Annotated in this window: 102 protein-coding genes, 6 tRNA genes, 1 pseudogene and 1 riboswitch; of the genes and pseudogenes, 62 read left to right on the top strand and 47 right to left on the bottom strand. The window is 50.4% G+C overall.

Annotated features, from left to right (window positions below; all coding sequences use genetic code 11):
• Nucleotides 1-28: 28 nt before the first annotated feature.
• The 12 genes from HMPREF2606_RS09950 to nqrM all read left to right on the top strand — a co-directional run bounded on the left by HMPREF2606_RS09950 (nt 29) and on the right by nqrM (nt 11,037).
• On the top strand, nt 29-511 hold the full coding sequence (locus HMPREF2606_RS09950; protein WP_003684427.1) for an Lrp/AsnC family transcriptional regulator: 483 nt from the start codon (nt 29-31) through the stop codon (nt 509-511).
• Between the two features lie 117 nt (nt 512-628).
• Nucleotides 629-1,225 carry a DUF1415 domain-containing protein gene (locus HMPREF2606_RS09945; protein ID WP_070822672.1) on the top strand — a complete coding sequence of 199 codons (597 nt, stop codon included), beginning with the start codon at nt 629-631 and terminating at the stop codon, nt 1,223-1,225.
• Nucleotides 1,226-1,239: 14 nt separating this feature from the next.
• On the top strand, nt 1,240-1,599 hold the full coding sequence (locus tag HMPREF2606_RS09940) for a YbaN family protein (protein WP_070822674.1): 360 nt from the start codon (nt 1,240-1,242) through the stop codon (nt 1,597-1,599).
• A 441-nt stretch (nt 1,600-2,040) separates the two neighbouring features.
• The gene (locus HMPREF2606_RS09935; protein ID WP_070822676.1) at nt 2,041-3,459 is read left to right on the top strand and encodes a sodium:proton antiporter; all 1,419 of its coding nucleotides are present in this window, start codon (nt 2,041-2,043) and stop codon (nt 3,457-3,459) included.
• Between the two features lie 337 nt (nt 3,460-3,796).
• Nucleotides 3,797-5,140 carry a Na(+)-translocating NADH-quinone reductase subunit A gene (locus tag HMPREF2606_RS09930; protein ID WP_070615826.1) on the top strand — a complete coding sequence of 448 codons (1,344 nt, stop codon included), beginning with the start codon at nt 3,797-3,799 and terminating at the stop codon, nt 5,138-5,140.
• 2 nt (nt 5,141-5,142) lie between these two features.
• Nucleotides 5,143-6,375 (top strand): NADH:ubiquinone reductase (Na(+)-transporting) subunit B, encoded by a 1,233-nt coding sequence (locus tag HMPREF2606_RS09925; RefSeq protein ID WP_070843589.1) that lies wholly within the window; start codon nt 5,143-5,145, stop codon nt 6,373-6,375.
• Complete coding sequence (locus HMPREF2606_RS09920) at nt 6,368-7,144, top strand: Na(+)-translocating NADH-quinone reductase subunit C (RefSeq protein ID WP_003748805.1); 777 nt, start codon at nt 6,368-6,370, stop codon at nt 7,142-7,144. Before HMPREF2606_RS09925 ends, HMPREF2606_RS09920 begins: the two co-directional genes overlap by 8 nt.
• Nucleotides 7,144-7,770 (top strand): NADH:ubiquinone reductase (Na(+)-transporting) subunit D, encoded by a 627-nt coding sequence (locus HMPREF2606_RS09915; protein WP_070713501.1) that lies wholly within the window; start codon nt 7,144-7,146, stop codon nt 7,768-7,770. The genes HMPREF2606_RS09920 and HMPREF2606_RS09915 overlap by 1 nt, the downstream gene beginning before the upstream one ends.
• A gap of 3 nt (nt 7,771-7,773) precedes the next feature.
• Nucleotides 7,774-8,367, top strand: coding sequence for an NADH:ubiquinone reductase (Na(+)-transporting) subunit E (gene nqrE / locus HMPREF2606_RS09910; protein WP_003684365.1), 594 nt, complete (start codon nt 7,774-7,776; stop codon nt 8,365-8,367).
• Between the two features lie 13 nt (nt 8,368-8,380).
• On the top strand, nt 8,381-9,598 hold the full coding sequence (gene nqrF, locus HMPREF2606_RS09905) for an NADH:ubiquinone reductase (Na(+)-transporting) subunit F (RefSeq protein ID WP_004519569.1): 1,218 nt from the start codon (nt 8,381-8,383) through the stop codon (nt 9,596-9,598).
• Nucleotides 9,599-9,730: 132 nt separating this feature from the next.
• The gene (locus HMPREF2606_RS09900; RefSeq protein ID WP_083297198.1) at nt 9,731-10,798 is read left to right on the top strand and encodes an FAD:protein FMN transferase; all 1,068 of its coding nucleotides are present in this window, start codon (nt 9,731-9,733) and stop codon (nt 10,796-10,798) included.
• Nucleotides 10,799-10,815: 17 nt separating this feature from the next.
• The gene (nqrM, locus tag HMPREF2606_RS09895; protein ID WP_003680888.1) at nt 10,816-11,037 is read left to right on the top strand and encodes a (Na+)-NQR maturation NqrM; all 222 of its coding nucleotides are present in this window, start codon (nt 10,816-10,818) and stop codon (nt 11,035-11,037) included.
• Between the two features lie 224 nt (nt 11,038-11,261).
• Here the strand turns inward: nqrM and rpmG are convergent, their stop codons facing one another.
• The 6 genes from rpmG to HMPREF2606_RS09860 form a co-directional block, all read right to left on the bottom strand.
• Nucleotides 11,262-11,417, bottom strand: coding sequence for a 50S ribosomal protein L33 (gene rpmG / locus HMPREF2606_RS09890; RefSeq protein WP_003684373.1), 156 nt, complete (start codon nt 11,415-11,417; stop codon nt 11,262-11,264).
• 30 nt (nt 11,418-11,447) lie between these two features.
• The gene (gene rpmB / locus HMPREF2606_RS09885; RefSeq protein ID WP_002216391.1) at nt 11,448-11,681 is read right to left on the bottom strand and encodes a 50S ribosomal protein L28; all 234 of its coding nucleotides are present in this window, start codon (nt 11,679-11,681) and stop codon (nt 11,448-11,450) included.
• Nucleotides 11,682-11,931: 250 nt separating this feature from the next.
• Nucleotides 11,932-13,260 (bottom strand): branched-chain amino acid transport system II carrier protein, encoded by a 1,329-nt coding sequence (gene brnQ, locus HMPREF2606_RS09875; protein ID WP_070713505.1) that lies wholly within the window; start codon nt 13,258-13,260, stop codon nt 11,932-11,934.
• 1 nt (nt 13,261) lies between these two features.
• A complete protein-coding gene (locus tag HMPREF2606_RS09870; protein WP_070713506.1) occupies nt 13,262-14,158 on the bottom strand; it encodes a segregation and condensation protein A in 897 nt (298 codons plus the stop codon).
• Between the two features lie 92 nt (nt 14,159-14,250).
• Nucleotides 14,251-14,718, bottom strand: a complete 468-nt coding sequence (locus HMPREF2606_RS09865; RefSeq protein WP_070713509.1) for a hypothetical protein — start codon at nt 14,716-14,718, stop codon at nt 14,251-14,253.
• Nucleotides 14,719-14,731: 13 nt separating this feature from the next.
• Nucleotides 14,732-15,508 (bottom strand): tRNA threonylcarbamoyladenosine dehydratase, encoded by a 777-nt coding sequence (locus HMPREF2606_RS09860; protein ID WP_070713512.1) that lies wholly within the window; start codon nt 15,506-15,508, stop codon nt 14,732-14,734.
• A gap of 186 nt (nt 15,509-15,694) precedes the next feature.
• Here HMPREF2606_RS09860 and HMPREF2606_RS09855 point away from each other — a divergent pair, with 186 nt between their 5' ends.
• Entirely contained in the window at nt 15,695-16,159 is a 465-nt protein-coding gene (locus HMPREF2606_RS09855) for a universal stress protein (RefSeq protein WP_003680896.1), read from the top strand.
• Nucleotides 16,160-16,236: 77 nt separating this feature from the next.
• Here HMPREF2606_RS09855 and hemL read toward each other — a convergent pair whose 3' ends face one another.
• On the bottom strand, nt 16,237-17,520 hold the full coding sequence (gene hemL / locus HMPREF2606_RS09850) for a glutamate-1-semialdehyde 2,1-aminomutase (protein WP_070713517.1): 1,284 nt from the start codon (nt 17,518-17,520) through the stop codon (nt 16,237-16,239).
• A gap of 198 nt (nt 17,521-17,718) precedes the next feature.
• On the opposite strand from hemL, the gene HMPREF2606_RS09845 reads away from it, so the two are divergent.
• From HMPREF2606_RS09845 to HMPREF2606_RS09835, 3 genes are all read left to right on the top strand, one after another.
• Nucleotides 17,719-18,114, top strand: a complete 396-nt coding sequence (locus tag HMPREF2606_RS09845; protein WP_004519559.1) for a hypothetical protein — start codon at nt 17,719-17,721, stop codon at nt 18,112-18,114.
• Nucleotides 18,115-18,185: 71 nt separating this feature from the next.
• On the top strand, nt 18,186-19,508 hold the full coding sequence (gene miaB, locus HMPREF2606_RS09840; protein ID WP_004519557.1) for a tRNA (N6-isopentenyl adenosine(37)-C2)-methylthiotransferase MiaB: 1,323 nt from the start codon (nt 18,186-18,188) through the stop codon (nt 19,506-19,508).
• 229 nt (nt 19,509-19,737) lie between these two features.
• Entirely contained in the window at nt 19,738-21,048 is a 1,311-nt protein-coding gene (locus HMPREF2606_RS09835; RefSeq protein ID WP_070843588.1) for an NCS2 family permease, read from the top strand.
• Nucleotides 21,049-21,131: 83 nt separating this feature from the next.
• On the opposite strand, the gene HMPREF2606_RS09830 is transcribed toward HMPREF2606_RS09835, so the two are convergent.
• From HMPREF2606_RS09830 to gcvT, 15 genes are all read right to left on the bottom strand, one after another.
• Nucleotides 21,132-21,689: a hypothetical protein gene (locus HMPREF2606_RS09830; RefSeq protein ID WP_070843596.1), complete on the bottom strand. Its 558-nt coding sequence runs from the start codon at nt 21,687-21,689 to the stop codon at nt 21,132-21,134.
• A 393-nt stretch (nt 21,690-22,082) separates the two neighbouring features.
• A tRNA-Glu gene (locus HMPREF2606_RS09825) sits at nt 22,083-22,157 on the bottom strand.
• 12 nt (nt 22,158-22,169) lie between these two features.
• Nucleotides 22,170-22,246, bottom strand: a tRNA-Arg gene (locus tag HMPREF2606_RS09820).
• 132 nt (nt 22,247-22,378) lie between these two features.
• Nucleotides 22,379-23,737 (bottom strand): deoxyguanosinetriphosphate triphosphohydrolase, encoded by a 1,359-nt coding sequence (locus HMPREF2606_RS09815; protein ID WP_070713522.1) that lies wholly within the window; start codon nt 23,735-23,737, stop codon nt 22,379-22,381.
• A 56-nt stretch (nt 23,738-23,793) separates the two neighbouring features.
• The gene (rho, locus tag HMPREF2606_RS09810) at nt 23,794-25,053 is read right to left on the bottom strand and encodes a transcription termination factor Rho (RefSeq protein ID WP_003748836.1); all 1,260 of its coding nucleotides are present in this window, start codon (nt 25,051-25,053) and stop codon (nt 23,794-23,796) included.
• 244 nt (nt 25,054-25,297) lie between these two features.
• A complete protein-coding gene (locus HMPREF2606_RS09805; RefSeq protein ID WP_070713526.1) occupies nt 25,298-26,200 on the bottom strand; it encodes a DMT family transporter in 903 nt (300 codons plus the stop codon).
• A gap of 82 nt (nt 26,201-26,282) precedes the next feature.
• Nucleotides 26,283-27,971 (bottom strand): glutamine--tRNA ligase/YqeY domain fusion protein, encoded by a 1,689-nt coding sequence (locus HMPREF2606_RS09800; protein ID WP_070713528.1) that lies wholly within the window; start codon nt 27,969-27,971, stop codon nt 26,283-26,285.
• 105 nt (nt 27,972-28,076) lie between these two features.
• Nucleotides 28,077-28,856: a DeoR/GlpR family DNA-binding transcription regulator gene (locus HMPREF2606_RS09795; RefSeq protein WP_070836822.1), complete on the bottom strand. Its 780-nt coding sequence runs from the start codon at nt 28,854-28,856 to the stop codon at nt 28,077-28,079.
• A gap of 72 nt (nt 28,857-28,928) precedes the next feature.
• Nucleotides 28,929-29,642 carry a GntR family transcriptional regulator gene (locus HMPREF2606_RS09790; protein WP_003748847.1) on the bottom strand — a complete coding sequence of 238 codons (714 nt, stop codon included), beginning with the start codon at nt 29,640-29,642 and terminating at the stop codon, nt 28,929-28,931.
• A 260-nt stretch (nt 29,643-29,902) separates the two neighbouring features.
• On the bottom strand, nt 29,903-30,322 hold the full coding sequence (locus HMPREF2606_RS09785; RefSeq protein WP_070843587.1) for an OsmC family protein: 420 nt from the start codon (nt 30,320-30,322) through the stop codon (nt 29,903-29,905).
• Between the two features lie 111 nt (nt 30,323-30,433).
• Nucleotides 30,434-31,243 carry a bifunctional hydroxymethylpyrimidine kinase/phosphomethylpyrimidine kinase gene (gene thiD, locus HMPREF2606_RS09780; protein ID WP_070843586.1) on the bottom strand — a complete coding sequence of 270 codons (810 nt, stop codon included), beginning with the start codon at nt 31,241-31,243 and terminating at the stop codon, nt 30,434-30,436.
• Between the two features lie 224 nt (nt 31,244-31,467).
• A complete protein-coding gene (gene gcvP, locus HMPREF2606_RS09775; protein ID WP_070843585.1) occupies nt 31,468-34,320 on the bottom strand; it encodes an aminomethyl-transferring glycine dehydrogenase in 2,853 nt (950 codons plus the stop codon).
• Nucleotides 34,321-34,375: 55 nt separating this feature from the next.
• Entirely contained in the window at nt 34,376-34,927 is a 552-nt protein-coding gene (locus tag HMPREF2606_RS09770; RefSeq protein WP_070843584.1) for a DNA-3-methyladenine glycosylase I, read from the bottom strand.
• A 107-nt stretch (nt 34,928-35,034) separates the two neighbouring features.
• Nucleotides 35,035-35,433, bottom strand: a complete 399-nt coding sequence (gene gcvH, locus HMPREF2606_RS09765; RefSeq protein ID WP_070584792.1) for a glycine cleavage system protein GcvH — start codon at nt 35,431-35,433, stop codon at nt 35,035-35,037.
• 147 nt (nt 35,434-35,580) lie between these two features.
• Nucleotides 35,581-36,681, bottom strand: a complete 1,101-nt coding sequence (gene gcvT, locus HMPREF2606_RS09760; RefSeq protein WP_070843583.1) for a glycine cleavage system aminomethyltransferase GcvT — start codon at nt 36,679-36,681, stop codon at nt 35,581-35,583.
• A gap of 210 nt (nt 36,682-36,891) precedes the next feature.
• A riboswitch (glycine riboswitch) is annotated at nt 36,892-36,989 on the bottom strand.
• Nucleotides 36,990-37,195: 206 nt separating this feature from the next.
• Here gcvT and ubiB point away from each other — a divergent pair.
• The gene (gene ubiB, locus HMPREF2606_RS09755; protein WP_070843582.1) at nt 37,196-38,707 is read left to right on the top strand and encodes a ubiquinone biosynthesis regulatory protein kinase UbiB; all 1,512 of its coding nucleotides are present in this window, start codon (nt 37,196-37,198) and stop codon (nt 38,705-38,707) included.
• Between the two features lie 75 nt (nt 38,708-38,782).
• Here the strand turns inward: ubiB and HMPREF2606_RS09750 are convergent, their stop codons facing one another.
• From HMPREF2606_RS09750 to HMPREF2606_RS09725, 6 genes are all read right to left on the bottom strand, one after another.
• Nucleotides 38,783-40,153, bottom strand: a complete 1,371-nt coding sequence (locus tag HMPREF2606_RS09750) for a chloride channel protein (protein ID WP_083325227.1) — start codon at nt 40,151-40,153, stop codon at nt 38,783-38,785.
• A gap of 77 nt (nt 40,154-40,230) precedes the next feature.
• Nucleotides 40,231-41,451: a bifunctional glutamate N-acetyltransferase/amino-acid acetyltransferase ArgJ gene (gene argJ, locus HMPREF2606_RS09745; RefSeq protein ID WP_070843580.1), complete on the bottom strand. Its 1,221-nt coding sequence runs from the start codon at nt 41,449-41,451 to the stop codon at nt 40,231-40,233.
• A 42-nt stretch (nt 41,452-41,493) separates the two neighbouring features.
• Complete coding sequence (locus HMPREF2606_RS09740; RefSeq protein ID WP_141762193.1) at nt 41,494-42,186, bottom strand: LrgB family protein; 693 nt, start codon at nt 42,184-42,186, stop codon at nt 41,494-41,496.
• Nucleotides 42,187-42,191: 5 nt separating this feature from the next.
• On the bottom strand, nt 42,192-42,536 hold the full coding sequence (locus tag HMPREF2606_RS09735) for a CidA/LrgA family protein (RefSeq protein WP_070843578.1): 345 nt from the start codon (nt 42,534-42,536) through the stop codon (nt 42,192-42,194).
• A 185-nt stretch (nt 42,537-42,721) separates the two neighbouring features.
• Nucleotides 42,722-43,468: a HesA/MoeB/ThiF family protein gene (locus HMPREF2606_RS09730; protein WP_210400408.1), complete on the bottom strand. Its 747-nt coding sequence runs from the start codon at nt 43,466-43,468 to the stop codon at nt 42,722-42,724.
• A 49-nt stretch (nt 43,469-43,517) separates the two neighbouring features.
• Nucleotides 43,518-43,982: a cyclic pyranopterin monophosphate synthase MoaC gene (locus tag HMPREF2606_RS09725; protein WP_004519536.1), complete on the bottom strand. Its 465-nt coding sequence runs from the start codon at nt 43,980-43,982 to the stop codon at nt 43,518-43,520.
• Nucleotides 43,983-44,169: 187 nt separating this feature from the next.
• On the opposite strand from HMPREF2606_RS09725, the gene ppc reads away from it, so the two are divergent.
• From ppc to tyrS, 4 genes are all read left to right on the top strand, one after another.
• The gene (gene ppc, locus HMPREF2606_RS09720) at nt 44,170-46,872 is read left to right on the top strand and encodes a phosphoenolpyruvate carboxylase (protein WP_070843576.1); all 2,703 of its coding nucleotides are present in this window, start codon (nt 44,170-44,172) and stop codon (nt 46,870-46,872) included.
• Nucleotides 46,873-47,739: 867 nt separating this feature from the next.
• A complete protein-coding gene (gene ychF, locus HMPREF2606_RS09710; RefSeq protein WP_049330669.1) occupies nt 47,740-48,831 on the top strand; it encodes a redox-regulated ATPase YchF in 1,092 nt (363 codons plus the stop codon).
• A gap of 484 nt (nt 48,832-49,315) precedes the next feature.
• Complete coding sequence (locus HMPREF2606_RS09705; RefSeq protein WP_070584772.1) at nt 49,316-51,175, top strand: acyltransferase family protein; 1,860 nt, start codon at nt 49,316-49,318, stop codon at nt 51,173-51,175.
• 75 nt (nt 51,176-51,250) lie between these two features.
• Complete coding sequence (gene tyrS / locus HMPREF2606_RS09700; RefSeq protein WP_070584770.1) at nt 51,251-52,546, top strand: tyrosine--tRNA ligase; 1,296 nt, start codon at nt 51,251-51,253, stop codon at nt 52,544-52,546.
• Between the two features lie 174 nt (nt 52,547-52,720).
• Here tyrS and hslO read toward each other — a convergent pair whose 3' ends face one another.
• Entirely contained in the window at nt 52,721-53,617 is an 897-nt protein-coding gene (hslO, locus tag HMPREF2606_RS09695) for an Hsp33 family molecular chaperone HslO (RefSeq protein WP_070843574.1), read from the bottom strand.
• 260 nt (nt 53,618-53,877) lie between these two features.
• Between hslO and HMPREF2606_RS09690 the strand changes: the two genes are divergently transcribed.
• Nucleotides 53,878-54,507 carry a C40 family peptidase gene (locus HMPREF2606_RS09690; protein WP_070646619.1) on the top strand — a complete coding sequence of 210 codons (630 nt, stop codon included), beginning with the start codon at nt 53,878-53,880 and terminating at the stop codon, nt 54,505-54,507.
• Between the two features lie 8 nt (nt 54,508-54,515).
• Nucleotides 54,516-54,737 carry a hypothetical protein gene (locus HMPREF2606_RS09685; protein WP_004519529.1) on the top strand — a complete coding sequence of 74 codons (222 nt, stop codon included), beginning with the start codon at nt 54,516-54,518 and terminating at the stop codon, nt 54,735-54,737.
• Between the two features lie 81 nt (nt 54,738-54,818).
• On the opposite strand, the gene HMPREF2606_RS09680 is transcribed toward HMPREF2606_RS09685, so the two are convergent.
• From HMPREF2606_RS09680 to dxs, 3 genes are read right to left on the bottom strand one after another with little or no spacing between them, the layout of a single operon-like run.
• Nucleotides 54,819-56,219 carry an L-serine ammonia-lyase gene (locus HMPREF2606_RS09680; RefSeq protein WP_070843573.1) on the bottom strand — a complete coding sequence of 467 codons (1,401 nt, stop codon included), beginning with the start codon at nt 56,217-56,219 and terminating at the stop codon, nt 54,819-54,821.
• A 39-nt stretch (nt 56,220-56,258) separates the two neighbouring features.
• Nucleotides 56,259-57,269, bottom strand: coding sequence for a glycosyltransferase family 2 protein (locus HMPREF2606_RS09675; RefSeq protein WP_070843572.1), 1,011 nt, complete (start codon nt 57,267-57,269; stop codon nt 56,259-56,261).
• Nucleotides 57,270-57,304: 35 nt separating this feature from the next.
• Nucleotides 57,305-59,194, bottom strand: a complete 1,890-nt coding sequence (dxs, locus tag HMPREF2606_RS09670) for a 1-deoxy-D-xylulose-5-phosphate synthase (RefSeq protein WP_070843571.1) — start codon at nt 59,192-59,194, stop codon at nt 57,305-57,307.
• A gap of 133 nt (nt 59,195-59,327) precedes the next feature.
• On the opposite strand from dxs, the gene orn reads away from it, so the two are divergent.
• The 6 genes from orn (at nt 59,328) to HMPREF2606_RS09640 (ending at nt 64,137) form a co-directional block, all read left to right on the top strand.
• The gene (orn, locus tag HMPREF2606_RS09665) at nt 59,328-59,885 is read left to right on the top strand and encodes an oligoribonuclease (protein ID WP_039862353.1); all 558 of its coding nucleotides are present in this window, start codon (nt 59,328-59,330) and stop codon (nt 59,883-59,885) included.
• Nucleotides 59,886-59,948: 63 nt separating this feature from the next.
• Nucleotides 59,949-60,371: a 6-carboxytetrahydropterin synthase QueD gene (queD, locus tag HMPREF2606_RS09660; protein ID WP_070713592.1), complete on the top strand. Its 423-nt coding sequence runs from the start codon at nt 59,949-59,951 to the stop codon at nt 60,369-60,371.
• A gap of 73 nt (nt 60,372-60,444) precedes the next feature.
• Complete coding sequence (locus HMPREF2606_RS09655; RefSeq protein WP_070713595.1) at nt 60,445-60,816, top strand: DUF1304 domain-containing protein; 372 nt, start codon at nt 60,445-60,447, stop codon at nt 60,814-60,816.
• A 105-nt stretch (nt 60,817-60,921) separates the two neighbouring features.
• Nucleotides 60,922-61,557: a 7-carboxy-7-deazaguanine synthase QueE gene (locus tag HMPREF2606_RS09650; RefSeq protein ID WP_070713886.1), complete on the top strand. Its 636-nt coding sequence runs from the start codon at nt 60,922-60,924 to the stop codon at nt 61,555-61,557.
• Nucleotides 61,558-61,890: 333 nt separating this feature from the next.
• Nucleotides 61,891-63,477: an L-lactate permease gene (locus HMPREF2606_RS09645; RefSeq protein WP_070713597.1), complete on the top strand. Its 1,587-nt coding sequence runs from the start codon at nt 61,891-61,893 to the stop codon at nt 63,475-63,477.
• A gap of 297 nt (nt 63,478-63,774) precedes the next feature.
• Nucleotides 63,775-64,137: an ACP-like domain-containing protein gene (locus HMPREF2606_RS09640; protein ID WP_070460395.1), complete on the top strand. Its 363-nt coding sequence runs from the start codon at nt 63,775-63,777 to the stop codon at nt 64,135-64,137.
• Nucleotides 64,138-64,274: 137 nt separating this feature from the next.
• On the opposite strand, the gene dnaN is transcribed toward HMPREF2606_RS09640, so the two are convergent.
• Together dnaN and dnaA are read right to left on the bottom strand one after the other, a co-directional pair.
• Nucleotides 64,275-65,378 carry a DNA polymerase III subunit beta gene (gene dnaN, locus HMPREF2606_RS09635; RefSeq protein ID WP_004520410.1) on the bottom strand — a complete coding sequence of 368 codons (1,104 nt, stop codon included), beginning with the start codon at nt 65,376-65,378 and terminating at the stop codon, nt 64,275-64,277.
• A 106-nt stretch (nt 65,379-65,484) separates the two neighbouring features.
• Nucleotides 65,485-67,053 carry a chromosomal replication initiator protein DnaA gene (gene dnaA / locus HMPREF2606_RS09630; RefSeq protein WP_070713600.1) on the bottom strand — a complete coding sequence of 523 codons (1,569 nt, stop codon included), beginning with the start codon at nt 67,051-67,053 and terminating at the stop codon, nt 65,485-65,487.
• Between the two features lie 319 nt (nt 67,054-67,372).
• On the opposite strand from dnaA, the gene rpmH reads away from it, so the two are divergent.
• From rpmH to yidC, 4 genes are all read left to right on the top strand, one after another.
• Entirely contained in the window at nt 67,373-67,507 is a 135-nt protein-coding gene (gene rpmH, locus HMPREF2606_RS09625) for a 50S ribosomal protein L34 (RefSeq protein ID WP_002214728.1), read from the top strand.
• A 2-nt stretch (nt 67,508-67,509) separates the two neighbouring features.
• Nucleotides 67,510-67,851 carry a ribonuclease P protein component gene (rnpA, locus tag HMPREF2606_RS09620; protein WP_070713604.1) on the top strand — a complete coding sequence of 114 codons (342 nt, stop codon included), beginning with the start codon at nt 67,510-67,512 and terminating at the stop codon, nt 67,849-67,851.
• Nucleotides 67,848-68,069 (top strand): membrane protein insertion efficiency factor YidD, encoded by a 222-nt coding sequence (gene yidD / locus HMPREF2606_RS09615; protein ID WP_003684591.1) that lies wholly within the window; start codon nt 67,848-67,850, stop codon nt 68,067-68,069. The genes rnpA and yidD overlap by 4 nt, the downstream gene beginning before the upstream one ends.
• Before the next feature lie 118 nt (nt 68,070-68,187).
• Entirely contained in the window at nt 68,188-69,834 is a 1,647-nt protein-coding gene (gene yidC / locus HMPREF2606_RS09610; RefSeq protein WP_070713606.1) for a membrane protein insertase YidC, read from the top strand.
• A gap of 95 nt (nt 69,835-69,929) precedes the next feature.
• Here the strand turns inward: yidC and HMPREF2606_RS09605 are convergent, their stop codons facing one another.
• The gene (locus HMPREF2606_RS09605; RefSeq protein WP_070713610.1) at nt 69,930-70,640 is read right to left on the bottom strand and encodes an SAM-dependent methyltransferase; all 711 of its coding nucleotides are present in this window, start codon (nt 70,638-70,640) and stop codon (nt 69,930-69,932) included.
• A 54-nt stretch (nt 70,641-70,694) separates the two neighbouring features.
• Nucleotides 70,695-71,285 carry a Maf family protein gene (locus tag HMPREF2606_RS09600; RefSeq protein ID WP_070584844.1) on the bottom strand — a complete coding sequence of 197 codons (591 nt, stop codon included), beginning with the start codon at nt 71,283-71,285 and terminating at the stop codon, nt 70,695-70,697.
• A gap of 55 nt (nt 71,286-71,340) precedes the next feature.
• Here HMPREF2606_RS09600 and HMPREF2606_RS09595 point away from each other — a divergent pair, with 55 nt between their 5' ends.
• The 16 genes from HMPREF2606_RS09595 (at nt 71,341) to HMPREF2606_RS09520 (ending at nt 83,069) form a co-directional block, all read left to right on the top strand.
• On the top strand, nt 71,341-71,844 hold the full coding sequence (locus HMPREF2606_RS09595; RefSeq protein WP_070713613.1) for a YceD family protein: 504 nt from the start codon (nt 71,341-71,343) through the stop codon (nt 71,842-71,844).
• A 33-nt stretch (nt 71,845-71,877) separates the two neighbouring features.
• Nucleotides 71,878-72,057: a 50S ribosomal protein L32 gene (gene rpmF, locus HMPREF2606_RS09590; protein WP_002240035.1), complete on the top strand. Its 180-nt coding sequence runs from the start codon at nt 71,878-71,880 to the stop codon at nt 72,055-72,057.
• A 92-nt stretch (nt 72,058-72,149) separates the two neighbouring features.
• Nucleotides 72,150-72,674 (top strand): phosphoribosyltransferase, encoded by a 525-nt coding sequence (locus HMPREF2606_RS09585; protein WP_070460412.1) that lies wholly within the window; start codon nt 72,150-72,152, stop codon nt 72,672-72,674.
• A 122-nt stretch (nt 72,675-72,796) separates the two neighbouring features.
• A complete protein-coding gene (plsX, locus tag HMPREF2606_RS09580) occupies nt 72,797-73,867 on the top strand; it encodes a phosphate acyltransferase PlsX (RefSeq protein ID WP_070713617.1) in 1,071 nt (356 codons plus the stop codon).
• Nucleotides 73,868-74,019: 152 nt separating this feature from the next.
• Entirely contained in the window at nt 74,020-74,982 is a 963-nt protein-coding gene (locus tag HMPREF2606_RS09575; RefSeq protein WP_070713620.1) for a beta-ketoacyl-ACP synthase III, read from the top strand.
• 51 nt (nt 74,983-75,033) lie between these two features.
• On the top strand, nt 75,034-75,381 hold the full coding sequence (locus HMPREF2606_RS09570; protein WP_070843570.1) for a DUF1294 domain-containing protein: 348 nt from the start codon (nt 75,034-75,036) through the stop codon (nt 75,379-75,381).
• A 9-nt stretch (nt 75,382-75,390) separates the two neighbouring features.
• Nucleotides 75,391-76,317 carry an ACP S-malonyltransferase gene (fabD, locus tag HMPREF2606_RS09565; RefSeq protein WP_070460419.1) on the top strand — a complete coding sequence of 309 codons (927 nt, stop codon included), beginning with the start codon at nt 75,391-75,393 and terminating at the stop codon, nt 76,315-76,317.
• Between the two features lie 74 nt (nt 76,318-76,391).
• Entirely contained in the window at nt 76,392-77,393 is a 1,002-nt protein-coding gene (locus HMPREF2606_RS09560) for a WaaS/CpsH family glycosyltransferase (RefSeq protein ID WP_070460421.1), read from the top strand.
• A 55-nt stretch (nt 77,394-77,448) separates the two neighbouring features.
• Nucleotides 77,449-78,519, top strand: a complete 1,071-nt coding sequence (locus HMPREF2606_RS09555) for a WaaS/CpsH family glycosyltransferase (protein ID WP_070843594.1) — start codon at nt 77,449-77,451, stop codon at nt 78,517-78,519.
• Nucleotides 78,512-79,549, top strand: coding sequence for a glycosyltransferase family 8 protein (locus tag HMPREF2606_RS09550; protein WP_070713634.1), 1,038 nt, complete (start codon nt 78,512-78,514; stop codon nt 79,547-79,549). The genes HMPREF2606_RS09555 and HMPREF2606_RS09550 overlap by 8 nt, the downstream gene beginning before the upstream one ends.
• A gap of 44 nt (nt 79,550-79,593) precedes the next feature.
• The gene (gene fabG / locus HMPREF2606_RS09545) at nt 79,594-80,340 is read left to right on the top strand and encodes a 3-oxoacyl-ACP reductase FabG (protein WP_049336356.1); all 747 of its coding nucleotides are present in this window, start codon (nt 79,594-79,596) and stop codon (nt 80,338-80,340) included.
• Nucleotides 80,341-80,608: 268 nt separating this feature from the next.
• The gene (locus HMPREF2606_RS09540; RefSeq protein ID WP_070713635.1) at nt 80,609-82,591 is read left to right on the top strand and encodes a monovalent cation:proton antiporter family protein; all 1,983 of its coding nucleotides are present in this window, start codon (nt 80,609-80,611) and stop codon (nt 82,589-82,591) included.
• 69 nt (nt 82,592-82,660) lie between these two features.
• Nucleotides 82,661-82,736: transfer RNA gene (locus tag HMPREF2606_RS09535), tRNA-Val, on the top strand.
• 32 nt (nt 82,737-82,768) lie between these two features.
• Nucleotides 82,769-82,845, top strand: a tRNA-Asp gene (locus tag HMPREF2606_RS09530).
• A gap of 39 nt (nt 82,846-82,884) precedes the next feature.
• Nucleotides 82,885-82,960: transfer RNA gene (locus tag HMPREF2606_RS09525), tRNA-Val, on the top strand.
• 32 nt (nt 82,961-82,992) lie between these two features.
• Nucleotides 82,993-83,069, top strand: a tRNA-Asp gene (locus HMPREF2606_RS09520).
• A gap of 189 nt (nt 83,070-83,258) precedes the next feature.
• Here the strand turns inward: HMPREF2606_RS09520 and parE are convergent.
• Together parE and HMPREF2606_RS09510 are read right to left on the bottom strand one after the other, a co-directional pair.
• Entirely contained in the window at nt 83,259-85,244 is a 1,986-nt protein-coding gene (gene parE, locus HMPREF2606_RS09515; RefSeq protein ID WP_070711976.1) for a DNA topoisomerase IV subunit B, read from the bottom strand.
• Between the two features lie 68 nt (nt 85,245-85,312).
• On the bottom strand, nt 85,313-85,849 hold the full coding sequence (locus tag HMPREF2606_RS09510; protein WP_049336237.1) for an RNA pyrophosphohydrolase: 537 nt from the start codon (nt 85,847-85,849) through the stop codon (nt 85,313-85,315).
• Between the two features lie 328 nt (nt 85,850-86,177).
• Here HMPREF2606_RS09510 and HMPREF2606_RS09500 point away from each other — a divergent pair, with 328 nt between their 5' ends.
• From HMPREF2606_RS09500 to HMPREF2606_RS09490, 3 genes are all read left to right on the top strand, one after another.
• A complete protein-coding gene (locus tag HMPREF2606_RS09500) occupies nt 86,178-87,323 on the top strand; it encodes a polyamine ABC transporter substrate-binding protein (RefSeq protein WP_070583354.1) in 1,146 nt (381 codons plus the stop codon).
• Nucleotides 87,324-87,430: 107 nt separating this feature from the next.
• A complete protein-coding gene (locus HMPREF2606_RS09495; RefSeq protein ID WP_003680574.1) occupies nt 87,431-87,703 on the top strand; it encodes an ACT domain-containing protein in 273 nt (90 codons plus the stop codon).
• 15 nt (nt 87,704-87,718) lie between these two features.
• Nucleotides 87,719-89,074, top strand: a complete 1,356-nt coding sequence (locus tag HMPREF2606_RS09490) for a PFL family protein (RefSeq protein ID WP_070711977.1) — start codon at nt 87,719-87,721, stop codon at nt 89,072-89,074.
• A 67-nt stretch (nt 89,075-89,141) separates the two neighbouring features.
• On the opposite strand, the gene HMPREF2606_RS09485 is transcribed toward HMPREF2606_RS09490, so the two are convergent.
• On the bottom strand, nt 89,142-90,671 hold the full coding sequence (locus HMPREF2606_RS09485; RefSeq protein WP_070711978.1) for a helicase HerA-like domain-containing protein: 1,530 nt from the start codon (nt 90,669-90,671) through the stop codon (nt 89,142-89,144).
• Between the two features lie 242 nt (nt 90,672-90,913).
• Here HMPREF2606_RS09485 and HMPREF2606_RS09480 point away from each other — a divergent pair, with 242 nt between their 5' ends.
• The 3 genes from HMPREF2606_RS09480 (at nt 90,914) to HMPREF2606_RS09470 (ending at nt 93,761) form a co-directional block, all read left to right on the top strand.
• The gene (locus tag HMPREF2606_RS09480) at nt 90,914-92,143 is read left to right on the top strand and encodes a multidrug effflux MFS transporter (protein ID WP_070711979.1); all 1,230 of its coding nucleotides are present in this window, start codon (nt 90,914-90,916) and stop codon (nt 92,141-92,143) included.
• A gap of 61 nt (nt 92,144-92,204) precedes the next feature.
• Nucleotides 92,205-93,014: a glutamate racemase gene (gene murI, locus HMPREF2606_RS09475; protein WP_049331752.1), complete on the top strand. Its 810-nt coding sequence runs from the start codon at nt 92,205-92,207 to the stop codon at nt 93,012-93,014.
• Nucleotides 93,015-93,224: 210 nt separating this feature from the next.
• Nucleotides 93,225-93,761, top strand: coding sequence for a YniB family protein (locus HMPREF2606_RS09470; RefSeq protein WP_070711980.1), 537 nt, complete (start codon nt 93,225-93,227; stop codon nt 93,759-93,761).
• Nucleotides 93,762-93,852: 91 nt separating this feature from the next.
• Here the strand turns inward: HMPREF2606_RS09470 and pgmB are convergent, their stop codons facing one another.
• From pgmB to HMPREF2606_RS09455, 3 genes are all read right to left on the bottom strand, one after another.
• Nucleotides 93,853-94,518 (bottom strand): beta-phosphoglucomutase, encoded by a 666-nt coding sequence (gene pgmB / locus HMPREF2606_RS09465; RefSeq protein WP_070711981.1) that lies wholly within the window; start codon nt 94,516-94,518, stop codon nt 93,853-93,855.
• A 12-nt stretch (nt 94,519-94,530) separates the two neighbouring features.
• Nucleotides 94,531-96,789 carry a glycoside hydrolase family 65 protein gene (locus HMPREF2606_RS09460; protein ID WP_070711982.1) on the bottom strand — a complete coding sequence of 753 codons (2,259 nt, stop codon included), beginning with the start codon at nt 96,787-96,789 and terminating at the stop codon, nt 94,531-94,533.
• 122 nt (nt 96,790-96,911) lie between these two features.
• Nucleotides 96,912-98,267, bottom strand: a complete 1,356-nt coding sequence (locus tag HMPREF2606_RS09455; protein WP_070843569.1) for an SLC45 family MFS transporter — start codon at nt 98,265-98,267, stop codon at nt 96,912-96,914.
• A gap of 342 nt (nt 98,268-98,609) precedes the next feature.
• On the opposite strand from HMPREF2606_RS09455, the gene ettA reads away from it, so the two are divergent.
• The gene (ettA, locus tag HMPREF2606_RS09450; RefSeq protein WP_070843568.1) at nt 98,610-100,286 is read left to right on the top strand and encodes an energy-dependent translational throttle protein EttA; all 1,677 of its coding nucleotides are present in this window, start codon (nt 98,610-98,612) and stop codon (nt 100,284-100,286) included.
• Nucleotides 100,287-100,350: 64 nt separating this feature from the next.
• Here the strand turns inward: ettA and HMPREF2606_RS09445 are convergent.
• Nucleotides 100,351-100,986 (bottom strand): annotated as a pseudogene (locus tag HMPREF2606_RS09445) (TetR family transcriptional regulator).
• A 227-nt stretch (nt 100,987-101,213) separates the two neighbouring features.
• Here HMPREF2606_RS09445 and HMPREF2606_RS09440 point away from each other — a divergent pair.
• The 3 genes from HMPREF2606_RS09440 to HMPREF2606_RS09430 are packed head-to-tail and all read left to right on the top strand — an operon-like array spanning nt 101,214 to nt 107,169.
• Nucleotides 101,214-102,482, top strand: coding sequence for an efflux RND transporter periplasmic adaptor subunit (locus HMPREF2606_RS09440; protein ID WP_070843567.1), 1,269 nt, complete (start codon nt 101,214-101,216; stop codon nt 102,480-102,482).
• 11 nt (nt 102,483-102,493) lie between these two features.
• The gene (locus HMPREF2606_RS09435; RefSeq protein WP_070843566.1) at nt 102,494-105,706 is read left to right on the top strand and encodes an efflux RND transporter permease subunit; all 3,213 of its coding nucleotides are present in this window, start codon (nt 102,494-102,496) and stop codon (nt 105,704-105,706) included.
• Nucleotides 105,707-105,762: 56 nt separating this feature from the next.
• Nucleotides 105,763-107,169, top strand: a complete 1,407-nt coding sequence (locus HMPREF2606_RS09430; protein WP_141762191.1) for an efflux transporter outer membrane subunit — start codon at nt 105,763-105,765, stop codon at nt 107,167-107,169.
• 74 nt (nt 107,170-107,243) lie between these two features.
• Here HMPREF2606_RS09430 and HMPREF2606_RS09425 read toward each other — a convergent pair whose 3' ends face one another.
• Together HMPREF2606_RS09425 and HMPREF2606_RS09420 are read right to left on the bottom strand one after the other, a co-directional pair.
• The gene (locus HMPREF2606_RS09425) at nt 107,244-108,581 is read right to left on the bottom strand and encodes a GTPase/DUF3482 domain-containing protein (RefSeq protein WP_070843565.1); all 1,338 of its coding nucleotides are present in this window, start codon (nt 108,579-108,581) and stop codon (nt 107,244-107,246) included.
• Between the two features lie 572 nt (nt 108,582-109,153).
• A complete protein-coding gene (locus tag HMPREF2606_RS09420; protein ID WP_079453694.1) occupies nt 109,154-109,615 on the bottom strand; it encodes a winged helix-turn-helix transcriptional regulator in 462 nt (153 codons plus the stop codon).
• A 215-nt stretch (nt 109,616-109,830) separates the two neighbouring features.
• On the opposite strand from HMPREF2606_RS09420, the gene alr reads away from it, so the two are divergent.
• On the top strand, nt 109,831-110,889 hold the full coding sequence (gene alr, locus HMPREF2606_RS09415; RefSeq protein ID WP_070843564.1) for an alanine racemase: 1,059 nt from the start codon (nt 109,831-109,833) through the stop codon (nt 110,887-110,889).
• Nucleotides 110,890-110,949: 60 nt separating this feature from the next.
• Here the strand turns inward: alr and HMPREF2606_RS09410 are convergent, their stop codons facing one another.
• Entirely contained in the window at nt 110,950-111,693 is a 744-nt protein-coding gene (locus HMPREF2606_RS09410; protein ID WP_036493902.1) for a pseudouridine synthase, read from the bottom strand.
• 330 nt (nt 111,694-112,023) lie between these two features.
• Here HMPREF2606_RS09410 and HMPREF2606_RS09405 point away from each other — a divergent pair, with 330 nt between their 5' ends.
• Both HMPREF2606_RS09405 and HMPREF2606_RS09400 read left to right on the top strand, forming a co-directional pair.
• Nucleotides 112,024-114,105 carry a carbon starvation CstA family protein gene (locus tag HMPREF2606_RS09405; protein WP_070843563.1) on the top strand — a complete coding sequence of 694 codons (2,082 nt, stop codon included), beginning with the start codon at nt 112,024-112,026 and terminating at the stop codon, nt 114,103-114,105.
• The gene (locus HMPREF2606_RS09400; protein WP_049343946.1) at nt 114,095-114,289 is read left to right on the top strand and encodes a YbdD/YjiX family protein; all 195 of its coding nucleotides are present in this window, start codon (nt 114,095-114,097) and stop codon (nt 114,287-114,289) included. Before HMPREF2606_RS09405 ends, HMPREF2606_RS09400 begins: the two co-directional genes overlap by 11 nt.
• A 60-nt stretch (nt 114,290-114,349) precedes the next feature.
• Here the strand turns inward: HMPREF2606_RS09400 and HMPREF2606_RS09395 are convergent, their stop codons facing one another.
• Nucleotides 114,350-114,832, bottom strand: a complete 483-nt coding sequence (locus HMPREF2606_RS09395; protein WP_070843562.1) for a hypothetical protein — start codon at nt 114,830-114,832, stop codon at nt 114,350-114,352.
• Nucleotides 114,833-114,887: the final 55 nt, after the last annotated feature.

Below are 114,887 nucleotides of genomic sequence, written 5' to 3'. Positions count from 1 at the left end.
ATATATTATCGACACTGGGAGAACCATCATGCCTCATCTAAACTTGGATAAAACGGATTTAAAGATTCTGCAGGTTTTGCAGGAAAATGGGCGGTTGAGCAATGTTGAGCTTTCTGAAAAGGTGGCGCTCTCCCCTTCTCCCTGTCTGCGCCGTCTCAAACAGCTTGAAGATGCGGGCATTATTCAAAAATACGCGGCCCAGCTTTCTCCCGTATCTTTGGGCTTGGGCTTGCAGGCTTTTATCCGTGTTTCAATTAGCAAGGCAAAAGATGCACGCGAGGATTTTTCCGAATCTGTCCGCGCTTGGCCTGAAGTATTGAGCTGCTTTGCTTTAACGGGCGAAACCGACTATCTGCTCCATGCCTTTTTTACCGATATGAACGCGTTTTCCCATTTTGTTTTGGACACGCTGCTTTCGCACCACGGCGTGCAAGATGCGCAATCAAGTTTTGTGTTGAAAGAAATTAAAAACACGACCGCTCTGCCTTTGGTTCATTTGGTTCAGGATTAATGATTTGAAACTGATAAAGGCCGTCTGTTGTTCAGACGGCCTTTTAAATTCCAATGGTTTGCTTTCACGTCCATACACTTGTATACTTTTTAAGAATAATTCACATAAGCTTTTACTATGACTGACACCGCCCATCTCGATATCGATACTGTTTCAGAACATACCAAACAATGGTTGGAAAAAGCCGTTATCGGGCTGAATCTCTGCCCGTTTGCCAAAGCGCCACACGTTAAAAACCTGGTTCGCATCGTTGTCAGCAAAGCCCGTCATTTGGACGGCTTCCTTGAGGACTTGGATCGTGAATTGCAGCTTCTGGGCAATACGCCCGCTTCGGAATTGGAAACCACTTTACTGGTTCATCCGACACTGTTCCCTGATTTTGAAACCTTCAACCAAATGCTGGAAATTGCCGACGATGCCGTTGTAGAAAACGAATTGGAAGGCATTGTCCAAATTGCGCCGTTCCATCCCGATTTTCAATTTGAAGGCACAGAAGCCGACGACATCAGCAACTACACCAATCGCTCGCCCTATCCGACCTTGCATCTGATTCGTGAAGACAGTATTGCCAAAGCGGCTGAAGCATTTCCTGACGCCTCGGCAATTTTCGACCGCAATATCGCGCTGCTGGAAAAAATGGGGCATGAGGGCTGGGATAAATTAGACATTCCGCGTTGTCCATTTCCACATCACAAGCCGTCTGAAAACAAATAATTGGTGACGGGAAGATGGTTCGCTATTTGTTGATTTTTTGCGGCGCATTGTCGCTCGTCTTGGGCATTATTGGCATTTTCCTGCCATTACTGCCGACTACGCCTTTCATTTTATTGACCGCCGCCTGCTGGGCAAAAGCTTCGCCGCGCTTTCACAATTGGCTCTATCATCACCGCTATTTCGGCCCCATCATACAAAACTGGGAAAACAACGGCGCCGTGCCGCGTAAGGCAAAGTTTTTCGCTATCGGCATGATGGCCCTTTCTTGCCTGTTTATGTTTTGGCAATTTCCGGAACGCTGGTGGATTGGTGCCGTATCATCAATCTGTTGCAGCTGCGTGGCGGTGTGGATGTGGTTACGGCCGGAGGCATAAAATAAAACAGGTAGGCATTTTCGCTCACCTGTTTTTGTTTTCATACCCAATTTATCTGTCAAAACAATCAGTAACACCTAAAACACCCTATTCAACCCTTATTTTTCAGACGGCCTTTATTTATTCAATCAAATGTAAATTTTAGCTAAAATTAATTCAAAGTATTTTTTCGATAGTATTATTTTTGAGATTTCAAGCTCCTGTTTCAAAAACATTTTTTTACTACTTCCAACTACTCCCATCGCTTTTATTTCTTTATTTGTATCAACATTTCTTTAGATTCCAACACTCTAAACCGTCCCTTAACACTTGCTTTGCGTTATACTTTCCCCTGACACAACCGCGCAGTTCGTCTGGGTATTTTCAGACGGCCTGAATATTTCACCGCCGTGCTTTCTCAACGAAGTTCCTCACGGCGCAACAGAATAAAAAGGAAATACTATGCGCTATCTCTCATTTTTACTGCTTCTTGCCGCCTTTCCTGCTGCGGCATCCGATTTTGACGGCTCATCCGCAAGCCTGCTTTGGGGTCTGCCGTTTGCACTGATTCTCTTGTCCATTGCACTCGGACCTCTGTTTTTCTCCCGTATTTGGCACCACCACTTCGGCAAAATTACAGCGTTTTGGACGCTGCTGTTTTTAACGCCGTTTATCATAACCTTTGGTTTCGGAGCCGGCGTGCATACCGTTGCCCATGCGTTGGTTGAAGAATATATCCCCTTTATCCTGCTGCTTTTGGCGCTCTATACCATTTCAGGCGGTATTTTTGTCAGCGGCGATTTGCATGGTTCGCCTAAATTGAACACAACCCTGTTGGCAGTCGGCACGGCTTTGTCATCCATCATGGGGACGACAGGCGCGGCGATGTTGATGATTCGTCCGCTTTTGAAAGCCAACCATAAACGCCACTACCGCGTTCACATCGTGATTTTCTTCATTTTCTTGGTGGCGAATATCGGCGGCGGTCTGACTCCTTTAGGCGATCCTCCGCTGTTCTTAGGATTCCTGAAAGGCGTAGATTTCATGTGGACGGTCAAACACATGCTGATGCCTGTATTGATTAGTTCTGTGATTTTGCTGGCCGTTTTCTACATCATCGACAGCCGACACTTCAACCGCGAACAAAGCGAACACCTTGCTCCTGCTCCTTCCGATAAAGAAGAAAAAGTCAAAATCTATGGCAAATGGAATTTTCTGTTACTGGCCGGTGTTGTCGGCGCGGTTTTATTGTCCGGCTTGTGGAAACCAAATCATCCGGGCTTTGAAATCTTGGGCAGCCATTACGCCTTGCAAAACCTGATGCGCGATGGCATTTTGCTGGCTTTGACCGCCGTATCTTGGATTATTACGCCCAAACAGGTACGCGCAGGTAATGAGTTCAACTTCGAGCCGATTGCCGAAGTGGGCAAACTGTTTTTGGGTATTTTCATTACCATTTCGCCTGTTTTAGCGATTTTGAAAGCCGGCGAAACAGGCGCATTGGCTTCCGTTGTTTCTTTGGTTCACGACGCGGCAGGCAATCCGATTAATGTGATGTATTTCTGGATGAGTGGCATTCTGTCGGCATTCTTGGATAACGCGCCGACTTATTTGGTGTTCTTCAATATGGCCGGTGGCGATGCCCAAGCTTTGATGACAGGCCATCTGTTCCATTCGTTGCTGGCAGTATCCATGGGTTCCGTATTTATGGGTGCGCTCACTTATATCGGTAATGCGCCGAACTTCATGGTCAAAGCCATTGCCGAACAACGCGGCGTACCGATGCCTTCCTTCTTCGGCTACATGGCATGGTCGGTAATTGTATTGGTACCGCTGTTTGCCCTGCATACGATGATTTTCTTCGTTTGGCAGCTCTTTTAAACTTAGAGGCCGTCTGAAATTCAGACGGCCTTTTATTTTCAGCTATATCATCAAATATAGCGTTTAAATATCAATCAGTTAAAAATCATCCCCCTTAACACTCGATTACACATTCCTACTTTTTTCCCACTTTTCCCGTAAAAATAAGCGTAAAACTGACATAAAGCAGCCTATACCTGATAAAATCTAAAGCTTTGTTGTTTGCGTTTATTCGTTGTTTTTATAGCAAACCTCTGCTTTTTTCAGACGGCCCATCCTTTGTTTCAAATCATTACATGCCGTCTGAAAAAACAATCCGACATCCGAATCTCAACCCACCAAAAAGTAACGCATCCTTATGATTAAGATAAAAAAAGGCTTAGACCTGCCTATCGCGGGCAGACCGGAGCAAGTCATTTATGACGGCCCGGCCATTACCGAAGTCGCGTTGCTTGGCGAAGAATATGTCGGCATGCGCCCCTCGATGAAAATCAAGGAAGGCGAAGCCGTCAAAAAAGGCCAAGTGCTGTTTGAAGACAAAAAGAATCCGGGCGTAGTATTCACTGCTCCGGCTTCAGGCAAAATCGCCGCGATTCACCGTGGCGAAAAGCGCGTACTTCAGTCAGTCGTGATTGCCGTTGAAGGCAACGACGAAATCGAATTCGAACGCTACGCACCTGAAGCGCTGGCAAAATTGAGCAGCGAAGAAGTGCGCCGCAACCTGATCCAATCCGGTTTGTGGACTGCGCTGCGCACCCGTCCGTTCAGCAAAATCCCTGCCGTTGATGCCGAACCGTTCGCCATCTTCGTCAATGCGATGGACACCAATCCGCTGGCTGCCGATCCTACGGTCATCATCAAAGAAGCCGCCGAAGACTTCAAACGCGGCCTGTTGGTATTAAGCCGCCTGACCGAGCGTAAAATCCATGTATGTAAAGCAGCCGGCGCAGATGTGCCGTCTGAAAATGCTGCCAACATCGAAACACATGAATTTGGCGGTCCGCACCCTGCCGGTTTGAGTGGCACACACATTCATTTCATCGAGCCAGTCGGTGCGAACAAAACCGTTTGGACCATCAATTATCAAGATGTAATTGCCATTGGCCGTTTGTTTGCAACAGGCCGTCTGAACACTGAGCGCGTAATTGCCTTGGGTGGTTCTCAAGTCAACAAACCCCGCCTCTTGCGTACCGTTTTGGGTGCGAAAGTATCGCAAATTACTGCGGGCGAATTGGTTGACGCAGACAACCGCGTGATTTCCGGCTCGGTATTGAACGGCGCGATTGCACAAGGCGCACACGATTACCTCGGCCGCTACCACAATCAGATTTCCGTTATCGAAGAAGGCCGCAGCAAAGAGCTGTTCGGCTGGGTCGCGCCACAACCGGACAAATACTCCATCACGCGCACAACCCTCGGCCATTTCCTGAAAAACAAACTCTTCAAGTTCAACACAGCCGTCAACGGCGGCGACCGCGCCATGGTACCGATCGGCACTTACGAGCGCGTGATGCCATTGGATATCCTGCCTACCCTGCTCTTGCGCGATTTAATCGTCGGCGATACCGACAGCGCTCAGGCACTGGGTTGCTTGGAATTGGACGAAGAAGACCTCGCTTTGTGCAGTTTCGTCTGCCCGGGCAAATACGAATACGGCCCGCTGTTGCGCAAGGTGCTGGAAACCATTGAGAAGGAAGGCTGATTATGGGCTTGAAACATTTTCTTGAAAAAATCGAACCGCACTTCCTGCCGGGCGGCAAACATGAAAAATGGTATGCCCTCTATGAAGCTGCGGCGACGATTTTCTACACATCCGGCGCGGTAACGCGCAAAGCGGCCCACGTCCGCGATGCGCTCGACTCCAAGCGCATGATGATTTTGGTATGGCTGGCTTTGTTCCCCGCCATGTTCTACGGTATGTACAACGTCGGCGTACAGGCATTCGGTGCGTTAACGCCTGATTTGCTGCAACAAAATATCGCCAACGACTGGCATTACGCCCTTGCCAACGCTTTGGGCATCAATATGTCGTCTGAAGCGGGCGTGTTGGGCAAAATGCTGTTCGGCGCGATTTTCTTCCTGCCGATTTACGCGACTGTATTTGTTGTGGGCGGCTTCTGGGAAGTTTTGTTCGCCACTGTGCGCAAACACGAAATCAACGAAGGTTTCTTCGTGACTTCGATTCTGTTTGCTTTGATCGTTCCCCCTACCCTGCCTTTGTGGCAAGCGGCTTTAGGTATTTCTTTCGGCGTTGTGGTTGCGAAAGAAGTATTCGGCGGTACAGGTAAAAACTTCATGAACCCTGCTCTTGCAGGCCGTGCCTTCTTGTTCTTCGCCTATCCTGCGAATATTACCGGCGACACCGTTTGGACTGCGGTTGACGGCTATTCCGGTGCCACTGCTTTGGCCCAATGGGCGGCACACGGTGCAGACGGCCTGCAAAATGCCGTTACCGGTAAATCCATCACTTGGATGGATGCGTTTATCGGTAACGTGCCCGGTTCAATCGGCGAAGTATCCACTTTGGCGCTCTTAATCGGTGGCGCGTTTATCGTGTTCACCCGTATTGCCTCTTGGCGCATTATTGCCGGCGTGATGATCGGTATGATTGCCATGTCTTCGCTGTTTAACTTCATCGGTTCGGACACCAATCCGATGTTCAGCATGCCTTGGTATTGGCATCTGGTTGTCGGCGGCTTTGCCATCGGTATGCTGTTTATGGCGACCGACCCTGTTTCCGCTTCCTTTACCAATGTCGGCAAATGGTGGTACGGCGCGTTAATCGGCGTGATGTGCGTATTGATCCGCGTGGTCAACCCTGCTTACCCCGAAGGCATGATGTTGGCGATTCTGTTTGCCAACCTGTTTGCCCCGATTTTCGACTATTTCGTCGCACAAGCGAACATCAAACGCAGAAAGGCGCGCAGCAATGGCTAAGAAATTCGATAAAGACAGCTTCAGCGGCACGCTGATTGTGGTATTGGTTGTCAGCCTGATTTGTTCCATCATCGTTGCCGGTGCGGTCGTCGGCTTGAAACCCATCCAAGAGAAACAAAAACTCCAAGACAAACAAGGCTATATCTTGAGTGTAGCCGGTTTGATGGATAAAAACACCGACATCAGCAAAACCTTTGCCGAGCGTATCGAGCAACGCGTTGTCGATTTGGCAACCGGCGAATACGTGAAAGATGCGCCGAAAGACTTCAGCGCACGCATCGCAGGCAAAGACCCTGCCCAAAGCATCCAAATCAAACCCGAAGACGATTTGGCCGGCATCAAAAGCCGTGCCAAATACACCGAGGTTTATCTGGTAAAAGGCGATGACGGCAAAGTCAGCCAAATCATCCTGCCTATGCACGGCAACGGCTTGTGGTCTGTTATGTACGGCTTTGTCGCCATCCAACCCGATGGCAACACCATCAACGGCATCACCTACTACGACCAAGGCGAAACCCCGGGCTTGGGCGGCGAAATCGGCAATCCGTTGTGGCAACAAAAATTCGTCGGCAAAAAACTGTTTGACGAACAAGGCAAACTCGCCCTGCATGTCGGCAAAGGTGCAAGTTCGGACAAAGAACACGGCGTAGATGCCCTCTCCGGCGCATCGCTGACATCTAAAGGCGTGCAAGGTTCGTTCGCCTACTGGTTCGGCGAAAACGGCTATATCCCCTACCTGAACAAATTGAAATCAGCAGGAGCACAATAATGGCTGACATGAAACGCTTGAAATATTTGATGTTTTCACCCTTTATCGACAACAACCCGATTGCCTTGCAGGTTTTAGGGATTTGTTCGGCTTTGGCGGTTACCACCAAGCTTCAGACGGCCATCGTGATGGGTATTTCCGTAGCTTTGGTAACCGGTTTTTCCAGCTTCTTCATTTCTTTGGTACGCAACTATATCCCCAACAGCATCCGTATTATCGTGCAAATGGCGATTGTTGCTTCCTTGGTAACGCTGGTTGACCAACTGCTCCAAGCTTTTGCCTATGAGCTGTCCAAACAGCTGTCCGTATTCGTCGGCCTGATTATTACCAACTGTATCGTGATGGGCCGTGCCGAAGCATTTGCCATGAAAGAGCCTCCTTTGGAGAGCTTGGTTGACGGTATCGGCAACGGTGCAGGTTACGGCCTGATGTTGATCATCATCGCAACCATCCGCGAACTGATCGGCTCAGGCAAGCTCTTTGGCTACACCATTTTCCAAACTGTACAAGATGGCGGCTGGTATCAAACCAACGGCTTGTTCTTGCTCGCCCCTAGCGCGTTCTTCATCATCGGCTTCTTGGTATGGGGTCTGCGCACTTGGAAACCTGAACAGGCGGAGAAATAAGACATGGAACATTACTTAAGCCTCTTTGTAAAATCCGTCTTTCTGGAAAACATGGCACTTTCCTTCTTCTTAGGGATGTGTACATTTTTGGCAGTATCTAAAAAAGTATCCACTGCATTCGGTTTGGGCGTGGCTGTAACTTTCGTACTCGGCCTGTCCGTCCCTGCCAACCAACTTGTTTACTCGCTGTTAAAAGACGGCGCGCTGGTTGAAGGCGTGGATCTGACCTTCCTGAAATTCATCACCTTCATCGGCGTGATTGCCGCTTTGGTGCAAATTTTGGAAATGTTCTTGGACAAATTCGTCCCTGCCCTCTACAACGCATTGGGTATCTATCTGCCTCTGATTACCGTAAACTGCGCGATTTTCGGTGCCGTATCGTTTATGGCGCAACGCGAATACAACTTCGGCGAGTCCGTTGTATACGGTTTCGGTGCAGGTCTGGGCTGGCTTTTGGCTATTGTCGCTTTGGCGGGCATTACCGAAAAAATGAAATATTCGGATGTCCCTAAAGGCCTCAAAGGCTTGGGCATTACCTTTATCGCCGCTGGCCTGATGGCAATGGCGTTTATGTCGTTCTCCGGCATCCAGTTATAAGAAAGGAATCGGCATGGAGATTATTTTAGGTATTGTGATGTTTACCCTCATCGTCTTGGTTTTGGCACTGATGATTCTGTTTGCCAAATCCAAGTTGGTGAGCGAAGGCGACATCACCATCAAAGTCAATAACGAAAAAGAGCTGACGATGCCTGCCGGCGGCAAACTGCTGGGTGCGCTTGCCAGCCAAGGCATCTTCGTTCCTTCCGCCTGCGGTGGCGGCGGCTCATGCGGTCAGTGCCGCGTTGTCGTGAAAAGCGGCGGTGGCGACATTCTGCCAACCGAGTTGTCCCACATCAGCAAACGCGAAGCGCGCGAAGGCTGCCGTCTGTCTTGTCAGGTCAACGTTAAAACCGACATGGACATCGAAGTACCAGAAGAAGTATTCGGCGTGAAAAAATGGGAATGTACCGTCATCTCGAATGACAACAAAGCAACGTTCATTAAAGAACTCAAGCTTGCCATTCCAGAAGGCGAAGAAGTTCCTTTCCGCGCCGGCGGCTACATTCAAATTGAAGCCCCTCCTCACACTGTTGCCTATAAAGACTTCGACATTCCTAAGGAATACCACGAAGACTGGGACAAATACAATCTGTGGCAATACGTTTCCAAAGTGGACGAGCCGATTTTGCGTGCCTACTCCATGGCTTCATATCCAGAAGAAAAAGGCATCATCATGCTGAACGTGCGTATCGCCACGCCGCCTCCGCGCGTACCTGATGCGCCTCCGGGACAAATGTCGTCTTACATCTGGTCGCTTAAACCCGGTGATAAAGTAACGATTTCCGGTCCGTTCGGCGAATTCTTCGCCAAAGACACCGATGCCGAAATGGTATTTATCGGCGGTGGTGCGGGTATGGCTCCGATGCGTTCCCACATTTTCGACCAGCTAAAACGTTTGAACTCCAAACGTAAGATTACCTTCTGGTATGGTGCACGTTCTAAACGCGAGATGTTCTATGTCGAAGACTTCGACCAACTCGCAGCAGAATTCCCGAACTTCACATGGCACGTCGCTCTGTCCGACCCATTGCCTGAAGACAACTGGGACGGTTACACAGGCTTCATTCACAACGTGGTTTACGAAAACCACCTGAAAAACCACGAAGCACCGGAAGACTGCGAATTCTACATGTGCGGCCCTCCAATCATGAACCAGTCCGTGATCAAAATGCTCAAAGACTTGGGCGTGGAAGACGAAAACATCCTTTTGGACGATTTCGGCGGCTAACAGACAAAAAGGAAGAAACTTCGGTTTCTTCCTTTTTTATTGGCAGGCCGTCTGAAAACCATACTTTCAGACGGCCTGAACCTTTCTTTTACGATACAATAAAGGCTTCAAAAAATAATCCGCAAATCCCTTATGCCGTTTCTTTCAAATTCATTTTACCGTCCGATAATCGGTTGTACCGTTGCCATCGTTTCCGCACTCACGCTCTCTGCCTGCCAACCTGAAAAACAACAAACCATTACCCTGCAAGGCGAGACCATGGGCACGACCTATACTGTCAAATATCTTTCAGACGGCCAAGACAAACTCCCCTCCCCCGCCGAAATACAAAAACGCATTGATGATGCGCTTAAAGAAGTCAATCGGCAAATGTCTACCTACCAGACCGATTCCGAAATCAGCCAATTCAACCAGCTGCGCACTGTCAATCAGGCCATGCCCATTTCCCAAGACTTTGCCTATGTAACCGGCGAAGCCTTGCGTTTAAACAACCTGACGCACGGCGCACTAGACGTAACCGTCGGCCCCTTGGTCAACCTTTGGGGATTCGGTCCGCAAAAAGAAATCACGCACGAACCGACTGCACAAGAAATCCAACATGCTTCAGAAATGGTCGGTACGGACAAACTCAAACTTTCCCAAGACGGACAGCAGCCTACACTGGCGAAAACCCATCCCGAAGTCTATTTAGACCTATCCTCCATTGCCAAAGGCTTTGGTGTGGATAAAACCGCCGCCGAACTTGAAAAACTCAATATCGGCAATTATTTGGTAGAAATTGGAGGCGAGTTGCATGGTAAAGGCCGCAATGCGCAAGGCAACCCTTGGCGTATCGGCATCGAGCAACCCAATATCGTTCAAGGCGGCGCCACTCAAATCACCATTCCATTGGACAATAAATCACTGGCCACATCCGGCGACTACCGCATTTTCCATGTCGATAAGTCAGGCCGCCGCCTTTCCCATATCATCAACCCTAAAACCAAACAACCCATCAGCCACAACCTTGCTTCCATCAGCGTAGTCGCTGAAAACGCCACACTTGCAGACGGCCTTTCAACCGGCTTATTCGTCCTCGGAGAAACCGAAGCACTTAAACTTGCTGAGCAAGAAAATCTCGCCGTTTTCCTTATCATCCGGACCCCGCAAGGCGGCTACCATACTAAAATGTCCAGCGCATTCAAGAAATTACTAAACTAACCTTCAGGAATACACACATGAAAACCCTCCTCCTTACTTTCGGCATTTTTATCATTGTCATCCTCGGCATGGCAGTCGGCTATATCTTCTCCAAACGCACCATCAAAGGCAGCTGCGGCGGCATTTCCTCTCTCGGCATGAAGAAAATGTGCGATTGCGACACGCCATGCGATACCTTGCAAAAAGAGCTGGATAAAAAACAACATTCCGACAACCAAGGCATCAAAGTCGATCATTAAGTCATTGTTGAATGTTTATTAGTGATTTAAGACTGCTTATCCCCTATCAGGCCGTCTGAAAAATAAAAGAGCGTAATCCCAATGGATACACGCTCTTTGTATTTTGCCTCTTCCAAAGCAATCCAAAAATATCTTGCATACACATTTGAAACAAGCCTCCCAAACCAATCGAGAAAAAAGAAAAGCTCCTGAAAAACAGGAGCTTTTTCTTGGAAGAAACCGGATTATTTCAATTTAGTTTCTTTGTAAATAACGTGTTTACGGGCTACTGGGTCAAATTTTTTGATTTCCAGTTTGCCAGGCATAGTACGTTTGTTTTTAGTAGTTGTGTAGAAGTGACCAGTACCAGCACTGGACTCCAGTTTGATTTTATCGCGCATTGCAGTAATCCTTAATTAATGGTGTTTAAATTAAGCTTCGCCGCGAGCACGCAAATCAGCCAATACGACATCAATGCCTACTTTATCGATGGTGCGCAATGCAGCGTTAGAAACGCGCAGGCGAACCCAGCGGTTTTCACTTTCTACCCAGAAACGACGTGATTGCAAGTTAGGCAAAAAACGACGTTTGGTTTTGTTGTTGGCGTGTGATACGTTATTGCCAGACATCGGGCGCTTACCGGTCACTTTGCAAACTCGTGCCATGGTTAGTCTCCAAACTTCTAAAATAGTAAAACGCGATTTATACCACGAAATCCGCCTTCAGTTCAAGTCGTTTGCTGAAAAAACGGGATTTGTGGAAATAAATCTTCTCAATATGTTGCATCTGCGAAACGGTATTCCGCAAAGCCTTAACTTTTCAATTATAACGGATTTCTTTAAAAAAATCATCTGTCGTTTGCGTGGTCGGCGAAATAAACAGGCCGTCTGAACATTTCAGACGGCCTGTTTATCATCATGCTTTTTTCTTCAACGCCGCATTCAAAATGCAGCCGAGTATAAAGCAGGCTAAAGAGGGAACAACCCACCCTAAACCGATATTGTAAAACGGCAATGCGCGCTCGATGGCAGCCGCGGTTTCGGCATCAAATCCAAACGCGGCCTTATAGGCATCGAGCAAGCCGACCATAAGGGCCGCCATCATGGTGCAGAAATAGACAATACGGCCGCCGCCAAACAGTTTATCTGTCAAGGCCAACAAAATGATGACGATGGTCAGCGGATACAACAGCATCAACATAGGGATGGAAAACTGCAAAATCGCTGACAGGCCTTTGTTGGCCAACAGGATAGACACCACCGTATTCAGTATCACAAAGATTTTATAAGAAATACCCGGGTAAAGACGGTTGAAATATTCGGCGCATGAAGTAATCAAGCCAACCGCCGTACTCAGACAGGCAAGCAACACCATGACACCAAGCAACACAATACCGGCCGTACCGAAATAGTGCTGTGCGGTTTTAGACAAAACCGACGCGCCGTTTTCCTGCAAGCCGATACCGGCCACACCTGTCGCGCCCATATAGCCGATAAACAGGTAAACCACTGCCAAACAAGAAGCCGCCAACACACCGGAAATCGTCGTGGTCTTCAGTAAGTCCGCGCGGTTGTCCACGCCCATGGCGCGAACGGCATCGATGACGATAATGGCAAACACCAGCGAAGCCAGCGCGTCCATGGTGCCGTAGCCTTCCAAAATGCCTTTAACCAACGGATGAGTGGCAAAATCGCCTTGCGCCGCCTGCGGCATGCCCATCGGATTAATGGCGGCATAGCCGACCAATATCGCGATTGATAACAACAAAACAGGCGTGAGGATTTTACCGATACGGTCAACCAGCTTCCCCGGAGAAATCGACAGCCAATAAGTCATGCCGAAAAACACCAGGCTGAATACGGCTAATGCAATGTTTTTCCAAGATTCATCAATGAATGGGGAAATCGCGGTTTCAAAAGACACTGTCGCCGTACGCGGCATTGCAAACAGAGGGCCGATTGCCAGATAAAGTGCGGTGGCAAAAGTCACGCCGTACCAAGGCGCAACGCGGGAAGCCAATGCCTCCACATCGCGCGAGCCGGAATAGCCGACGGCAATCACGCCCAATAATGGCAAACCCGCCCCGGTCAGCAGAAAGCCGAACATGGCCGAAAGCCAGTTTTCACCGGCCTGCTGTCCCAAAAAAGCAGGAAAAATCAGGTTCCCCGCCCCAAAAAACAGGGCAAACAGCATTAAGCCCACCGCCCATAAAGAAGCTTTGTTATGACTTGTCGTCGAATTCATTTTAGTTCTCTTTTTTCAAATTTTCGTTATCGGTTTCATCGGCTTCAAGGCCGTCTGAAAACATTTTGGCTTCGTTTGTTTCCAAACCGTCTTTCAGGCTGATTTCGATTTCACCATAATTTTCAGGCTGCACGATACGCACCAAGCCTTCTTTAGCCAATTCCAGCAATGCAATAAAATTGACCACCACATATGTCGCGCCCTGATCCGGCTTAAACAAATCGCTGAACTTGCTGATACCGCTTTCGTTCAAGCGACGCAAAATCGCCGTCATCTGCGCGCGCACGGAAATGGTTTCCCGCACCACTTCATGACTGCGCGTATGCTTGGCGCGCGACAAAATACCCAACCAAGCCTGCGTCAAATCGGCAACATACACTTCCGGCAACTTCGCTTCGACCGCGATTTCCAGCGGCAGATAAGCCCAAGCAAAATCACGTCCGGCACGCGGCAACGCATCCAACCCCTGAGCCGCCAGTTTCATCTGTTCGTAAGCCAACAGACGGCGCACCAACTCGGCACGCGGATCCGCCTCTTCATCCTCAACTTCTTCGGGACGCGGCAACAGCAGGCGCGATTTAATTTCAATCAACATCGCCGCCATCAGCAGGTATTCTGCCGCCAAATCAAACTGATATGCTTCCATTTGGGCAATATAGTGCAGATACTGCTCGGTAATCTTCACCATCGGAATATCGAGGACATCGATATTCTGCTTGCGGATGAGGTACAGCAACAAATCCAACGGCCCTTGGAAGCTGCTCAATACCACCTTCAACGCATCAGGCGGAATAAACAAATCCTGCGGCACATCAGTGACAGGCTGACCGAACACCCACGCAACGGTATGTTCAGACGGCGTTGCTGCAGTGGAAGAGATAAGGTGTTCTGAAGGCATGGTTAAAGAGTCTTTTTCTTTTTAAGTTTAGTAAGAAGTTTCATCAACAAAAGGCCGTCTAAAACGGGGACAACCCGTTTTTAATATAAAAATCAGCGTTTTTTACGATTGATTTGCAAAGAAACAATGGCGATGGCAAAGGTCTGGGCCAAGGCCATGCCCAACAGCGGCAGACTGGCGAAAACCGTACCCGTCAGTACTGAGCCGATATCGCGGGACAATACAAAACCATCCCTCGCAAGCATCGCCACTATCAAAGCCAACAGCAGCAAACTTTCGCAGCCGACCAAAAACCAAATCATTTTAACCGAACGGCGTTTGCGCCATTTCATGATCCCGGCGTGTAAAAGGCTGAATATCACGACGGACAGAAACGGATAAAGAAAAGTGGTGAATGGGCGGTCATAACCGCTTTGCACACACAAATAATCGCCCGGCAGCGTATTGCATTCCATCACATCGAGAAACATCGGATCGACGGCATACATCAACACGCCGAACCATACCGCATAAATCAGACTGGCGATAAAGTAGGCTTTAAAAAATCGGCTCTTCACCATCTTCCCCTACCCCTCACTTCCGCCCTGCGATATGCTCCACCGCAGCCTGCGCGCAATACAGCCCAAACGAAGCCGTTACCAGCATACTCGCCCCATAGCCCGCGCAGGACAAACCTTGCGGCGCGGCATCGGTCGAACACGCTTCGCCGGATTGCGGCGGCGTAATATTCTCGGTTGAATAAACGCAAGGCACGCGCATTTTTTCTTTGGTATCGCGGCTGAAGCCGTAGCGTTTGCGCAAGGTGTAGCGTAGGTTGGAAAGCAGCGGATCATGGGTAACGCGGCTCAAATCGGCGGTTTGAATCAAAGCCGGATTTTTCTGTCCGCCCGCGCCGCCGCTGATAATAAACGGTTGTTTATGTCGCACGAAATATGCCGCCATCGCCGCTTTGACACGGATTTGGTCAATGGCATCGATGACAAAATCAAAAGGCCGTCTGAAAAGCTCGTCCAGATTGTCTTCGGTAACAAAATCTTCAATTTCCGTTACTTCGCATTGCGGATTGATTTGGGCAATGCGTTCGCGCAAAGCGGTAACTTTTGCCTTACCGAAATCATCGGTCAAAGCGTGCAACTGACGGTTGACATTGGACTCGGCAACGTTGTCCAAATCAATCAGCGTTAAACGACCGATACCGCTCCTCGCCAAAGCCTCTACCGCCCACGAGCCGACGCCGCCGACGCCGACCACGCACACATGCGCACGCGAAAAGCGCGCCAGTGCTTCGTCTCCGTAAAGTCTGGTAATGCCGCCAAAGCGGCGCGAAGAAAGAAAAGCGGCGTCCTGCATAAGTAACCTTGTGATATATCAATAAATTAATGAAAAACGCCACAGGCGATTCGGACAGACATTATACTTGAAAGCAGATGGGCTGTTGTACCCGCCCGAAAGAGTTTATAATCGTTTCACATTCAGACAAGTTCTGATTTCATATTAAACGAAAGTGCCGCTACTCGGCGCAAAAGGAGAATAAATATGTACAAACATCTAGTTGTAGCCGTTGACGGTAGCGAGACCTCCCTCAATGCATTGAAACACGCCGCCGAACTGGCAAGCCTCAACAAAGCCCAACTGACTTTGGTTCACGTTGCCAACCCTGCCGAATACATGGCTTTGGCTCCTGAATTCCTGCAACACGAAAGCTACGAAGCCGCCGCAGTGGCTCAAGGCAACGAAGTTTTGGATTTCGCAGAAAAAACAGCGCGCGAAAGCGGCGTTGAAAATATCGTGAAACACCTGTTGGTTGCCAACAAAGGCGCGCGCGAAATGGCGCAAGACTTGGTTGACTACGCCGACAATAACGGCGCAGACCTGCTGGTACTCGGCACACACGGCCGCACCGGCCTGATGCACCTGCTGATGGGCAGCTTCGCCGAGACCGTAATGCGTCAAAGCCACCTGCCTCTACTGATTATCCGCAGCAAAGCCGAAGAAGCATAATCAAGCATTGATTTAAAATAGCGAAAGGCCGTCTGAATATTTTTCAGACGGCCTTTTTTCACATGACAGCTTTAACTTTATTTCGCCATTTCTTTGAACACTTCGTGTGCCGCAGCAATGGTTTCGTCAATCAGCTCGGGCGTATGCGCGGCGGAAACAAAGCCGGCTTCATAAGCTGACGGGCCGAATGCGACATTGCGGTCGAGCATACCATGGAAGAAATGTTTGAAACCTTCAATATTGGAACGCGCCATGTCGGCATAGTTTTGCGGCGTATGGTTGGCAAAATACAGACCGAACATGCCGCCCACGCTGTCTGCCGTAAATTCAACGCCGTGCGCTTTGGCCGCGTCGGCCATACCGTTGGCGAGGCGTTGGGTCAAGGCAGTCAGGTTTTCATAGAAGCCTTCGCGCTGAATGATTTCCAGCGTTTTCAAACCGGCCGCAACCGCAATCGGATTGCCGGACAAGGTGCCTGCCTGATACACGCCGCCCAACGGGGAAATACATTCCATAATGTCTTTACGGCCGCCGAACGCCGCCAAAGGCATGCCACCGCCGATTACTTTGCCCATGGTGGTCAAATCGGGTTTGATGCCGTGCAAAGATTGCGCGCCGCCCAGCGCCACGCGGAAGCCAGTCATCACTTCGTCGTAAATCAATACGGCACCGTGTTTTTCGGTCAATTCGCGCAAGGCTTTAACAAAGGCTTCAGACGGCCTAACCAGATTCATATTGCCGACAAATGGCTCCAAAATCACACAGGCAATGTCATTGCCGCTTTGTGTAAAGGCTTCTTCCAGTTGGGCGATATTGTTGTATTCGAGTACCAAGGTGTGTTTGGTAAAGTCGGCAGGTACACCGGCGGAAGAAGGATTGCCAAACGTCAGCAGACCGCTGCCTGCTTTAACCAACAGGCTGTCAGAATGGCCGTGGTAGCAGCCTTCAAACTTGATGATTTTGTCACGGCCGGTAAAACCGCGTGCCAGACGGATAGCGGTCATCGTCGCTTCCGTACCGGAGCTGACAAGGCGCAGCTGCTCGACCGACGGCATGATTTTGGCGATTTCTTCGGCAATGACAATTTCGCCTTCAGTCGGCGCACCAAACGACAAACCGCCCAATGCCGCTTCGCGCACGGCTTCAATGACTTCAGGGTGGGCATGGCCGACAATCGCAGGGCCCCAAGAGCCGACATAGTCGGTATAACGCGTGCCGTTTTCGTCCCAAACATACGCGCCTTCTGCCTTTTTGATAAAGCGTGGCACACCGCCGACGCTGCCGAATGCGCGCACAGGAGAGTTCACGCCGCCGGGAATAATGGCTTTGGCGCGGTTGAACAAGCTTTCATTACGGTTCATGGTCAATTCTTTCGTAAGAGGTCATCTGAAAATCAAATCGGTGCCATTTTAACACCAAATCCTTTTCAGACGGCCCAAGCTTCAAAATAAGAATCGGGCGCAAAATCAAAATTATTCTTTAAAAACAAACACTCTATCCACATTTTTCCTGCTTGTGCTATAATCCGCGACCTATTGAAACAATAAAAGAAAAGCATCATGTTACGCGGATTCATACTCAGCCTCGCCCTTTTGGCGTCCTCCCTCGTCCATGCACAACGCAGCCTGCCCGACGATATGGACGTGGCCGTTTTAAAGACTGTCGATCTGCCTTATCTGAAAGTCAGCAAAGGCGGTTTTTCTTGGACGCGCCTGCTGACCTTGGGCATTGTGGACGGCAATGCGGCCAAACTGCAAATCACGCGCTTTACCAAAATCCACGATGAAAACGACCGTTTTATCCCCATGGGCCGCCTGCTGAATCAAACCGGCAAAGCCGTCGCGTTCAAATACAACGAAGAAAGCCGCCTCGTCCGCGAAATCTGGATTCTGACCGATGCCGAGGCCGACAGGTTTGCCGCACACGCCAAAGCGCAAAAACAGGCGGAAGAATAACTTTCAGACGGCCCGGGTATTCAAAGGCCGTCTGAACCCTTTTACAACAAGCAAGTCAATCAAAACAAACCATGAAAAAAGTATTTATCCGCACCTTCGGGTGCCAAATGAACGAGTACGACAGCGAAAAAATGCTGTCCGTCCTCGCCGAAGAACACGGCGGCATCGAGCAGGTTACCCAACCTGACGACGCCGACATCATCTTGTTCAACACCTGCTCCGTGCGTGAAAAAGCACAAGAGAAAGTCTTCTCCGACTTAGGCCGCGTACGTCCGCTCAAAGAGAAAAACCCAAACGTAATCATCGGTGTTGCCGGCTGCGTTGCCTCTCAAGAAGGTGAAAACATCGTCAAACGCGCTCCGTATGTGGACGTGGTTTTCGGTCCGCAAACACTACACCGCCTGCCCAAACTCATCGTCGATAAAGAAACCACCGGCCTGTCTCAAATCGACATTTCCTTCCCCGAAATCGAGAAATTCGACCACCTGCCGCCTGCGCGCGTAGAAGGTGGTTCGGCATTCATTTCCATTATGGAAGGCTGTTCCAAATACTGCTCTTACTGCGTCGTCCCTTACACCCGCGGCGAAGAATTCTCCCGCCCGCTCAACGACGTATTGACCGAGATTGCCGGTTTGGCACAACAAGGCGTTAAAGAAATCAACCTCTTAGGCCAAAACGTCAATGCCTATCGCGGCGAAATGGAAAACGGCGAAATCTGCGACTTTGCCACCTTATTACGCATCGTCCACGAAATCCCGGGCATCGAACGCCTGCGCTTTACCACCAGCCATCCGCGCGAATTTACCGATGCGATTATCGAGTGCTACCGCGACCTGCCCAAGCTGGTTTCCCACCTGCACCTGCCGATTCAAAGCGGTTCCGACCGCGTATTGAGCGCAATGAAACGCGGTTACACCGCCTTGGAATACAAATCCATCATCCGCAAGCTGCGCGCCATCCGTCCTGATTTGTGCCTCAGCTCCGACTTTATCGTCGGCTTCCCGGGCGAGACCGAGCGTGAGTTCGAGCAAACCTTGAAACTGGTCAAAGACATCGCCTTCGACTTGAGCTTCGTCTTTATTTACAGTCCGCGCCCCGGTACGCCTGCCGCCAACCTGCACGACGACACGCCGCACGAAGAAAAAGTGCGCCGCCTCGAAGCTTTGAACGAAGTCATCGAAGCCGAAACCGCGCGCATCAACCAAACCATGGTCGGCACGGTTCAACGCTGCTTGGTCGAAGGTATCTCCAAAAAAGACCCTGACCAACTGCAAGCCCGTACCGCCAACAACCGCGTGGTCAACTTTACCGGCACACCTGACATGATCAACCAAATGATCGATTTGGAAATCACCGAAGCCTACACCTTCTCCCTGAAAGGCAAACCGGTATAAGCACACACAAACAAAGGCCGTCTGAAACTGTTCAGACGGCCTTTATCTTGGTTCGGCACGGCATTATCTGATTCATGTATTTTTATTACCCGAACAAAAGGCTTTTCAGTATAATACCGCCCGAAAATTCCCTTATCTGTTGAGAAGTTAAGGCCAAAAACCAAACTTTTTGCAGACCAATCCGACGATGCCGTCCCGCAAGCGGCTTTCCCAAAAGGAATATTTTTAAATGAGTTCTTCAAATCAAAGCGTTTTGGAACGATTGTTCAACCTGAGCGCCAATCAGACCAACGTCCGCACTGAAATCATGGCCGGTTTGACCACCTTCCTCGCCATGTGTTACATCATCATCGTCAACCCCCTGATTTTGGGCGAAACCGGCATGGATATGGGCGCAGTATTTGTGGCCACCTGTATCGCCTCCGCCATCGGCTGTTTCGTGATGGGCTTTGTCGGCAACTACCCGATCGCCCTCGCGCCGGGCATGGGCTTGAACGCCTACTTTACCTTTGCCGTCGTCAAGGGCATGGGCGTGGACTGGCGTGTGGCTTTGGGTGCCGTTTTCATTTCAGGCATCATTTTCATCCTGTTCAGCTTCTTTAAAGTGCGTGAAATGCTGGTCAACGCCCTGCCTATGGGCTTGAAAATGTCGATTGCCGCAGGTATCGGCCTCTTCTTGGCATTGATTGCGCTCAAAGGCGCAGGCGTGATTGTGGCCAATCCTGCCACATTGGTCGGCTTGGGCGACATCCATCAGCCTACCGCCCTGCTGGCGATGGCAGGCTTTGTCATGGTGGTTGCACTTGGCCACTTCCGCGTCAAAGGCTCCATTATCATTACCATTCTGACGCTGACCGCCGTCTCCACCGCCTTGGGCTTGAGCAAGTTCAAAGGCGTGGTCGGCGAAGTCCCGAGCATTGCGCCGACTTTCATGCAGATGGACTTCAAAGGCTTGTTCACCGTCAGCATGGTCAGCGTGATTTTTGTATTCTTCCTGGTTGACCTGTTTGACTCTACCGGCACCTTGGTCGGCGTTTCCCACCGCGCAGGCCTGTTGCAAGACGGCAAACTGCCGCGTTTGAAACGCGCTCTGCTTGCCGACTCAACCGCCATCGTTGCAGGCGCTGCCTTGGGTACGTCTTCTACCACCCCTTACGTTGAAAGCGCGGCAGGTGTTTCTGCCGGCGGCCGTACCGGCCTGACTGCTGTTACCGTCGGCGTCCTGATGCTGGCCTGCCTGATTTTCTCCCCGCTGGTTCAAAGCATTCCTGCATTCGCTACTGCTCCCGCCCTGCTCTATGTTGGCGCGCAAATGTTGCGCAGCGCGCGCGAAATCGATTGGGACGACATGACCGAAGCTGCACCGGCATTCCTGACCATCGTCTTCATGCCGTTTACCTACTCGATTGCCGACGGTATTGCGTTTGGCTTTATCAGCTACGCACTCATCAAACTCTTGTGCAACCGCACCCAAGACGTACCGCCTATGGTATGGATTGTCGCCGTATTGTGGGCATTGAAATTCTGGTTCTTAGGTTAAACCATTCAAACGAACAGGCCGTCTGAAAACTTTTCAGACGGCCTGTTTTATTTTACCCAGCGTTTAAAGCTGTCGGTAAAAAATTATTTTTTTGCTTTTTTAGCGGCTGGTTTAGCAGCAGCTTTCGCGCCTTTGTCCAATGCGCAGAAGCGGGTAACGATTTGATCAACCACTTCTTGTTTGCCGTTTACTTCGGTAGTACCGCGGATAGTCAGCATGTTGCCGTCAACTTTGTCTACGTTGGCTGCAGTGGCAGCTTCAGCAACCCAAGCAACATTACCGCCCCAGAATGCGTTTACATCTTTGCTGCTGTCAGTGATACGGAACAGGTTTTCAGTTAGTTGACCTTTGTATTTTACTTGGGCGGCAACAACTTCGTTGCCTTTGAAGCCGTACATGACGCTCAGAGGCTCTTTGCCGTCTTTACCGCATTTGTAGTGAACTTCTTTAGTACCGTCGATAGAGTCTACTTTCAAAGTATTAGGTACTGGAGCTTGAGCTTGTTGAGCCTGAGCTTGAGTTTGTTGTTGCGCAGTAGGCGCAGCTTTGGCTTCAGGTTTGGCTTTAGAACCGCTGCTACATGCAGTCAGGGCAACAGCCGCCAAAACAGCAGGAACGATTAATTTAACATTCATATTCATAATTGACTCCCAAATGGTTTCAATAAAAAACCGGCAAACGCCGGCTGACATTTACACATTAACAGAGATATTCCGTCTTGTCTTTATCTCAGACGGCATTTTTTAAGAAAAGTTCAAATAAATATTTTTATATTATAAAATCAAATAATTATAAATATGAAATCATGTAAATTCAGGTTTGGGAATTTTTAAGATGAATACTATTGTCAATAAATCGGGTTTTGACAATAGTAAAATAAGATTGAAAAACACATAGAACGACAAAAAGTCTGGGCAATTGATTTTACACACTTCTGTCTCTTGAGTTGCTAAGCGTTTCAGACGGCCTTAGAGCACAAACAGTAAATGCAATAAAAAAACGCAATCTAAAACAGATTGCGTTTTTTTGAAAACTGGCACGCCCACGGGGAATCGAACCCCGGTTACCGCCGTGAAAGGGCGATGTCCTAACCGCTAGACGATGGGCGCGGATAAATCTTGTGGCGCACCCGGAGCGATTCGAACGCCCGACCCTCTGGTTCGTAGCCAGATACTCTATCCAACTGAGCTACGGGTGCATCCTCATCACTTCGCTAGTGCGTTGTGAATCAAGAAGACCGAATAATATAGGCTTTCCTAAAACCTGTCTACCCTTTTCACGGATATTTTTTATATTTTTATTTAACTATTTGAAATTAAATAATATAAAATTAACGTAAAATCCCTACTCCTGACAAATCCTGCGCCATTTTGGCGGCGGAATTATCGGTCATGCCGCCGACAAAATCCAAAATCTTCATATAGGCCTGATACAGACTGTCTTCAGGAAGAATCGGATTGTGCTTTTTCAATAATTCCAACACCAAAGACTGGCGTGTTGCCAGCTGTTTTTCAGCAATCAGGGCATAAGCGGCAGGGACGAGTAAATCCAAGATGGAGCCTAAACATGGGAACGTGGCGATCTCGGTCAAGAGCTTGGTGTGATGGCGGAAAATCCGTGTTTGCGCCAATTCTTTCGCTTTTGCCAAAGTGTTTTGCACTTGCGGGCTACACAGAGCAAGCAAGTCTTTGCCTTTGAATGTTCCATCCAACAAGTCAGACTGATGCAGCATAAAGGTTTGCGCGACATCATCAATTGCCTTGCCGATCGCAATGCCGCGCAACATGGCGCAACGCTGACGACTGGAGCTGGCGTGCCACGCGCTTTCGGCAAAGGTCAGCTCGGACAAAATACTTTCTACTTCCGTATCCGTGAGCAAATCCAATTCGACGGCATCTTCCAAGTCCAGCAAGGCATAGCAAATATCGTCGGCGGCCTCCATCAAATAAGACAAAGGATGACGCGCCCAGCTGTCTGCTCCTGCGGAAACCAGCCCCAATTCGTCGGCAACTTGACGGATAAACGGCAACTCGGTTTGATAAATATTGAATTTTTTTCTGCCGTTCGGATGTTGCGTTGTCCACGGATACTTCAGTAATGCGCCGATGGCTGCAGCAGTCAGGCGCATTCCGCCCGCCTCGGGATACATTTCAAGGCTGGCGACGATACGCAGGCTATGCGCATTGCCTTCATAGGTTTGAATGTCGTTGCGTTCCGCTTCGTTTAATGTGTTCAGATAAATTTGATGTTCAGGCCGTCTAAACCAATCGCGCAAAGCATCTTCGCCGGTATGGCCAAACGGCGGATTGCCCAAATCATGTGCCAAACAGGCAACCTGCACCACAGCACCAATATCGCTGGGCGTATTGCCCTGCGGCAGAAAACCGCCGTTGTGCAACATCACGCCCACGCGGTTGCCCAAGCTCCTGCCCACGCTGGCAACTTCAACGCTGTGCGTCAAGCGGTTGTGCGTTAAGTCGTGCTGCGCCAACGGATGCACCTGTGTTTTACGGCCAAGGCGGCGGAAGGCTCCGGAAAAAACAACCCGGTCGTAGTCGATGTGAAAATCCGTACGCAAGGCATCTGCACCTTCCTGAGTCGAAGGGGTAACGGTCGGCACGATTTCGCCGTTTTTGGTACGGAAGCGTTGGGTGGACAATAAGTTTTGCCAATTCATTCGGATGGTCATAAAGATTCCTCAAGCAAAGTAAAGGCCGTCTGAAACATGTTCAGACGGCCTTATGCTTATTTACCGCGCATCAATTCAAAGAAATCGTCATTGTTTTTAGAGTCTTTGAGTTTGCCCACCAAAAACTCGGTCGCTTCGATTTCGTCCATAGGATGCAGGAATTTGCGCAAGAGCCACATACGTTGCAACTGATCGTTCGGCACCAGCAATTCTTCGCGGCGCGTACCGGATTTATTGATGCTGATAGCCGGGAACAGGCGTTTTTCTGCCATTCGGCGGTCAAGGTGCAATTCCATATTGCCCGTACCTTTGAACTCTTCGTAAATCACGTCGTCCATGCGGCTGCCGGTTTCAACAAGCGCCGTCGCAATAATAGTGAGCGAACCGCCCTCTTCCACATTACGCGCCGCACCGAAAAAGCGTTTCGGACGGTGCAAGGCGTTAGCATCGACACCGCCGGTCAGAATTTTGCCCGAAGTCGGCACAACGGTATTGTAGGCGCGCGCCAAACGGGTAATCGAATCCAACAGAATCACCACATCTTTTTTATGTTCGACCATGCGTTTGGCTTTTTCAATCACCATCTCGGCCACTTGTACATGGCGTTGCGCAGGCTCGTCAAACGTAGAGGAAACGACTTCGCCGCGTACAGAACGGCTCATTTCGGTCACTTCTTCCGGACGCTCGTCAATCAACAGGACAATCAGCTCGACATCGGGATAATTGGCGGTAATGGCATGGGCAATGTTTTGCAACATTACGGTTTTACCGGTTTTAGGCGGCGCCACCAACAATGCACGTTGGCCTTTACCGATTGGGGAAACCAAGTCGATGGCGCGGCCGGTCAGATTCTCTTCGGCTTTGATGTCTCGCTCAAGCTTGAATTGTTCGGTTGGGAATAAAGGCGTAAGGTTTTCAAAGAGGATTTTGTGTTTGCAGACTTCGGGCGGATCGCCGTTGATGGTATCGAGGCGGACAAGCGCGAAATAGCGCTCGTTGTCTTTAGGTACGCGCACACTGCCTTCGATGGTGTCACCGGTATGCAGATTGAAGCGGCGGATTTGCGTGGGCGAAACATAAATATCGTCAGGACCGGCAAGGTAAGAAGTATCTGCGCTGCGCAGGAAACCGAAGCCGTCGGGCAGGATTTCGAGTGTGCCGGAACAGGTAAAGCTGACATTTTGCTTCATCATCTGGCGGACGATGGCAAAAACGAGGTCTTGTTTGCGGAAACGGTTGGCGTTTTCAATGCCATGTTCTTCTGCCATTTCCAAGAGTTTGGAAATGTGGAGGGTTTGGAGTTCTGAAACGTGCATAGTATTGATATATTTTGAATGGTATCAGAGAGATGGCACAAAGGCCGTCTGAAAGTATGAAATCGTGCCGCAGGATACGGTAGATTTTTGAGAAAGTTGAATTTTAGGCAGTTGGAGGCAGGGTGTCAAATTTTTAAATCGAACGCTGAGCCGAGACCATAATCTTACCATACAATAAGATTATGGCCGGCAACAGCTTGGCAATCGCAACCCTATCGCCAAAAATCCGAGTATTTACCCAACTTCAGACGGCCCTCTGCCCGTACCGCATCAGCGTCATGCCGCCGACCGCTGCCGCACAACCCGCAACCAGCGAAATATGCAGCGGTTCGCCCAAAAACCACGCCGAAGACAGCACACCGAAAATCGGCACAAGCGTAATATACGCCGCCGCGCTGCCTGCACCCAAAGTCTTTACGCCTTCGAAATACCACGCATAGGCCAATACCGTCGCACCGATGACCAGCCACGCCAAGGCTGTCCAACCGCGCCCATCCATTGCCGCTATCGCCTCAAACGGCATTCCGTCCGTCCACAACGCCACCACCGACAACATCAACGCACCAATGAACGAAGTTGCCGTCGTTACCGTCAGCGCATCTATGCCGCGTAAAACCGCACGTCCAATTAAGGTATAAGCCGCCCAACAGACCACGCAGCCGAAAATCAGCCACTCCCCCGCCTTGATGCCGCCCGATAATACCGTCAACGGCTGCCCTTGCGTTACCACCATAATGGCACCGCCGACCGCCAGCAGCATACCCGCCAAAATCTTCGCATTTAAACGCTCGCCGAAAAACCAAGTTGCCAACAGCAACGTTAACACGGGGTTCACCGCCACGACCACCGCCGCCTTACCCGCCGGCATAGTCTGCAAACCCAGCATAAAAAACACCGCATAGCCGCACACCCCGACGGAAGCGGCCACCGTCAAACCCAGCCATTGCCGTGCCGACAAAGCCGCCAAAGTCGCAAACCTGCTGCGCGCAAACAACCAGCCCAACAACAAAATCGAAGCCAAGACAAACCGAACCGCCCCGCCCGTCAACGGCGGCAGCGACTGCCCCAGCATCCGCCCCATCGGCCAGGACGCACCCCACAACACCGCCATTCCCAGCAGTTTCAAATGTACAGAATAACGTTCCATCTCATCCCTTTATCGACAAAGGCCGTCTGAAAACCGGATTTCACGTTTTCAGACGGCCTTCAATTTAACGACTGCAAACAGATTACTTAGGCTGCCAAGAATCTTTCAGCGTAACCGTGCGGTTAAACACCGGCATATCTTTGCTGTGGTCTTTGCGGTCGGTCACAAAATAGCCGATGCGTTCAAACTGCCAACGGCTCTCCGCCGGCAAATCTTTTGCGACAGGTTCGGCGTAGGCGGTGATTTCCTTGATGGATTCTGGATTGAGGAAATCGGTAAACGGCAGATAGTTGCCGTCTTCGCCGCGCACGGCATCGGGACGCTCGACGGTAAAGAGGCGGTCGTACAGGCGGACTTTAATTTCGGCTGCGTGTTCGGCAGACACCCAGTGAATCACGCCTTTAACTTTGCGGCCTTCGGGATTTTTGCCCAAGGTATCGTGGTCGATACTGCATTTGAGTTCAACCACATTGCCCGCTGCGTCTTTTACTACTTCATCGCATTTGATGACATAGCCATGGCGCAAACGCACTTCGCCGCCGGGAATCAGGCGTTTGAAGCCTTTAGGCGGATTTTCGGCAAAGTCGTCGGCTTCGATGTAAATGGTTTGTGAAATAGGTACTTCGCGATCGCCCATTTCCTCGTGGTTCGGATGGAATGCGGCACGGCGGCTTTGGGTTTTACCGGCTTCAAAGTTGGTCAGGGTCACTTTGAGCGGGTTCAAAACCGCCATCATGCGTGGCGCAGAGTTTTCCAACTCTTCACGAATCGCACCTTCCAACACGCTCATGTCAACGATGTTTTCAGATTTGGAAATACCGGCGCGTTTGGCAAACAGGCGCAAGCCTTCGGGCGTGTAGCCGCGGCGGCGCATACCGGAAATGGTCGGCATACGCGGATCATCCCAACCGGCAACGTGGCCGTCTGAAACCAGTTGGTTCAGCTTGCGTTTGGACGTGATGGAATACAGAAGCTCCAAACGGGAAAATTCGTATTGGCGTGGACGTGTGGCGTGCGGCGCAGGAATGTTGTCCAACACCCAGTCGTACAACGGACGGTGTGCTTCAAATTCGAGTGTACACAAGGAATGCGTGATGCCCTCGATAGCATCGGAAATGCAGTGCGTGTAGTCGTACATCGGGTAGATGCACCATTTGTCACCGGTGTTGTGGTGATGGGCGCGGCGGATGCGGTAGATGACGGGGTCGCGCATATTGATGTTGCCGGATGCCATGTCGATTTTCAGGCGCAGGGTTTTGCTGCCGTCGGGGAACTCGCCGTTTTTCATGCGTGTGAACAGGTCGAGGTTTTCTTCGACGCTTCGGTCGCGGTAGGGGCTGTTTTTGCCCGCTTCGGTCAGCGTGCCGCGGTATTCGCGCATTTCTTCGGGCGTCAAATCATCCACATAGGCTTTGCCGTCTTTGATTAAACCGACGGCGTAGTCATAAAGCTGGTCGAAATAGTTGGAAGCGAAACGCGGCTCGCCCGCCCAATGAAAACCGAGCCACTCAACATCTTCTTTGATGGCATTGACGTATTCGTCGTTTTCTTTTTCGGGGTTAGTGTCATCGAAACGCAGGTTGCACAAGCCGTCATAAATATACGCCAAACCGAAGTTCAGGCAGATGGATTTGGCGTGGCCGATATGCAGATAGCCGTTCGGCTCGGGCGGGAAACGGGTTTGGATGGCTGTATGTTTGCCGCTTTTGAGGTCTTCTTCGATGATGGTGCGGATAAAGTGGTTGTCCGCGAATTGGTCTTTATTCAACATAATATTTCTTTGATGGAAAGATGATTTTCTGTTTTCAGACGGCCTGGGCATTCAATCAGGCCGTCTGAAAGGAATGGAATGATGGCTCAATTGTACCCGACTTGGCTACTTTGATACAGGGTCGGCAACCTGCCACGCCACGCCGCGCTCGTTTAGGGTTTTCTGCATGGCGGCGGATGGTGTGCGGTCGGTAAATAGCTTATCGAATGCGCCGATATCGCCCAGTCTGACCAGGGCATTGCTGTTGAACTTGCTGTGGTCGACGCCGAGATAGCGCACGCGGGCATTGTTCACCATCGCCTGCATCACGCTGACTTCCTTGTAATCGTCATCCAAAAGCGAGCCGTCGTTTTCTATGCCGTGGGTACTCATGATGGCATAGTCGACTTTGAATTGGTTGATGAAATCGACGGTCGCCACACCCGTAATACCGCCGTCCAACGGACGGACCACACCGGAAGCGATGATGACCGTGTAGTCGGTACGCGCCGCAGTGATGGAGGCGGCGTAGATGTTGTTGGTGATAATCCGCAGGTTTTTACGCTGTCTGACCAACTCGGCGGCGACGGCTTCCATGGTGGTGCCGATGCTGATAAAGAGCGAGGCATTGTCGGGAATGGTGGAAGCAATCAGCCGGGCAATGGCGTTTTTTTCCTGCTGCTGATGGTTGCGCCGCTCCTGCCCTGCCGTTACGACTGAAACGTCGCCCAAAGACGCGCCGCCGTGATAGCGTTTGAGCTGTCCGGTTTCGCTCAATTCCTGCACATCGCGGCGTATGGTTTGCGGCGTAACATCCAAATTCGCCGCCAATTCTTCCACCGTCATGAAGTTATGTTCGCGGATAAGGGTGAGGATATGTTCGTGTCTTTGGATTTTGGGTTTCATGGCGTTTTGCTTTGCAGGGATAAACCAATGGCCGTCTGAATATTTCAGACGGCCTTTTTATTGTCAAACCGATTACATTTCGAGTTTCTGTTCCAAGCGTTCGATGCACGCACTCAAGTGGCGGCGCATGACTTTGGTCACACGGTTACGCTTGCCGGCCACCAATAAATCGAGGATTTCGCGGTGTTCATGGTGCGAATTGGAATTGATGGTGCGCTTTTCTTTGCGAAGCGGATCGGAAACGGCCACAATCAGTGAGGAACGCGCGCACAAGGTATTCATGATTTCAAACAGGACATCGTTGTCCAGCAGCCGCGCCAATTCGACATGGAAGGCATTGGACAGGCGGTTCCAACCCACGCGGTCGCCGCTTTCGGAGGCTGCGCCCTCTTGCTCAATCATGGCATAAAGCGGTTGCAGACGCGTTTCCAAATCAGGCATATCGATGAGGACGCTCAAAATCATGCTTTCCATTTCGATACGCGTGTTGAACACGTCTTTCATTTCTTTCAAGTCCGGCACATGGACAAATGCGCCGCGGTTGGGCTGCAAATCGACGATTTTATCGTGCGCCAAAAGCGATAATGCGCCACGCACGGTATTGCGCGAGCAAACCATTTGCCGGCACAGCTCGGACTCGGTCAATTTTTTGCCCGGCAGCAACAGATGGTCGGTAATCCCGTCCAAAATCAATGCGTACACGCGGAAAAGCTCGGAATCGTGACGCTCTTCCAAAATAAGCGATGAAGTTGCAGGCGCAACGTTGGTATTATTTTCGTAATCCATAATGTTTCCCCAGTATTTGTGTTGAGGCGCAATGGCTTGCAGACCTGCATATTTCAGGGTTGGTTAAAATATAATTAAAAATTGTTGACAATGTTAAACGAAACTTGCACAATGAGGTCAACAAGCCAAGTTATAAAGGCTGATAGAGAGAGAGAAAAAGGAATAAAAAGCAAGCAGATATATTCATGTTAATGCGTGAATATATCTGCTTTTTTTGTGGGTAGCCGGTTCACGCTCCGGCTTTTTCCTTGAAAACCGCCCTATTCTGCTTCGACGATTTCGAAGCTGTGGCTCATTTTTGCCGCTTTGCCCAGCATAATCGATGCGGAGCAATATTTTTCGGCGGACATCTGTACGGCGCGCTCAATCGCGCTTTCTTGCAAACCCCGGCCATACACTTTGAAGTGGATATGGATTTCGGTAAACACGCGCGGCGCGGTGTCGGCGCGTTTGGCAGTCACTTCGGCACGGCAGTCGGTGATTTTTTGGCGTTGTTTCTCGGCAATCATCACCACATCGATGCTGGAACAGCCTGCTACGCCCAACAGCAGCATTTCCATCGGGCTGGGGCCGCGCTTGACTTCGCCTTCAGCCGCCACGCCTTCCATTACGACGCTGTGTCCGTTTGCCGTTGTACCGACGAAGCACATTCCGTCTATCCATTTTGAGGTAACTTGCATGGTGTCTTTTTTATCCGTAAAAGCATTAATCCGATATTGTAAACAATTTCAAGTGATAAACCTAGTCAGGCCGTCTGAAAAATACAATCAATTACAATTGGCCTAAACGCATTATTCGTCCCGATACGCCCAATGGTTGACCGGCCCGTGCCCTGCACCGATGCCCAAAGGATGGGAAATGGCGGCGGCAATATAGTTTTTTGCCGTCTGAACCGCCTCGGGAACACTAAACCCTTTTGCCAGCTCGGCAGCAATACAGGCTGAAAACGTGCAGCCTGTGCCATGCGTATGCGGCGTTGGGAAACGTTTGCTGTTCAGCTCGATGGTTTCGTTTGGCGTAAACAGCCAGTCGGTGCAATATTCGCTTTGGCTGTCGGCAAGATGGCCGCCTTTAATCACCACATTTTTCACGCCCCAATCCTGAAGAATTTTGGCGGCGCGTTCCGCATCTTGGCGGTTTTCAATATTGATGCCCGTCAAGGCCTGCGCTTCGGGCAGATTGGGGGTCAATACGTCCGTATGTGGCAGCAGCAGGCGCTTCATGGCTTCGACGGCTGAATTTTCCAACAACGGCGCACCGCCTTTGGCAATCATGACCGGATCCAACACGCGTTTGCCGAAGTCGCATTCGGCGGTTTGTTCCACCACGCATTCGATGATTTCCGCCGTACCCAGCATGCCGATTTTATAGGCGCGGATTTGGAAATCTTCCTGAATCGCGGCAATTTGTGCGGCAATCATGTCGGTCGGTATCGGATGCACTGCCGATACGCCCAAAGTATTTTGTGCGGTAACCGCGGTCAGTACGCTGGTACCGAACACGCCGCGCATCTGAAATGTCTTCAAATCCGCCTGTATACCCGCGCCGCCGCCGGAATCTGAGCCGGCAATCGTCAGCGTTTGAATAAAAAGTTCGTCCATCATATCCTCCTGTTTTCAGACGGCCTTTTGCTTATCGTTATGGGAAGCTGTTTTGGTTTTCTCCGCAAACAAAGGCATGCGCCGTTTATCTTTCCGAAAGTCTTATTTGTTGTTTTACCCAAAACAAACGTACGTTCTCGGGCGGAATATCTTAACAAACAAAAGGCCATCTGAAAACTATTTTCATTTTCAGACGGCCTGTTCAATTTTAAACCTATTCAGGCTTATTCTTCGTATGCGTCAATCGGCAAGCAGGAGCAAACCAGATTGCGGTCGCCATACACTTCATCTACCCGTTTAACGCTCGGCCAGAATTTGTGTTCGCGGACGAACGGCAATGGGAAGACGGCTTCTTCGCGGGAGTACGGATGCGCCCATTCGCCGGTTACGTCGGATGCGGTATGCGGAGCGTTCACCAGCGGATTATCCTCTTTCGGCCATTCGCCGCGCTCGACTTTCAGCACTTCCTGTTTAATTTGTTTCAGGGCGGCGATGAAGCGGTCGAGTTCGGCTTTGCTTTCGCTCTCAGTCGGTTCGATCATCAGCGTGCCGGCAACAGGGAAGGAAACCGTCGGCGCGTGGAAGCCGTAGTCCATCAGGCGTTTGGCGATGTCGGTTTCAGTGATGCCGCTTTCGGCTTTGAGTGGACGCAAATCAACGATACATTCGTGCGCGACGCGGCCGTTTTTGCCTGTATACAGAATCGGATAGTCTTCGCTCAGACGTTTGGCAACGTAGTTGGCATTGAGCAATGCCCAGCGTGTTGCCTGTTCCATGCCTTGTTTGCCCATCATGGTCAGGTACATCCAAGTAATCGGCAGGATGGACGCAGAACCGAAGGCCGCAGCAGCAACGGCGGTTTGGTCGGCACTGGCGCTGTGGGTGTCGGTCAAAGCGTGTCCCGGTGCAAACGGGGCAAGGTGGGCTTTCAAACCGATAGGGCCGACGCCCGGACCGCCGCCGCCGTGAGGGATACAGAAGGTTTTGTGCAGGTTCATGTGCAACACGTCCGCGCCGACTTCGGCAGGCTGCATGATGCCGATTTGGGCGTTGAGGTTGGCGCCGTCCATGTAAACCTGTCCGCCGTTTTCATGGATGATGCGACAGATGTCGCGGATGCCTTCTTCGTACACGCCGTGGGTGGACGGGTAAGTAATCATGATAGCGGACAAAGCGTCGCGGTATTGCTCGGCTTTGGCTTTCAAATCGTCGATGTTGACGTTGCCGTGTTCGTCGGTATCGACAACGACGACTTTCAAACCCAGCATGGCCGCAGTCGCAGGGTTGGTGCCGTGGGCTGATTTTGGAATCAGACAGATGTTGCGGTGTCCCTCGCCGTTGGCTTCTTGATAGCGGCGGATGGAGAGCATGCCGCTGTATTCGCCCTGCGCGCCGGAGTTGGGCTGGAAGGAAATCGCGTCAAAGCCGGTGATGGCTTTCAGGCTGTTTTCCATATCGGTCAAAAGCGCGCGGTAGCCTGCGGCTTGGTCTTTTGGGGCGTAGGGGTGGATGTCGGTGAACTCTGCCCAGGTAATCGGCAACATTTCCGCAGTCGCATTGAGCTTCATGGTGCAGCTACCGAGCGAAATCATGCTGCGGTTCATCGCCAAGTCGCGGTCTTCGAGTTTTTTCAGGTAGCGCAACATTTCGTGTTCGGTGTGGTAACTGTTGAACACAGGATGTTGCAGAATATCGTCTTGACGCAGCAATTCGGCATTCAGACGGCCTTTGACGTCATCGGCAAATGTGAACGTATCTTTGCCGGTAAACGCGCGGTACAAATCGACCAAATCTTCGTATGCCGACGTTTCATGGAACGCAGCCGCAACTTGAGTATTGTTAACGCGGCGCAGGTTGTAACCTGATTCCAAAGCAGCGGTAAACACTTGGTCTGCTTTCTCTTTGCTGCCGAAATCAACGGTAACGGTATCGAAGAAGACCTTGTGAACCACATTCAGGCCGTCTGAAACCAGCGCATCGGCAAAGGCAGAAGCCAGCGCATGAATGCGGTTGGCAATGCGTTTCACGCCTTCAGGGCCGTGGTAAACGGCATACATACCGGCCAAGTTCGCCAGCAATGCTTGTGCGGTACAAATATTGGATGTCGCTTTTTCGCGGCGGATGTGTTGCTCGCGGGTGGACAAGGCCATGCGCAAGGCAGGTTTGCCCGATGCGTCTTTGGATACACCGATAATACGGCCTGGGGCAGAACGTTTGAACTCATCTTTAAACGCGAAATAAGCAGCGTGCGGACCACCGAAGCCCATCGGTACGCCGAAGCGCTGGGTGTTGCCCAAAGCAATATCTGCGCCCAGTTCAGCCGGAGACTTCAGCAAAACCAAGCTCATGATGTCGGCGGCAACGGCCACGATTGTGCCTTTGGCTTTCAGACGGCCGATAACGTCCTGCAAGTCTTGTACGTCGCCGTCTTTGCCGACGTATTGGAACAGCGCGCCGAAGTATTCACCTTCGTCGGCTTGGGCAAAATCGCCGACCACCAGTTCAAAGCCAAAATATTTGGCGCGGGTTTTCATCACGTCCAAAGTTTGCGGATATACGCGCGCATCCACAAAGAAACGCTCGGATTTCACTTTGCCCACGCGGTGCGCCATCGCCATCGCTTCGGCGGCGGCAGTTGCCTCGTCCAGCAAAGACGCGCCTGCCACAGGGAAACCGGTCAAATCGATACACACTTGTTGGAAGTTTAACAACGCTTCCAAACGACCTTGGGCAATCTCCGCCTGATACGGAGTGTAGGCGGTATACCAACCCGGATTTTCCAATACGTTACGCAAAATCACATTCGGCACGCGGGTCGGGTAATAGCCCAAACCGATATAGGATTTGTTGATCACGTTTCTCGACGCAATGCCTTTCAATTTCGCCAACGCGTCCGCCTCGGTCAAAGCCTCGGGCAAATCGAGTTCGGACGGCATACAGATGCTTTGCGGCACGGTATTGCCGACAAAATCGTCCATGCTCTTCTCGCCGAGCGCTTCCAAAAGCGCAGCCTCGTCGCCAAAGCTCAAATGGCGCGCGGCAAATTCGTTCGGGTTGAACAATTCAGATAGTTTCATTTCTACTCCTTCGGTGTTATCGATATCAACACTGTTTTTTCTTGCAGATGTTGTTTCAGACGGCCTCCGCCCATTTTGGACGACATGCCAATATTTCCCTATAAACCGGACAGGTTTCCACATGCGCGCCGGGCAGGTAGCCTGTACTCATCAGAAATTCGCCGACGATTTCGCCGCCGACAAATTTGAAATGTTTTTTAAACAGCTTCACCCATTCAGCCTTGTCGAGCGGATGGTTCGCATCCAGCCAGTTTTTGAATGAGCCGTATTCTTGCTGTATTTGTTTGATTTGTCGCGCGTTATAAATGGCTGCGTTGATTTTCATGCGGTTGCGGACGATGCCTGCATCGGCAAGCAGCCGCTCAATATCGGCTTCGTCAAATGCGGCGACCGTATCGATGTCAAAACCTTTAAATGCCGTCTGAAATGCCTGCTGCTTCTTCAGCATCAGCGTCCAGCTCAATCCTGCCTGATTGATTTCCAACACCAGCCGCTCAAACAATTCATTGTCGTCCTCAATCGGAAAACCGTATTGCGTGTCGTGATAATGTTTGTTGGGATTGTCCGTATCGTCAGGAAGCGTGTCGACAAATTCGCAGTAATTCATGTTTGCTGAGGAAAAATTGAAACAAAGGCCGTCTGAAAGCATTTTTCAGACGACCTAAGACCTGCAATATCAAACAGATGAAAAACCTGTTTGGATGTTTGCAAAAATCAAGCTACTTCGCCTGCGTATTGTTCGGCAGTCAGCAGACCGTCGTAATCGGCAGGGTTGACAGGTTTGATTTTGAAGAACCAGCCTGCTCCGTAAGGATCGCTGTTGGCAGTTTCCGGAGCGCTTGGCAAATCTTCGTTGACGGCAACGATTTCGCCTGCAATCGGAGCGTATACGTCAGATGCGGCTTTTACAGACTCAACCACACCGGCTTGCTCTTCGGCAGCCAGGTTTGCGCCGACTTCTGGCAGCTCGACAAACACGATGTCGCCCAACAGCTCTTGCGCGTGATGGGTAATGCCAACGGTGATGGTGCCGTCTTCTTCAAGGCGCAGCCATTCGTGGCTGGCAACGTATTTCAGTTCTGCTGGGATGTTGCTCATGGTTTGATACTCCATTGATAGGGGGTTATTTTCAGACGGCATCTGCATGAATCAATATCCACAGATGCCTTGTTCAATGCTTTCTACAAACGTCCGTATCGGACGACAATTAAAACCTGCTTTCAGACGGCCCTTAACAAATAAAGGCCGTCTGAACCGATATTAATCAAACTGTTTTTGACCGTTGCGGACAAACGGCAGCTTCAGTACGCGTACGTCCACTTCCTTGCCGCGAATCAGGACTTTGGCGGTATCGCCGTCAAAATCTTTCGGTACGCGGGCGATGGCGATGGATTGTTTCAGGCTGGGCGAGAATACGCCGCTGGTGGTTTCGCCTTGGCCTTTATCGGTCAACACTTCCATATGCGCGCGCAGGATGCCGCCTTTTTCGAGCAACAGGCCGACCTGTTTCACGGCAACGCCTTTTTCTTTCAATGCCACCAATGCGGCTTTACCGACGAAATCGCGGCTTTCGTCTTTCAAATCAACGGTCCAACCCATGCCTGCTTCGAGCGGGCTGGTATTGTCGTCCATATCGTTGCCATAGAGGTTCATACCGGCCTCCATGCGCAGGGTGTCGCGTGCGCCGAGCCCGCAAGGCTGTACGCCTGCTGCTTGCAGGGCTTTGAAGAATGCGACGGCTTCGGTACCCGGCAGAATCACTTCGACGCCGTCTTCGCCGGTATAGCCTGTACGGGCGACAAACCAGTCGTTGCCCAAGTCTGCACCTTGGAACGGTTTGAGGCCGTGAATCACGTCCGCCCATTCAGGTTTGACGGTCAGGAGTTTTTCGATGGCTTTCGGGCCTTGTACGGCAAGCATACCGAGGTCGTAGCGCGGATTGAAGGCAACGCCGAACTCTTGTCCGACTTTGTGGAATTGCGCCGTATCTTTTTCGCGGGTCGCGCCGTTGGACACGATGCGGTATTGGGTTTCGGCTTCATTGGTGCGGTAAACGATCAAGTCGTCAATCACGCCGCCGTTGTCGTTGAGCAAAGCAGAATAAAGGGCTTTGCCGACAAAAGCGAGTTTGGCGACATCGTTGGCAATCAATTTGCGGAAAAAGGCTTTGGCATTTGCGCCTGCTACGTCGGTAACGAGCATATGGGATACGTCAAACATACCGGCGTCGGTGCGCACGGCTTCGTGTTCGGCGATTTGTGAACCATAATGGATGGGCAGCTCCCAGCCGGCAAAATCTACCAGCTTCGCGCCTGCATCTTGATGGGCTTGATGAAATGGGGTGGTTTTCAGAGCAGTCATTCTCAAGTTTCTCCGGATTTTTTGTTCAGATGCCGCCCGCGCACCTGTGCGCGGATGACCCTATCTGTCCTTGGACCTGAGATTTTCGGCCGTATCCGCATGACGGCAAACCAGTCTGCTCACTGCTTTGCGCGGTTGTCTGAATGGTGGTTCAGACGGCCTTCTCCCCTTCGGTGGACGTTATTCTAACGCCGCTCTCCAGATTGTTTGTTTCAATGTGCAGTCCCTGATACCTGAGCGATTTAAGGGTGTCTGCGCCTTCGGTGGTTACATTGTAGTTGGGTGTAACACTCTCCTGCACATTTCCCGATTATGTCTTGAATCGGCGGTTTGGGCAAGTAGCCGATGAATATTTATGATGTGAATATCCGTCTTTTTATTGGAGCGGCAAAACTTGAGCCTTTATCAAATTGTTAGCTATGCGGCAAATGTTTTTGCAAAAGTCTCAGGCCGTCTGAAGCCCTTACCCGTTTTTCCTATATAATTCTGTTTTTTCGATTTATCTGCGTCCATCATGAACCGCCTCAAACGCATCAAAACCATCCTCTGCACGCTCTACCGCTACCGCCTTGCCGAGCTGATTGCCTCGCTGGTCCGTCCGGGTTGGGCGCGGACTTTCCTCAATATGCTGCCGCAGTCGTCCAAGTTCAAACACGAGATGCCTGCCGTGCGCCTGCGTTTGGCTTTGGAAAGCCTGGGGCCGATTTTCATCAAATTCGGACAGGTTTTGTCCACGCGCCCCGATTTGATTCCGCATGATTACGCGGTCGAACTGGCAAGGCTGCAAGACAAAGTGCCGCCGTTTGACTCGCAACTTTCACGCTCGCAAATCGAAAAATCGCTGGGCCAATCCATCGACACTTTATACGCAGAATTTGAAACCGAGCCTGTCGCCAGCGCGTCTATCGCCCAGGTACACAAAGCCCGCCTGCATTCGGGCGAACAGGTCGCAGTGAAAGTCTTGCGCCCCAACCTTTTGCCCGTTATCGAGCAGGATTTGTCGCTGATGCGCTTTGGTGCAGGCTGGGTGGAGCGTTTGTTTTCAGACGGCAAGCGTTTGAAGCCGCGTGAAGTGGTGGCCGAATTTGACAAATACCTGCACGACGAATTGGATTTGATGCGCGAAGCCGCCAATGCGAGCCAGCTCGGTCGCAATTTCCAAAACAGCAATATGCTGATTGTGCCTAAGGTGTTTTACGACTACTGCACCAGCGATGTGCTGACCATCGAATGGATGGACGGCACACCGGTATCAGATATTGCCAAACTCAAAGCCGACGGCATTGATTTGCACAAACTTGCCGATTACGGCGTGGAAATCTTCTTCACGCAAGTATTCCGCGACGGCTTTTTCCATGCGGATATGCACCCCGGCAACATTCTGGTCGCCGCCGACAACCGCTACATCGCCCTCGATTTCGGCATCGTCGGCACGCTGACCGATTACGACAAACGCTATCTTGCCATCAACTTCCTCGCCTTTTTCAACCGCGACTACCACCGCGTCGCCACTGCCCACATCGAATCAGGTTGGGTGCCTGCCGACACGCGCGCGGAAGAATTGGAAGCTGCTGTCCGCGCCGTGTGTGAGCCTGTGTTCAACAAACCAATTTCGCAGATTTCCTTCGGCTTGGTGCTGATGCGCCTGTTTGAAGTCAGCCGCCGCTTCAATGTCGAAATCCAACCGCAACTTGTATTGCTGCAAAAAACGCTGCTCAACATCGAAGGCTTGGGTCGCCAACTCGATCCCGATTTGGACTTGTGGAAAACCGCCAAACCGTTTTTGGTGCGCTGGATGAACGAACAGGTCGGCCCCAAAGCCCTTTGGCGCAACCTCAAAAACGAAGCCCCCGACTGGGCGCAAATCATCCCTTCCCTGCCGCGCAAAATCAATGCGTTGGTTGATGAAAACCGCCAGCAGGAAATGCGCGATGCCTATGTGCATTTGGTCAAAGTGCAACAACGCCAAAGTTTGTGGCTGGGTATGATTGCGGTTGTTTTATTGCTGATTTTGCTGTTTAAATAAACCGCAATACAAATTTAAACGACATATAAAAGGCCGTCTGAAATTTAGTTTTCAGACGGCCTTTTTTATGCCTATCTATTCTTTTTTCTCATGCGGAACATGTCCGCTTTCGGCTTCGATATGCCGTCTGAAGCGCAAACCTGCGGCATGGTAAAACGGATGCGGCGAGAATTGGCGCGATACTTGCGAAGCGAAGATGCAAGTCAGCAGCATCCAAAACAACAAATTCTGTCCGCCTGTCATTTCCATTACCACCACGGCGGCGGTCAACGGCGATTGGGTCGCGGCGGCAAGGAATGCGGCCATGCAGAGCAAAACCGCGACATTGGACGCGTCGCCCAGTTGTGCGAAAGAAGCCATGTGTTCACCTATCATCGCGCCGATGGTTAACGACGGCGTGAAGATGCCGCCGGGAATGCCTGCCCAATAGCTGAACACGGTTGCCGCCCATTTTGCGGCGGCCAAGCCGAACGGCGCTTCATACGCGCCTTTGAGTGCGGCTGCGGCTTCGTGATAGCCCGTGCCATAGGTTTTACCTTGATAAAACGTACCGAGCAGTGCCAGCAAGATACCCATCACAAAGGCGACCACCAACAAATGACGGCGGATGAAACTGCGCCAGCGTACCGGCGCGAATGCCGCCGCGCCGCGATACAAAAAGCTACCGAACAATCCGCCTGCCACGCCGCAGGCTATACCCGACACCGCGGCCCACATCAGCATGTTTGGCAGCTCATGCCCTTGAAACCCTGAGAAATACGGGTTATTGCCCTGTATCGCCACTTGAATGAAACCGGCCGCCAACACGCCCATCAGGATTTGGCGTTCCCAACGCAAAATCACGCCGCGCCCCAATTCTTCGATGGCAAAGACCACACCGGCCAAAGGTGCGTTAAACGCCGCCGCCAAACCGCCGGCCGCACCGGCGGCAATCAAATCGTTTTCCTGCATGCCCCTAAACGCCAGCCCGTGCTTTTTACACCATGCGCCCCAAGCGTTCATGACCGCCGAACCCACTTGTACAGACGGCCCTTCCCTGCCGACAGACGCGCCCAACAGCATGGCGCAAAACGTCAGCGGAATTTTGAAAAAGGTTTCGCCCAGACGAATCAAACGGGTTTTCTGCGCACCATAAGGCAAAGACAAAGAAGCGATGACCTGAGGGATACCACTGCCGGAAGTGTACGGCGCAAATTTACGCGTAAACCATGCTAAAAGCGGCAAACCCAGCGGCAAAGCCACCCACGCAAACCACGGATATTTTCCCACCAGCAATGCGTTCCATTCCAAAGCCAAATCTGCCAAGTACGCAAACATCAAAGCCGTCAGGGCAACCAGTGCCGAGCCTGCCAGCAAAAACAGAAGGGCAATGCTCTTTTTCGACAGGCGTTTGGTTTGGCGGATTTTGTGGGCGAGGCGCGCCGCCCAAGTCTGGGGAAATTTCATCATAAACACGCAGTCAATGTGTTCAGACGGCCTTGATACTTTGCTCAAAAGCCGTCTGAACACAAGGATAAAGGTTTTTAAGAACGGTAATCCGCGTTAATCGACACATACTCGTGCGACAAATCGCAGGTATAGACAACTGCCTCCGTATCGCCGCGTTGCAAATCGATGTGGACGGTGATTTCCGGACGGTTCATCACGGCTTGCCCTGCTTCTTCGGTATAGCTTTCCGCACGGCCGCCGTTTTCGGCCACCAACACGTCATCCAGCCACATTTTCAAAGCATCGACGTCCAAGTCTTCAATACCGGCATAGCCGACGGCGGCCAACAGACGGCCCAAGTTCGGGTCGGAGGCAAAGAAAGCGGTTTTCACCAAAGGCGAATGGGCAACGGCATAAGCCACTTTGCGCGCCTCTTCGCGGGTTTTCGCGTTTTGTACTTCAATCGTGATGAACTTGGTCGCACCCTCGCCATCACGGATAATCGCCTGCGCCAATTCCAAAGCCAGCGAACCGAGCAAGGCTTTAAGCTGGGCATAGCGCGGATCGGCGGTATTGTCGATTTCGCTCTGACCGCAACGGCCTGTCGCCATAATCACGAAGCTGTCGTTGGTGCTGGTATCGCCGTCCACGGTAATCGTATTGAAACTTTCGTCTGCGATTTCTTGCGTCATCAGCTGCAAAATCGGCTGGGACACTTTGGCATCGGTGGCGATAAACGACAACATGGTCGCCATGTTCGGATGAATCATGCCCGAACCTTTGGCGATGCCGGTGGCGCGGACTGTGTGTTTTTCGCCGACCAGGCCTGTGCGTGAAGCAGCTTTCGGTACAGTATCCGTCGTCATGATGGCACGCGCCGCGTCCGACCAAAATGCAGGGCGCACTTGCGGCAAAGCGGCCACGATTTTATCCACAGGCAAGGGTTCCAAAATCACGCCGGTTGAAAACGGCATAATCTGATTGGATTGGCAGCCGACCTGCTCCGCCGCCGCCGCGCACACTTTAATCGCGTCCAGACGGCCTTGTGCGCCGGTACCCGCATTGGCATTGCCCGTATTGATGACTAAGGCACACACGCCGTCTTGGTCAAACAGATGCGACTTGGCGATATGCACCGGTGCGGCGCAGAAACGATTTTGCGTAAACACCGCGCCCACCGTATGGCCGCCGCCCAACACCATCAGCGTCAAATCATCGCGGTCTTGTTGCTTGATGCCGGCACGACCTGTAAACAGACGGATGCCGTCGATTTCCAACAATTCGTCTGCACGTTTTTCAGTCAAATTTACAGCCATATCATTTTCTCCTGTTTACACTATTTTCAGACGGCCTAAACGCTATACGCCCAATAAGGGAATCAAGATAGGCACCAATATCGCCGTCAACACGCCGTTGAGCGTCAAGCCCAAGCCGGCATAGGCGGCCATACGGCGGCCGTATTCCAAAGACGCCGCAATACCCATCGCATGCGAGGCCGTACCCAAAGACATCCCCACTGAAGAAGGCATATACAACGTCCCTTTCAACACTTTATATCCGGCCATCTGTCCAAAAAGCCCGGCAATAATCACCGTTGCCGCCGTAATCGCCGGAATACCGCCGACCGATGCCGTGATTTCAATCGCAATCGGGTTGGTTACCGATTTGGAAGCCAACGACAAAACCACATCGTGCGAAGCGCCCAGCCATTTGGCAAAATACACGCCCGTAACAATGCCTGTCACGCTGCCCGCCAACTGCGACAGCACCACCGGCAACCACTGGCTGCGGATACGGTCCCAATTTCGATAAAGCGGCACCGCCAGCAACACGACTGCCGGTTTCAGCCAAAAATCAATAAATTGCGAAGCAGAATGGTACAGCTCGTAATCAATGGAAAATACCTTCAAATACCCCATCAACACCAGCGTACTGATCAATACCGGATTACACAGCACATTCCCCGTGCGCGCCCGAATCTGCACCGCCAAAGCATACACGGCCAAAGTCAGGAACAGCATGACCGAGGGCATACGCAACAGCCCGTCTATATTCATCACATCCACCTCCTGACCCACTCATGCACTTTGCCGGTCACCAACAATACGCACACCGTACTGCCGATCGTGGCCGTCAAAATCGAAAACCTGTCGTTTGCAATCACATCCAAATAGCTGATGACGGCCACGCAAGGCGGCACCAAAAACAAAGTCAGGTTTGCCATCAAAATGTCTGCCAGCTCTCCCACCCAAGACAATTTGACCCAGCCTGCCTGAAGCGCGGCAAACAGCAAAGCCATGCCGACAATACTGCCCGGCAGCTTCAACCCCAAAATCCAAACGGTTGCCTCGCCCAAAGCCAGGCAACCCAATACCACCAATAAGGCACGAATAATATTCATTAAGCCGGTTTCTCCTTATCCTTTTTCAGACGGCCTCAAAAAATTTATTAATCATTGAATCATATCGTGCCACAGGCCGTCTGAAAAGGGAAGAAACGCCTTCCTTCAAGTTTAATGAAAGATAAGTATGATTACTCTAGCGGGTTGCTTAGGCAATGTCGAAACCCCTACCCTGCTTTTTGTCTTTAACGGCCGCCGCAAACCGGGCATTCGGGATTGTGTCTCACCCCGTATTGCTGCCATTTTCCGCTCAACGCGTTATAGGTAGAAAGTTTGCCGTGCGACGGCGTACCGATACCGATCAGCACTTTAAGCGCTTCGGCGGCTTGGGTCGTTCCGATAACGCCGACCAATGGCGAAAAAACGCCGAACAATGCACAAGCGCCGTCGCTGGCTTGTTCGCCGTCAAACAGGCAGGCATAGCAGGGCGTATCGGGAAGATCGGGACGGTACACGGCGATTTGTCCGTCAAAGCCGACGGCCGCGGCGGAAACCAAAGGCGTGCGCGTGGCAACGGCGGCGCGGTTGACCGCCTGGCGCGTGGGATAATTGTCGGAACAATCAAGGACGATGTCGGCGGTGTTTGCCAATTCGACAAGCTTGGCCTCATCGAGAAATTCGGCCATGGCGGTAATGTGTGTTTGGCTATTGATCTGTTTCAGACGGCCTTGCATGACCAAAGCCTTGTTTTTACCGATGTCGGCTTCGGTAAACGTGATTTGGCGTTGAAGATTGGTCTCGTCGATGGTATCGGCATCGGCAATCGTCAGGCTGCCGATGCCGGCGGCGGCAAGATACGGCAAGGCCGCCGCACCCAGCCCGCCGCAACCGACAACGAGCACATGGGCGGACAAGAGTTTTTCTTGGCCTTCGATACCGATTTCGTCAAGCAAGATATGGCGGCTGAACCGCAAGAGTTGTTGATCGTTCATCATAATAATAAGGCCGTCTGAAATCCAATGTTCAGACGGCCTGAATGGTTTAGAAATTAATATTTTCGTATGCGTTGTCAAACAGGAAAGGACGGCCTTCGCTGCTGGTTTCGGATTCGAGGCGGATGCCGCTGAGCATCATATTGCGGTCAACGTCTTTCATCATGTCGTAAACGCTCAAGAGCGCCAAATTGAGGCCGGTCAGGGCTTCGGTGGCAATGCTGCCGTTGCTGTTCGCTTGGACGGTCAGCGTGGCCTTCAGGCAGGCCAGCTCAACGTTAATATCGAAATCAACCTGCACGCCGATGATGCGACCAGGCAGGTGCAGCGGAATCAGGTTGGCGGTCTGTTTGATGCTCTGAATGGCGGCAACGCGGGCGATGGTCAGGATACTTGCCTTTTCGGTGGCATTCTCTATCAACACCCGTATCGCCTGCTGGCTCATGTTGACGGTGCCGACGGCGACGGCGGTGTGTTGTTCAGGAAAATCGGGCTGGTTGGGGAATTCGATCATGGGGTTCTCGCCTCTGTTTGGATAGTCAATATTTTACGGCATTTTACAGACACCGGCCACGCGGCGGATACGGACGGCTGTTTTCCGGTTTGAAATGTATCGGACGGCAGCATTGGCAGTTTACAAAAATTTGCTATACAATGGATTCAGGACAAACCCAAATTAACATTTAAATAAGAGAAAAATCATGCAACTGCATATCTTAAATAATCCAAAAGATGCCGCTCTGGCGGCGGATGCGGAATTTTTAAAACAGTCTCTTTTCAATCTGCTGCATGAGGAAGCGTCGCCTTTGGTGGTCGAAACCGTTAAGTTATTATCGACTTCAGACGACAGCGCCGCCTTGATTGAAAAGGTGTTGCCGCAATTGGACGAACAACAAACCCACGATTTAACCTTGGCCTGCGGCCTGTTCGCGCAGATTTTGAACATCGCCGAAGACGTGCACCACGAACGCCGCCGCCAAATCCACGAAGATGCCGGCCACAGCGCAGCAGAAGGCAGCCTGACGGAAACCGTGCGCAAGCTCAAAGCCGGAAAAGTCAACGGCAAAGCGTTGCAACAACAACTGGACAATACAGTCGTTACCGCCGTTTTGACCGCGCACCCGACCGAAGTGCAACGCCAAACCGTCTTGAGCTTCAACCGCCGCATCCGCGCGCTGCTGCCGCAACGCGAACGCTGCACCAATCCTGATGCGCTGGCTCAGTTACGCCGAGAAATCGACACCGTGCTTTTGGGCTTGTGGCAGACCAGCGAAACGCGCCGCCACAAACTCAGCGTCAACGACGAGATCAACAACGGTGTATCCATCTTCCCAATGAGCTTCTTTGAAGCCCTGCCCAAACTCTACCGCACAATGGAACGTGATTTTCAGACGGCCTATCCCGGCGTCCGCGTTCCGAATATCCTTAAAATCGGCGGCTGGATCGGCGGCGACCGCGACGGCAACCCGTTTGTTTCTGCCGAAACCTTGCGTTTTGCGTTCAGACGGCATGCCGACGCAGTGTTCCGTTTCTATCGTGGCGAACTCGACAAACTCTACCGCGAATTGCCGCTCTCCATCCGCCGCGTCAAAGTCAACGACGATGTGATGGCACTGGCCGCCCTCTCACCTGACGAAGAAATCGCCCGCACCGAAGAACCCTACCGCCGCGCCATCGCCTACATCATGGCACGCGCCATGGGCAAGGCACGCTCACTAGGTTTGGGCATGGGCTGCAAATTCGGCTTCCTCGAGCCTTATGCCACGGTCGAAGAGTTCCTCACCGACCTGAAAAAACTGCAACGCTCGCTCCATGAAAACGGCAGCCAACTGCTGGCAGAAGGCCGTCTGTCCGACATTATCCGCAGCGTATCCGTGTTCGGCTTCCACATGATGCCGCTCGACCTGCGCCAACACGCAGGCAAACACGCCGATGTGGTTGCCGAGCTTTTCCAACACGCAGGCTTGGAAGACTACAACAGCCTGAACGAAGAGCAAAAACAAACCGCCCTGTTGCGCGAATTGAGCCATCAACGTCCGCTGTACAGCCCGTTCATCACATACAGCGACCATACCCGCCACGAACTGGCAATTTTCAACGAAGCGCGCAAAATCAAAGACGAATTTGGCGAAGATGCCGTTACACAAAGCATTATTTCCAACTGCGAACAACCCAGCGACCTGCTCGCCTTGGCATTGCTGCTGAAAGAAAGCGGCCTGTTGGTGGTGGAAAACGGCAAACCGCACAGCCGCATCAATATCGTGCCTCTGTTTGAAACCATCGAAGCGCTCGAAAACGCCTGTCCGGTCATGGAAACCATGTTCCGCCTCGACTGGTATGATGCCCTGCTCGAAAGCCGCGGCAACATCCAAGAAATCATGCTGGGCTACTCCGACTCCAACAAAGACGGCGGCTACGTTACCAGCTCATGGTGTCTGTATCAGGCCGAATTGGGCTTGGTCGAACTCTTCAAAAAATACGATGTCCGCATGCGCCTGTTCCACGGCCGCGGCGGCAGCGTAGGTCGCGGCGGCGGCCCATCTTACCAAGCCATCTTGGCGCAACCTGCAGGCAGCGTTGCCGGACAAATCCGCATTACCGAGCAAGGCGAAGTCATTACCGCCAAATACGCCGACCCGGGCAATGCCCAACGCAACTTGGAAACCTTGGTCGCCGCGACTTTAGAAGCCAGCATCCTGCCGGACAAAAAAGACCCTGATGCCAAACTGATGCAGGATTTGTCGGACGTATCGTTCAAATACTACCGCGAGCTGATTACCCACCCCGACTTCATCGACTACTTCTTGCAAACCAGCCCGATTCAGGAAATCGCCACCCTCAACCTCGGCAGCCGTCCTGCCAGCCGCAAAACCTTGGCGCGGATTCAGGACTTGCGTGCGATTCCGTGGGTATTCTCATGGATGCAAAACCGCCTCATGCTGCCGGCTTGGTACGGTTTCGGCAGCGCAGTGGAAACCTTGTGCGAAGGCAATCCCGACACACTGGCCGCCCTGCGCGAACACGCCCAAAGCAACCCGTTCTTCCAAGCCATGCTCTCCAATATGGAGCAAGTAATGGCAAAAACCGACATCACCTTGGCGGAAAACTATGCCGGCTTGAGCGAATCGCCCGATAAAGCAAAAGTCATCTTCGGCATGATTAAGGAAGAATACCAACGCAGCCGCAAAGCACTGCTCGACTTGCTGCAAACCGAAGAGCTCCTGCGCGACAACCGCAGCCTCGCCCGTTCGCTTGCCTTGAGGATTCCATACCTGAACGCCCTCAATGGCCTGCAAGTCGCCATGCTCAAACGCCTGCGCAAAGAGCCCGATAATCCGCACGCACTGCTGATGGTTCACCTGACCATCAACGGCGTGGCGCAAGGTTTGCGTAATACCGGTTAAGTCAGTACGGAAAAAAGGCCGTCTGAAACAGTTTTTCAGACGGCCTTTAAACTAACTGCGAACCGCGGCAAAGGTTTTACCCACAAACTCCATACTGTTTCTCAACCTGCTTGCCACTCTGACCCTATTCATTTAACTTACCCTGTATTTCAGACTATTTGGAGAAATAGCAGATAACCCTCTGCTAAATCAAAGTGTTCACTTAAGCATGACAACCACTTCAGCATGATGGATGGTCGGCCTACTGACATACCTTACTGCGGCACCACCCCATATCGCCGCACAATAAGCTTTCAGACACCCTGAGGCCGTCTGAAAAACGAAAACATCTTACGCCAAGGCAACTATCATTATGTTTGACATTGTATTTATCTTGTTATTCGGCAGGCTTCAGCCCCACAAAACACCCGACTCATCCGACACGCCCCTCCCTTTTGGGAGTTCGGCTGCAGGCTCAGCTTTAATTTATTTATGCATACGCATAGGGACAATCATCCTTTATGGTTCGATTTCCGAAGCCATTGACAGCCTCCCCCTCATTCTGTTTCAAACAATCTGCATGTTCGGCTGTCTGGTTTTGTATTTCAAAATGTTACGTACCGCATCCAACCCGAAACACCGTCAGATGATTTATTGGGTACTGGGCATTCTTTTGGGTTTGATCTTAAGCCTCCTATCCGAAAAATTGTTTTATTTAATGGCTTTATTCATTTTCTCATTCTTCGGAAGCACAATAAGCTGAATGCCTGACCCTTCTTTTTTCAGACGGCCTTTTATTATAAGAACACACCAGCATTGCGGCTGTTTTGAGTACCTTCACAATATGCTATAATCCGCCGTTAAACTTTTATCTTTTCAGGAAAAACCATGAGCTTGAAATGCGGCATCGTCGGTTTGCCCAACGTCGGCAAATCCACCCTCTTTAACGCGCTGACCCAATCGGGTATCGAAGCGGCAAACTATCCTTTCTGTACCATCGAACCCAACGTCGGCATCGTTGAAGTCCCCGATCCGCGTATGGCTGAATTGGCAAAAATCGTCAATCCGCAAAAAATGCAGCCTGCCATCGTCGAATTTGTCGATATCGCCGGTTTGGTTGCAGGTGCGAGCAAAGGCGAAGGCCTGGGCAACCAGTTCCTCGCCAACATCCGCGAAACTGACGCAATTGTTAACGTTGTACGTTGCTTTGACGATGACAACATCGTTCACGTTGCAGGCAAAGTCGATCCTATTGCCGACATCGAAACCATCGGCACCGAGTTGGCACTGGCTGACTTGGCCAGCGTCGAAAAAGCCATCGTCCGCGAAGAAAAACGCGCACGCTCAGGCGATAAAGACGCACAAAAACTGGTCGATCTGTGCAAAAAACTGCTGCCTCATTTGGACGAAGGCAAGCCTGTACGCTCCTTCGGCTTAGACGCAGAAGAACTTGCCATGCTCAAACCGCTGTTCCTGCTGACTGCCAAACCTGCCATGTACGTCGGCAACGTTTCCGAAGACGGTTTTGAAAACAACCCGCACCTCGATCGCCTGAAAGAATTGGCTGCAAAAGAAAACGCGCCGGTTGTGGCCGTTTGCGCCGCGATGGAAAGCGAAATCGCCGAATTGGAAGACGACGAAAAAGCCGAATTCCTCGCTGAAATGGGCTTGGAAGAACCGGGCCTGAACCGCCTGATTCGTGCCGGCTACGACCTCTTGGGCCTGCAAACCTACTTCACCGCCGGCGTCAAAGAAGTCCGCGCCTGGACCATCCACAAAGGCGACACAGCCCCACAAGCCGCCGGCGTGATTCACACCGACTTTGAACGCGGCTTCATCCGTGCCCAAGTTATCTCCTACGAAGATTTCATCGCTTTAGGCGGCGAAGCCAAAGCCAAAGAAGCCGGCAAAATGCGTGTGGAAGGCAAAGAATACGTCGTACAAGACGGCGATGTGATGCACTTCCTGTTTAACGTATAAACCCAGTGTAACGCTTTTTCAGACGGCCTTTTCTAAGATTAAGGCCGTCTGAATTTATTTTCAGACGGCCTCATGTCTTGAAATATCAACAAAACAAGACATCATCTCCATAATAAATGCGGGCATGGCCCGTAATTTTTCTTGCTTAAAATCTCTCGTTTCTTACCTACGCCTCACCTAAAAATAGCGCAAGATTACATCATCAATAACAATACCACTGATATGACAATAAATAATTAAACAATACCACATCGTATTGATTCATTATAAAAACAACATATTAAACATTATGTTGAAACTATCAACCGTATTCCTACTCTAATCTATTACTATTCAAACGCATATCATCAGCAATCATTCTAAGAAGGCAAACAAACTGCCCAGTACTGACAAACGATGGCCGACCTCCGAAATACTGCCATTCTCGGCAGGAATCACTTTTCAGACGGCGCCATTAAAATAAACTAATTAAAATCAAAATATTATGAGCAAAGTTTTATCTTACCGCCCAGATATTGATACATTGCGTGCCGTTGCTGTTCTATCCGTTGTCGTTTTCCATATTGAAAAAAACTGGCTGCCTGGCGGCTTTCTTGGTGTTGATATCTTTTTTGTCATTTCCGGCTATCTGATCACGATGATTATCCATCGTGAAATGAGTAGCGGGATTTTCTCGTTCAAAAAATTTTACATCCGCCGTATCAAGCGGATACTGCCCGCATTTTTTACCGTATTGACGGTAACGCTGATATGCGGCTTTCTTTTATTCACCAAAGATGATTTCTTTCTTTTATGGAGGACAGCCCTGTCCACCTTGGGGTTCATCTCCAATATCTTTTTTGCCAAGGGTCAGGGCTATTTCGATCCCATACAAGAAGAAAAACCTTTGCTTCACATTTGGTCTTTATCGGTCGAAGAACAATATTATTTCGTCTTCCCGATATTGCTGTTGCTGGTTGTCCGCAAAAGCTGGCGCACCCAGTTTGCCTTCCTCATCACGCTATGCGTATTCAGTATTTTGGCTTCTTTTATACCGACTGCGCTGGATAAATATTACCTTCCCCATCTGCGCGCCTGCGAAATGCTGATCGGCTCGTTGACGGCAGTGTGGATGCAATATCGGCAACAACAAGGGCTGGATACCGGCAAACAATATGCAGCGGCAGGCGCATTACTTTCCGTATGCGTACTGTTTGCCTGCCTGTTTACCTATACGGAAAAAACTGCCTATTTCCCGGGGCCTGCCGCCGTCATTCCTTGTTTGGCCGCCGCCGCATTCATTTACTTCAATCAATTTGAACACCGGCTGAAAAAATTTTTCCAATGGAAGATTACTGTCGGCATAGGCTTGATTTCCTATTCGCTGTATCTGTGGCATTGGCCTGTATTGGCTTTTATGAGATACATCGGTTCAAATAATCTGCCTTCGTATTCGACTGCGGCCGCGATTGTCCTCATGTTCGTACTCTCTCTGCTTTCTTATTATTGTGTCGAGAAGCCGTTTAAAAACTGGAAAGGCTCTTTTGCCCAATCTGTGACATGGGTTTATGCCGTCCCCATGCTTGTTTTGGCCATTACGCCTTTTCTTGCCATGAAGCTCCCGTTTATGCAGCAATACGACCGTATGGGATTGGCACGTTCCTACACTTCTTGTCACAACAATACCGACAAACAGTGTATTTGGGGTGATACCGACAAACAGCCGGAATTACTGATTCTAGGCGATTCGCATGCCGACCAATATAAAACGTTTTTTGATACCGTCGGCAAAAAAGAAAAATGGTCGGCAACGATGGTTTCTGCGGACAGTTGCGCCTATGTAGAAGATTATGCCGCACCCGTATTCAAGAAAAACGCCTCCTGCCGTGCCGTTTATCAATATGCCAAAGAGCATCTGCCCCAATATTCAAAAGTGCTTTTAGCCATGCGCTGGGGCAGCCAAATGCCTGAAAACAGCCATTCCCTTGCTTACGATGCCGATTTTTTCAAAAAATTCGACCTCATGTTGCAAAAACTTTCTTCGGAAAAACAAGCGATTTACCTGATGATAGACAACCCTAATCTGTCATACAACGGCTTGCGCGCCTATATTCTGTCTTACCGCATACCGGGATTTAGTCAGAATCTTGCCATTGATGAAACAGTCACTTCAAAAGGAAATGAACGCATCAAAGAATTGGCAGAAAAATATGCCAACGTGCATATTATCGATGCCACTGCCTATATTCCGGAGAACTTCAAAATCAACGGATTGCCGGTTTATTCCGATAGAGACCACATCAACCCTTACGGCGGCAGAGAACTGGCCAAGCGTTTTTCTGAAAAACACACGCTTCTTCAGTAAGCCATAGCCATTCATCCGATGAAATTTGTTACAATTAGCAGTTTGTAAAACTGCTAATTTTTTTGGAAGATAACAATGAGCGTCATCAAAGACCTACAATCGCGTGGCTTAATCGCGCAAACTACCGACATCGAAGCCTTAGACGCTTTGCTAAACGAACAAAAAATTTCCCTCTATTGCGGTTTTGACCCGACAGCAGACAGCCTGCACATCGGCCACTTGCTGCCTGTATTGGCATTGCGCCGTTTCCAACAAGCCGGCCATACGCCGATTGCTTTGGTGGGCGGTGCGACCGGCATGATCGGCGACCCAAGCTTTAAAGCCGCCGAACGCAGCTTGAATTCTGCTGAAACCGTTGCCGGTTGGGTTGAAAGCATCCGCAACCAACTGACCCCTTTCTTAAGCTTTGACGGCGACAACGCGGCCATTATGGCTAACAATGCCGACTGGTTCGGCAGCATGAACTGCCTCGACTTCCTGCGCGACATCGGCAAGCATTTCTCTGTCAACGCCATGCTGAACAAGGAATCCGTCAAACAGCGTATCGAGCGCGACGATGTGGGCATTTCCTTTACCGAATTCGCCTACTCCCTGCTGCAAGGCTACGACTTTGCCGAATTGAACAAACGTCATGGCGCAGTTTTGGAAATCGGCGGTTCCGACCAATGGGGCAACATCACTGCCGGTATCGACTTGACCCGCCGTCTGCACCAAAAACAAGTATTCGGCCTGACCCTGCCTTTGGTAACCAAATCCGACGGCACCAAATTCGGTAAAACCGAAGGCGGCGCGGTATGGTTGAACGCAAAGAAAACCTCTCCGTATCAGTTCTACCAATTCTGGCTGAAAGTGGCCGATGCCGATGTGTATAACTTCCTGAAATACTTTACCTTCCTGTCCATCGAAGAAATCGATGCCATCGAAGCGAAAGACAAAGCCAGCGGCACCAAGCCAGAAGCGCAACGCATTCTCGCCGAAGAAATGACCCGTCTGATTCACGGCGAAGAAGCCCTTGCAGCCGCCCAACGCATTTCTGAAAGCCTGTTTGCCGAAGACCAAAGCCATCTCACCGAAAACGACTTCGAGCAGCTGGCACTCGACGGCCTGCCGGCTTTTGAAGTTTCCGAGAGCCTCAACGTGGTGGAGACTTTGGTGAAAACCGGTTTGGCGTCTTCCAACAAAGAAGCGCGCGGTTTTGTAAACAGCAAAGCGGTTTTGCTCAACGGCAAACCTGCTGAAGCCAACAATCCGAACCATGCCGCTGAAAAACCTGACGATGCCTACCTGCTGACCGACGAACACAAACGTTTCGGCAAATACACCATCGTCCGCCGCGGTAAACGCAACCATGCTTTGTTGGTTTGGAAATAATCTTTAAACGCATCGTTTAAAAACAAAAGGCCGTCTGAAAACCAAGTTGTTTTCAGACGGCCTTTTATATGGATGCATCACAGCAATGAAACTGTGCAAAAAGAAAGGACAGAACTTACGCTCGTCCTTTTTTCTCAAGAGTCAAACTGCTTTAAGAAACTTGCTTATTTCGGATTACTGCAAACGCTCATTTTCTTGGCGTACAGCATTCACCACATCCGCGCCAAACAAAGCGTTGACATCGGTTTCATCAAACACATACTTGCTATGGCAGAAATCGCAATCGATTTGAATGCTGCCTTGTTCTGCCACCACGCCACCGACTTCCTGACCACCAAGCATCAACAGCATATCGCTGACTTTGCCACGGGAGCAGGTGCAGGCAAACTCGATGGCTTCCGGTTCAAAAACGCGGGGCGGGGTTTCATGGTAAAGGCGGTAAAGGGCGTGATGCGCATCCAAACCGGTCAATTCTTGCGGAGTAAGCGTTTGCGCAAGCGTAGTCACATGCTCCCACGCGGCATCATCCAATTCTTCTTCCGGCAGGCGTTGCAGCAATAATGCACCTGCTGCTTGGTCGTCGGCGGCAAGCGTAATATAGGTATCGAGCTGCTCGGAACGTTTCATATAGTTGACCAGCATTTGCGCAATGCTGTCGCCTTCCAGCGGCACAACACCTTGCCAAGGGTCGGCATCTTTAGGCTGATGGGTCAAAACGAACACGCTGTTTTCGCCCAACAGCGCAGTCAGGCTTTCATCATCACGAATTTCAGCGGTTCCGTCCCAACGCGCGGTAGCACGGACAGTATTTTCAGAAGTCGCTTCCACCACCAACATTTTCAGACGGCCCTGACCTTGAACTTGAACAATCAGCGTGCCTTCGTTTTTAAGGTTGGCAGACAATAAAGAACCGACGGCCAACAATTCGCCCAATGCGCGACGGATGGCGACAGGATAATGTTTTTGGTTGACGATGTGGTGCCAAACCTTTTCGAGGCGGATGTGCATGCCGCGGATAGGCATATCGTCGAAGATAAAGCGTGTACGGATATCGCTGTGATTTTGTGTCATGTCAGTCTCTGAAAATAAATCAATGAATGCCGCTTATATGGTTGCAGCGGCGGATAAATCAAGCGAAACCGCATTTAATGTTTTTCTAGTTTGTTTGGAAACAAGGGTTTAACGCAAAATAACAGCAGTTTTTTTGCCAAAAAGACGGTTTTTGAATACAATCAAGCAGATAACAAGAGAATGATACGGGATAACATCTCAGAAACCGGCAATGTGCCTGCAATCGGCAGGGAATGCCTTCTGAAACGGAAGTTTTTATAATGAATTTTTTACTCCGGCTCGCAGCAGTTTGGACTTCGGTCGCCATGCTCGCGAGCGTCAATTTTTCTTACGCCGATGATTTGGAAAACCTGATTACCACCCGTCAGCATGTTTTAAACCAATTCAACGACAACGCCAACGTTTACGGCAATACGCGTCAGGCAACCCCTGTCCACCCCGTCAATACACGCCCCGCTCCAAGCAACAATACGCGCGCACCTTCAGGTAATTCAGACGAATTGATCGGCAGCGCCATGGGCTTGCTCGGCGTAGCCTACCGCTACGGCGGCACATCAGCCTCTACCGGCTTTGACTGCAGCGGCTTCATGCAACACATCTTTAAACGCGCCATGGGCGTAAACCTGCCGCGCACCTCTGCCGAACAGGCGCAAATGGGCGTTGCCGTGAACCGTTCCGAGTTGCAGCCGGGCGACATGGTCTTTTTCCGCACCATGGGTCGCGGCCGTATTTCCCACGTCGGCCTTTACATCGGCAACAACAATTTCATTCACGCGCCGAGAACGGGCAAACGTATCGAAATTACCAGCCTCGGCCACAAATATTGGAACGGAAAATACGCCTTTGCCCGCCGCGTGAAGAAAAACGACCCATCCCGTTTCTTGAATTGAGGTGCACGATGGCGATGCCGCAAATGCCCAAATGGTATGACGACGACGGTCAGATTGTTTCCTGCACCGAAAAAGTCAAAGTCATGACCGAAAACTTAAACGAACTGTACCAAATAGCGCAGGACGCATTTGAAGACGCGCTGCTGATGGGTTGCTCCGAAAAACAGTTGCGCGAATACTTCCGCGACTTAATGGCCGGACTGGAAAACCCTTATCAAAAAAACGGTTAGTGATTCGATTCATACAAAAAAAGGCCGTCTGAAAGTTTCTCAGACGGCCTTTTTTTATCGGGCATATCCCCTACCCTATCGCTAACATTCCACCACGCGCACGGATACCGGTATGGCTTTTTTCTGCAAGGTAATGGCTAGGCCTGCGAGTGAGGTTTCTTTGTAGGTTGCCTTCATATCGCGGCCGGTTTGCAACATGGTTTGAATCACTTCATCAAGTGAGACTTTTTTATCTGTGCCGTCTTCCAAAAGCGCGAGGGTGGCGAGCTTGAGGGCTTTTTCGGCGGCGATGCCGTTGCGCTCGATACAGGGGATTTGCACCAAGCCGCCGACAGGGTCGCAGGTCAGACCCAAGTGGTGTTCCATGGCCATTTCGGCGGCGTTTTCCACTTGTTTGGGCGTGCCGCCGATAACTTCGGCGTATGCGCCCGCCGCCATGGAACACGCCACGCCGACTTCGCCTTGGCAGCCGACGTCCGCACCGGAAATCGACGCGTTGGTTTTGTACAAAATACCGATGGCGCCGGCAGTCAGCAGGAAATCTTCGACACGCGATTGGTTGGCGTGCGGATTAAATTTGCGGAAATAGTGCAAGACGGCGGGAATAATGCCTGCCGCTCCGTTGGTCGGTGCGGTTACGACACGGCCGCCGGCGGCATTTTCTTCATTGACCGCCATGGCGTACACCATCGGCCAAAGCTGAGTATTGACGATTTCGCTCTCGCGCAGGACTTTGAGTTTGGCCGCCAACTGCGGCGCGCGGCGACGGACGTTCAAGCCGCCCGGCAGCTGCCCTTCCGCACCCAAGCCGCGCTTGATGCAGTTTTCCATCACATCGGCCACGGCAGCCACACGGTGGCGCACTTCCGCTTCATCGCAACCTGCCAACGCTGCTTCATTAGCCAACACAACTTCGGAAATATTCAACTGGTTCAGACGGCATTGTGCCAACAACTCGTCGCAGTTTTTGTAAGGATATGGCACGTCCGAATTTTCCTGCGCTTCTTGTGCAAACCCTTCATCTATTACGATAAAACCGCCGCCAACCGAATAATAAATCTGCTCTTTCAGCTTCAGGCCGTCTGAATTGTAGGCGATAAAGTTCAAACCGTTCGGATGTTTGGGTAACACTTTGTCGCCGCGGATATCCAAATCTTTTTCAGGATTGAAAGCCATTTCACGGCCGTTGAGTTTTAAAACGTGTTGCGTGCGGATGCGTTCCAAGCGTTGGGGGATGTCTGCAAGCGGAATATCGTGCGGCAGGCTGCCTTCCAAACCGAGCAATAATGCGTCAAATGTGCCGTGTCCGATGCCGGTCAAGGCAAGCGAGCCGTACACTTCAATGACAATGCGCGCCACTTGTGTATCTAAGTTTTCGGCATTCAGCAAATCGGCAAAAGCGGCCGCAGCCTTCATCGGGCCGACGGTGTGCGAGCTGGACGGACCGATGCCGATTTTGAAAATATCAAAGATGCTGATCATAAGGTTTTCCTATCATTGTGTGTGCGGGCTGGCTGTTTTTCAGACGGCCTTAAGGCTTAAAGAGGAATCTTTCGCACCGCTTGCCAATGCAAATACCAAATGTCCGACAACCATCAAAGGATCACCTGCTCCCGGCGAGGTGTATTTCAGCGTCAGCGGTTTTTTACGCAAGGGTTCGTAATGACTGACTTCACACTGTGAGGCCTCTAAACTTGTAGAACCGGCACGGTATTTGTACGCCAACAGCCGTAAATTGTTCAAGTCCATCTTCATGCCACTGTCCAGCAATTCGCGCAACTGGTTTTCCCAGGCAATATCGGTACTTCCGTCTTTAATGGCAATCAAGATGGACTTTTCGAGGATTTTTTTGATGTGCTGGTTCAAGGAGCGGATTGGGAAATGCCCCAGCCACAACAAATCGGTCTCTGCAAATTGTGCGGAAAACTGCTCGATAAACCAGGAATGTAAACCTCGATAATTCGGCGAATGAAACAGGGTTGATTTAACCTTGTTGCCATCTTTATCCAACATGTAATGGCAACCGATAATCACGCTGCAAGATTCGGCAGCCCATCTGGGAATAATGACTTTGGGGGTAAAGAGCGTTTCAAGGCGTTGCTCGGTAAATTGTGTGGTGAAATCGGGGTTGTATTGCAACGATGTCGGTAAATAGCCGCGCCAAAGGTACATGCCGATCCTGTTTTCGCCGATGACATCCAATAGTTGTTCCAGCATGGTACGGCTAGGACATGAAATAAATTCGTCCGCATCCAGCGGAAAAACGAAATCTATCGCTTCATCTTTTGCTACAAGCTGCTTCATAAGCAGGTTTACTAATTGGTCTTGATTGAACTTGAGCGCTTGATATTGATAGATAAATACAGGTAAACCTTCTTCTTTCAATTGAATCAGGATTTCCCTTGTACCATCGCTGCTGCCATGATCGATGATGTGCATTTCATCCATCAGCTCGAGATTATGACGGACAAACGATTCGATAACGTCGTTTTCGTTGCGCACCATACTGATGCTGATTAATTTTTTTCCCATAAATTACGCAATGTATTGAGATGTTTTAATATTTTTCAGACGGCCTCTATCCAACCGGCAATCCGTTTTTCAACGGATTCGGCATTCAGCCCCAAATCGGCTAAGAGTTTTTTCGGGTCGCCGTGTTCGGTAACTTTGTCTTCTACACCCAGCAGCAATACCGGTTTGCAGATGCCGTGTTTCGCCAACACTTCCAACACTGCGCTGCCTGCGCCGCCTTGTTCGGCGTTTTCTTCGGCGGTAACGATGTAATCGTGGCTTCGGGCAAGACGGACGATCAGCTCTTCATCTATCGGTTTGACAAAGCGCATATCGGCAACAGTGGCGTTCAGCTTGTCGGCGGCGGTCAATGATGGGGCAACCATGCTGCCAAAGGCAATAACGGCAATTTTCTCGCCTTCGCGACGGATGATGCCTTTGCCGATTTCAACGGTTTCCAGGCCGTCTGAAACGGTTGCGCCCGTGCCTGTACCGCGCGGATAACGGACGGCGGACGGAGAGTTTGCCTGATAGCAGGTTGAGAGCAGCAGGCGGCATTCGTTTTCGTCGCTTGGTGCGGCAATAATCATGTTCGGAACGCAACGCAAAAAGCTCAAGTCATATAAACCGGCGTGGGTCGGGCCGTCTGCACCGACAATACCTGCACGGTCGATAGCAAACAAAACAGGCAGGTTTTGCAAGGCAACGTCGTGTACCAACTGGTCGTAAGCGCGTTGCAGGAAAGTGGAGTAAATCGCCACGACAGGCTTAATGCCTTCGCATGCCAAACCGCCTGCAAAGGTAACGGCGTGTTGCTCGGCGATTCCAACGTCGAAATAGTGGTCGGGGAATTGCTGTTCAAACTCAACCAAGCCGCTGCCCTCGCGCATGGCAGGCGTGATGGCAACCAAACGCTCGTCAGCCGCCGCTTGGTCGCACAGCCATTGGCCGAAAACTTGCGTATAAGTTGGTTTGGCCGCGGCAGGTTTGACTTCCGGCGCAGGCACTTCGCTCGGCAGCTTGGCAACAGCGTGATATTTGACAGGATCGTTTTCGGCGAATTTGTAGCCGTTGCCTTTTTTGGTGATGACGTGCAACAACTGAGGGCCTTTTCGGCCGCGCAAGTCTTTTAATACGTCCACCAGATTTTCAACGTTGTGGCCGTCCACCGGGCCGGTGTAACGGAAACCGAAGTTTTCAAACAAAGACAGCGACTGTTTGGCGTGTTCCGCTTCGCCTGCCAAGGTTTTGATTTTGTTTTCGACTTTTTGGGCAAGCTCCATCGCGCCGGGCAATTTGTCCAATACTTTGCTCGATTGGGCTTTGATGGTGCTCAACAGGCCGTGCATATCGCGCACGACGTTGCTGGCAAGGTATTTCGGCAGCGCGCCGACATTGGGGGAAATCGACATTTCGTTGTCGTTGAGGATGACCAGCAAATCGACATCCATATCGCCTGCGCAGTTCAGGGCTTCAAACGCCTGACCCGCCGTCATGGCTCCGTCGCCGATGATGGCAACGCTGCGGCGGTTGTTGCCCAACTGTTTGTCCGCAACGGCCATGCCCAAAGCCGCGCCTATGGATGTGGAAGAATGCCCCACGCCAAATGCGTCGTATTCCGACTCGCTGCGTTTCGGAAAGCCCGCCAAACCGCCGTATTGGCGCATGGTGTGCATTTGATTTTTGCGGCCGGTCAGGATTTTGTGCGGATAGCTTTGATGGCCGACATCCCAGACCAAATGGTCTTCGGGCGTGTCGTACACATAATGCAGGGCCACCGTCAGCTCGACCGCGCCCAAGTTACTGGCGAAATGGCCGCCCGTCTTACCGACGGAATCCAACAGAAATTCGCGCAATTCGGCGGCGACTTGCGGCAGCTGTTTTTTCTCCAGACGGCGCAAATCCTGAGGCGTATCGATAATATCGAGCAAAGGGCTTGGGTTCATGATTTTTGGCGGTGATTTTTTGTGTAACGGACGATTATATCAAGAGATTGCACAACTTGTTACAAATGCTTTCAGACGGCCCGAACCTTTATCCTTTATAATACTGCCAACTGAAAACACAAGGCCGTCTGAAATGACCCAAAACGCAAACAATCTCTGCTGGCTCGATATGGAAATGACCGGCCTCAACCCGGAACACGACCGCATTATCGAAGTTGCCATGATCATTACCGATTCCGATTTGAACGTACTGGCGCAATCGGACGTTTACGTCATCCATCAAAGCGACGAGTTGCTCGACGGCATGGACGAGTGGAACACCGCCACCCACGGCCGTACCGGCCTGACCCAACGCGTGCGAGAATCCAAACTGACCGAAGCCGAAGTCGAGCAAAACCTGTTGGACTTCATGTCCGCATGGATACCCGAGAAATCCACGCCCATGTGCGGCAACTCCATCCATCAAGATCGCCGCTTCATGGTCAAATACATGCCGCGTTTGGAAGCCTATTTCCACTACCGCAACTTAGACGTGTCCACGCTGAAAGAATTGGCCAAACGCTGGAATCCTGCCGTTGCCAAAAGCGTGGTCAAACGCGGTTCGCACAAGGCATTGGACGACATCCTCGAAAGCATCGAAGAAATGCGCCATTATCGCGAGCATTTCCTCAAACTCCCTTCCGAACAATAATCCCAAGGCCGTCTGAAACCGGTTTGACACCGTTCAGACAGCCTGATCGGCTTCCCTCATCTCATGAAAATCACCAAAATTTTTACCTTCGATTCCTCGCACATGCTCGACGGGCATGACGGCAAATGCCAAAACCTGCATGGCCACACCTACAAACTCGAAATCACCGTCTCCGCGCCCGTTATCCAAGGCGGCGCAAAAGACGGCATGGTGATGGACTTTACCGACCTGAAAGCCATCGTCAAACAACACATTACCGACCCGTTCGACCATGCCTTCATCTATCACGGCGACAACGAACGCGAAAGCCAAATCGCCGCGCTTTTGGAAGGCTGGAACATGAAAACCCTGCGCTTGCCCTGCCGCACCACAGCCGAAAACATGAGCGTAGAAATGTATGGCCGTCTGAAAAATGCCGGTGTCAAAGTGTGCAGCGTGAAACTATGGGAAACGCCGACGTCGTGTGCAGAATATGAAGGAGACTAAACCGGCATTTTGTATTTTTCAGACGGCCTGTTCCACAAACACACCCATCCGCTAAACATCAAAAGGAATCTTCATGAAAATCATCTCCACCCTCCTCGTCCTCTTCGTCGCTGTCGAACACTTCTACATCGCCTGGCTCGAAATGACGCAAATCCCAAGCGAAAAAGCGTCAGAGCTGTTCAACATGCCTTACGAATTTATGGAACAAAAGCGCGTGCAAACCCTGTTTTCCAACCAAGGCCTGTACAACGGTTTCCTCGCCATCGGCTTGGTATGGGCGCGCTTTGCCGCACCCGACAACGCGGTTTACGGCGCGACCATCCTGTTCCTCGGCTTTGTCCTCATCGCCGCCGCATGGGGCGCGTTTTCATCCGGCAACAAAGGCATTTTGCTCAAACAAGGCTTGCCGGCATTTTTGGCCGCCGCAGCCGTCATTGCCGCTTAAACACACCAGCCGTTCTTTCCACTCGAACTAACAGAAAGAATGGCTGCCTCAACCGATTTCTTAAAACGCTTCACCACAACAATTAAAACCCCACACCCGACATTCATGACCATTCACATCACGCCGAACAATCCCCAATACCGCATTGTCGAAATCTTTGAAAGCCTGCAAGGCGAAGGCTGGAATACAGGCATGCCCGCCGTTTTCATCCGTTTGGGCAAATGCAATCTCGCGTGCAGCTGGTGCGATACCGACTACCTCAAATTCGGCATGATGAGCCTGTCCGATATTTTGGGCCGTCTGAAAACCTACACGGCGCGCAATATCATCATTACCGGCGGCGAACCCACCATCCAACCGCATTTGGATACCCTGCTCAATGCACTCAAAGCCGAAGGCTATTTCCTGTGTATCGAAACCAACGGCCTCAACCCCGCGCCGCCGCAAATCGACTACGTTGCTACCAGCCCTAAGGCCTGCTACGCCGCCAAATATCAATCTAGTTGCATCGAGAAAGCTAATGAAGTGCGCATTGTTGCCGACGGCGATGTCATTGCGTTTTGCCAAGAGATGGAACGCAAAATCCTCGCCCAACATTACTACCTCTCGCCTTGCGAGCAAGAAGGTGTGATGAATATCTACGACACCATCCGCCAAATCGGTGTGTTAAACAGCCGACCCGATGCACTCGTCCATTGGCAATTGAGCGTACAAACGCATAAATGGGCAGGAATAGAATAATTCGTTTGAAATCAATTAAAAACAAAATCTTTACAAAATATTGAATGTAAATACCATTCGATATCCGACCAAATGAACTGCTGGCAAAGCTCTCAGGCCGTCTGAAAACCCTATTTCAGACGGCCTTTTTTATTACAAACCTCTTGACCGATTACATAAGATTACGTAAAGTGTGCAACAGTTTTCATAAATTGGTAAAACCAATTTACCTGATAACTGGTTGCATCTAAAAAAAATAGCAATCCTTATTCGAAAAACATTAACTACTCAACACATCGCATCAAACCGCCATTGATTGACGGTTATGATGCTTGTTGCCCCGAGGATAATCCCATGGCTCTCTTTCTCAGTATTTTTCCCATCGTGCTGCTGATCTGGCTGATGGTTAAGAAAAACAGTATGCCGTCCTACGTCGCGTTGCCGATTACCGCCGCGCTGATTTATGCCATCAAACTGTTTTATTTCGGCGACGACGCCATGTTGCTCAACGCAACAGCCGCGTCCGGCCTCGTCTCTACCCTGACCCCGATTACCGTAATTTTCGGTGCCATTATGTTTAACCGCATGATGGAAACCACCGGCTGTATCGATGTCATCCGCAAATGGCTGGCCACCATCAGCCCGAATCCGATTGCCCAGTTGATGATCATCGGCTGGTCTTTCGCCTTTATGATTGAAGGCGCATCCGGTTTCGGCACACCTGCCGCCATTGCCGCGCCAATCCTGATGAGCTTGGGCTTCAACCCATTAAAAGTAGCCATCTTCACTTTGGTCATGAACTCCGTACCCGTATCCTTCGGTGCAGTAGGTACCCCGACTTGGTTCGGCTTCGCTCCTTTAGGCTTGGATCAAAAGAGCATTATGGAAATCGGTATGCAAACCGGCGTAATGCACTTCTTTGCTGGTTTCATCATCCCTGTGATCGGCTTGAGCTTCATCGTACCTTGGGCTGAAATCCGCAAAAACTTGGGCTTCATCGGTATCGCCGTATTCTCCTGTACCCTTCCTTACGTTGCATTGGCGATGGTCAATGAAGAATTCCCATCTCTGGTTGCCGGCGCAATCGGCCTGATGGTATCCGTATTCGCCGCAAACCGCGGCTGGGGCTTGAGCAAAGATTACGCCAAAGACCCGAATGCAGAAAAAGTACCTTTCGCACAAGTTGCCAAAGCACTGGCTCCTTTGGGTATGCTGATCGGCATGCTGGTGATAACCCGTATCAAACAGCTGGGCATCAAAGGCCTGCTGACCAGCAAAGAAGAATGGTTCAGCTTCCAACTGCCGTTTGATTTGTCCAAAATCACCGTCAGCGACTCCCTGACCATCACCTTCGGCAACATCTTCGGCCAAGGCGTAAACGCTTCCTACCAAACCCTCTACGTTCCGGCTTGGATTCCGTTTGTCTTCACCGTTTGGATTTGCATCCTGCTGTACAAAACCAAATTCAAAGATGCGTGGTCTTTCTACGCTGCAACCTTCAACCAAACCAAAAAACCTCTGCTTGCCCTGATGGGTGCGCTGATTATGGTTCAACTGATGATGGTTGGCGGCGACGACTCCATGGTGAAAATCATCGGTAAAGAGTTTGCCGCGATGGCAGGCGAACACTGGGTGTACTTCTCCCCATACTTGGGCGCAATCGGTGCATTCTTCTCCGGCTCCAACACTGTATCCAACTTGACCTTTGGTCCGATTCAACAACAAATCGCGCTTGATACCGGCCTGTCCGTTACCCTCATCCTCGCCCTGCAATCCGTAGGCGGCGCAATGGGTAACATGGTCTGCATCAACAACATCATCGCCGTATGCAGCGTATTGAACGTAAACAACGCCGAAGGCGCGATCATCAAGAAAACTGTCATCCCGATGAGCATCTATGGCGTCATCGCCGTGACTATCGCTTCAATTTTCTTCTTGTAAACCGCTTCATATCAAAGGCCGTCTGAATATTCAGACGGCCTTTTTTGTATTCTTTTGCTATATTTCTTAAAGAATCATTAATGTATATATTCCGCAACAACCCGTATAACCACTTTGCAACACCAAATTACAAACAACTTTCTATTAATAAACAATCAGGTAAGCATAAGTAAACACTGTTTTGCAATTTACCTAATTGTCACTACCACCAAAACGCCTACAATATGCTTCATCTGCAAACGAAAACCCTTTCTCACTTTGCAAGATAACACACAACCCTCATATGGAGCTTAGATCATGAAATTACTTTCTGTTATCACTGCAGCCGCATTGGCTACTGTTTCCTTCTCTGCTGCCGCTGCACCTGCCGGCTTCGTTTCTTACCATTGTGACGGTGGCAAATCACTGAACGTGATGTACGGCTTTGACCGTAGCGGCCGTGCAGTTACTGCTGACGTAAACGCCGGTGGCAAAAAAGCCTCTTTGGTTGTCAACAAAAAACGTTCTGACAGCACTGGCACTACTTTCACCAACCGTCAAGGTTATGCAATGTCTGCCGGTTTCATCGACAAAAACACCCACACTACTTCTGAAGTAGTTGGCGTGAACGCCCCTAACGGCTCATTCCTGGTGAAAAACTGCGAACCACGTCCACGTTAATCCCAGTTTTCCTATTTAACCGAATCATCCCGGTTTAATCAAAAGGCCGTCTGAAAAACAATTTTCAGACGGCCTTTTGATTCAATCCTATAAAAAAGAGCGTGTCCCGTACACGCTCTTTTTGTTTGTTCACCCAATTAAATACGCATCGGCATTACGATGTATTTGAAGTTCGGATTGTTCGGCACGGTAAACAGCGTTGAACGGTTGGCATCGCCGAAAGCAAGCTGCATATCGTCGGAGTGGATATTACGCAACACGTCCATCAAGTAGCCGATATTGAAACCGACTTCGAGTTCTCCGCCTTGGTAAGCGATTTCCAGCTCTTCGCGCGCTTCTTCCTGCTCGTTGTTGCTACATACGACACTCAGCAAACCTGGCTGCAAGAACAGTCGTGCACCGCGGAATTTTTCATTGGCAAGAATGGCGGCACGTTCGAGCGCACCCAAAAGCTGAGTACGGGATACGAGGAAAATCTTGTCGTTATCCAAAGGAATCACGCGGTTAAAGTCAGGGAACTTGCCGTCGATGACTTTGCTGACAATAGTCGTGCCATTGCATTGGAAGCGTACTTGATTGTCCAAAAGCTCAACGGTAATGGACTCGGACGGATTGTTCAACAGCTTAAAGAGTTCCAATACCGTTTTACGCGGCAGGATCACTTCCGTTTTCGGCAGTTCTGCTTCAATTTGGCTGGCCGCATAAGCAAGGCGGTGACCGTCGGTTGCAACAAGGCGCAGTTGGTTTCCTTCAACCTGCATCAGTAAGCCGTTGAGATAATAGCGGATATCTTGAACTGCCATGCTGTATTGCACTTGCGAAAGCATGGTTTTGAAGGTTTCTTGAGTCAGCGAGAAAGTCGCGCTGACGTCGCTGCCGACGTTCATCAACGGAAAGTCTTCAGCAGGCAGGGTTTGCAGGGCAAAACGGGATTTGCCCGCGCGCAAAGTCAGACGGTTGTCCGCCCAATCCAGTGACACCAGCGCACTGTCAGGCAGGGCGCGCAGAATGTCTTGGAATTTTTTAGCGTTGGTCGTAATGCGGAAATCGCCTGCCTGACTTTCAGGGCCGGCGGTATTGATTTGGATTTCCAAGTCGGTTGCCAAAAGTTTGGTTTGTCCGTCTTTGCTTTCCAGCAACACATTGGACAAAATCGGCAGAGTATGGCGACGTTCGACAATACCGGTAACGGCTTGCAACGGCTTGAGCAGACTGTCGCGATCGGCTTGTAAAATCAGCATGTTCCATTCCTTTGAATTTGAAATCGGTTGATTTGGGTATTTTAAAATATTTTTTGTTTTCAGACGGCCTCACATTGACATCAGGCCGTCTGAATATTGCATTGGGTCAGTTCTGAATCAAAATCAGCAGTTTCTCGTAGTCTTGCGCCAATTCGGGATCTTCTTCGCGCAGTTTCGCCACCGCTTTGACACCGTGCATCACGGTTGTATGGTCGCGACCGCCAAAGGCATCGCCGATAGAAGGTAGGCTGAGCGCGGTCAGCTCTTTGGTCAGGCTCATGGCAACTTGGCGAGGACGGGCGATGTTGCGTGTGCGTTTTTTACCCAATATATCGCTGATTTTAATACGGTAGTATTTGGCTGTCGCATCGATGATGATGTCGGCAGTAATGACTTTGTGTTTCTCGGCAATAATATCCTGCAAAGCCGTACGCGCCAAATCCATGTCGATGACTGGGCGGTTCATAAAACGGCTGCTGGCGCTGACACGGTTGAACGCGCCTTCCAACTCACGCACATTGGAGCGGATCAGATTGGCAATAAACAGAGCAGCTTCGTCTTCGATACTGATACCGGCTGCTTCTGCCTTTTTCTGCAAAATCGCCACGCGCATTTCCAATTCGGGCGGTTCGAGTTCCAAAGTCAACCCCCATGAGAAACGGGATTTGAGACGGTCGTCCATGCCCTCGATTTTGGCAGGCAATACGTCGCACGTCAGAATCAGCTGTTTTTTCTCGTTGTGGAAATGGTTGTACAGATAGAAGAATTCTTCCATCGTACGGTCTTTGCCTTTGATGAACTGAATATCGTCGATAATCAGCAGGTCATATTGCTTGTATTGTTGCTTGAACACATCATAAGTGTTGTTGCGCACAGCCTTCATAAAGCTGCGGATATAGTCGTCCGAGTGCATATAGCGCACTTTGGCATCAGGACGGTTTTTCAGCAATTCGTTGCCAATGGCCTGCACCAAGTGGGTTTTACCTAAACCGGTACTGCCGTATAAGAAAAACGGGTTGTAGCCCTGCCCCGGATTTTCAGCAATCGCTTGGGCGGCTGCGGCGGCAAGGCGGTTGCCCTTACCTTCCACCAAAGTTTCAAATGTATAGTCGCGCGACAGATTGGTCTGTTCGTAGCGCGCTTCTTCCGCATCGTGTTGTGCGTCGGTTTTGGCTTTGGCAACTGCTTTAGACTCAGCCGGAGCGGCAGTTTGTACTTGAGGCTCATGCGGCAGGTTTTTCATGCGTTGCGCCAAAATCTCGGCAGCCGTCATGGCAGCGGCAGGCTTGGAAACCGTTTCAGACGGCCTATCTTCTTCCACTGCCACAGCAGTTTGCAAAGGCATTTGAACAGGCTCTACAAATTCTTCAACTTCAATGACTTCTTGCACTTGCACCGGCGCAACAACCTGAGCCGCCATTTCATAATGCGTACCTACGCCCGGCTTAAACGCAAACGCAGCCTGCTGAGGCACCAATTCGGCACGCACGGCGTCAATTTTGGCGGCAAACTGGCTTTTGAGCATATTGCAGGCAAATTGGTTTTTACCATACACCACCCATACGCCGTTTTCTTCACCCACGGTCAAAGGCGCAATCCATTGCGCAAACTGCCCGGCAGGCAACATTTCGTGAAGGCGGCAAAGGCACAGCGGCCAAAATTCAGCTAACGTCATGAGATTAAGCTCGGAAAATGGAAGATTTGGGAAATACAAGAAGGCAGAGCAGACAGGTAATCCGATAAAAATCAAATTTTTACGATACTCCCACTGCTTTCAGACGGCCTTGCGCACAGAGAAAAGCAAGGTTGGGCGATTATACCCATTCCGCTCTTTTTTATCCACAACCGCCGCAAAATTTTATCCACAAATTCTATCAATGCATCAAACTCGTTGTCACACTTTAGCCAACGAAAAGTTTTTATATTGATTGACAAAAGCAACAAATTGGAGTGTAATTCACGGTTTAATTATCTACCAATTTTTAGGAAACATCATGAAACGCACTTATCAACCTTCCGTTACCAAACGCAAACGCACCCACGGCTTCTTGGTTCGCTCCAAAACCCGCGGTGGTCGCGCAGTATTGGCTGCCCGTCGCGCCAAAGGCCGCAAACGCCTGGCTGTATAATTTTGAATTACGGCTTCTCGAAGCAGTATCGCTTATTAAAAACGGATGATTTTTCATCCGTTTTTGCGTTGAAAAACCGACGCAGCCGCGATTTGCTGCAAGTCTCCCAGTCCGCAGACAACACGCTCGGCCATCCGCGCCTTGGTTTGGTCGTCAGCAAAAAGACCGCCAAACGCGCCCATGACCGCAATTACATGAAGCGCGTCATCCGCGACTGGTTCAGGCTGAATCAACACCAACTGCCGCCGCATGATTTTGTTGTGCGCGTGCGTCAGGCGTTTAATCGGGAAACCGCCCCTGAAGCCCGAGACCAACTTGCCCAGCTGATGAAAAAACGCCGATGAATACCCTGCTTTCCAAGCTCTTCCTTGCACTCATCCGCTTTTACCAATACTGCATCAGCCCCCTCATTCCGCCGCGCTGCCGCTATACCCCGACCTGTTCACAATACGCAGTCGAAGCCGTCAAAAAATACGGCGCATTCAAAGGCGGATGGCTGGCAATCAAACGCATCGCACGATGCCATCCTTTCGGCGGACACGGCCATGACCCTGTTCCATAATGCTGCTGTCAACCATTTAAAGAACACGATTTCCTTTAATTTCCCGTCGGTTTCTATATAATGCCGTCTGAAGCAGTTTTCATCTCGATTACCTATCCGTCAATTCCAGGAATCTCTTATGGATTTTAAAAGACTAATGGCGTTTTTTGCCATTTCAGTGGCAATCTTTGCCGGCTGGGAACATTTTTTCCCCAGCCCCAAACCTAATCCGGCGCCACAAGCCGCGCAACAGCAAACGGCCGCAGCTCCGGCAAAAGCCGCTGCCGAAACCGTGCTTGCCCCGGCCTCCTCTATTACCGTTACCACAGACACGATTAAAGCCGTCATCGATGAGAAAAGCGGCGACCTGCGCCAGCTGACCCTCTTGCAATACAAAGCAACCGGCGACGAACACAAACCATTCGTCCTGTTTAACGACGGCAAAGAATACACCTACGTTGCCCAATCCGAGCTTTTGGACGCACAAGGCAACAACGTTCTGAAAGGCATCAGCTTTACCGCTCCGCAAAAACAATACAGTTTGGAAGGCGACAAAGTTGAAGTCCGCCTGAGCGCACCTGAAACCAACGGCCTGAAAATCGACAAAGTTTATACTTTTACCAAAGGCAGCTACTTGGTTAACGTCCGCTTTGACATTACCAACAGCAACGGCCAACCCGTCAACCTGAGCGCAGACTACCGCATCGTTCGCGACCACAGCGAACCTGAAGGCCAAGGCTACTTCACTCGCTCTTACGTCGGCCCGGTGGTTTACACCCCTGAAGGCGGCTTCCAAAAAGTCAGCTTCTCTGATTTGGACGACGATGCCAAATCCGGCAAATCCGAAGCCGAATACATCCGCAAAACCCCGACCGGCTGGCTCGGCATGATTGAACACCACTTCATGTCCACTTGGATTTTGCAGCCTAAAGACGGCCAAAGCGTTTGCACCGCAGGCGACTGCCGTATCGACATCAAACGTCGCAACGACAACCTGTACAGCGCAAGCGTCAGCGTGCCTTTAGCCGCCATCCAAGCCGGTGCGAAAGCTGAAACCGCCATCAACCTGTATGCCGGTCCGCAAACCACTTCCGTTATCGCCAATATCGCCGACAAACTGCAACTGGCCAAAGACTACGGCAAAGTACACTGGTTCGCCTCCCCGCTCTTCTGGCTCTTGAACCAACTGCACAACATCATCGGCAACTGGGGCTGGGCAATCATCGTTTTGACCATCATTGTCAAAGCCGTACTGTATCCATTGACCAACGCCTCTTACCGCTCTATGGCAAAAATGCGTGCCGCCGCACCTAAATTGCAAGCCATCAAAGAGAAATACGGCGATGACCGCATGGCGCAGCAACAAGCCATGATGCAACTTTACAAAGACGAGAAAATCAATCCGCTGGGCGGCTGTCTGCCTATGCTGTTGCAAATCCCCGTCTTCATCGGTCTGTACTGGGCATTGTTCGCCTCCGTAGAATTGCGCCAAGCGCCTTGGTTGGGTTGGATTACCGACTTGAGCCGTCCGGATCCTTTCTACATCCTGCCTTTGATTATGGCGGTAACCATGTTTGCACAAACTTATCTGAATCCGCCGTCAACCGACCCTATGCAGGCGAAAATGATGAAAGTCATGCCTTTGATTTTCTCCATCATGTTCTTCTTCTTCCCTGCCGGCTTGGTTCTGTACTGGGTAGTCAACAACCTCTTGACCATCGCCCAACAATGGCACATCAACCGCAGCATCGAAAAACAACGTGCCCAAGGTGAAGTTATTTCTTGATAAAGGCTTAGGCAACACAAAGGCCGTCTGTTGTTCAGACGGCCTTTTTTTATTTCCTCAAACAAATACAGTTTGAAATTGAATCCAATCCAGTTTTAAGCGGCATGCAACACAAAAATCGTCGGGCGCTTTTTCAAATTCGGCATTTCTTTTCTTTTTCGCCACTGCGCAATCGTCTGACTGATGATTTCCTGTGTCGACAAGGTCAAGTCCGTAGCCACGCACAAGCGCGTTTCGGGATGCAGGTTTTCCACCGCATCAGCCAACAACGCATCGTTGCGATACGGCGTTTCGATAAACAGCTGCGTTTCATTCTGCTGGCGCGAACGTTGCTCCAAAGCCTTCAAACTCTGAATCCGCTCATTTTTTTCAGACGGCAGATAACCCTTAAATGCAAAGTTCTGCCCATTCGCACCCGAAGCCATCAGCGCCAGCAACAAACTGGACGGGCCGACCAAAGGCCGTACTTCAAAACCGTGTTTATGCGCCAACGCCACCAAATTCGCGCCTGGATCAGCAACAGCCGGGCAACCCGCCTCACTGACAATGCCCATACTGCGTCCCTCTTGCAAAGGCTTCAGCAATTCCGGCAAAGTCTTCAAATCCGTGTGTTCATTCAGCGTTTGCAAATTCAGCTCGCGGATAGGCGTAGTCACGCCCAAATGTTTCAAATGCGCGCGCGCTGTTTTTTCCGCTTCCACGACAAAATCCGTCAGCCCGACAATCGCCTGTTGTTCATGCGGCAACAGGCATGGCGTATCAGGCGCACCCAAAGGGGTAGGAATCAAATACAAAATCGGTTTCATTCTTGCAACTCCAAAAAATCTCAGGCCGTCTGAACACATTCAGACGGCCTCAAACTATAAAACTTCCACACCTTCGTTTTTCAAAAAATCAATCAGACGGAAAATCGGAAGGCCGATCAAAGCATTCGGGTCCGTACTTTCAATCCGCTCCAACAAAGCAGCGCCCAAACCCTCGCTCTTCGCCGCACCGGCACAATAAACCGCATCCGGCTCTCGTTCCAAATATCGGCTGATTTGCGCCTGCGTCAACTGTCGCATGGCAACCACCGTATGATCGACATGATGCTGAACCTTGCCCGTAGCAGTATTCAAAAGCACGATTGCACTGTAAAATTCAATCCGTTTTCCGCTTAAGTCCGCCAGCATCTGTTGTGCATTTGCGACGTTCATCGGTTTACCCAACTGCCGTCCTTCGCACCATGCGACTTGGTCTGCGCCGATAATCAGCGCGGCAGGGAAAGTTGCCGCCAATGAACGGGCTTTGCCTTCCGCTAAACGCAGCGCCGTCTCGCCTGCATGCTCGCCCTCAATAGGCGTTTCGTCAAAATCAGGCGATGCCGTCTGAAAATCGATACCCAAACGGCGAAGCTGTCCACAGCGGAAAACCGAACTCGACCCTAAAACCAAAGGCAGTTTTACTTCCATATTTTTACTTAAAAACATTGACGTTAGACTGCTGAAATTATATCATACTCCGTTTATGTCATACCCTAATTTGATTGACCCAGAAGTTTTCGCCGCCGAAGGGCAGAATCTGCAAGGCAGCTTCCTGCTCGAAGAATTGGATGAACGAGTCAGTTCGCACGATTATCCGGCCGACAAACAGACACGCGTGTCGTTTACGCTGCAAGGCGGTCGTGACCGGCTGCACCGTCTGTTTCTCGATTTAAACGTCAAAGCCGACATGCCCCTGATTTGCCAGCGTTGCATTACGCCCATGCCGTTTCTACTCGATGAAACCAGCCGTATCGTCCTGTTTGCCGATGAAGAGAGTTTGGACGAAGCCATGCTTGCCGATGAAGAATTGGAAGGCATGCTGCTCGAAAAAGAGCTTGACGTGCGGACTCTGGTTGAAGACCAAATCCTGATGTCGCTCCCTTTCTCCCCTCGACACGAAGACTGCGGCAACAATGGAACACTGGACGAAGTCAATCGGGACAAACCAAACCCCTTCGCTGTTTTAGCAGGTTTGAAAAGCAGTTAATTAGGACACAGTTTATTTATCTAGGAGCTTGAAATGGCCGTTCAACAAAACAAAAAATCCCCTTCTAAACGCGGTATGCACCGTTCACACGACGCTCTGACTGCGCCTTCTCTGTCTGTTGACAGCGCAACCGGCGAAGTACATCGTCCACACCACATTTCTCCAAACGGTATGTACCGTGGCCGTAAAGTGGTAAAAGCTAAAGGCGAATAATCCGTTCGTCTGACTGAAAAAGCCAGAATATTGCCATGCAATGACTGGCTTTTTTGCATTGCACCCTGTATTTTCCTCTTCGGAAGCACACCATGAAACGTAAAATCTGGTACACCTACGACGACATCCACCGCGTAATCAAAGGATTGGCGGAAAAAATCCAAAACTCCGGCACCAAATACGATGCCATGATTGCCATTGGCGGCGGCGGTTTTATCCCTGCCCGCATGTTGCGCTGCTTCTTGGAAATTCCGATTTACGCCGTCACCACAGCCTACTACGACAGCGATAACGAAGGTCAAGTGACCGAGGAAGTAAAAAAAGTCCAATGGCTCGATCCCGTTCCCGATGTACTGAAAGGCAAAAACGTACTGGTCGTCGACGAGGTGGACGACAGCCGCGTTACCATGGAATTCTGCCTGAACGAATTGTTGAAAGAAGATTTCGGCACCGTCGGCGTGGCAGTATTGCATGAAAAAATCAAAGCCAAAGTCGGCAAAATTCCTGAAGGTATCCCTTATTTCAGCGGCATCACCGTTGAAGACTGGTGGATCAACTATCCTTGGGACGCGCTGGACATTGACGAACACAACAAATTGGCCGCGCAAAACCAATAAATCTGGCACGACTGTCGCAACAAGCCTTTTCATCTGATTTTCAATTCAATCTCCTGAAAATCAGATGAGCGTGCTTGTCCGATTGTCTGAGGCCGTCTGAAACACACAAACCGGAGAACAACATGATTACACTGGCCGTAGATGCCATGGGCGGAGATGCAGGCCTTGCGATTACCGTCCCCGGTGCAGTGGATTTCCTGAAACAGCAATCCGACGTACATCTGATTATGGTCGGAGATGAAGCAGCAGTCCGCCAAGCATTAAGCTCTGCTGGTGCGCCTATGGACCGCATTACCGTCAGCCATGCAGCGCAAGTCGTCGAAATGGATGAAGCGCCGCAATCCGCGCTGAAAAACAAAAAAGAATCATCCATGCGCATCGCCATCAACCAAGTCAAAGAAGGCAATGCGCAAGCCGCCGTATCGGCAGGCAATACCGGCGCACTGATGGCGACCGCCCGATTCGTCCTCAAAACCATTCCCGGCATTGAGCGCCCTGCTATCGCCAAATTCCTGCCTTCCGACAGCGAACACGTTACTCTAGCTTTGGATTTGGGAGCTAACGTCGACTGTACGCCCGAACAACTGGTTCAATTTGCCATCATCGGCAGCGAGCTGGTACACGCGTTACACCCTGAAAAAGGCAGCCCGCGCGTCGCCCTTTTGAACGTCGGCACAGAAGACATCAAAGGTACGGATGCCGTCAAACAAACCTTTAAACTGTTGAGCAGCAGCAAACTCAACTTTATCGGCAATATCGAAAGCAACAGCGTTTTGTATGGCGAAGCCGATGTCATTGTCGCTGACGGGTTTGTCGGCAACGTTATGCTCAAAACCATCGAAGGCGCGGTTAAATTCATGAGCGGCGCCATCCGACGCGAATTCCAAAGCACCCTGTTCAACAAACTTGCCGCTATTGCCGCCCTGCCCGCACTCAAAGGTCTGAAAGGCAAATTGGATCCGCGCAAATTTAACGGCGCTATTCTGCTTGGTTTACGCGGTATTGTGATTAAGAGCCACGGCGGAACCGACGAAGTCGGCTTCCGTTATGCTTTGGAAGAAGCCTACCACGAAGCCAAATCTGCCGGCCTCGCTCAAATCGAACAAGGCGTAGCCACCCAGTTGGCTGCTTTGGAAGCCGCCAAAGCAGCAGCCGAACTGGAAGAAACCGCTACTCCAACAACGGAAGCTTAAGGCTGATATATACAGGCCGTCTGAAACTTCACAATGTTCAGACGGCCTGTTTTTATCTTTAATCACCGACTTCATTCTTAATATTGGGAATTTTCCCATTTTCGCTTACAATACCCGACTATCTGAATCAACTCTCTAAAAAGGCCGTTCTCATGCAATATGCCAAAATTTCCGGTACAGGCAGCTACCTTCCTGCCAACCGCGTCAGCAATGACGACCTTGCCAAAAAAGTGGACACTTCCGACGAGTGGATTACCACGCGTACAGGTATCAAATTTCGCCATATTGCAGACGACAGCGAAAAAACCAGCGATTTGGCCGCCGAGTCAGCGCGCCGCGCCTTGGCAGATGCCGGTTTGCAGGCTGACGATATCGATCTGATTATCGTCGCCACAGCCACTCCCGATATGCAGTTCCCTTCTACGGCAACCATCGTGCAGCAAAAATTGGGTATTGCCAACGGCTGCCCTGCCTTTGACGTACAAGCTGTGTGCGCCGGTTTTATGTATGCCCTGACCACTGCCAATGCCTACATCAAAAGCGGCATGGCGAAAAACGCTTTGGTCATCGGCGCGGAAACCTTCAGCCGCATCGTCGATTGGAACGACCGCACCACCTGCGTCCTCTTTGGTGACGGTGCGGGCGCGGTTGTCTTAAGCGCATCTGACGAACCGGGCATCATCCACGGCAAACTCAAAGCCGATGGCAACTATCTCAACCTTTTGAACGTCCCCGGACAAATCGCCAACGGCCAGATTTGCGGTTCGCCCTACATCAGCATGGACGGCCCCGGCGTATTCAAGTTTGCCGTCAAAATGCTGTCCAAAATCGCAGATGACGTTATCGAAGAAGCCGGTTATACCACCGATCAAATCGATTGGCTTGTGCCGCACCAAGCCAATAAGCGCATTATCGACTCTACCGCCAAACACTTGGGCTTGAGCATGGACAAAGTGATCTTGACCGTCCAAGACCACGGCAATACTTCCGCCGCCTCCATTCCGCTGGCACTGGATGTCGGTATTAAAAACGGCCAAATCAAACGCGGACAAAATCTCTTGCTCGAAGGCATCGGCGGCGGTTTTGCCTGGGGTGCGGTCTTAGTAAAATACTAACGGTTGGGCCGTCTGAACATCCCTTTCAGACGGCCTATTCTGCTCAAACCCATGAAATCCCTAACGTTTGCACTCTGCATCAGCAGTCTGTTTTTAAGCATAACAGCTGCGATATTGCCCAAACTGGCAATCGCCTATCTCGCACTGAGTGCATACGTTTTCCTGCTTTACTACCAAGACAAACAGCGCGCACGCAAGCACGGCAGGCGCATACCCGAAGCAAAATTGCACCTGCTCAACCTGCTTGGTGGCTGGCCGGGCGGTTATTGCGGCAGCCTCATATTCCGGCATAAAACCAGCAAACCCGGATTTGTCCGCACCTTCCGGCTGACCACCGCAACCAATACTGTCGCCACCCTCCTTCTGCTGGCAGACACCCTCAAACATTCAAACCAATAAGGAATTACCATGTCTTTCGCATTCTTCTTCCCCGGACAAGGCTCACAAAGCCTAGGCATGATGAACGGCTTTGCCGAGCAAGCCATCGTTAAAGCCACATTTGACGAAGCTTCCGCCGTATTGGGTCAAGACCTGTGGGCAATGATTAACGGCGAAGATGCCGAATTAATCGGACAAACCGTCAACACCCAGCCCATCATGCTGGCTGCCGGCATTGCCACCTACCGCGCCTACTTAAAAGCCGGCGGCAAAACCCCTTCCGTCGTTGCAGGCCACAGCCTCGGCGAATACACTGCCCTCGTCGCTGCCGGCGCATTGGATTTTGCAGATGCAGTCAAACTGGTCCGCCTGCGTGCCGAACTCATGCAATCCGCCGTACCGCAAGGCGTAGGCGCAATGGCCGCTATTTTGGGTTTGGAAGACGAACAAGTCAAAGCCATTTGCGCCGAAGCCGCACAAGGCGAAGTCGTTGAAGCCGTCAACTTCAACTCCCCGGGCCAAGTCGTGATTGCCGGCAATACCGCCGCAGTCGAACGCGCCATGGCCGCTGCCAAAGAAGCCGGAGCCAAACGCGCCCTGCCGCTGCCCGTTTCCGTTCCCTCACATTGCAGCCTCATGAAGCCCGCAGCGGAAAAACTTGCCGAAGCATTGAAAGACATCACCATCAAACAACCGCAAATCCGCGTCATCCATAACGCCGATGTTGCTTCTTATGATGATGCCGACAAAATCAAAGACGCCCTAGTACGCCAACTGTACAGCCCAGTGCGCTGGACAGAAACCGTCAACGCGCTTGTTTCCGAAGGCATCACCGAATCCGCCGAATGCGGCCCCGGCAAAGTCCTCGCAGGCCTCGCCAAACGCATCAACAAAGAAGCCGTATGCAGCGCATTGACCAATGCCGATCAAGTGGCTGCATTTATCGAAGCCCATTAAAACGTTTTCAGACGGCCTTATCCTGTCAGGCAAGGCCGTCTGAAAAATCAGCTCCACTCCAATCCGAATACATTATGAAAAAAACCATTATTCTTGCCGTTCCCTACATGTACGGACTGGATCAATGTATCGAAAAAAATCTGCGTTTTCTTGGTTTTGAGGTCATCAACCTGTGCTATGACGACCGGGATTCCTATTACCCGAACTTGGGCAGCAGACTCAAAAACCTCTATCACAAACACATCTCCAAAGACGGCAACTATAAAAAATACCTCAAATACAGTCGCCACCTCGACGACATTCAGCAAAAATTGGCCTTGCTAAACGGCAAAAAAGCCGATTATGCGCTCTGTATCCGCGCCAATATTTACCCCAAAGAAATTATCGCCACCATCCGCGAACACAGCAATGTTTGCGTGAATTATCAATGGGATGGCGTAGGCCGCTTCCCAGACATCATTGAATATTTGGATTATTTTGATCAATGCTGGGTTTTCGACCCCGACGATATTCAAAAATATCCGCAATGCCGTTTCAAAGCCACCACCAATTTTTACTTTGACTTTCCCGTGGCTGAATATGCACCCACTAACAAACTCTACTTTTTAGGCGGCTACGAACTTAGACGCGAAGAGCAAACCAAACGCTTTATCCAAGAAACCGAACGCCTCAGCCTACCCTTGGATTTTCATATCTACTGCAAAGACGACAGGGCTGAAAAAGCCTTCGGACACAACGGCATCCGCTATCTTGACCGCAGCAGCATCCTCAGCTTTGAAGAAAACCTCAGCCAAGTGCAAAGTTGCGGTGCAGTCGTCGATTTTGCACAATTCGAACATTACGGCTTATCATTCCGTATCTTTGATGCGTTGCGTTTCGATAAAAAACTGATTACCACCAACAAACATATCTTGGAAACCGACCTATACCACCCAGACCGCGTGTTCGTATGGGACGGCGGTAATTTAGACGCATTGCCTGAATTTTTGGCACGTCCGTATCAGCAACCTGCCCCTGAAATCAAAGCCTATTATTCGTTTACACAATGGCTAAACCGCCTGCTCGGCATTGATTAACTCTATTGCCTATGGCAAATATACCTGCCTGACAAAATATTATATTGAATACATTATGAGTAAGAAAAAAGTCATTCTCGCCATGCCGGAACTCTTCAAAATCCACGAACTCATTATTGAGAACTTGGAGAAATGCGGATTTGAAGTGCTGTCCCTGACCTATGAAGAAAAAGAGTTCAAATACAAAAATGTATTTCAACGGCTGAAAAAAATCTGGTATCGAAATATTCTTGGACAAAAAGACTTCAAAAAACGGACCATGTTCCGCGCCGTAGAAGAACGCCTCAATTCCCTGTTAAGCGAACATCCCGAACAAGCGGATTATTGCTTCATGATTTGGCTGGGTGCCTATCCGAAAGACTTCATCGCCAAGCTCAGAGCGCATTCAAAATTAATGGTGTATTACAACTGGGAAGCCCTGACCTTCTTAAAAGAAGACTTCGACAACATCGAATTTTTCGACAAATTTTACTTTTTCGATCCGTTTGACCAAGGCAAACATCCCGAATACACCGAAAAACTCTTTCCAACCACCAGCTTCTACTTTGACAGCTTCAGGCCGTCTGAAAACCCGCAAAACAAAATCTTGTTTATCGGTTCGTACGCTGCCGACCGCAACAATGACATCCGTGCATTTTGCGAAGCTGCGCGTTCAATCGGTTTAGAAATAGATTTTCGCTTGGCCAGTAAGAAAATCGAAGAAGAAAAAGCGGCTTTAGGCATTCCCGAAGTCGAATTCTTCTCATTTGAAAACGCCCTCTCCTATCGTCAAAACTTAGAAGAAGCGGCCAAATCCTCTGTATTGGTAGATTTCCTCAACCGCAAGCACTACGGCCTCTCTTTGCGGATTTTCGAAGCGATTGGATTGGACAAAAAACTGATTACAACCAATCCGACCATCGTACATTACGATTTTTATCACCCGAACAATATGTTCTACTGGGACGGAAGCAACCTTGAAGAACTCAAAGCCTTCCTGACCTTGCCGTACGTACCGCTTGCCCCCGGCCTAAAACACAAATACAGCTTCAGCAACTGGATCAGCTGCGCATTTGATATTGAACCGAATATCCCTATCGGATTACCTGAAATCGATAGAGAAGTTGTGGAGAATTTAAATGTTTAACCGAGAAAAATTAGTATTAGAAACCGTTCATATCCGCAAACGAGAATTCATTGAACAACCGAAACATATTGTTTATGCAGCCGATCAAAACTATATCAAACACATCGGCACTGCGTTACTTTCTGTATTGCAAAACAATACCAGCTCAATACATTTTCATTTGTTAGTTAGTGGTTCAGAAGGTTATGATTTTAATATTTTCAATCAAATTGAAACATCAAATCAAAACTACGCAATAAGCGTTTACCATTTAAATACAGAATACTTTTCTACCCTGCAAACTACTCATTATTTTACTATCGCTATGTATTACCGTATGAGTATCCCTTGCTTATTAAAAGGTATTGCTCATACTGCACTTTATTTAGATACTGATGTACTGTGCTTGGGTAACATTGATGATTTATTTGAAATCGACATTTCAAATTCTTTGATTGCCGCCGTACCTGATGCAATCTTATACAGAGCATATATAAAACAACTCAATCAATTTGGTTTTACAGATACTGAGCCTTATTTCAACTCTGGGGTCATTCTATTCAATATTGACAAATGGAATGATATGGCAATAGATAAAATTTTGTCTGAAAAAATGCAAGCCGTAGAAAAACAGAATTTTAAACTCTCCTGTCCAGACCAAGATATTTTGAATTTAGCCTGTATAGGTCATGTACACTGGCTTTCAGAAAACTTTAACTGGATACATTGGCATCAAAAATACAGTGAATTAATCGACAATCCCAACAATATCCGCTTAGTCCATTTTGTTGGTCATATCAAACCGTGGCATCAATTAGGCTTCCACCCTGCATATGATCAATATTTTAAGAATTCCCCATGGAATAACGGATATCTAGAACAACCTCTATCAACTTGGTTGCCCTTTCCAAATCCTAAAAGGAAATTTAGACAAGCAGCCAAACGGCTTTGGAAACAAGGACAAAAAAAGCAAGCATGGGCATACTACAAAGAATATTTATTACGCAGAATCAACAAACGACGGTATCAAGCACCCTCCCTAGGTAAATAAGGCCGTCTGAAACCATTTTTCCAATCGCAATTAAGGAATAAAACATGAGTACACAAGATTTAAGCGGCAAAATCGCTTTGGTAACCGGCGCATCGCGCGGTATTGGTGCGGCGATTGCCGATACTTTGGCTGCGGCCGGTGCAAAAGTTATCGGCACTGCCACCAGTGAGAGTGGCGCGGTTGCAATCGGCGAACGCTTGGCACAATGGGGCGGCGAAGGCCGTGCATTGAATTCTGCCGAACCTGAAACCATCGAAAACCTGATTGCCGACATCGAAAAAGAATTCGGCAAACTGGATATTCTGGTCAACAACGCCGGCATTACCCGCGACAACCTCCTGATGCGCATGAAAGAGGAAGAGTGGGACGACATCATGCAGGTTAACCTCAAATCTGTGTTCCGCGCCTCCAAAGCCGTATTGCGCGGCATGATGAAACAGCGTGCCGGCCGCATCATCAACATCACATCCGTTGTCGGCGTGATGGGCAATGCCGGCCAAACCAACTATGCGGCCGCAAAAGCAGGCTTAATCGGCTTCTCCAAATCTATGGCGCGTGAAGTCGGCAGCCGCGGCATTACCGTCAACTGCGTCGCCCCCGGCTTTATCGACACCGATATGACCCGCGCCCTGCCGGAAGAAACCCGCAAAACCTTTGAAGCGCAAACTTCTTTGGGCAAATTCGGTGAAGCGCAAGATATTGCCGATGCAGTCTTGTTCTTGGCTTCTGATCAGGCAAAATACATTACCGGTCAGACACTTCATGTCAACGGCGGCATGTTGATGCCTTAAACCGTTTGTTTATTTAAAGGCCGTCTGAATATTTCAGACGGCCCTTTTTGTCAATCAAAACACTACTTTACATTCTATCTTGATATAATCTTAATAATCCGTTAGATAACGCTCGAAACAGTAAGTCCAAATAAGCATGATACGGGAAATCAAATCGCAGAAATGAAGTTCATTCTGTGCGTTTTTATTTGGGTTTGCTGTCGGTTTTCGACGTGTTTCAGACGGCCTATATAACAATAGCTACTTTTAACGAAAGGCCGCCCACTCTATGCACGAATTCTCCCTCGGTCCCATTGTCATTGTCCTGTTGGTTTCCGTCATTACGGTTATCTGCTGTCGCAAGTTCAACATTCCTTCCATGCTCGGTTATCTTTTGGTCGGTTTTATTGCCGGTCCGGGTATGTTCAAACTGATTCCGCAAAGCCACGCCACCGACTATTTGGGCGAAATCGGCATTGTGTTCTTGATGTTCAGCATCGGTCTCGAATTCTCCCTGCCCAAACTCAAAGCCATGCGCCGCCTCGTATTCGGCTTGGGCGGTTTGCAAGTCATCATTACCATGCTCTCGATTATGGGCATTTTGATGGCAATGGGCACGCCGTTTAACTGGGCGTTTGCCACTGCGGGCGCACTGACCATGTCGTCCACCGCCATCGTCAGCCGCATTCTGTCGGAGAAAACCGAGCTGGGTCAGCCACATGGTCAAATGGCCATGGGTGTTTTGCTGATGCAAGATATTGCCGTGGTACCGCTGATGATTCTGATTCCGGCACTTGCAGGCGGCAGCGAAGGCAACTTGTGGGTAGAGCTGGGCTTGGCCGGTTTGAAAATGTTGCTGACCTTGGGCATTTTATTCGTTGTCGGCAGCCGTGTGATGTCGCGCTGGTTCAGACTGGTTGCCAAACGCAAATCGTCCGAACTCTTTATGATCAACGTTTTGCTGGTTACTTTGGGTGTGGCCTATCTGACAGAGCTTGAAGGCCTGTCTATGGCATTGGGCGCATTCGTTGCCGGTATGCTGCTTTCCGAAACCGAATACCGTATTCAGGTGGAAGACGACATCCGTCCATTCCGCGATATCCTGCTTGGCTTCTTCTTCATTACCGTCGGTATGAAGCTGGATATTCAGGCGCTGATCGGCAACTGGCAGCAAATCCTGATTTTGTTGGCAATCCTATTGGCCTTGAAAGCACTGGTCGTCTTCATCATCGCTTTGCGCATGAAAAACCCTACGAGCGACAGCCTCAAGAGTGCGCTTTATTTGGCACAAGGCGGCGAGTTCGGCTTCGTGATGCTGGCCATTTCCAGCAAAATCAATATGGTTTCGCCCGAATTGGAACAAGCAGCCACTGCAGCCGTCTTGCTCTCCATGATTGCCGCACCATTCATTTTGGGCAGCAGCGATGCCATCGTCAGCCGCTTTGTCAAATCCGACTGGGACATGAAAGCTTTGGACTTGCACTCCATGTTGGTGGAAACCATGAGCAAATCCGAACACGTCCTGATTATCGGTTTCGGACGCGGTGGTCAATCGGTTGCCCGTGTATTGGCGCAAGAAGGCATCCCCTACTTTGCCCTTGACTTGGACATTGCCCGCGTACAAGTGGCACGCAATGCAGGCGAGCCGGTTTCCTTTGGCGATGCCAAACGTCGCGAAGTCTTGGAAGCCGCCGGCTTGGGGCGCGCCAAAATGGTGGTCATCACGCTGAACAATATGCACGAGACCCAACATGTTCTCGGCAACATCATGTCCATGCATCCGAGCATGCCAGTTTATGTTCGCGCCACCAATGACGATTACGTTAAAACCTTTACCGAAATGGGTGCGGAAGAAACCGTCTCCGATACCAAAGAAACCAGCCTGGTGCTGGCAAGCTATGCCATGTTGGGTCACGGTCTCTCTTATAACCATGTTTATCAAACCATAACCCACATCCGTCACAGCCGCTATGCATCTTTGCAAGACTTGTTTGTCGGCAGTGATGATGACAGTTTCTCCGACGAAGACAGCAAGGCCGTCTGCCGCCATGCCTTCCCATTGCAAGGCGAGGCACACGCCATCGGCAAAACCATCCGTGAATTGCCATTGGCAGCGCATTATCTGAAACTATTGTTTATCCGCCGCAATACCGGAAAAATCCAAGACCTTGACCCTGATTTCGTTCTGGAAGCCGGCGATATTTTGGTTGTTGCAGGCAAGCAGGAAGAAATTATTTCCTTTGAAAACTGGTGCTTGCAGGGAGATATCTAATAATCGGCAAATAAATCTTGCGCGTATCAGGATTTTTTGGTTTAATAGCGTCTTCGCAATTTTGTGCATGGGTGATTAGCTCAGTTGGTAGAGCGTCTGCCTTACAAGCAGAATGTCGGCGGTTCGACTCCGTCATCACCCACCAAGTTTCCTTTCATTGTCTTTGACAGTGGATGCGCGGTGGTAGCTCAGTTGGTTAGAGTACCGGCCTGTCACGCCGGGGGTCGCGGGTTCGAGCCCCGTCCGCCGCGCCATTATTTAGAAATGCTGATTCCTCAGTATCTCCCTTTTTCGGGTGATTAGCTCAGTTGGTAGAGCGTCTGCCTTACAAGCAGAATGTCGGCGGTTCGACTCCGTCATCACCCACCACTTTCCTTTTCATTGTCCCTGACAATGGATGCGCGGTGGTAGCTCAGTTGGTTAGAGTACCGGCCTGTCACGCCGGGGGTCGCGGGTTCGAGCCCCGTCCACCGCGCCATTATTTAAAAAGCACTGATTATATCAGTGCTTTTTTATTTTTCTTAAAGACACTATTAAGCTGCGAAAATAGAAACAGGTAAGTAACAGGGTATTGAAATACTGTTTAACCTTAAATTCTGATGATTGAAAAAAGGCCGTCTGAAACTTTTAAAGTTTCAGACGGCCTTTAGTCTATTGAAACAATAGATTAAATATCCAATTCTGCCGTATCGCCTTCTTTTTCCATCCATGCGCGGCGGGCTGCGGCTTCGCCTTTACCCATCAGTTTGACGAAAATATCGCGTGTTTCGTCATCTGCGCCTTCTGGGATTTGTACCTGCAACAGGCGGCGGGTGTCGGGGTGCATGGTGGTATCTTTGAGCTGGTCGGGGTTCATCTCGCCCAAGCCTTTGAAACGGCTGATGGAATAAGCAGTTTCTTTAACGCCTTCTTTTTGCAGTCGCTCCAAAATGCTGTCGAGTTCGTTTTGGTCGAGTGCGTAGAATTTGCGGGCAGGTCTGCTTTTGCCTTGTGCGTTGACATCAACGCGGAACAGCGGTGGCTGGGCGACGTAGATGTGTCCGTCGGCGACCAGTTTGGGGAAGTGGCGGTAGAACAGGGTCAACAGCAAGACCTGAATATGCGAACCGTCTACGTCGGCATCGGACAGGATGGCGATTTTGCCGTAGCGCAGGCCGCTTAAGTCGGGATTGTCGTTGATGCCGTGCGGATCAACGCCGATGGCAACGGAAATATCATGGATTTCAGCGTTACCGAAGAGTTGGTCGGGGTGGACTTCAAAGCTATTAAGCACTTTGCCGCGCAGGGGCAAGATGGCCTGCGTGGCTTTGTCGCGGGCAAGTTTGGCTGAGCCGCCGGCGGAATCGCCTTCGACAAGGAAGAGTTCGTTTTCGCGGATGTCTTCACTTTCGCAGTCGGTCAGTTTGCCGGGTAAGACAGCGACGCCGCTGCCTTTTTTCTTTTCAATCTTTTTAACCGAACGCATCCGCGCTTGTGCCTGACGGATGGCGAGTTCGGCGATTTTTTTGCCGTAGTCCACGTTTTGGTTTAGCCACAATTCCAAAGGGTCGCCCGATACAGTGGCAACGAGTTTCAGCGCATCGCGGTTGGTCAGCTTGTCTTTGGTTTGACCTTGGAACTGAGGGTCGAGGACGCGGGCAGAGAGGACGAAGGCGGTTTTACTGAACACGTCGTCGCTTTGTACTTTTACGCCGCGTGGTAAAAGGTTGTGTAGATTGATGAAGTTGTTGACGGCGTTGAACACGGCTTGTTTTAAGCCTGCTTCATGCGTCCCGCCTAATGGGGTGGGGATGAGGTTGACATAGCTTTCGTTGGCGCATGAGCCTTCTTCCAGCCAAGTCAGGGCAAATGCTGCACCTTCGCCAATGCTGAAATCGCCGTTGTGGCCGTCTGAAATGTAGTTTTCGCAGGAGAAGATAGGTACGGCTTCCTGAGCGTCGGCAATCAGGTCGGTCAGATAGCTTTTCAGGCCGTCTGGATAGTGCCAAGTTTGGGTATGCGCTTCGTCTTCGCCTTTGACCGGACGAGTCAGGGAAACGCGTACGCCCGGCAGTAATACGGCTTTGGCGCGTAGCAGGCGTTCGAGTTCGGGAATACTGTAATTCGGGCTTTCAAAATATTTGCCGTCCGGCCACACGCGCACTTCGGTACCGCTGTCTTTGACGGCGCATTTGCCCACTTCAGTCAATGGCTCAATGACGTCGCCACCGGAAAAGACGATGCGGTGGACTTTGCCTTCACGTTTGACCGTTACTTCAAGGCGGGTGGAAAGGGCGTTGGTAACAGATACGCCGACGCCGTGCAGACCGCCTGAAAAGGCATACGCGCTGCCGCCGTCTTTTTTGTTGAACTTGCCGCCTGCGTGCAGACGGGTGAATACGAGTTCGACTACGGGTACGCCTTCTTCAGGGTGCAGGCCGACGGGAATGCCGCGGCCGTTATCACGGACGGAAAGCGAACCGTCTTCATGAATTTGCACATCGATTTCAGTCGCGAAACCGCCCAATGCCTCATCCGCCGCGTTATCAATCACTTCCTGACAGATATGGGTCGGGCTGTCGGTACGAGTGTACATGCCGGGACGTTCTTTGACCGGCTCCAAGCCTTTGAGGACGGTAATGCTGGATTCGCTGTATTGATTGTTTTTAGCCATAGGAATAATGTAAAGGCCGTCTGAAAGGATGAAAAACAACGCTTTCAGACGGCCTGAAAGCGTTTGGGTTATAGGTTTTCTATTGGATTGCGACGGATAAAGTCTTCATAGCTTTCTATACCGCGCAAGAAACGGGAGAGTTCGGTCAATGCGTCCAAATACACGCCGCGCTTGAAATCGATGACTTCGTCAACCGGCGCCCAGTATTGGTGCCAGCGCCAGCCGTCAAACTCAGGATGGTGGCAGGCGCGGAGGTTGACGTCGCTGTCGCGGCCGACCAAACGCAAAAGATACCAAATTTGTTTTTGTCCGCGATACGAACCGCGCCATTCGCGCCGCACCCAGTGGCTGGGCACGTCATAACGCAACCAGTCGCGCGTACGGCCAACGATTTTGATGTGTTGCGGCAACAGGCCGACTTCTTCGTACAATTCGCGGTACATGGCGGTCTCAGGACTTTCGCCCGGCTTGATGCCGCCTTGCGGAAACTGCCATGAATGTTCGCGTACGCGTTTGCCCCAAAAGACTTCGTTACGTTCGTTAATCAGGATAATACCGACATTGGGGCGATAGCCTTCTCTGTCTAACACGGGGTCGCCCTTCATTAAATTCAATCGTGCAATTTTCCCACAAATTGGGCGGTTTTGACAAATCTTGAGGCCGTCTGAATAAGCCCACAGTTTTTTCCAGACGGCATGAAACTGTTTCTGAAAAAATGTTGTTTATGAATAAAACCATAGCTTCAGGCCGTCTGAAAAATGAAATTTTTTTCTGCTTTAAGGTCTTGCATTCAAAAGCTTTTTGCCGTTTAATGCAAACCTTGCTGAATCAAGGGCAAAGGACACATGCCGGCCGCCCCCACAGTTTCCCTTTTGTAAGTGGCATCCGCCACCGCTGCAATATTTTTACCCCCCGAACAAAAGGTCTGAAACCATGAAAAAATCTTTGATGGCGGCGGCAATCTTGAGCCTCGTCTTGACTGCGTGTAGCGGTGGAAAAGAAACCGCCGCAGAATCTTCCGCATCTCAAACTCAAACTTCTTCCTCTCAAACGGATAAACTCAATATCTACAACTGGTCGGATTATGTCGATCCGGCCACGCTGTCTGCGTTTGAAAAAAATACGAATATCAATGTCCGCTACGATTACTACGACAGCAATGAAGCGCTGGAAGCCAAGCTGCTGACCGGCAAGTCGGGTTATGACTTGGTTGCGCCGTCTATTGCCAATGTCGGCCGTCAGATTAAAGCCGGCGCGTATCAAAAAATCGACAAATCGCAAATCCCCGATTACGCCAACATCGATCCCGATTTGTTGAAAATGATGGAAGCCGTCGATCCAGGCAACGAATATGCCGTCCCTTATTTCTGGGGCATCAATACGCTGGCGATTAACAAACAGCAGGTTCAAAAGGCTTTGGGTACGGACAAACTGCCTGAAAACGAATGGGATTTGGTGTTCAATCCTGAATACACCCAAAAACTGAAATCCTGCGGCATCAGCTATTTCGACAGCGCCATCGAGCAAGTTCCTTTGGCTTTGCATTATTTGGGCAAAGATCCGAACAGCGAAAACCCTGATGACATCAAAGCAGCTGTCGATATGATGAAAAAAGTGCGCCCCGATATCAAACGCTTTACCTCATCCGGCTATATCGACGATATGGCTGCCGGTAATCTTTGCGTATCGGTAGGCTACGGCGGCGACCTCAATATTGCCAAAACCCGTGCCAAAGAAGCAGGAAACGGCGTCGAAGTCGAAGTATTGGCGCCGAAAAGCGGTGTCGGTATTTGGGTGGATTCGTTGATGATTCCGCGTGATGCGCAAAATGTGGCCAATGCACACAAATACATCAATCACACGCTCAATCCAGAAACAGCGGCCAAAAACGGCAACTATGTGACTTATGCTCCGGCCAGCCGTCCGGCGCGTGATTTGATGGATGAAAAATACACCTCTGACGAATCGATTTTCCCAAGTAAAGAATTGATGGAAAAAAGCTTCATCGTCTCTCCCAAGTCAACCGATGCGAGCAAACTCAGCGTTCGCCTATGGCAGGCTTTGAAAGCAGGACGATAATTAAAATTGAAATTTGAATACTCAGGCCGTCTGAAACAGTTTTTCAGACGGCCTGAGTGTTATAATTGTCAACACTTTTCAAATATCCTATGAGGAGAAACAGCGTTATGAACAATTCAGTCATCACCGTCATCGGTAAAGACCGTGTGGGCATTGTGTACGACGTTTCCAAAATTTTAGCGGAAAACCAAATCAATATTCTCAACATCAGCCAACAGCTGATGGACGATTTTTTTACCATGATTATTTTGGTGGACACTTCAAAATGCACCAAATCGCGTCAAGAAGTTTTGGATTTGTTTGCGGAAGAGAGCAAAAAACTCGCGCTTGATATTCGTATGCAAAACGAAGAAATTTTCCAAGCCATGCACCGTATTTAAGTCGGAGGGAGAGCCATGAGTATTCAATCCGGCGAGATTTTAGAAACCGTCAAAATGGTGGCCGACCAGAATTTTGACGTGCGCACCATTACCATCGGCATTGATCTGCACGACTGTATCAGCAGCGATATCAATGTATTGAACCAAAACATTTACAACAAAATCACCACTGCCGGTAAGGACTTGGTAGCAACGGCAAAATATCTGTCTGCCAAATACGGCGTGCCGATTGTGAATCAGCGCATTTCCGTTACGCCGATTGCCCAAATCGCGGCGGCCACCCATGCCGATTCCTATGTCAGCGTGGCGCAAACTTTGGATAAGGCTGCCAAAGCCATCGGCGTGTCCTTTATCGGCGGCTTTTCTGCGCTGGTGCAAAAAGGCATGTCGCCTTCGGATGAGGTGTTGATCCGTTCCATTCCCGAAGCGATGAAAACCACCGATATCGTGTGCAGCTCCATCAATATCGGCAGCACGCGCGCCGGTATCAATATGGATGCGGTCAAGTTGGCAGGCGAAACCATCAAACGCACGGCTGAAATTACGCCCGAAGGTTTCGGCTGCGCCAAAATCGTCGTGTTCTGCAACGCGGTGGAAGACAACCCATTTATGGCGGGCGCGTTTCACGGTTCGGGCGAAGCGGATGCCGTTATCAATGTCGGCGTATCCGGCCCGGGTGTCGTAAAAGCCGCATTGGAAAATTCAGATGCAACGACATTGACCGAAGTTGCGGAAGTCGTGAAGAAAACCGCTTTCAAAATTACCCGCGTGGGCGAACTTATCGGCCGCGAAGCCTCAAAAATGTTGAATATCCCGTTTGGTATTCTCGATTTGTCGCTGGCACCGACCCCCGCTGTTGGCGACTCGGTGGCGCGCATCCTTGAAGAAATGGGCTTGAGCGTCTGCGGTACGCACGGCACGACGGCTGCCTTGGCATTGCTGAACGATGCCGTGAAAAAGGGCGGCATGATGGCTTCCAGCGCGGTCGGCGGTTTGAGCGGCGCGTTTATCCCCGTTTCCGAAGATGAAGGCATGATTGCCGCCGCCGAAGCAGGCGTGCTGACGCTGGACAAACTCGAAGCGATGACCGCTGTCTGCTCCGTTGGTTTGGATATGATTGCCGTACCCGGCGATACGCCTGCTCATACCATTTCCGGTATCATCGCTGACGAAGCCGCCATCGGCATGATCAACAGCAAAACCACTGCCGTGCGCATTATTCCGGTAACCGGAAAAACCGTCGGCGACAGCGTCGAGTTCGGCGGCCTGTTAGGCTACGCGCCTGTAATGCCGGTCAAAGAAGGCTCATGCGAAGTGTTCGTCAACCGAGGCGGTAGAATCCCGGCTCCGGTTCAATCGATGAAAAACTGATTGGATTGATAAATAAAAGGCCGTCTGAAATTGATTTTCAGACGGCCTTTTTGTGTTTGCAGGCTGATTATTTGAACATATTTTTAATAATGCCCATTACGCTGCGGGAAATGGCGTTGGTCACTTGACGGTTGATTTGGCTGCCGATGGCGTCGGCAACGTTGTAGCCCAAACCTTGGCCGGATTTTTTACGTCCGCCGCTCAAACCGCCGATTAGTCCGCCGAGGATGCCGGGATCGGCATTGGTGGCTTCTTTTTCTGCGGCTTTTTGTGCTTTTTCCTGCTCTTTGGCGGCATTTGCGGCTTCTTTTTCCGCGGCTGCTTGGCTGTCTGCTTCGGCTAAGGCTTCAAAAGCGGAGTAGTTGTCCACCATGTCTTTATAGGTCGGATACAAATCGTCGTTTTGGAACAAACGGTTGCGCTCTTCTGCGGCAAGCGGGGTTAAGGAAGATTGCGGCGGCAGGATGAGGGCGCGTTCTACCGGCTCGGGCATACCTTTTTCATCAAGGAAGGAAACAAGGGCTTCGCCGACGCCGAGTTCGGCAATCGCTTCGGCAACTTTGATGTTTGGGTTGCTACGGAAGGTTTCGGCAGCGGCTTTGACTGCTTTTTGGTCGCGCGGTGTAAAGGCACGTAGGGCGTGTTGTACGCGGTTACCCAGTTGGCCGAGAATGGTATCGGGTAAGTCAAGCGGGTTTTGGGTAACGAAATATACGCCCACGCCTTTGGAACGGATCAGGCGCACAACTTGTTCGATTTGTTCGACCAGCGCATTGGCGGCATTGTCGAACATCAAATGCGCTTCGTCGAAGAACATCACGAATTTTGGTTTGTCCAAATCGCCGACTTCGGGCAGGGTTTCAAACAATTCTGCCAGCATCCACAGCAAAAATGCGCTGTACATACGCGGCGAACGCATCAGTTTTTCGGAATTGAGGATGTTGATGATGCCTTTGCCGTTGTCGGTTTGCATCCAGTCTTGCAGGTTGAGGGAAGGTTCGCCGAAGAATTTTTCTGCGCCTTCGTTCTCCAGCGTCAAAAGCTGACGCTGAATCGCGCCGATACTGGCGGCGGAAACGTTGCCGTATTGCGTGCGGTATTCCGAAGCATGGTCGGAAACGTGTTTCAACATGCTGCGCAGGTCTTTCAAGTCCAGAATGTGCCAGCCTCTGTCGTCGGCAACTTTGAACACAAGGTTGAGCAGGCCTTCTTGCGTGTCGTTCAGATTCATCAGACGGGCCAAAAGCATAGGACCCATTTCCGAAACGGTTACGCGTACGGGAATACCGGTTTCGCCGTAAACATCCCAAAAGCGCACGGGGAAACTTTGCAGCCATTGTTCGCCCAAATCAAACTCGGCGATGCGTTCGCCCACTTTGCCGCTGTTGGCACCGGCTTGCGCGATGCCCGACAAATCGCCTTTGACATCGACTAAGAATACTGGGACGCCTTCGCTGCTGAAGGCTTCCGCCATACGGCGCAGGGTAACGGTTTTACCCGTACCGGTCGCACCGGCGATCAAGCCGTGGCGGTTGGCCATTTTGCCTTGGATTTCGAGCGTTTTCCCGTCGGCACGCGCAATTTGAAATGTAGTCATGATTATTCCTTAGAATCCGTGATGTGAAACAATGTGTTGTCTTAAAAAACAAGCATTTTAACGTTTGCAGCGGGGGGATTCAACCAAGCAAAGTTTCAGACGGCCTTAAGTTTTGCAAAGGTTTTTTTGCAGTGATTGGATAGGGTTGAAATCTGCTATAATTCCATCCAACACGCAACCGTCTGACAAGGCGGTTGTTTTCTTTGTTTTTTGAATAGTTTGTTACGAAAGCGAAAATCGGAATGACTGTACAACAAGCCCCTTTGGGCGAAAAAACCATGGCCGTGCTGATGGCGATGTTGGTCGCGCTGATGCCGTTTTCTGTCGATGCTTATCTGCCTGCAATTCCCGAAATGGCAAAGTCGCTGGGTTCGGACATCCACCGCATCGAGCAAAGCCTGAGCTTTTTTATGTTTGGCGTGGCATTTGGCCAGGTGGTCGGCGGTTCGATTTCGGATATTAAAGGCCGTAAACCTGTCGCCTTGGTGGGATTGAGCATTTACTTTGCCGCCGTTGTCGGTTTGACGATGGTGAATAATGTCGAGCAGCTATTGAACTTGCGTGCCTTGCAGGCGTTTGGTGCGGGGATGACCGTGGTGATTTCCGGCGCGATAGTGCGCGATTATTATTCCGGACGCAAAGCCGCGCAGATGTTTGCCTTAATCGGCATCATTCTGATGATTGTGCCATTGATGGCGCCGATGATTGGTGCAGGCTTGCAGAATTTGGGTGGCTGGCGCATGATTTTCGGCTTTCTGGCCTGCTATTCGCTGCTGCTTTGGGGTTTGATGTGGTATTTCCTGCCCAAGCCGCATCAAAAAGGCAAAATCAGCATGGACGTGTTCGGTGTGGTGGCAGGCAGGTTTAAACGCGTTTTGAGAACGCGTGCCGCGATGGGCTATTTGTTTTTTCAAGCTTTCAGTTTCGGTTCGATGTTTGCCTTTTTGACCGAATCGTCGTTTGTGTACCAACACCTGTATCATGTTTCACCAAACCAATATGCTTGGATATTTGCGCTCAATATCATTACCATGATGTCGTTTAACCGCGTTACCGCATGGCGTTTGAAAACTGGTACGCATCCGCAAAATATCCTCAAATGGGGCATTATCGTCCAATTTGCCGCCAATCTGCTGATGACAGTTTTGGTATTGTCGCTGTCTCTGCCGCCTTTGTGGGCTTTGGTACCATGCGTGATGTTTTCAGTCGGTACGCAAGGCTTGGTCGGAGCGAACACTCAGGCCTGCTTTATGAGCTATTTCAGCGCAGAGGGCGGCAGCGCAAATGCCGTTTTAGGCGTGTTCCAATCCCTTATCGGCGCATCGGTCGGCATGGCAACGACTTGGCTGCATAATGGTTCCGCCTTGGTGATGGCCGGTATGATGTTGAGCTCGACCGTATGCGGTATCGTTCTGTTGTGGATTTGCTCGCATCAGGCTTGGGTGGAAAACGATAAAAAAGAATATGTTTAACCTTCAGGCCGTCTGAAAAACGGTTTCAGACGGCCTCAACACTATATTGAAGAAATTAACCATGAGTACCAGCAAACAACGCCCCATCGGCGTATTCGATTCCGGCGTCGGCGGCTTGACCAACGTCCGCGCCCTGATGGAACGCCTGCCGATGGAAAATATCATCTATTTCGGCGATACCGCACGCGTTCCCTACGGCACCAAATCCCGCGCCACCATCGAAACCTTCGCCATGCAGATTGTCGATTTCCTGCTGGAAAACGATGTCAAAGCACTGGTTATCGCGTGTAACACCATCGCCGCTGTTGCCGGACAAAAAATCCGCCAAAAAGCAGGCAATATGCCCGTATTGGACGTCATCTCCGCTGGTGCGGAAGCCGCTTTGCAAACCACCAAAAACAACCGAATCGGCATTATCGCGACCAATACCACCGTCAACAGTAATGCCTACGCGCGCGCCATCCATTCAAAAAACAACGACACGCTGGTGCGCACACAAGCCGCGCCCCTGCTTGTGCCATTGGTGGAAGAAGGATGGCTCGATCACGAAGTCACCCGCCTGACCGTGCGCGAATACTTGAAGCCGCTTTTGGCAGACGACATTGATACGCTGGTGTTGGGTTGTACCCACTTCCCACTGCTCAAACCGCTTATCGGCCGCGAAGCACAAAACGTTACCTTGGTCGATTCCGCCATTACCACCGCCGAAGCCACCGCCAAAGCCTTAGCGCAAGCAGGTTTGCTGAATACAGAAAACGACAATCCGGATTACCGCTTCTACGTCAGCGACATCCCACTGCGTTTCCGCACCATCGGCGAACGCTTCTTGGGTAGAAGTATGGAGCAGATTGAGATGGTAACGTTGGGTTGATTGGAAATATTAAAGGCCGTCTGAAAGGTAAAAAAATAAGAAGGATAACGTTAACTAAATCCGTAACGAAGTATTATATGTTGAAAGAACTAGTTCAACTAAAAAAGTAGGTTGTTAAGGTTTTTGAAGTTTTAAGAGGTGGTAGTATTGTGGAGGATTCAGGGAACTCTGTTTTTTAGAGGCTAAATGTAAGGGATTTTGGAGGTTTTAATGAATTATAATGATGCTAAACGTAAGGTAATTATAAAATTTATGTGTGGTGCTTTAGTTTCTCTTTTGTCTGCTATTTCTACCATTATATCTATTTTAAAAATGTTTTATTTTAAGTTAGATGATGGAACTAGGTTTGGATCTGCCCTTTCAGAAATTTTCAAGAGAATAACAATATTTGCCTATGAGCATACTACATTTTTAGAATTTTTTTGGAAACACTCTCCTATAGTCAATCCATTTGATTTTTTAGAAAAACAGTCTATTCAGTTTTTTATTATATATATTTTATTTTTTATTGCATGGTCAGTCATTAGATCTGCTTTTAATTTAAGAAATAGATTGAAAATTATCGATAAACAAATTGAAGATCAAATTATTAAAGAATCTATTAAAGGAAGTAATATAAATAGAAAGCAGGTAGAAAATAATGTCTCTATTTCTTTGTCTAGTAAAATTCATGATTTATATATTGCACCATTATTAGTTGCAATAATTGGTGCAATTATAATTAAACTATTAGGATTTGGGTCTTAGTATTGGAATGAGTGAAGGTAGCTGTAATATATGAAGGCCGTCTGAAAACCTGAATCAGGTTTTCAGACGGCCTTTTTACTTCCCTAATATTTTACCTGCCCGACTGTGCCCACACGTTTTGCAGGTAGGCGTAGGTCAGCTCGGCGGTGTCGGACACCAGCGCGATGTCGCTGCCCAAGTCTTCGGCTTTGCCCACGCCGATGGGCAAGGCGCCGGCGGCTTTGATGGCAGCTACGCCGGCGGCGGCGTCTTCAATGCCGATGCAGCGGCGGATGTCCGCGCCCACGCCCTCGGCGGCGGCGAGGAAGATGTCGGGGGCGGGTTTGGAATGCGCGACGGCGGCAGGGTCGGCGACGGCGTCGAAGAAGTGGGTCAGCCCCATGCGTTCCAGTAAGAACGGACCGTTTTTACTGGCGGACGCGAGGGCGATTTTTTTGCCGTTTGCTTTCAATGCTTCCAGCAGCGGCAAAATGCCGGGATACACGTCTTCGGGTTTGACCGCCTGAATCATCTCCAAGTAGTTGTCGTTTTTGCGGCGGGTCAGTTCGGCGAACTCGGCTTCGCCGACGGTTTTGCCGCCGTGCGCGAGGATGCGTTTGAGCGAATCGTCGCGCGACACGCCTTTGAGCTGCTCGTTAAACTTGCGGTCGATGCTGATGCCCAGCCCTTCGGCGAGCTTTTTCCATGCGCGGTAGTGGTATTCGGCGGTGTCGGTGATGACGCCGTCGAGGTCAAAGAGGACTGCGGTAAAAGTCATTTTGCGCCCTCCTTATTTTTCCAACGCGACGGTGTGGCTGCCGTTGAGCGTGATGTCTTTACCGTACACCTGCAAATCGAGCGGCTCGCCTTTGAGCAGGGTGAAGACCACATTTTCTTTACCGACGGCGACTTTAATCAGACGGCCTCGGTAGTTGATGTGGAAGGCATAGCCTGTCCACGCACTCGGCAGGAACGGTGCGAAGCTGAGTTTGCCGCCCCAGGTTTTCATTTGGGCGAAACCTTGGACGATGGCGAGCCACGAGCCGGTCATGGAGGTGATGTGCAGGCCGTCTTCGGTGTCGTTGTTGTAGTTGTCCAAGTCCAGGCGGGCGGTGCGCTGGTACATTTCCACCGCTTTTTCTTCTTTGCCCAGTTCGGCGGCAAGGATGGCGTGGATACACGGCGACAACGAGCTTTCATGCACGGTCATCGGTTCGTAGAAGTCGAAGTTGCGGCGTTTTTCGTCCATGTTGAAACGGTCGCCGAAGAAGTAGATACCTTGCAACACGTCCGCCTGTTTGATGAAGGGCGAACGCAGGATTTTGTCCCACGACCATTTCTGGTTGAGCGGCAAATCGTCGGGCGAAAGCGCGGACACGGGGCGGATATCTTTGTCGAGGAAGCCGTCGTGCTGCACGAATACGCCGAGTTCTTCGTCATGCGGACGGTACATATTGGCGCTGATGTCCGCCCATTTTTCCAGCTCGTCGGCACTCACGTTCAAATCCGGACGCGGGTATTTCGCCAGGGCTTCGCGGGTGTAGTCCAATACCCATGCGGCGAGGGTGTTGGTGTACCAGTTGTTGTTGATGTTGTTTTCGTATTCGTTCGGGCCGGTTACGCCGTGAATCATGTATTTGCCGTTGCGTTTGGAGAAGTGGACGCGGTCCGCCCAGAAGCGGGACACTTCGACCAAGACTTCCAAGCCTTCTTTGGCAAGATAGCTTTCGTCGCCGGTGTAGTTGGTGTAGTTGTAGATGGCGTAAGGAATCGCGCCGTTACGGTGGATTTCCTCGAAGGTGATTTCCCATTCGTTGTGGCACTCAATGCCCGTAAACGTTACCATCGGATAGAGTGCGCCCGCCAAGCCCTGTTCGCGCGCGTTGTGTTGCGCCTGCGGCAGTTGGTTGCGGCGGTATTGCAGCAGGTTGCGGGTAACTTCGGGTTCCGCCAGTGCGAGGTAGAGCGGCACGGCGTAGGCTTCGGTGTCCCAATAGGTCGCGCCGCCGTATTTTTCGCCGGTAAAGCCTTTGGGGCCGATGTTCAGGCGCGCGTCTTCGCCGTAGTAGGTGGAGAACAGTTGGAACAGGTTGAAGCGGATACCCTGCTGCGCTTCGTCGCTGCCTTCGATGACTACGTCGGCGATTTCCCAACGGTGCAGCCAGCCTGCTTTGTGCGCGTCCAGCAAGGTTTCAAACGCAACGCCTGCGATTTTTTCCGACAAGGCGCGGCCTGCGGCTTTCACCGCTTCCAAGCCCTGATAATCGCGGCTGGTGGTAACAATCACGCGTTTTTCAAAAGTTTCGGGCGTACTGCCGACTTCGGCTTCGAAAGAATTGGAGACCTGCCAGTCGGTTTGGCTGCCACCGAGGGCTTTGAAGCTGCCGGCGAAGGTTTGCTCGGCGTTGACGATGAATTGCTCTACGCCGAAGGGATTGGCGACGGTTTGGGTGGCAATGTAGGAGCGGTCGTCTGAAACGCCTTTGTCCAATACCTGCCAGAATTTTTCTTCGTAGTTGGAATCTTCGTTTTTCACGTCGGCGTCGATGATGGAATCGATGCGGACTTGGTGGGTTTTGCCGTCAACAGATACGGCTTCCCAGCGGATAACCGCCAGTTCTTTTTGCGCGACGGACAGGAATTTGCACACATCGAAACGCACGCCGAATACGGTGAACGAGCGGCGCAACACGCCGTGCTGCATATCGAGTTCGACGGAGAAGTCGGCAATGTCGTTTTTCGCCAAGTCTACTTCCTGTCCGTCGACAAAGATTTTGACTTTGCTGAAATTGAGCGCGTTGATGGCTTTGCCGAAATATTTGGGATAGCCGTTTTTCCACCAGCCGACGCGGGTTTTATCGGGGAACCACACGCCGGCGATGTAGGTGCCCAAGTGGCTGTCGGCAGAGTAGGTTTCCTCAAAGCTGCCGCGCATACCCATATAGCCGTTGCCCAAGCTGGTCAGGCTCTCTTGCAGCCGTTTGTGTTCTTTTTCCAGTTTTGCCGAACGCAGCGTCCAAGGGCTGACTTCCATGATTCTTGTATACATCGTAAAGCTCCTGTTTTGATGGTTTTATGGCAAACCGTTTTGAAATACGGTTCGTCTTACTTAAATCAAATAAAGCGTCGGCAGAAGTTTCAGACGACCCTCCTGCCGATAAATGAAGAAAATTATGCGCCGCCGTGTGTTTCTTTAATCAGGAACACGGAAAACGCGCCCAGCAGCAGGACGACGCCCCCTACCAAGAACATATTGGCCTGCAAACCGCCCATCATCGGGAACAACATGAAGCTCAACAGCGAAGCAACAATCTGAGGCATACAGATGGAGCCGTTGAACAAGCCCAAATAAGTGCCCATATGCTTGCCCGACAAGGCGTTGGTTACAATCGTCAGCGGATAAGTGATGATGCCCGCCCAAGCAATACCGATTAAGATGTAAGACAACACCAGCGCGTATTGGTTGCTGATGAAGAATACGGAGAAAAAGCCGAGCGCGCCCAAAGCCAGGCAGCTGAAATAACCCGCCTTGAGGTATCGGTTGGGGATTTTCGCCAATACAAACGAACAAATCACCGCCGCAACCGACTGCACCGCCGCCAATACACCGTACCAGTTGCCCGCTTCCTGATAGCCTACGGAAGACGCATCGGTTGTGTGCCAGACGTTTTCCGCAATCGCGCCAGCGGAATAAGTCCACATATATTGGAAGGCGAACCAGCAGAAAAACTGCACCAGAGTGACCGTCCAAAACGCTTTAGGCGCGGTTTTCAAGAGTTCGAACCAGTTGGCTTTTTCCTGATTCGCAGCGACGTCGATGCCGTGATAGCGGGCGTAGGTTTCCGGGTCGTATTCCTTCACTTTGAAAATCGTGAACGCACTGGTAATAATCAGCAATGCCGCGCCCACATAGAATGCTACGACCACGGTCTGCGGCACGACGCCTTTTTCGGCCGTGTTCGCCAAACCGATATACGCGAACACAAACGGCAGAATCGCCGCCACAACCGCGCCCGTATTCGCTAAGAAACTTTGAATGCCGTAGGCGTAGCTTTTCTGCTCCTCGTTGACCATGTCGCCGACCATCATCTTAAACGGCTGCATCGCCATATTGGAGGATACGTCCAACAGCGCAATCATCAGCGCGCCAAACGACAAAGCCGCCAAAGAAGCGTAGCCGAAACCGAAGCTGCCCGAGTTCGGCATCAGAATCATCACGATGACCGCAATCAGTGTGCCGTAAAGCAGATAGGGCAGGCGGCGGCCGCCCAGGCGCGGCATCCAAGTGCGGTCTGAGTAGTAGCCCACAATCGGCTGAACCAGCATACCGGCCAGCGGCGGCAGGATGAAAAACCAGCCCAAATTGTGCGGGTCAGCGCCTAGCGTTTGAAAAATTCGGCTCATTTGCGAGCTTTGAAGGGTAAAGGCCGTCTGAACGCCGAGATAGCCGAAGCTCAGCATCCAAATCGTACTTTTTGCCAGTGAGGGCAAACCTTGTTTTGTTGTTTTTTGCGTATGTTCAGACATGAGGCAAATCCTTATTTTAAAAGTATTTGTATTGGGAAATCTGAAATTGTTTTTAGCGCGGTGTTTCTTTGTCGTTATTATTTGTTTATGTACTTTCAAGGATATAGGCGCATTTTATGGAGCGTATCGAATATTGGCAACGTTTGTTCAAAGATAAACTGGCTTAAATCAAATTTTTTACGGTTTTGTGTTGAAAATTTTGGAGAATGAAAGCATTGGTTCGGCTTTGCTGCATATTGTGATGCCGATTTCTATTTTCAGACGGCATTTGAACAAGCAAGTATTTGAGCAATCGGTTAAAATGGGCCGTCTGAAATTTGTTTGACCGAATCGAGAAAAACCATGTCCCAACAATACGTCTATTCTATGCTGCGCGTGAGCAAGGTTGTGCCGCCGCAGAAAACCATTATTAAAGATATTTCCCTTTCCTTCTTCCCCGGCGCGAAAATCGGTCTACTCGGTTTGAACGGCGCGGGCAAGTCCACCGTGCTGCGGATTATGGCGGGTGTGGATAAGGAATTTGAGGGCGAAGCCGTGCCGATGGGCGGCATCAAAATCGGTTATCTGCCGCAAGAGCCGGAGCTTGATCCTGAGAAAACCGTGCGCGAGGAAGTGGAAAGCGGTTTGGGCGAAGTGGCTGCGGCGCAGAAACGTTTGGAAGAAGTGTATGCCGAATACGCCAATCCTGATGCGGATTTTGACGCGCTGGCGGAAGAGCAGGGCCGCTTGGAAGCGATTATTGCGGCAGGTTCATCTACCGGCGGCGGTGCAGAGCATGAATTGGAAATTGCTGCTGACGCGCTGCGCCTGCCTGATTGGGATGCCCAAATCGGCAATTTGTCCGGCGGTGAAAAACGTCGCGTTGCTTTGTGCAAACTCTTGTTGAGTAAGCCGGATATGCTGCTGCTGGACGAGCCGACCAACCACTTGGATGCGGAATCGGTGGAATGGCTGGAGCAATTCTTGGTGCGCTTCCCCGGTACGGTGGTCGCGGTAACGCACGACCGCTACTTCTTGGACAACGCCGCCGAATGGATTTTGGAACTCGACCGCGGACACGGTATCCCGTGGAAAGGCAATTACTCGTCTTGGCTGGAGCAGAAAGAAAAACGCTTGGAGAACGAGGCGAAATCCGAAGCTGCGCGCGTGAAGGCGATGAAGCAGGAATTGGAATGGGTACGCCAGAATGCCAAAGGCCGCCAAGCCAAGTCCAAAGCGCGTTTGGCGCGTTTTGAAGAAATGAGCAACTACGAATACCAAAAACGCAATGAAACGCAGGAAATCTTCATTCCTGTCGCCGAGCGTTTGGGTAACGAAGTGATTGAATTTGTGAATGTTTCCAAATCGTTTGGCGACAAAGTGCTGATTGACGATTTGAGCTTCAAAGTGCCTGCGGGCGCGATTGTCGGCATCATCGGCCCGAACGGCGCGGGTAAATCGACGCTGTTCAAAATGATTGCGGGCAAAGAGCAGCCCGATTCCGGCGAAGTGAAAATCGGGCAAACCGTGAAAATGAGCCTGATTGACCAAAGCCGCGAAGGTTTGCAAAACGACAAAACCGTGTTCGACAACATTGCCGAAGGCCGCGACATTTTGCAGGTTGGGCAGTTTGAAATCCCCGCCCGCCAATATTTGGGTCGTTTCAACTTCAAAGGCAGCGACCAAAGCAAAATCGCGGGGCAGCTTTCCGGCGGTGAACGCGGACGTTTGCACTTGGCAAAAACCTTGTTGAGCGGCGGCAATGTGTTACTGTTGGACGAACCGTCTAACGACCTTGACGTAGAAACCCTACGCGCGCTGGAAGATGCATTGCTGGAATTTGCCGGCAGCGTGATGGTGATTTCGCACGACCGCTGGTTCCTCGACCGCATCGCTACGCACATTCTCGCTTGCGAAGGCGACTCTAAATGGGTGTTCTTCGACGGCAACTATCAGGAATACGAAGCCGATAAGAAACGCCGTTTGGGCGAAGAGGGCGCAAAACCGAAACGTATCCGTTACAAACCGGTAACACGTTAAGCAGGTTTTCATGAAAAGGCCGTCTGAAACTTCAAAGTTTCAGACGGCCTTTTATTTTTGATGTTTATGATTGTTTTCTTAATTGCGGATGGTTTTCCAATGTATCAATGATGATTTCAATCATGCGTGGGGCAGTTTGCGCTAAATCGAAGCCTTGACCTGAAGAAAGCCAGCGCCAAATCAAGCCGTCTAATGAAGACTTGATGAAGATGACTGCCATATCGATATCCAAATTATCCGCCAACGCTTTTTGTTGTACTGCATCAGTCAGGACGGCAACAATTTTTTCACGCCATAGTGATTGGTGTTTTTTAGCGATGGCAATGACCGCCTCGTTTTGCTCGGTGTGTTCGCATTTTAAAAACAAAATGCTGTGGAATTTATAGTGAAGCTCGTTGTGTTGCAGGCGCTCGAAAAAACGGGTCAGGGTTAGTCGGAAGCTTGACCAAGCCTATTCGTTATTGTTGTTCGAGTCTTCTTTTATGCAGCTTTCGATGTCGTCGCAAATCCGTTGGAACAAGGCGTCAAACAAATCTTCTTTGTTTTTGAAATGCCAATACAGCGCGCCGCGCGTTACGCCTGCGGCTTGGGCGATTTCGTTGAGCAAGGTGCGGGCAATGCCTTTCTTATAAAACGTATCCAATGCGGCAAGCATGAGATATTCTTTGGTTTTTAAGGCTTCGGTTTTGGTTCTTCTCATAATTGTTTTGTAGGAAATGTAAATTTATGGTTCGGATTATAAAAAATTACTTCTGAACATGCAAGAATGTATGTATAATTTAATTCAATACTTGATAGTGTTTCTCAACACTATATAATCAGCCTGTTTTTCATAAAAGCAGGCAATTTCTGTTTGCGAAATATGAGATTAAAGTAATCAATTTTTAATTAGTCAAACCTTTATTTATTTATAGAGATAGGAAAATTATGGCTCTTTATGCTTCTAAAATGATGCGTGTCGCGGCAATTGCAGCAGCTACTGCGTTGGCGCTTTCCGCTTGCGGCAAAGGCGATGAAAAAGCAGCCGGCCAACAGGTGCAAGGCAGTCAGCAACAGCAAAAACAGCCTGCGCCTGAAGTCCGTGTGATTACTGTGCATCCGGAAACCGTTGCATTGACAACCGAGTTGCCGGGCCGTCTGGAATCATTGCGTACTGCCGAAGTTCGCGCCCAAGTCGGCGGTATTCTGCAAAAACGCCTGTTCCAAGAGGGTAGCTATGTGCAAGCCGGTCAGCCTTTGTACCAAATCGACAGCTCGACTTATGAAGCAAACTTAGAAAGCGCACACGCTCAGTTGGCGAGTGCGCAAGCGACTTTGGCTAAAGCGAACGCCGACCTGGCCCGCTACAAACCGCTGGTTGCCGCCGATGCCATCAGCCAACAAGAATATGATGCGGCCGTAACGGCCAAGCGTTCAGCAGAGGCAGGCGTCAAATCTGCCCAAGCAGCCATCAAATCTGCCGGTATCAGCCTGAACCGCTCCCGCATTACTGCGCCGATTTCCGGCTTTATCGGTCAATCTAAAGTTTCTGAAGGTACGCTGTTGAATGCCGGCGATACCACCGTGTTGGCCACCATCCAACAAACCAATCCGATGTATGTCAACGTTACCCAATCTGCCAGTGAGGTTATGAAACTGCGTCAACAGGTTGCTGAAGGCAAATTGTTGGCGGCAAACGGCGCGATTGCAGTGGACATCAAATTTGACGACGGTACGGTTTATCCTGAAAAAGGCCGTCTGTTGTTTGCAGATCCGACTGTCAACGAAACGACCGGTCAAATTACCTTGCGCGCCGCCATTCCTAACGACAGAAATATCTTGATGCCGGGCTTGTATGTGCGCGTGTTGATGGAACAAGTGGCAGTAGATAATGCATTTGTAGTGCCGCAACAAGCAGTTACCCGCGGTTCGCAAGATACGGTGATGGTGGTGAATGACAAGAGTGAAATGGAAGCGCGTGTCGTGACCGTTGCCCAACAGCAAGGTACCAACTGGGTTATTACAGACGGCCTGAAAGACGGCGACAAAGTGATTGTTGAAGGCATCAGCATTGCCGCTATGTCGGGTGCTAAACAGGTAACGCCGAAAGAATGGACGCCGCCTGCAAACGCTGCGGCGGCAACACTGGCAGTTTCAGACGGCCAGGCTGCATCCGAGGCCAAGCCTGAAGCTAAAGCTGCATCTGAAGCCAAATAAGGAACGCATGAATGTCTAAGTTTTTTATTGACCGCCCCATTTTTGCATGGGTTATTGCGATTTTTATCATCGCAGCGGGTATTTTCGGCATTCAAAAACTGCCGATTTCCCAATATCCGTCCGTTGCTGCACCGACCATTACTTTGCGCGCTACTTATCCGGGCGCTTCTGCTCAGGTAATGGAAGACAGCGTACTGGCCGTTATCGAACGTAATATGTACGGTGTGGAAGGTTTGGACTATATGACGACTTCTGCTAATTCCAGCGGCAGCGGCAGCGTCAGTCTGACGTTTACACCGGAAACCAATGAAGATTTGGCGCAGGTAGACGTGCAGAACAAATTGTCGGAAGTGTTGTCCACATTGCCCTCTACCGTACAGCAATATGGTGTAACCGTATCTAAAGCGCGTTCCAACTTCTTGCAAGTGGTCATGCTTTCTTCTGAAAAGCAATCCATTGAGGAAATGAACGATTACGCCCAGCGCAATATCATTCCTGAACTGCAGCGTATCGACGGGGTAGGGCAGGTACAATTGTTTGGTGCGCAACGCGCCATGCGTATTTGGGTTGACCCGAAAAAACTGCAAAACTACAACTTGTCTTTTGCAACGGTAACCAACGCACTGGCTACTCAAAATATCCAAATTTCTGCAGGCTCTATCGGCTCTTTGCCGGCGGCTGCAGGTCAGACTATTTCAGCAACCGTTACAGCGCAAGGTCAGCTGAGCACTGCTGAAGAGTTCGGCAACATCATTTTGGTATCCAATACCGACGGCTCGAATGTCTATCTGAAAGACGTTGCCAAAGTCAGCTTGGGTATGCAGGACTATTCTTCTTCCACCCGCTTGAACGGCGTGAATACCACCGGTATGGCAGTGATGCTGTCTAACAGCGGTAACGCTTTGGCAACAGCGACTGCTGTGAAAGAAAAAATGGCGGTTTTGCAGAAGTATTTCCCAGACGGTATGAGCTGGAAAGTTCCTTACGATACTTCCAAATTTGTGGAAATTTCGATTGAGAAAGTGATCCATACGCTTTTGGAAGCCATTGTTTTGGTATTCTTGGTGATGTATCTCTTCCTGCAAAACATCCGCTATACGCTGATTCCGACTATTGTTGTACCGATTTCCCTGTTGGGCGGTTTTGCCTTTATCTCATACATGGGTATGTCGATTAACGTATTGACCATGTTTGCGATGGTATTGGTGATCGGTATTGTGGTCGATGACGCGATTGTGGTCGTTGAAAACGTTGAGCGTATTATGGCGAGCGAAGGTTTGTCGCCTAAGGCTGCCACCAAAAAAGCGATGGGTCAGATTTCCGGCGCGGTTATCGGTATTACTGCCGTGTTGATGTCCGTATTTGTGCCACTGGCAATGTTTAGCGGTGCAACCGGTAACATTTACAAACAGTTTGCCTTGACCATGGTGGCATCTATCGGCTTCTCCGCATTCCTTGCCTTGACGCTGACTCCGGCATTGTGTGCCACCATGCTCAAACCGATTCAGAAGGGTCATCACGAAGAGAAAAAAGGTTTCTTCGGTTGGTTTAACAAAAAATTCGACAGCTGGACACACGGCTACGAAGGCTGGGTTGCCAAAGTCTTGCGCAAGACTTTACGCATGATGGTTGTCTATATTGGTTTGACTGTTGTGGGCGTATTCCTGTTTATGCGTCTGCCGACTTCCTTCTTGCCGACTGAAGACCAAGGTAACTTGATGTTGAGCGTACAGCTGCCTGCCGGCGCGACCAAAGAGCGTACCGATGCAACTTTGGCTCAAATCACTCAACTGGCGAAATCTGTACCTGAGATCGAGAACATTATTACCGTTTCCGGCTTTAGTTTTAGCGGTTCCGGCCAAAACATGGCTTTGGGCTTTGTCATTCTGAAAGACTGGAGCGAACGTACTGCTCCGGGCAGCGATGCGACTTCTATTTCCGGTAAGTTGACCGGCATGATGATGGCTACGCTGAAAGACGGTTTCGGTTTGGCGATTGTGCCTCCTGCCATTATGGAATTGGGTACAGGCTCCGGCTTGACGATTTACCTGCAAGACCGTAACAACAGCGGCCATGCCGCATTATTGGCCAAGCGCAATGAGTTGATTGACAAAATGCGCAAAAGCGGTTTGTTTAACCCAAGTACCGTCCGTGCGAGCGGTTTGGAAGATGCGCCGCAGTTGAAAATCGACATCAATCGTTCCGCCGCAGCCGCACAAGGTATTTCGTTCTCTGATATCCGTACTGCTTTGGCTTCTTCTTTGGGTTCGTCTTATGTCAATGACTTCCCGAATCAAGGCCGTCTGCAACGCGTGATGGTACAAGCTGATGCGAGTGCCCGTATGCAGCCTGCCGATATTCTGAACCTGACCGTACCGAACAAATCCGGCGTGGCCGTACCGCTTTCTACCATTGCTACTGTTTCTTGGGAAAACGGTATGGAACAAAGCGTCCGCTTCAATGGTTATCCGGCAATGGAGCTTTCCGGCTCGCCTGTTAATGGCGTATCTTCCGGTCAGGCCATGGCTGCGGTACAGCAAATGGTGGATGAAATGGGCGGCGGTTACAGTCTGGAATGGGGTGGTCAGTCTCGTGAAGAGGCTAAAGGCGGCTCGCAAACTGTCGTGTTGTACGCATTGGCCGCTGCCGCTGTATTCTTGGTATTGGCTGCTTTGTATGAAAGCTGGTCTATCCCGTTGGCGGTTATCCTTGTGATTCCGTTGGGCTTGATTGGCGCGGCATTGGGCGTAACCGGACGTAACATGTTTGAAGCACTGCTGGGCAGCATTCCGGCATACGCCAACGATATCTACTTCCAAGTCGGTTTCGTTACGGTGATGGGTTTGAGTGCGAAAAACGCGATTTTGATTATCGAGTTTGCCAAAGACCTGCAAGCGCAAGGCAAGAGCGCGCTTGAAGCTGCGCTTGCCGCCGCACACCTGCGTTTCCGTCCGATTATCATGACTTCGTTCGCCTTCATCTTGGGTGTGGTACCGCTCTATGTTGCCAGCGGTGCCAGCTCCGCCAGCCAACGTGCGATTGGTACGACCGTGTTCTGGGGGATGTTGATCGGTACGATTCTGTCTGTGTTCCTTGTGCCTTTGTTCTATGTGGTTGTGCGCAAATTCTTTAAAGAAACTGCACACGAGCATGAGATGGCCGCCAAACACGCCGCTGAAGCCGGCATGATTGAAGACGGTAAACACGATTCAGACAAGCACTAAAGCAAAGGCCGTCTGAAAACTTTTCAGACGGCCTCAAAATGCTAAAGGATTCTAAAATGAAGAAGATTACATTCAAACCTGTACTGACCGCCGTTGCCGCCGCCGTGGCTTTATCGGCCTGTACCATGATGCCCAAATATGAGCAGCCTCAAGTTGCCGTTGCCGATACGTTTAAATACGACACCGTTGACGACGGTATCCGTGCCGCTGAATTGGGTTGGCAAGATTACTTTGCCGATCCGCGCCTTCACCGCCTGATCGACATCGCATTGGAACGCAATACTGATTTGCGTACAGCCGCGCTGAATGCGGAAATCTACCGTAAACAGTACATGATTGCGCGTAATAATTTGTTACCAACCGTCAATGCCAGCGGTACAGGTTCGCGTCAAGGCAGCTTGAGCGGCGGCAGCATCAGCAGCCAATACAGCGTGGGTTTGGGCGCAGCCTCTTATGAACTTGACCTTTTCGGCCGTGTTCGCAGTACCAGTGAAGCCGCGTTGCAAGGTTATTTCAATGTGGCCGCCAACCGCGATGCCGCCCATCTGACCTTGATTTCTACCGTTGCCAAAGCCTACTTTAACGAACGCTACGCGGAAGAAACCATGGCATTGGCACAACGTGTGTTGCAAACCCGTGAAGCGACTTACAAGCTCTCGCAATTACGCCATAAGGCCGGCGTGATTTCCGCCGTTGATTTGCGCCAACAGGAAGCACTGATTGAATCGGCCAAAGCCGATTACGCATCCGCGGTGAAAAACCGCGAGCAAGCGCGCAATTCCTTGGCTATGCTGATTAATCAACCTTTGCCCGAAGATTTGCCTGCCGATTTGCCTTTGAGCAAGCAGTTCAAATTGACCAAACTGCCTGCCGGTTTGAGTTCGGACGTGTTGCTCAACCGTCCGGATATCCGTGCGGCCGAACACGCGCTCAAACAAGCCAATGCCAATATCGGTGCGGCTCGTGCGGCGTTTTTCCCACGCATCAGCCTGACCGGTTCGGTCGGTACGGCTTCCGGCGAGTTGAGCGGCCTGTTTAAGAGCGGTACAGGTATTTGGGCTTTTGCACCGTCAATCACTCTGCCTATCTTTGACTGGGGCACAAACAAAGCCAATCTTGACGTAGCCAAACTGCGCCAACAGGCACAAATCGTTGCTTATGAAGCCGCTGTTCAATCCGCATTCAAAGACGTTTCCAATGCTTTGGTTGCCCGCGAGCAGCTGGATAAAAGCTATGAAGCGTTGAGCAAACAAAGCCGTGCCTACAACGACAGCCTGCGCCTCATCAGCCTGCGCTACAAACATGGCGTATCCAGCGCATTGGATTTGCTGGATGCCGAGCGTAGCAGTTACAGTGCGGATACTGCTCTTTTGGCCAATCAGCTGACCCGTTTGGAAAATCTTGCCGACTTGTATAAAGCACTTGGCGGCGGTTTGAAACGCGAAACCAAAGCTGCCGAATAAGTATTTGCCTGCTAAGATCAAAAGGCCGTCTGAAACATTTAGGTTTCAGACGGCCTTTTTGTTATGCGGCAATTCTAAACTTTTAATTTCTCGCTTAAAGTGGCGACATAGGCTGCGCGTTCGTTACGGCTGGCTTCGGGCTGGTGTGTGTTGAGCGAAGACCATTTGCGGTTGCTGCGCGCTTTGTTGAGTTCGCTTGGCAATTTGGCCGCATTCCAGGGCGCTTTGCGTTCTTTTAGCTCGATGTGTGATTGAGCCGCATGGCCGCGCGTTTGCAAGACGTGCAACAAATCCAGTGCGCGTGCGGCAAGCAGGGTAAGGGTTTCCGGATCGGTATGCAGGGTTTGTCGGCCGTTGATTTTGTCGGTGATGTCTTGGGCATTGGGCAAAATACCGCCCAACAGGCCGCCAATGGCCGTACCTAAACCAAGCGAGCCGCCAAGTGTGGCAATATCCAAGCCTAAGCCGATGAGTGCGCCTGCGGTTGCACCGGTGCCGGTACGGATGCCGTAATGTTTGAGCAACTCGCTGTCAAACGGGTCTTGTTTGAAGGCTTTGGGCATCCATGTGCTGTCATTGCCGACTTCGTCGTGATAGAAGCGGTAAAGTGTGAACAGGCGTTGTTGCATTTGTCGCTCAAGTTGGCGGATTTCCGATTGCATAACTTCCAAAGTCGGGGCAGGGTCGTCGTTTTCGGCAATTTCTTGGGTGAATGCGGCGGCATCCAGCAGAAAATCGGCAATTTCACGGCGCGCTTCCGTATCCAGTCGTTGCCACTCGCGACGGCGCATATTGATGAGGCGGTCGAGGATGTCGCGCTTAGGTAACATGGTGGCAAGGTTGTCCCACAATCGGATTTCGCCTTCAAAGTCGAACGCAACGGTATCGAAACCGGCGTAAACATGCAGGGTTCGACGGGCGAGCATATTGGTCCAAGCGGTCAGGTCTTGATTTTGGGTGAAGTTGAACACGGGCATGATGGGCTTGGCGCACCAAGACAAAATGGTCAGCTCGTCTTTGTATTTGTCGAGGACGGGTTCCCGCGCATCGATGACGTACATTGCCATATCGCTTTGCATGACTTGGCGCAGCACTTTGGCCTCTTGGTTAAACTCGTGATGCGCTTCATGATTGCTAAGGAATTGCTGGATGCGTTCAATGCCGTCATCGCGTGCGGATGTATGGGTTTCCAGCCAGTCTAACACGCCGCCTGCATCTTCAAGGCCGGGTGTATCATAGAGGTAAACCAAGCTGTCGTCACCGTCGTTGATGAGGGCTTCTTCGACATGGCGCGTGGTGGATGGCGCGTTTTTCACTTCGCCGAAGGTACTGTCGCGCAAAAGCGTACGTAAGAGCGAGGTTTTGCCTGTGTTGGTATGGCCGACAACGGCAAGGGAAAGTGGGGTGGTCATGGTTGTGGGTTGGGTTGATATGGACTATGAATGTGTGAGTATGGAGCCGTTTATCTTTAGTGGCAATATATGTTTCAGACGGCCCTAAATTCTTTTTATATATGGGCGAAAATAGCAAGAAAAAGAGGGGAATAACGGATTTGTTGTTTTTTGGCAAAATACTTGAAAATAGATAGGAAAACAGTTGACAGGAGGGTAGAAGGCTAGGATAATTCGCGCCGTTGAGTTGCTTGATGCAGCTTGATTTTTCTCCTCTATTTCTCCTTTGTAGACTTGGCGCATATCAAAACGGTATGCGCATTTTTTTATCTGCATTGAAATATGATTACATTTAAGATCTGTAAATCGAATAATTAAGAAACTTTACAAGAAAAATACTTGCGCAGTTGAATATCTTGTTGCATAATTCGTTCCGTTAGCTGGTTCGAGTAGTCAGTTAATAGTTTCTCCTCTATTTCTCCTTTGTAGACTTGGCACACATTCTGTCGGATGTGTGCATTTTTTTGCCTATTTAAAATAAAGGCCGTCTGAATGTTGTAATCTTTCAGACGGCCTTTGTGTGTTGAATAGAATTAGATGTCTAATACTACTTCTTCTTTGACTTCTTCCATGACAACATAGCTGCGGCTTTCGGACGCAGCCGGCAGTTGCAGCAGGATATTGCCGAGCATATCGCGATAGGCGGACATATTGGGCAGGCGGACTTTGATAAGGTAGTCGTATTCGCCGGAGACCAAGTGGCATTCCAGAATTTGCGGAATCTTCAGCACTTCGCGTTTGAAGTCTTCAAAAATATTGCCGGATTTGGAACGCAGTTTTAGCTCGACAAAGACCAAGAGGCTTTGACCTAAAGCATGAGGATTCAGATGGGCGTGATAGCCGGTAATGAGGTTGTCGCGTTCCAAGCGGCGGACGCGTTCGGTTACCGGCGTGGTGGAGAGGCCGACTTTTTCAGCCAATTCGGTCATGGGGATACGTGCGTTTTGTTGTAGGAGCTTGAGAATTTTTAAGTCGGTTTTGTCGAGTTCTTTCATGGCCTTGATGTCTGTCGTTTTCATCTGGATTGAATCATAACCTTAAAACAGCCTGAGAAGAAGCATAAATGCTAAAGGCGCGCATGAGGTCTAAATTATGAATAGATTATTCTTGTGTATTTCATGGAATCCTGTGTAGTTTTTGACCTATAATATTTGCTTCAAAGTAATAGGGCAGGCCGTCTGAAACGGAATGCCGATAAGAGGAATACATTATGCGTCCACTCAATGCGCAAATCCGTTTGGATAATTTACGTCAAAATTATCGTTTTCTCAAAGAGTTGCACGGCAATAAATTGTTGGCTGTGATTAAGGCCGATGCTTACGGGCATGGCGCGGTCAGATGTGCACACGCGTTGGCGGATATTGCCGACGGCTTTGCGGTGGCAACGGTAGATGAAGGTGTGGAGCTGCGCCAAAACGGCATTAATAATCCAATTGTTTTGTTGGAAGGCGTGTTTGAGGCTGCGGAGTATGCGGATGTTGACCGTTATGATTTGTGGCCGGCAATCGGCAGTCAATGGCAGCTGGAGGCGTTTGTGCATCATGAGTGGCAACGCCCGACAACCGTATGGCTGAAAATGGACTCAGGTATGCACCGTGCCGGTTTCTTTCCGCATAATTATGCTGCGGCCTATACTGCATTGAAACAATCCGAATCAGTTGAAAACATTGTGAAATTCAGCCATTTTGCCTGTGCGGACGAACCGGAAAACGGCATGACCGAAATGCAGCTTGAAGCGTTTGATTTGGCGTGTGAGGGTTTGGAAGGTGAAGAGAGCTTGGCCAATTCCGCCGCGATTTTGAACGTGCCTGAAGCGCGGCGCGATTGGGGACGTGCCGGTCTGGCCTTATATGGTATTTCGCCTTTCGGCGGCGTGGATGAGCGTTTGAAACCTGTTATGCGCCTGACTTCCCGCGTTTTCGGCGAGCGTGTGTTGCAACCGCATTCTCCGATTGGTTACGGCGCAACGTTCTACACCAGCAAATCTACCCGTGTCGGTTTGATTGCCTGCGGCTATGCCGACGGTTATCCGCGTCGCGCTTCTACTAATTCCCCTGTGGCTGTTGATGGTAAACGCAGCCGTATTATCGGCAGGGTATCTATGGATATGATTACGGTTGAGCTGGAAGCCTCGAAAGAGGGTTTGGGCGCAGAAGTCGAGCTTTGGGGTGATGTAATTAATATCAATGAAGTTTCTGAAGTTGCCGGTATGATTCCGTACGAAATCCTCTGCAATATCAAACGTGCGAAGTTTACTTATATCGAGTAAGCAGTATAAAGATCAGGCCGTCTGAAATATGTTTTCAGACGGCCTGTTTGTTATCTGCAATTAAAACGATTCGTCAGCGCGTAAATAACGCCATTTGCCCGGCGGCAGTCTGCCGAGTTTGACTTTGCCCATGCGGATGCGTTTCAAACCGACGACACGCAGGCCGACCAGTTCGCACATGCGGCGGATTTGGCGTTTTTTTCCTTGTCGCAAAATAAAGCGCAACTGGTCTTCGTTTTGCCATTCAACTTTGGCGGGGCGCAACTTTTCGCCGTCCAAACTCAAGCCGTGGTTGAGTAGGGCGAGGCCTTTATCATCCAGTTTGCCACGGACGCGGACAAGGTATTCTTTTTCGCTGCTGCTGTTTTCGCCAATCAGCTGTTTGGCAATGCGGCCATCCTGAGTGAGTACCAATAATCCGACAGAATCAATATCTAGGCGGCCGGCAGGGGCTAAGCCGAATTTGTGCTTTTCGCTGAAAGGGATACGGCTGTCGTCGCCTTCCCAATGGTTGTCGGCGGTAATGAGTTCTGCGGCAGATTTATAGCCTTTTTCTGCCTGCGCGCTGACGTAGCCGACAGGTTTGTTCAGCAGGATGGTTACGCGCGCGGCTTGTTTTTCATGGGCTTGTTTGTTGAGGTCGATGCGGTCGCGCTCGGTGACTTTTTGACCGAGTACGGCGGTTTGGCCGTTTACTTTGACCCAGCCTTGCTCGATGTAGCTGTCTGCCTCGCGGCGCGAGCATAAGCCTAATTGCGCCATGCGTTTGGAGAGGCGCATGGTTTCGGAATCGTTGTTTTGCATGGTATGGCAATATAGAGAAATGGGAATATCGGATTATAGCATTGACCGTTTGTCAGGCCGTCTGAAAACTGAATATTTGGGTTTTCAGACGGCCTTTCGTTTGCTATATGTTAAGGAATATTTAGTTTTGAAGTAAAAAATGAAGGGTATATTGTCTGTTTGTGTTAACCTTACGGACGAACTAATCATTTTGTTTTCAGTCGAATTGGGGTTGAAATGACATTCCACTCATGAAATCATGAAGACTATAATGACTGGTCTTTCTGAAGCGCATTAAGGCAGTTTGTCGCTAAAGCAAGCCTTGGTGCATCACGTTTTAAGGATAAATCAATGAAATCGCTCAAATCATTTTTGATCTGGGGCATTGTGGTTTTGGTAGGCTTGGCCTCCTTTACTACTTTAGCTCTCAGCCGTGGCGAGCAAGTCAGTGCGATTTGGATGGTTACGGCCGCCATTTCGGTATACTGCATTGCCTACCGTTTCTATAGTCTTTACATTGCCAACCGTGTGATGCAGCTTGATCCTAACCGTCTGACTCCGGCAGAACGCCACAATGACGGCTTGGACTATGTGCCCACACATAAAGGCGTACTGTTCGGCCACCACTTTGCCGCCATTGCCGGCGCAGGCCCTCTAGTTGGTCCTGTATTGGCAGCGCAAATGGGTTATCTGCCCGGTACTTTGTGGATTATCTTCGGCGTGGTATTTGCCGGTGCCGTACAGGATATGATGGTACTGTTTGTTTCTATGCGCCGTGACGGTAAGTCTTTGGGCGATATCGTGAAACAAGAACTCGGTACCGTCCCAGGCGTGATTGCATCCATCGGTATTTTGATGATTATGGTCATCATTATGGCGGTGTTGGCGCTGATTGTTGTGAAAGCATTGGTTCACAGCCCTTGGGGTACGTTCACCATCGCAGCAACTATGCCGATTGCGCTGTTTATGGGTATTTACACCCGTTATATCCGTCCGGGCAAAATTGGCGAGATTTCCATCGTCGGCTTTATTTTGCTGATGTTGGCCGTGATTTACGGTGAAGATGTTGCACACAGCTCCTTCGGCCATTGGTTCGACCTTGACGGCATTCAGCTGACTTGGGCGATTATGATTTACGGTTTCGTGGCTTCCGTATTGCCGGTTTGGCTCTTGCTGACTCCACGCGACTATCTGTCTACCTTCCTGAAAATCGGTACGATTGCAGCTTTGGCTTTGGGTATCGTTATTGTTAACCCGACTCTGCAAATGCCTGCAGTTACCCACTTTATTGACGGTTCAGGCCCGGTATTCTCCGGTGCATTGTTCCCATTCTTGTTCATTACCATCGCTTGTGGTGCGGTTTCAGGCTTCCATGCGCTGATTTCTTCAGGTACCACACCAAAAATGGTGGAAAACGAAACCCACGTCCGCATGATCGGTTACGGTGGCATGATTATGGAAAGCTTTGTGGCCATTATGGCTCTGGCTGCCGCCGCTTCGCTTGATCCAGGCGTGTACTTCGCAATGAACAGCCCGGCCGCGCTGATTGGTACAGATGCCAACACAGCTGCCGAAGTCATCACCACTAAACTGAACTTCCCTGTTGATGCCGCAACCTTGTTGCACACTGCTAAAGAAGTGGGCGAAAACACCATTCTGTCCCGTGCAGGCGGTGCACCAACCCTCGCAGTCGGTATGGCACACATCATGAGCCGTCTGATTCCGGGCGAAGCCATGATGGCGTTCTGGTATCACTTTGCCTTGCTGTTTGAAGCCTTGTTCATCTTGACCGCGGTTGACGCCGGTACACGCGTTGCCCGTTTCATGATTCAAGACTTGGGCAGTATCTTCTACAAACCATTCGGTAACACCGACTCTATCCCTGCCAACTTGGTTGCCACATTCTTTGCCGTGGCATTGTGGGGTTACTTCCTCTATACCGGCGTAACCGACCCTCTGGGCGGTATTAACTCGCTCTGGCCGTTGTTTGGTATCGCCAACCAAATGCTTGCAGGCGTAGCGTTGATTATGTGTACCGTTGTATTGGTGAAAATGAAACGCGACCGCTATATTTGGGTAACCTTGGTTCCTGCTGTCGGCGTATTGTTCGTAACCTGCTATGCCGGTTTGCAAAAACTGTTCCACAGCGATCCGCGCGTCAGCTTCTTGGCTCACGCAGGCAAATACCGCGATGCCTTGGCTTCAGGCGAAGTCCTTGCCCCAGCTAAAGACATTGGCGAAATGTCACAAATCATCTTCAACGACCAAATCAATGCTGGTCTGACTGCTTTGTTCTTGGCAGTTGTCGTGATTGTCGCCGTGTACGGTTTCCGTACCGCCATGAAAGCCCGCAAAGTCGGTTGGCCAACTGCTAAAGAAATTCCAGCAGTGTACCGCGACGGTAAACAGCCGGAGGCTCAGCATGAAGCATAAGCTCGCATCTTGGTGGAAAACCATCAAGTTGACAGCAAACTTGATGGCCGGTGTCCCAGATTATGAAAACTACGTTGCCCGCCAGCGCAAACATAATCCCAATGCGCCGGTCATGACCGAGCTGCAATTCCAAGACTACTGCCGCAAACGCCGTTGCGGTAGCAACGGCGGACGCTGTTGTTAATGAAGGCATGAAAAAAGGCCGTCTGAAAATACTTTCAGACGGCCTTTTTAGTTCGATAAATTATTTATCTTGAGCGTTTTTTTGTTCGCGGACAACCCATTGGGCAATGTCAGAACCCAATACTTTGGAAGTACGGTTCAAGACGGCACAAGAGCTTTTATAAGCGCCAAACATACCGCCGGAAGAATTGCGGGTAAAGGTTTTTTTGCCAACTTGTTTGCCGTCAATATACAAAGTGGCTGAAACAGCCATACCTTTGGCGTGACCGATAAAGGCATTGCCTGCGCTCATGGCGGAAGTAATTGCGATATCTGCGTATGTGCCTTGTTTTTTACCGTCACGGACAACTGAGACATCACTTTTGGCTGCAGTTTCTTGCAAAGATTTGGACATGACGTTGCCAATTTGTAAACACTCAGAAATGATACGGGTATCGATTTCTTCTTCATCGCGGTAAGGAATACTTTCATCAATATGGACATCCGCGCTGGCAAATGCAGATGCAAACAAGAATGCGGTTGCAAGGATACGGTTAGGAGACATAATAGGGTACCTGAAATGGAGTGAGACCTTTGCAAAAAAGCCCTTCCCCAACAGC

The sequence above is a fragment of the Neisseria sp. HMSC070H10 genome (genome assembly GCF_001837635.1).
GTDB lineage: Bacteria > Pseudomonadota > Gammaproteobacteria > Burkholderiales > Neisseriaceae > Neisseria > Neisseria subflava_A.
The sequence above is the reverse complement of the archived record's forward strand: the minus strand, read 5'-3'. Positions and strand labels throughout refer to the sequence as shown.

What these genes read in the sequence shown, in the direction of transcription:
- yidC (WP_070713606.1), top strand. Translation starts at nt 68,188, where the DNA reads ATGGATTTTAAAAGACTAATGGCGTTTTTTGCCATTTCAGTGGCAATC.
- HMPREF2606_RS09400 (WP_049343946.1), top strand. Translation starts at nt 114,095, where the DNA reads ATGAAGCATAAGCTCGCATCTTGGTGGAAAACCATCAAGTTGACAGCA.
- HMPREF2606_RS09870 (WP_070713506.1), bottom strand. Translation starts at nt 14,158, where the DNA reads ATGCCTTCAGAACACCTTATCTCTTCCACTGCAGCAACGCCGTCTGAA.
- HMPREF2606_RS09795 (WP_070836822.1), bottom strand. Translation starts at nt 28,856, where the DNA reads ATGAAACCCAAAATCCAAAGACACGAACATATCCTCACCCTTATCCGC.
- fabG (WP_049336356.1), top strand. Translation starts at nt 79,594, where the DNA reads ATGAGTACACAAGATTTAAGCGGCAAAATCGCTTTGGTAACCGGCGCA.
- rpmF (WP_002240035.1), top strand. Translation starts at nt 71,878, where the DNA reads ATGGCCGTTCAACAAAACAAAAAATCCCCTTCTAAACGCGGTATGCAC.
- HMPREF2606_RS09495 (WP_003680574.1), top strand. Translation starts at nt 87,431, where the DNA reads ATGAACAATTCAGTCATCACCGTCATCGGTAAAGACCGTGTGGGCATT.
- ychF (WP_049330669.1), top strand. Translation starts at nt 47,740, where the DNA reads ATGAGCTTGAAATGCGGCATCGTCGGTTTGCCCAACGTCGGCAAATCC.
- fabD (WP_070460419.1), top strand. Translation starts at nt 75,391, where the DNA reads ATGTCTTTCGCATTCTTCTTCCCCGGACAAGGCTCACAAAGCCTAGGC.
- HMPREF2606_RS09680 (WP_070843573.1), bottom strand. Translation starts at nt 56,219, where the DNA reads ATGATCAGCATCTTTGATATTTTCAAAATCGGCATCGGTCCGTCCAGC.
- HMPREF2606_RS09920 (WP_003748805.1), top strand. Translation starts at nt 6,368, where the DNA reads ATGGCTAAGAAATTCGATAAAGACAGCTTCAGCGGCACGCTGATTGTG.
- HMPREF2606_RS09440 (WP_070843567.1), top strand. Translation starts at nt 101,214, where the DNA reads ATGGCTCTTTATGCTTCTAAAATGATGCGTGTCGCGGCAATTGCAGCA.
- HMPREF2606_RS09470 (WP_070711980.1), top strand. Translation starts at nt 93,225, where the DNA reads ATGAATTATAATGATGCTAAACGTAAGGTAATTATAAAATTTATGTGT.
- HMPREF2606_RS09640 (WP_070460395.1), top strand. Translation starts at nt 63,775, where the DNA reads ATGAAATTACTTTCTGTTATCACTGCAGCCGCATTGGCTACTGTTTCC.
- HMPREF2606_RS09835 (WP_070843588.1), top strand. Translation starts at nt 19,738, where the DNA reads ATGAGTTCTTCAAATCAAAGCGTTTTGGAACGATTGTTCAACCTGAGC.
- hslO (WP_070843574.1), bottom strand. Translation starts at nt 53,617, where the DNA reads ATGACACAAAATCACAGCGATATCCGTACACGCTTTATCTTCGACGAT.
- HMPREF2606_RS09815 (WP_070713522.1), bottom strand. Translation starts at nt 23,737, where the DNA reads ATGACCATCCGAATGAATTGGCAAAACTTATTGTCCACCCAACGCTTC.
- queD (WP_070713592.1), top strand. Translation starts at nt 59,949, where the DNA reads ATGAAAATCACCAAAATTTTTACCTTCGATTCCTCGCACATGCTCGAC.
- dnaA (WP_070713600.1), bottom strand. Translation starts at nt 67,053, where the DNA reads ATGACGTTAGCTGAATTTTGGCCGCTGTGCCTTTGCCGCCTTCACGAA.
- HMPREF2606_RS09420 (WP_079453694.1), bottom strand. Translation starts at nt 109,615, where the DNA reads ATGAAAGAACTCGACAAAACCGACTTAAAAATTCTCAAGCTCCTACAA.
- hemL (WP_070713517.1), bottom strand. Translation starts at nt 17,520, where the DNA reads ATGAACCGTAATGAAAGCTTGTTCAACCGCGCCAAAGCCATTATTCCC.
- parE (WP_070711976.1), bottom strand. Translation starts at nt 85,244, where the DNA reads ATGGCTAAAAACAATCAATACAGCGAATCCAGCATTACCGTCCTCAAA.
- gcvH (WP_070584792.1), bottom strand. Translation starts at nt 35,433, where the DNA reads ATGGAGTATCAAACCATGAGCAACATCCCAGCAGAACTGAAATACGTT.
- HMPREF2606_RS09830 (WP_070843596.1), bottom strand. Translation starts at nt 21,689, where the DNA reads ATGAATATGAATGTTAAATTAATCGTTCCTGCTGTTTTGGCGGCTGTT.
- gcvP (WP_070843585.1), bottom strand. Translation starts at nt 34,320, where the DNA reads ATGAAACTATCTGAATTGTTCAACCCGAACGAATTTGCCGCGCGCCAT.
- HMPREF2606_RS09675 (WP_070843572.1), bottom strand. Translation starts at nt 57,269, where the DNA reads ATGGGAAAAAAATTAATCAGCATCAGTATGGTGCGCAACGAAAACGAC.
- ppc (WP_070843576.1), top strand. Translation starts at nt 44,170, where the DNA reads ATGCAACTGCATATCTTAAATAATCCAAAAGATGCCGCTCTGGCGGCG.
- thiD (WP_070843586.1), bottom strand. Translation starts at nt 31,243, where the DNA reads ATGGACGAACTTTTTATTCAAACGCTGACGATTGCCGGCTCAGATTCC.
- HMPREF2606_RS09725 (WP_004519536.1), bottom strand. Translation starts at nt 43,982, where the DNA reads ATGATCGAATTCCCCAACCAGCCCGATTTTCCTGAACAACACACCGCC.
- tyrS (WP_070584770.1), top strand. Translation starts at nt 51,251, where the DNA reads ATGAGCGTCATCAAAGACCTACAATCGCGTGGCTTAATCGCGCAAACT.
- HMPREF2606_RS09785 (WP_070843587.1), bottom strand. Translation starts at nt 30,322, where the DNA reads ATGCAAGTTACCTCAAAATGGATAGACGGAATGTGCTTCGTCGGTACA.
- HMPREF2606_RS09805 (WP_070713526.1), bottom strand. Translation starts at nt 26,200, where the DNA reads ATGGAACGTTATTCTGTACATTTGAAACTGCTGGGAATGGCGGTGTTG.
- HMPREF2606_RS09645 (WP_070713597.1), top strand. Translation starts at nt 61,891, where the DNA reads ATGGCTCTCTTTCTCAGTATTTTTCCCATCGTGCTGCTGATCTGGCTG.
- miaB (WP_004519557.1), top strand. Translation starts at nt 18,186, where the DNA reads ATGAAAAAAGTATTTATCCGCACCTTCGGGTGCCAAATGAACGAGTAC.
- pgmB (WP_070711981.1), bottom strand. Translation starts at nt 94,518, where the DNA reads ATGACTTTTACCGCAGTCCTCTTTGACCTCGACGGCGTCATCACCGAC.
- HMPREF2606_RS09560 (WP_070460421.1), top strand. Translation starts at nt 76,392, where the DNA reads ATGAAAAAAACCATTATTCTTGCCGTTCCCTACATGTACGGACTGGAT.
- dxs (WP_070843571.1), bottom strand. Translation starts at nt 59,194, where the DNA reads ATGAACCCAAGCCCTTTGCTCGATATTATCGATACGCCTCAGGATTTG.
- dnaN (WP_004520410.1), bottom strand. Translation starts at nt 65,378, where the DNA reads ATGCTGATTTTACAAGCCGATCGCGACAGTCTGCTCAAGCCGTTGCAA.
- HMPREF2606_RS09735 (WP_070843578.1), bottom strand. Translation starts at nt 42,536, where the DNA reads ATGAATATTATTCGTGCCTTATTGGTGGTATTGGGTTGCCTGGCTTTG.
- HMPREF2606_RS09510 (WP_049336237.1), bottom strand. Translation starts at nt 85,849, where the DNA reads ATGAAGGGCGACCCCGTGTTAGACAGAGAAGGCTATCGCCCCAATGTC.
- HMPREF2606_RS09705 (WP_070584772.1), top strand. Translation starts at nt 49,316, where the DNA reads ATGAGCAAAGTTTTATCTTACCGCCCAGATATTGATACATTGCGTGCC.
- HMPREF2606_RS09690 (WP_070646619.1), top strand. Translation starts at nt 53,878, where the DNA reads ATGAATTTTTTACTCCGGCTCGCAGCAGTTTGGACTTCGGTCGCCATG.
- HMPREF2606_RS09770 (WP_070843584.1), bottom strand. Translation starts at nt 34,927, where the DNA reads ATGAATTACTGCGAATTTGTCGACACGCTTCCTGACGATACGGACAAT.
- murI (WP_049331752.1), top strand. Translation starts at nt 92,205, where the DNA reads ATGAGTACCAGCAAACAACGCCCCATCGGCGTATTCGATTCCGGCGTC.
- HMPREF2606_RS09485 (WP_070711978.1), bottom strand. Translation starts at nt 90,671, where the DNA reads ATGACTACATTTCAAATTGCGCGTGCCGACGGGAAAACGCTCGAAATC.
- HMPREF2606_RS09435 (WP_070843566.1), top strand. Translation starts at nt 102,494, where the DNA reads ATGTCTAAGTTTTTTATTGACCGCCCCATTTTTGCATGGGTTATTGCG.
- HMPREF2606_RS09930 (WP_070615826.1), top strand. Translation starts at nt 3,797, where the DNA reads ATGATTAAGATAAAAAAAGGCTTAGACCTGCCTATCGCGGGCAGACCG.
- HMPREF2606_RS09575 (WP_070713620.1), top strand. Translation starts at nt 74,020, where the DNA reads ATGCAATATGCCAAAATTTCCGGTACAGGCAGCTACCTTCCTGCCAAC.
- HMPREF2606_RS09605 (WP_070713610.1), bottom strand. Translation starts at nt 70,640, where the DNA reads ATGAAACCGATTTTGTATTTGATTCCTACCCCTTTGGGTGCGCCTGAT.
- brnQ (WP_070713505.1), bottom strand. Translation starts at nt 13,260, where the DNA reads ATGAATTCGACGACAAGTCATAACAAAGCTTCTTTATGGGCGGTGGGC.
- HMPREF2606_RS09730 (WP_210400408.1), bottom strand. Translation starts at nt 43,468, where the DNA reads ATGAACGATCAACAACTCTTGCGGTTCAGCCGCCATATCTTGCTTGAC.
- HMPREF2606_RS09935 (WP_070822676.1), top strand. Translation starts at nt 2,041, where the DNA reads ATGCGCTATCTCTCATTTTTACTGCTTCTTGCCGCCTTTCCTGCTGCG.
- HMPREF2606_RS09865 (WP_070713509.1), bottom strand. Translation starts at nt 14,718, where the DNA reads ATGGTGAAGAGCCGATTTTTTAAAGCCTACTTTATCGCCAGTCTGATT.
- HMPREF2606_RS09845 (WP_004519559.1), top strand. Translation starts at nt 17,719, where the DNA reads ATGTTACGCGGATTCATACTCAGCCTCGCCCTTTTGGCGTCCTCCCTC.
- HMPREF2606_RS09460 (WP_070711982.1), bottom strand. Translation starts at nt 96,789, where the DNA reads ATGTATACAAGAATCATGGAAGTCAGCCCTTGGACGCTGCGTTCGGCA.
- orn (WP_039862353.1), top strand. Translation starts at nt 59,328, where the DNA reads ATGACCCAAAACGCAAACAATCTCTGCTGGCTCGATATGGAAATGACC.
- HMPREF2606_RS09570 (WP_070843570.1), top strand. Translation starts at nt 75,034, where the DNA reads ATGAAATCCCTAACGTTTGCACTCTGCATCAGCAGTCTGTTTTTAAGC.
- rpmG (WP_003684373.1), bottom strand. Translation starts at nt 11,417, where the DNA reads ATGCGCGATAAAATCAAACTGGAGTCCAGTGCTGGTACTGGTCACTTC.
- HMPREF2606_RS09900 (WP_083297198.1), top strand. Translation starts at nt 9,731, where the DNA reads ATGCCGTTTCTTTCAAATTCATTTTACCGTCCGATAATCGGTTGTACC.
- HMPREF2606_RS09860 (WP_070713512.1), bottom strand. Translation starts at nt 15,508, where the DNA reads ATGCAGGACGCCGCTTTTCTTTCTTCGCGCCGCTTTGGCGGCATTACC.
- HMPREF2606_RS09405 (WP_070843563.1), top strand. Translation starts at nt 112,024, where the DNA reads ATGAAATCGCTCAAATCATTTTTGATCTGGGGCATTGTGGTTTTGGTA.
- alr (WP_070843564.1), top strand. Translation starts at nt 109,831, where the DNA reads ATGCGTCCACTCAATGCGCAAATCCGTTTGGATAATTTACGTCAAAAT.
- yidD (WP_003684591.1), top strand. Translation starts at nt 67,848, where the DNA reads ATGAATACCCTGCTTTCCAAGCTCTTCCTTGCACTCATCCGCTTTTAC.
- HMPREF2606_RS09555 (WP_070843594.1), top strand. Translation starts at nt 77,449, where the DNA reads ATGAGTAAGAAAAAAGTCATTCTCGCCATGCCGGAACTCTTCAAAATC.
- nqrF (WP_004519569.1), top strand. Translation starts at nt 8,381, where the DNA reads ATGGAGATTATTTTAGGTATTGTGATGTTTACCCTCATCGTCTTGGTT.
- HMPREF2606_RS09410 (WP_036493902.1), bottom strand. Translation starts at nt 111,693, where the DNA reads ATGCAAAACAACGATTCCGAAACCATGCGCCTCTCCAAACGCATGGCG.
- HMPREF2606_RS09490 (WP_070711977.1), top strand. Translation starts at nt 87,719, where the DNA reads ATGAGTATTCAATCCGGCGAGATTTTAGAAACCGTCAAAATGGTGGCC.
- HMPREF2606_RS09800 (WP_070713528.1), bottom strand. Translation starts at nt 27,971, where the DNA reads ATGTTGAATAAAGACCAATTCGCGGACAACCACTTTATCCGCACCATC.
- gcvT (WP_070843583.1), bottom strand. Translation starts at nt 36,681, where the DNA reads ATGACTGCTCTGAAAACCACCCCATTTCATCAAGCCCATCAAGATGCA.
- nqrE (WP_003684365.1), top strand. Translation starts at nt 7,774, where the DNA reads ATGGAACATTACTTAAGCCTCTTTGTAAAATCCGTCTTTCTGGAAAAC.
- HMPREF2606_RS09480 (WP_070711979.1), top strand. Translation starts at nt 90,914, where the DNA reads ATGACTGTACAACAAGCCCCTTTGGGCGAAAAAACCATGGCCGTGCTG.
- HMPREF2606_RS09585 (WP_070460412.1), top strand. Translation starts at nt 72,150, where the DNA reads ATGAAACGTAAAATCTGGTACACCTACGACGACATCCACCGCGTAATC.
- HMPREF2606_RS09750 (WP_083325227.1), bottom strand. Translation starts at nt 40,153, where the DNA reads ATGAAATTTCCCCAGACTTGGGCGGCGCGCCTCGCCCACAAAATCCGC.
- HMPREF2606_RS09650 (WP_070713886.1), top strand. Translation starts at nt 60,922, where the DNA reads ATGACCATTCACATCACGCCGAACAATCCCCAATACCGCATTGTCGAA.
- ubiB (WP_070843582.1), top strand. Translation starts at nt 37,196, where the DNA reads ATGAACCGCCTCAAACGCATCAAAACCATCCTCTGCACGCTCTACCGC.
- HMPREF2606_RS09595 (WP_070713613.1), top strand. Translation starts at nt 71,341, where the DNA reads ATGTCATACCCTAATTTGATTGACCCAGAAGTTTTCGCCGCCGAAGGG.
- HMPREF2606_RS09790 (WP_003748847.1), bottom strand. Translation starts at nt 29,642, where the DNA reads ATGGATTACGAAAATAATACCAACGTTGCGCCTGCAACTTCATCGCTT.
- HMPREF2606_RS09395 (WP_070843562.1), bottom strand. Translation starts at nt 114,832, where the DNA reads ATGTCTCCTAACCGTATCCTTGCAACCGCATTCTTGTTTGCATCTGCA.
- rho (WP_003748836.1), bottom strand. Translation starts at nt 25,053, where the DNA reads ATGCACGTTTCAGAACTCCAAACCCTCCACATTTCCAAACTCTTGGAA.
- HMPREF2606_RS09540 (WP_070713635.1), top strand. Translation starts at nt 80,609, where the DNA reads ATGCACGAATTCTCCCTCGGTCCCATTGTCATTGTCCTGTTGGTTTCC.
- plsX (WP_070713617.1), top strand. Translation starts at nt 72,797, where the DNA reads ATGATTACACTGGCCGTAGATGCCATGGGCGGAGATGCAGGCCTTGCG.
- nqrM (WP_003680888.1), top strand. Translation starts at nt 10,816, where the DNA reads ATGAAAACCCTCCTCCTTACTTTCGGCATTTTTATCATTGTCATCCTC.
- HMPREF2606_RS09430 (WP_141762191.1), top strand. Translation starts at nt 105,763, where the DNA reads ATGAAGAAGATTACATTCAAACCTGTACTGACCGCCGTTGCCGCCGCC.
- HMPREF2606_RS09945 (WP_070822672.1), top strand. Translation starts at nt 629, where the DNA reads ATGACTGACACCGCCCATCTCGATATCGATACTGTTTCAGAACATACC.
- HMPREF2606_RS09425 (WP_070843565.1), bottom strand. Translation starts at nt 108,581, where the DNA reads ATGACCACCCCACTTTCCCTTGCCGTTGTCGGCCATACCAACACAGGC.
- rpmH (WP_002214728.1), top strand. Translation starts at nt 67,373, where the DNA reads ATGAAACGCACTTATCAACCTTCCGTTACCAAACGCAAACGCACCCAC.
- HMPREF2606_RS09600 (WP_070584844.1), bottom strand. Translation starts at nt 71,285, where the DNA reads ATGGAAGTAAAACTGCCTTTGGTTTTAGGGTCGAGTTCGGTTTTCCGC.
- HMPREF2606_RS09685 (WP_004519529.1), top strand. Translation starts at nt 54,516, where the DNA reads ATGGCGATGCCGCAAATGCCCAAATGGTATGACGACGACGGTCAGATT.
- HMPREF2606_RS09550 (WP_070713634.1), top strand. Translation starts at nt 78,512, where the DNA reads ATGTTTAACCGAGAAAAATTAGTATTAGAAACCGTTCATATCCGCAAA.
- HMPREF2606_RS09655 (WP_070713595.1), top strand. Translation starts at nt 60,445, where the DNA reads ATGAAAATCATCTCCACCCTCCTCGTCCTCTTCGTCGCTGTCGAACAC.
- HMPREF2606_RS09925 (WP_070843589.1), top strand. Translation starts at nt 5,143, where the DNA reads ATGGGCTTGAAACATTTTCTTGAAAAAATCGAACCGCACTTCCTGCCG.
- rpmB (WP_002216391.1), bottom strand. Translation starts at nt 11,681, where the DNA reads ATGGCACGAGTTTGCAAAGTGACCGGTAAGCGCCCGATGTCTGGCAAT.
- argJ (WP_070843580.1), bottom strand. Translation starts at nt 41,451, where the DNA reads ATGGCTGTAAATTTGACTGAAAAACGTGCAGACGAATTGTTGGAAATC.
- HMPREF2606_RS09940 (WP_070822674.1), top strand. Translation starts at nt 1,240, where the DNA reads ATGGTTCGCTATTTGTTGATTTTTTGCGGCGCATTGTCGCTCGTCTTG.
- HMPREF2606_RS09455 (WP_070843569.1), bottom strand. Translation starts at nt 98,267, where the DNA reads ATGTCTGAACATACGCAAAAAACAACAAAACAAGGTTTGCCCTCACTG.
- HMPREF2606_RS09855 (WP_003680896.1), top strand. Translation starts at nt 15,695, where the DNA reads ATGTACAAACATCTAGTTGTAGCCGTTGACGGTAGCGAGACCTCCCTC.
- HMPREF2606_RS09500 (WP_070583354.1), top strand. Translation starts at nt 86,178, where the DNA reads ATGAAAAAATCTTTGATGGCGGCGGCAATCTTGAGCCTCGTCTTGACT.
- ettA (WP_070843568.1), top strand. Translation starts at nt 98,610, where the DNA reads ATGTCCCAACAATACGTCTATTCTATGCTGCGCGTGAGCAAGGTTGTG.
- HMPREF2606_RS09915 (WP_070713501.1), top strand. Translation starts at nt 7,144, where the DNA reads ATGGCTGACATGAAACGCTTGAAATATTTGATGTTTTCACCCTTTATC.
- HMPREF2606_RS09950 (WP_003684427.1), top strand. Translation starts at nt 29, where the DNA reads ATGCCTCATCTAAACTTGGATAAAACGGATTTAAAGATTCTGCAGGTT.